The 108653-nt window shown below is 73.2% G+C and carries 92 protein-coding genes, 3 tRNA genes, 2 rRNA genes and 1 other RNA gene (1 of these 98 only partly in view); 42 read left to right on the plus strand and 56 right to left on the minus strand.

Annotated elements, in window-relative coordinates; genetic code table 11:
- Positions 1-333 precede the first annotated feature (333 nt).
- Positions 334-786, minus strand: a complete 453-nt coding sequence (locus tag GA0070609_RS27340; RefSeq protein ID WP_088996452.1) for a hypothetical protein — start codon at positions 784-786, stop codon at positions 334-336.
- 109 nt (positions 787-895) lie between these two features.
- Between GA0070609_RS27340 and GA0070609_RS27345 the strand changes: the two genes are divergently transcribed.
- A complete protein-coding gene (locus GA0070609_RS27345; RefSeq protein ID WP_157748307.1) occupies positions 896-1225 on the plus strand; it encodes a hypothetical protein in 330 nt (109 codons plus the stop codon).
- On the opposite strand, the gene GA0070609_RS27350 is transcribed toward GA0070609_RS27345, so the two are convergent.
- The 7 genes from GA0070609_RS27350 to GA0070609_RS27380 all read right to left on the minus strand — a co-directional run bounded on the left by GA0070609_RS27350 (position 1212) and on the right by GA0070609_RS27380 (position 9135).
- Positions 1212-2726 carry a serine/threonine-protein kinase gene (locus tag GA0070609_RS27350; protein WP_088996454.1) on the minus strand — a complete coding sequence of 505 codons (1515 nt, stop codon included), beginning with the start codon at positions 2724-2726 and terminating at the stop codon, positions 1212-1214. The genes GA0070609_RS27345 and GA0070609_RS27350 overlap by 14 nt on opposite strands.
- A gap of 30 nt (positions 2727-2756) precedes the next feature.
- Positions 2757-3215 (minus strand): hypothetical protein, encoded by a 459-nt coding sequence (locus tag GA0070609_RS27355; protein ID WP_088996455.1) that lies wholly within the window; start codon positions 3213-3215, stop codon positions 2757-2759.
- A 159-nt stretch (positions 3216-3374) separates the two neighbouring features.
- The gene (locus tag GA0070609_RS27360; RefSeq protein ID WP_088996456.1) at positions 3375-6962 is read right to left on the minus strand and encodes an adenylate/guanylate cyclase domain-containing protein; all 3588 of its coding nucleotides are present in this window, start codon (positions 6960-6962) and stop codon (positions 3375-3377) included.
- The gene (locus GA0070609_RS27365; protein ID WP_088996457.1) at positions 6959-7795 is read right to left on the minus strand and encodes an MBL fold metallo-hydrolase; all 837 of its coding nucleotides are present in this window, start codon (positions 7793-7795) and stop codon (positions 6959-6961) included. Before GA0070609_RS27365 ends, GA0070609_RS27360 begins: the two co-directional genes overlap by 4 nt.
- 122 nt (positions 7796-7917) lie before the next feature.
- Entirely contained in the window at positions 7918-8379 is a 462-nt protein-coding gene (locus tag GA0070609_RS27370) for a RidA family protein (RefSeq protein ID WP_088996458.1), read from the minus strand.
- Between the two features lie 76 nt (positions 8380-8455).
- A complete protein-coding gene (locus GA0070609_RS27375; RefSeq protein WP_088996459.1) occupies positions 8456-8611 on the minus strand; it encodes a DUF4177 domain-containing protein in 156 nt (51 codons plus the stop codon).
- Between the two features lie 44 nt (positions 8612-8655).
- Positions 8656-9135 (minus strand): hypothetical protein, encoded by a 480-nt coding sequence (locus tag GA0070609_RS27380; protein WP_088996460.1) that lies wholly within the window; start codon positions 9133-9135, stop codon positions 8656-8658.
- Positions 9136-9446: 311 nt separating this feature from the next.
- Between GA0070609_RS27380 and GA0070609_RS27385 the strand changes: the two genes are divergently transcribed.
- From GA0070609_RS27385 to GA0070609_RS27395, 3 genes are read left to right on the plus strand one after another with little or no spacing between them, the layout of a single operon-like run.
- Positions 9447-10058 (plus strand): Rv0361 family membrane protein, encoded by a 612-nt coding sequence (locus tag GA0070609_RS27385; protein WP_088996461.1) that lies wholly within the window; start codon positions 9447-9449, stop codon positions 10056-10058.
- A 26-nt stretch (positions 10059-10084) separates the two neighbouring features.
- On the plus strand, positions 10085-11059 hold the full coding sequence (locus GA0070609_RS27390; protein ID WP_088996462.1) for an ArsA-related P-loop ATPase: 975 nt from the start codon (positions 10085-10087) through the stop codon (positions 11057-11059).
- Positions 11060-11113: 54 nt separating this feature from the next.
- Complete coding sequence (locus GA0070609_RS27395) at positions 11114-12265, plus strand: ArsA family ATPase (protein WP_172899421.1); 1152 nt, start codon at positions 11114-11116, stop codon at positions 12263-12265.
- An 84-nt stretch (positions 12266-12349) separates the two neighbouring features.
- Here GA0070609_RS27395 and GA0070609_RS27400 read toward each other — a convergent pair whose 3' ends face one another.
- Positions 12350-12670 (minus strand): WhiB family transcriptional regulator, encoded by a 321-nt coding sequence (locus GA0070609_RS27400; protein WP_088996464.1) that lies wholly within the window; start codon positions 12668-12670, stop codon positions 12350-12352.
- 403 nt (positions 12671-13073) lie between these two features.
- Between GA0070609_RS27400 and GA0070609_RS27405 the strand changes: the two genes are divergently transcribed.
- Positions 13074-15503, plus strand: a complete 2430-nt coding sequence (locus tag GA0070609_RS27405; protein WP_088997998.1) for a penicillin-binding protein — start codon at positions 13074-13076, stop codon at positions 15501-15503.
- 80 nt (positions 15504-15583) lie between these two features.
- Here GA0070609_RS27405 and GA0070609_RS27410 read toward each other — a convergent pair whose 3' ends face one another.
- Positions 15584-16039, minus strand: a complete 456-nt coding sequence (locus tag GA0070609_RS27410; protein WP_088996465.1) for a GatB/YqeY domain-containing protein — start codon at positions 16037-16039, stop codon at positions 15584-15586.
- Positions 16040-16064: 25 nt separating this feature from the next.
- Between GA0070609_RS27410 and GA0070609_RS27415 the strand changes: the two genes are divergently transcribed.
- From GA0070609_RS27415 to GA0070609_RS27430, 4 genes are all read left to right on the plus strand, one after another.
- Complete coding sequence (locus tag GA0070609_RS27415; RefSeq protein WP_088996466.1) at positions 16065-16958, plus strand: metallophosphoesterase; 894 nt, start codon at positions 16065-16067, stop codon at positions 16956-16958.
- A 266-nt stretch (positions 16959-17224) separates the two neighbouring features.
- Positions 17225-17301 (plus strand) — tRNA-Pro (locus GA0070609_RS27420).
- Positions 17302-17469: 168 nt separating this feature from the next.
- Positions 17470-18243: a hypothetical protein gene (locus GA0070609_RS27425; protein WP_088996467.1), complete on the plus strand. Its 774-nt coding sequence runs from the start codon at positions 17470-17472 to the stop codon at positions 18241-18243.
- Positions 18244-18347: 104 nt separating this feature from the next.
- Entirely contained in the window at positions 18348-18674 is a 327-nt protein-coding gene (locus GA0070609_RS27430; RefSeq protein WP_088996468.1) for a phosphotransferase-like protein, read from the plus strand.
- 54 nt (positions 18675-18728) lie between these two features.
- Here the strand turns inward: GA0070609_RS27430 and GA0070609_RS35365 are convergent, their stop codons facing one another.
- The 5 genes from GA0070609_RS35365 to GA0070609_RS27450 are packed head-to-tail and all read right to left on the minus strand — an operon-like array spanning position 18729 to position 21975.
- Positions 18729-19061: a zinc finger domain-containing protein gene (locus GA0070609_RS35365; RefSeq protein WP_456299181.1), complete on the minus strand. Its 333-nt coding sequence runs from the start codon at positions 19059-19061 to the stop codon at positions 18729-18731.
- 46 nt (positions 19062-19107) lie between these two features.
- Positions 19108-20034, minus strand: coding sequence for a hypothetical protein (locus GA0070609_RS27435; protein ID WP_088996469.1), 927 nt, complete (start codon positions 20032-20034; stop codon positions 19108-19110).
- A complete protein-coding gene (locus GA0070609_RS27440) occupies positions 20031-20522 on the minus strand; it encodes a hypothetical protein (RefSeq protein ID WP_088996470.1) in 492 nt (163 codons plus the stop codon). Before GA0070609_RS27440 ends, GA0070609_RS27435 begins: the two co-directional genes overlap by 4 nt.
- Positions 20523-20525: 3 nt before the next feature.
- The gene (locus GA0070609_RS27445; RefSeq protein ID WP_088996471.1) at positions 20526-21737 is read right to left on the minus strand and encodes a macrolide family glycosyltransferase; all 1212 of its coding nucleotides are present in this window, start codon (positions 21735-21737) and stop codon (positions 20526-20528) included.
- Between the two features lie 49 nt (positions 21738-21786).
- Complete coding sequence (locus GA0070609_RS27450; protein ID WP_157748308.1) at positions 21787-21975, minus strand: hypothetical protein; 189 nt, start codon at positions 21973-21975, stop codon at positions 21787-21789.
- Positions 21976-22068: 93 nt separating this feature from the next.
- Between GA0070609_RS27450 and GA0070609_RS27455 the strand changes: the two genes are divergently transcribed.
- Together GA0070609_RS27455 and GA0070609_RS27460 are read left to right on the plus strand one after the other, a co-directional pair.
- The gene (locus tag GA0070609_RS27455; RefSeq protein ID WP_157748309.1) at positions 22069-24543 is read left to right on the plus strand and encodes a choice-of-anchor D domain-containing protein; all 2475 of its coding nucleotides are present in this window, start codon (positions 22069-22071) and stop codon (positions 24541-24543) included.
- Between the two features lie 267 nt (positions 24544-24810).
- Positions 24811-25821 carry a hypothetical protein gene (locus GA0070609_RS27460; RefSeq protein ID WP_157748310.1) on the plus strand — a complete coding sequence of 337 codons (1011 nt, stop codon included), beginning with the start codon at positions 24811-24813 and terminating at the stop codon, positions 25819-25821.
- Positions 25822-25830: 9 nt separating this feature from the next.
- On the opposite strand, the gene GA0070609_RS27465 is transcribed toward GA0070609_RS27460, so the two are convergent.
- Positions 25831-26304 carry a hypothetical protein gene (locus tag GA0070609_RS27465; RefSeq protein ID WP_231928431.1) on the minus strand — a complete coding sequence of 158 codons (474 nt, stop codon included), beginning with the start codon at positions 26302-26304 and terminating at the stop codon, positions 25831-25833.
- A 402-nt stretch (positions 26305-26706) separates the two neighbouring features.
- Between GA0070609_RS27465 and GA0070609_RS27470 the strand changes: the two genes are divergently transcribed.
- A complete protein-coding gene (locus GA0070609_RS27470) occupies positions 26707-27990 on the plus strand; it encodes an MFS transporter (protein ID WP_088996475.1) in 1284 nt (427 codons plus the stop codon).
- 196 nt (positions 27991-28186) lie between these two features.
- Here GA0070609_RS27470 and GA0070609_RS27475 read toward each other — a convergent pair whose 3' ends face one another.
- Both GA0070609_RS27475 and GA0070609_RS27480 read right to left on the minus strand, forming a co-directional pair.
- Positions 28187-29914 carry a bifunctional metallophosphatase/5'-nucleotidase gene (locus GA0070609_RS27475; RefSeq protein WP_088996476.1) on the minus strand — a complete coding sequence of 576 codons (1728 nt, stop codon included), beginning with the start codon at positions 29912-29914 and terminating at the stop codon, positions 28187-28189.
- A gap of 365 nt (positions 29915-30279) precedes the next feature.
- Positions 30280-31059 (minus strand): phosphodiesterase, encoded by a 780-nt coding sequence (locus GA0070609_RS27480; protein WP_088996477.1) that lies wholly within the window; start codon positions 31057-31059, stop codon positions 30280-30282.
- Positions 31060-31272: 213 nt separating this feature from the next.
- Here GA0070609_RS27480 and GA0070609_RS27485 point away from each other — a divergent pair, with 213 nt between their 5' ends.
- Complete coding sequence (locus GA0070609_RS27485) at positions 31273-32694, plus strand: GGDEF domain-containing protein (protein ID WP_088996478.1); 1422 nt, start codon at positions 31273-31275, stop codon at positions 32692-32694.
- A 133-nt stretch (positions 32695-32827) separates the two neighbouring features.
- Here GA0070609_RS27485 and GA0070609_RS27490 read toward each other — a convergent pair whose 3' ends face one another.
- Both GA0070609_RS27490 and GA0070609_RS27495 read right to left on the minus strand, forming a co-directional pair.
- Positions 32828-33889, minus strand: coding sequence for an aspartate-semialdehyde dehydrogenase (locus GA0070609_RS27490; RefSeq protein ID WP_088996479.1), 1062 nt, complete (start codon positions 33887-33889; stop codon positions 32828-32830).
- Positions 33890-33894: 5 nt separating this feature from the next.
- Positions 33895-35160 (minus strand): aspartate kinase, encoded by a 1266-nt coding sequence (locus tag GA0070609_RS27495; RefSeq protein ID WP_088996480.1) that lies wholly within the window; start codon positions 35158-35160, stop codon positions 33895-33897.
- Between the two features lie 222 nt (positions 35161-35382).
- Here GA0070609_RS27495 and GA0070609_RS27500 point away from each other — a divergent pair, with 222 nt between their 5' ends.
- The 3 genes from GA0070609_RS27500 to leuA all read left to right on the plus strand — a co-directional run bounded on the left by GA0070609_RS27500 (position 35383) and on the right by leuA (position 38873).
- A complete protein-coding gene (locus GA0070609_RS27500; RefSeq protein ID WP_231928432.1) occupies positions 35383-36177 on the plus strand; it encodes a hypothetical protein in 795 nt (264 codons plus the stop codon).
- Between the two features lie 83 nt (positions 36178-36260).
- Positions 36261-36791 carry a nitroreductase family protein gene (locus tag GA0070609_RS27505; RefSeq protein ID WP_088996481.1) on the plus strand — a complete coding sequence of 177 codons (531 nt, stop codon included), beginning with the start codon at positions 36261-36263 and terminating at the stop codon, positions 36789-36791.
- A gap of 330 nt (positions 36792-37121) precedes the next feature.
- A complete protein-coding gene (gene leuA, locus GA0070609_RS27510) occupies positions 37122-38873 on the plus strand; it encodes a 2-isopropylmalate synthase (protein ID WP_088996482.1) in 1752 nt (583 codons plus the stop codon).
- A gap of 113 nt (positions 38874-38986) precedes the next feature.
- Here leuA and GA0070609_RS27515 read toward each other — a convergent pair whose 3' ends face one another.
- A complete protein-coding gene (locus GA0070609_RS27515) occupies positions 38987-40507 on the minus strand; it encodes an MFS transporter (RefSeq protein ID WP_088996483.1) in 1521 nt (506 codons plus the stop codon).
- 107 nt (positions 40508-40614) lie between these two features.
- Between GA0070609_RS27515 and GA0070609_RS27520 the strand changes: the two genes are divergently transcribed.
- Positions 40615-41277 carry an HNH endonuclease family protein gene (locus tag GA0070609_RS27520; RefSeq protein WP_088996484.1) on the plus strand — a complete coding sequence of 221 codons (663 nt, stop codon included), beginning with the start codon at positions 40615-40617 and terminating at the stop codon, positions 41275-41277.
- The gene (locus GA0070609_RS27525; protein WP_088996485.1) at positions 41259-41681 is read left to right on the plus strand and encodes a hypothetical protein; all 423 of its coding nucleotides are present in this window, start codon (positions 41259-41261) and stop codon (positions 41679-41681) included. Before GA0070609_RS27520 ends, GA0070609_RS27525 begins: the two co-directional genes overlap by 19 nt.
- Positions 41682-41801: 120 nt before the next feature.
- Here the strand turns inward: GA0070609_RS27525 and GA0070609_RS27530 are convergent, their stop codons facing one another.
- From GA0070609_RS27530 to ffs, 9 genes are all read right to left on the minus strand, one after another.
- Positions 41802-42905, minus strand: coding sequence for an ABC transporter ATP-binding protein (locus GA0070609_RS27530; RefSeq protein WP_088996486.1), 1104 nt, complete (start codon positions 42903-42905; stop codon positions 41802-41804).
- The gene (locus GA0070609_RS27535) at positions 42902-44017 is read right to left on the minus strand and encodes an ABC transporter ATP-binding protein (protein WP_088996487.1); all 1116 of its coding nucleotides are present in this window, start codon (positions 44015-44017) and stop codon (positions 42902-42904) included. Before GA0070609_RS27535 ends, GA0070609_RS27530 begins: the two co-directional genes overlap by 4 nt.
- A gap of 6 nt (positions 44018-44023) precedes the next feature.
- Positions 44024-44989, minus strand: coding sequence for an ABC transporter permease (locus GA0070609_RS27540; RefSeq protein ID WP_088996488.1), 966 nt, complete (start codon positions 44987-44989; stop codon positions 44024-44026).
- Positions 44986-45990, minus strand: coding sequence for an ABC transporter permease (locus GA0070609_RS27545; protein WP_088996489.1), 1005 nt, complete (start codon positions 45988-45990; stop codon positions 44986-44988). The genes GA0070609_RS27540 and GA0070609_RS27545 overlap by 4 nt, the downstream gene beginning before the upstream one ends.
- A gap of 80 nt (positions 45991-46070) precedes the next feature.
- Entirely contained in the window at positions 46071-47735 is a 1665-nt protein-coding gene (locus GA0070609_RS27550; protein WP_088996490.1) for an ABC transporter substrate-binding protein, read from the minus strand.
- A gap of 316 nt (positions 47736-48051) precedes the next feature.
- On the minus strand, positions 48052-48645 hold the full coding sequence (gene recR, locus GA0070609_RS27555) for a recombination mediator RecR (RefSeq protein WP_088996491.1): 594 nt from the start codon (positions 48643-48645) through the stop codon (positions 48052-48054).
- A 7-nt stretch (positions 48646-48652) separates the two neighbouring features.
- Positions 48653-48961: a YbaB/EbfC family nucleoid-associated protein gene (locus GA0070609_RS27560; protein ID WP_231928927.1), complete on the minus strand. Its 309-nt coding sequence runs from the start codon at positions 48959-48961 to the stop codon at positions 48653-48655.
- A gap of 245 nt (positions 48962-49206) precedes the next feature.
- Positions 49207-51756, minus strand: coding sequence for a DNA polymerase III subunit gamma and tau (locus GA0070609_RS27565; RefSeq protein WP_088996493.1), 2550 nt, complete (start codon positions 51754-51756; stop codon positions 49207-49209).
- A 182-nt stretch (positions 51757-51938) separates the two neighbouring features.
- Positions 51939-52029, minus strand: an RNA gene (gene ffs, locus GA0070609_RS27570) — signal recognition particle sRNA small type.
- Between the two features lie 81 nt (positions 52030-52110).
- On the opposite strand from ffs, the gene GA0070609_RS27575 reads away from it, so the two are divergent.
- The 3 genes from GA0070609_RS27575 to GA0070609_RS27585 all read left to right on the plus strand — a co-directional run bounded on the left by GA0070609_RS27575 (position 52111) and on the right by GA0070609_RS27585 (position 55155).
- Positions 52111-52195, plus strand: a tRNA-Ser gene (locus GA0070609_RS27575).
- A 346-nt stretch (positions 52196-52541) separates the two neighbouring features.
- Positions 52542-53105, plus strand: a complete 564-nt coding sequence (locus GA0070609_RS27580; RefSeq protein WP_088996494.1) for a dihydrofolate reductase family protein — start codon at positions 52542-52544, stop codon at positions 53103-53105.
- 427 nt (positions 53106-53532) lie between these two features.
- Positions 53533-55155 carry a hypothetical protein gene (locus GA0070609_RS27585; RefSeq protein ID WP_231928433.1) on the plus strand — a complete coding sequence of 541 codons (1623 nt, stop codon included), beginning with the start codon at positions 53533-53535 and terminating at the stop codon, positions 55153-55155.
- A gap of 228 nt (positions 55156-55383) precedes the next feature.
- On the opposite strand, the gene GA0070609_RS27590 is transcribed toward GA0070609_RS27585, so the two are convergent.
- Positions 55384-55635 carry a flavin reductase gene (locus GA0070609_RS27590; protein ID WP_088998001.1) on the minus strand — a complete coding sequence of 84 codons (252 nt, stop codon included), beginning with the start codon at positions 55633-55635 and terminating at the stop codon, positions 55384-55386.
- Positions 55629-55922, minus strand: coding sequence for a hypothetical protein (locus GA0070609_RS27595; RefSeq protein WP_157748311.1), 294 nt, complete (start codon positions 55920-55922; stop codon positions 55629-55631). The genes GA0070609_RS27590 and GA0070609_RS27595 overlap by 7 nt, the downstream gene beginning before the upstream one ends.
- A gap of 113 nt (positions 55923-56035) precedes the next feature.
- On the opposite strand from GA0070609_RS27595, the gene GA0070609_RS27600 reads away from it, so the two are divergent.
- The 6 genes from GA0070609_RS27600 (at position 56036) to GA0070609_RS27625 (ending at position 63294) form a co-directional block, all read left to right on the plus strand.
- On the plus strand, positions 56036-56809 hold the full coding sequence (locus GA0070609_RS27600; RefSeq protein ID WP_088996497.1) for a helix-turn-helix domain-containing protein: 774 nt from the start codon (positions 56036-56038) through the stop codon (positions 56807-56809).
- A complete protein-coding gene (locus tag GA0070609_RS27605) occupies positions 56800-56991 on the plus strand; it encodes a DUF397 domain-containing protein (RefSeq protein WP_088996498.1) in 192 nt (63 codons plus the stop codon). Before GA0070609_RS27600 ends, GA0070609_RS27605 begins: the two co-directional genes overlap by 10 nt.
- A gap of 222 nt (positions 56992-57213) precedes the next feature.
- Positions 57214-57780, plus strand: coding sequence for a hypothetical protein (locus GA0070609_RS27610; RefSeq protein ID WP_088996499.1), 567 nt, complete (start codon positions 57214-57216; stop codon positions 57778-57780).
- Between the two features lie 81 nt (positions 57781-57861).
- Entirely contained in the window at positions 57862-58353 is a 492-nt protein-coding gene (locus GA0070609_RS27615) for a hypothetical protein (RefSeq protein WP_172899556.1), read from the plus strand.
- A 121-nt stretch (positions 58354-58474) separates the two neighbouring features.
- The gene (locus GA0070609_RS27620; RefSeq protein ID WP_157748312.1) at positions 58475-60631 is read left to right on the plus strand and encodes an NACHT domain-containing protein; all 2157 of its coding nucleotides are present in this window, start codon (positions 58475-58477) and stop codon (positions 60629-60631) included.
- 107 nt (positions 60632-60738) lie between these two features.
- Positions 60739-63294: a hypothetical protein gene (locus tag GA0070609_RS27625; RefSeq protein WP_157748313.1), complete on the plus strand. Its 2556-nt coding sequence runs from the start codon at positions 60739-60741 to the stop codon at positions 63292-63294.
- Between the two features lie 36 nt (positions 63295-63330).
- Here the strand turns inward: GA0070609_RS27625 and GA0070609_RS27630 are convergent, their stop codons facing one another.
- Complete coding sequence (locus tag GA0070609_RS27630) at positions 63331-64128, minus strand: DUF3152 domain-containing protein (RefSeq protein ID WP_088996503.1); 798 nt, start codon at positions 64126-64128, stop codon at positions 63331-63333.
- 155 nt (positions 64129-64283) lie between these two features.
- Here GA0070609_RS27630 and GA0070609_RS27635 point away from each other — a divergent pair, with 155 nt between their 5' ends.
- Together GA0070609_RS27635 and GA0070609_RS27640 are read left to right on the plus strand one after the other, a co-directional pair.
- Entirely contained in the window at positions 64284-64787 is a 504-nt protein-coding gene (locus GA0070609_RS27635; protein ID WP_088996504.1) for a SigE family RNA polymerase sigma factor, read from the plus strand.
- Entirely contained in the window at positions 64784-65515 is a 732-nt protein-coding gene (locus GA0070609_RS27640) for a hypothetical protein (RefSeq protein WP_088996505.1), read from the plus strand. Before GA0070609_RS27635 ends, GA0070609_RS27640 begins: the two co-directional genes overlap by 4 nt.
- 65 nt (positions 65516-65580) lie before the next feature.
- Here GA0070609_RS27640 and GA0070609_RS27645 read toward each other — a convergent pair.
- Positions 65581-65667: transfer RNA gene (locus GA0070609_RS27645), tRNA-Ser, on the minus strand.
- A gap of 75 nt (positions 65668-65742) precedes the next feature.
- Between GA0070609_RS27645 and deoD the strand changes: the two genes are divergently transcribed.
- The 3 genes from deoD to GA0070609_RS27660 all read left to right on the plus strand — a co-directional run bounded on the left by deoD (position 65743) and on the right by GA0070609_RS27660 (position 67668).
- On the plus strand, positions 65743-66450 hold the full coding sequence (gene deoD / locus GA0070609_RS27650; protein WP_088996506.1) for a purine-nucleoside phosphorylase: 708 nt from the start codon (positions 65743-65745) through the stop codon (positions 66448-66450).
- A 115-nt stretch (positions 66451-66565) separates the two neighbouring features.
- Entirely contained in the window at positions 66566-67204 is a 639-nt protein-coding gene (locus GA0070609_RS27655; RefSeq protein WP_088996507.1) for a TetR/AcrR family transcriptional regulator, read from the plus strand.
- Positions 67201-67668 (plus strand): acyl-CoA thioesterase, encoded by a 468-nt coding sequence (locus GA0070609_RS27660; RefSeq protein ID WP_088996508.1) that lies wholly within the window; start codon positions 67201-67203, stop codon positions 67666-67668. Before GA0070609_RS27655 ends, GA0070609_RS27660 begins: the two co-directional genes overlap by 4 nt.
- Positions 67669-67799: 131 nt before the next feature.
- On the opposite strand, the gene GA0070609_RS27665 is transcribed toward GA0070609_RS27660, so the two are convergent.
- The 4 genes from GA0070609_RS27665 to GA0070609_RS27680 are packed head-to-tail and all read right to left on the minus strand — an operon-like array spanning position 67800 to position 71345.
- The gene (locus tag GA0070609_RS27665) at positions 67800-69044 is read right to left on the minus strand and encodes an ABC transporter permease (protein ID WP_088996509.1); all 1245 of its coding nucleotides are present in this window, start codon (positions 69042-69044) and stop codon (positions 67800-67802) included.
- Entirely contained in the window at positions 69044-69742 is a 699-nt protein-coding gene (locus GA0070609_RS27670; protein WP_088996510.1) for an ABC transporter ATP-binding protein, read from the minus strand. Before GA0070609_RS27670 ends, GA0070609_RS27665 begins: the two co-directional genes overlap by 1 nt.
- On the minus strand, positions 69739-70821 hold the full coding sequence (locus tag GA0070609_RS27675; protein WP_231928434.1) for an efflux RND transporter periplasmic adaptor subunit: 1083 nt from the start codon (positions 70819-70821) through the stop codon (positions 69739-69741). The genes GA0070609_RS27670 and GA0070609_RS27675 overlap by 4 nt, the downstream gene beginning before the upstream one ends.
- Positions 70818-71345 (minus strand): hypothetical protein, encoded by a 528-nt coding sequence (locus GA0070609_RS27680; RefSeq protein ID WP_088996511.1) that lies wholly within the window; start codon positions 71343-71345, stop codon positions 70818-70820. Before GA0070609_RS27680 ends, GA0070609_RS27675 begins: the two co-directional genes overlap by 4 nt.
- A gap of 158 nt (positions 71346-71503) precedes the next feature.
- On the opposite strand from GA0070609_RS27680, the gene GA0070609_RS27685 reads away from it, so the two are divergent.
- Together GA0070609_RS27685 and GA0070609_RS27690 are read left to right on the plus strand one after the other, a co-directional pair.
- Positions 71504-72160 carry a response regulator transcription factor gene (locus GA0070609_RS27685; protein WP_172899422.1) on the plus strand — a complete coding sequence of 219 codons (657 nt, stop codon included), beginning with the start codon at positions 71504-71506 and terminating at the stop codon, positions 72158-72160.
- On the plus strand, positions 72157-73320 hold the full coding sequence (locus GA0070609_RS27690; RefSeq protein ID WP_088996513.1) for a sensor histidine kinase: 1164 nt from the start codon (positions 72157-72159) through the stop codon (positions 73318-73320). Before GA0070609_RS27685 ends, GA0070609_RS27690 begins: the two co-directional genes overlap by 4 nt.
- Before the next feature lie 39 nt (positions 73321-73359).
- On the opposite strand, the gene GA0070609_RS27695 is transcribed toward GA0070609_RS27690, so the two are convergent.
- The 4 genes from GA0070609_RS27695 to GA0070609_RS27705 form a co-directional block, all read right to left on the minus strand.
- The gene (locus tag GA0070609_RS27695; RefSeq protein ID WP_172899557.1) at positions 73360-73815 is read right to left on the minus strand and encodes a nucleoside deaminase; all 456 of its coding nucleotides are present in this window, start codon (positions 73813-73815) and stop codon (positions 73360-73362) included.
- Positions 73816-74023: 208 nt separating this feature from the next.
- Positions 74024-74548 carry a tRNA adenosine deaminase-associated protein gene (locus GA0070609_RS27700; protein ID WP_088996515.1) on the minus strand — a complete coding sequence of 175 codons (525 nt, stop codon included), beginning with the start codon at positions 74546-74548 and terminating at the stop codon, positions 74024-74026.
- Between the two features lie 129 nt (positions 74549-74677).
- The gene (locus GA0070609_RS33730) at positions 74678-74845 is read right to left on the minus strand and encodes a hypothetical protein (RefSeq protein WP_167180190.1); all 168 of its coding nucleotides are present in this window, start codon (positions 74843-74845) and stop codon (positions 74678-74680) included.
- A gap of 89 nt (positions 74846-74934) precedes the next feature.
- On the minus strand, positions 74935-75324 hold the full coding sequence (locus tag GA0070609_RS27705) for a hypothetical protein (RefSeq protein ID WP_408630611.1): 390 nt from the start codon (positions 75322-75324) through the stop codon (positions 74935-74937).
- A gap of 58 nt (positions 75325-75382) precedes the next feature.
- Between GA0070609_RS27705 and GA0070609_RS27710 the strand changes: the two genes are divergently transcribed.
- The 3 genes from GA0070609_RS27710 (at position 75383) to GA0070609_RS27720 (ending at position 80352) form a co-directional block, all read left to right on the plus strand.
- Positions 75383-76129: a M23 family metallopeptidase gene (locus tag GA0070609_RS27710; protein ID WP_088996516.1), complete on the plus strand. Its 747-nt coding sequence runs from the start codon at positions 75383-75385 to the stop codon at positions 76127-76129.
- A 174-nt stretch (positions 76130-76303) separates the two neighbouring features.
- Complete coding sequence (locus tag GA0070609_RS27715; protein WP_408630612.1) at positions 76304-79216, plus strand: glycosyl hydrolase; 2913 nt, start codon at positions 76304-76306, stop codon at positions 79214-79216.
- Between the two features lie 59 nt (positions 79217-79275).
- The gene (locus GA0070609_RS27720; protein WP_088996518.1) at positions 79276-80352 is read left to right on the plus strand and encodes a PHP domain-containing protein; all 1077 of its coding nucleotides are present in this window, start codon (positions 79276-79278) and stop codon (positions 80350-80352) included.
- A gap of 39 nt (positions 80353-80391) precedes the next feature.
- On the opposite strand, the gene GA0070609_RS27725 is transcribed toward GA0070609_RS27720, so the two are convergent.
- Positions 80392-81375, minus strand: coding sequence for a DMT family transporter (locus tag GA0070609_RS27725; protein WP_172899423.1), 984 nt, complete (start codon positions 81373-81375; stop codon positions 80392-80394).
- 157 nt (positions 81376-81532) lie between these two features.
- Here GA0070609_RS27725 and GA0070609_RS27730 point away from each other — a divergent pair, with 157 nt between their 5' ends.
- Complete coding sequence (locus GA0070609_RS27730) at positions 81533-83203, plus strand: DUF885 domain-containing protein (protein WP_088998005.1); 1671 nt, start codon at positions 81533-81535, stop codon at positions 83201-83203.
- A gap of 61 nt (positions 83204-83264) precedes the next feature.
- Here GA0070609_RS27730 and GA0070609_RS27735 read toward each other — a convergent pair whose 3' ends face one another.
- From GA0070609_RS27735 to GA0070609_RS27760, 6 genes are all read right to left on the minus strand, one after another.
- Positions 83265-84767, minus strand: coding sequence for a DUF6114 domain-containing protein (locus GA0070609_RS27735; RefSeq protein ID WP_088996519.1), 1503 nt, complete (start codon positions 84765-84767; stop codon positions 83265-83267).
- A gap of 80 nt (positions 84768-84847) precedes the next feature.
- A complete protein-coding gene (locus tag GA0070609_RS27740; RefSeq protein WP_088996520.1) occupies positions 84848-85459 on the minus strand; it encodes a DUF6230 family protein in 612 nt (203 codons plus the stop codon).
- A 435-nt stretch (positions 85460-85894) separates the two neighbouring features.
- A complete protein-coding gene (locus GA0070609_RS27745; RefSeq protein ID WP_088996521.1) occupies positions 85895-87031 on the minus strand; it encodes a DUF3068 domain-containing protein in 1137 nt (378 codons plus the stop codon).
- Positions 87032-87099: 68 nt separating this feature from the next.
- Positions 87100-87924, minus strand: coding sequence for a class I SAM-dependent methyltransferase (locus GA0070609_RS27750; RefSeq protein ID WP_088996522.1), 825 nt, complete (start codon positions 87922-87924; stop codon positions 87100-87102).
- A complete protein-coding gene (locus GA0070609_RS27755; protein ID WP_088998006.1) occupies positions 87921-92201 on the minus strand; it encodes an alpha-(1->3)-arabinofuranosyltransferase in 4281 nt (1426 codons plus the stop codon). Before GA0070609_RS27755 ends, GA0070609_RS27750 begins: the two co-directional genes overlap by 4 nt.
- Positions 92198-93871: a substrate-binding and VWA domain-containing protein gene (locus GA0070609_RS27760; RefSeq protein WP_088996523.1), complete on the minus strand. Its 1674-nt coding sequence runs from the start codon at positions 93869-93871 to the stop codon at positions 92198-92200. The genes GA0070609_RS27755 and GA0070609_RS27760 overlap by 4 nt, the downstream gene beginning before the upstream one ends.
- A 258-nt stretch (positions 93872-94129) precedes the next feature.
- Between GA0070609_RS27760 and GA0070609_RS27765 the strand changes: the two genes are divergently transcribed.
- Positions 94130-95290, plus strand: coding sequence for a glycosyltransferase family 4 protein (locus tag GA0070609_RS27765; RefSeq protein ID WP_088996524.1), 1161 nt, complete (start codon positions 94130-94132; stop codon positions 95288-95290).
- A 58-nt stretch (positions 95291-95348) separates the two neighbouring features.
- On the opposite strand, the gene GA0070609_RS33735 is transcribed toward GA0070609_RS27765, so the two are convergent.
- Positions 95349-95510, minus strand: a complete 162-nt coding sequence (locus GA0070609_RS33735) for a hypothetical protein (RefSeq protein WP_158289757.1) — start codon at positions 95508-95510, stop codon at positions 95349-95351.
- Positions 95507-97225 (minus strand): hypothetical protein, encoded by a 1719-nt coding sequence (locus GA0070609_RS27770; protein WP_231928435.1) that lies wholly within the window; start codon positions 97223-97225, stop codon positions 95507-95509. The genes GA0070609_RS33735 and GA0070609_RS27770 overlap by 4 nt, the downstream gene beginning before the upstream one ends.
- Positions 97226-97375: 150 nt before the next feature.
- On the opposite strand from GA0070609_RS27770, the gene GA0070609_RS27775 reads away from it, so the two are divergent.
- Positions 97376-99508 (plus strand): hypothetical protein, encoded by a 2133-nt coding sequence (locus GA0070609_RS27775; RefSeq protein ID WP_088996525.1) that lies wholly within the window; start codon positions 97376-97378, stop codon positions 99506-99508.
- A gap of 9 nt (positions 99509-99517) precedes the next feature.
- Here the strand turns inward: GA0070609_RS27775 and GA0070609_RS27780 are convergent, their stop codons facing one another.
- Positions 99518-100273, minus strand: coding sequence for an FkbM family methyltransferase (locus tag GA0070609_RS27780; protein WP_088996526.1), 756 nt, complete (start codon positions 100271-100273; stop codon positions 99518-99520).
- A gap of 175 nt (positions 100274-100448) precedes the next feature.
- On the opposite strand from GA0070609_RS27780, the gene GA0070609_RS27785 reads away from it, so the two are divergent.
- Positions 100449-101684, plus strand: a complete 1236-nt coding sequence (locus GA0070609_RS27785) for a polysaccharide biosynthesis protein (RefSeq protein WP_197700192.1) — start codon at positions 100449-100451, stop codon at positions 101682-101684.
- 134 nt (positions 101685-101818) lie between these two features.
- On the opposite strand, the gene nudC is transcribed toward GA0070609_RS27785, so the two are convergent.
- Positions 101819-102742, minus strand: coding sequence for an NAD(+) diphosphatase (gene nudC / locus GA0070609_RS27790; RefSeq protein WP_088998007.1), 924 nt, complete (start codon positions 102740-102742; stop codon positions 101819-101821).
- A gap of 179 nt (positions 102743-102921) precedes the next feature.
- Between nudC and GA0070609_RS27795 the strand changes: the two genes are divergently transcribed.
- A complete protein-coding gene (locus GA0070609_RS27795) occupies positions 102922-104733 on the plus strand; it encodes a VanW family protein (protein ID WP_088996527.1) in 1812 nt (603 codons plus the stop codon).
- Positions 104734-104806: 73 nt separating this feature from the next.
- Here GA0070609_RS27795 and GA0070609_RS27800 read toward each other — a convergent pair whose 3' ends face one another.
- From GA0070609_RS27800 to GA0070609_RS27810, 3 genes are all read right to left on the minus strand, one after another.
- Positions 104807-105550, minus strand: coding sequence for an NADPH-dependent F420 reductase (locus GA0070609_RS27800; RefSeq protein WP_172899424.1), 744 nt, complete (start codon positions 105548-105550; stop codon positions 104807-104809).
- A gap of 651 nt (positions 105551-106201) precedes the next feature.
- A 5S ribosomal RNA gene (rrf, locus tag GA0070609_RS27805) occupies positions 106202-106318 on the minus strand.
- Between the two features lie 83 nt (positions 106319-106401).
- A 23S ribosomal RNA gene (locus tag GA0070609_RS27810) occupies positions 106402-108653 on the minus strand; it runs 860 nt beyond the window's last position.

Consider the following 108653-nt stretch of genomic DNA (forward strand, 5'->3'; position numbering starts at 1 on the left):
CCACATCTGACGGACGACACCCGGGGTGGGCCGGGGTACGGCGAGCGCCCGATCGCCCGCCGCACCCCGGGTCTCTCAGCGGACGGTGAGCGTGCCGACCGCCGGCAGCGATGCGCCCACCGGCGGGGTTCGTCGTGGCATGTGGACGCCTCCCGGTGGACGACGGGACGGGTCGAAGAGAGCCCAACCCCCCGTCACTCTAGAGACGTCGGGCTATGAGTGCGTACCACGAAACGGCAACGAAGCCGACTTTCATCGAAGCCGGTGTAACGGTTTCGCCGCGATCGGCGCTGTCGTCGCCCGCCCTTAGGGCCGGTAACCAGCCGCGGCCGGTCAGTCGACCTCGGCGAACCAGGCCGGCACCGGCCCGGATGGTGATGCGCCCAACGGATAGTCCGGGACGTACGAATCGACCACCCGCCAACCACCGGCGTCGTCGTCGAGCAGCAGGAAGGCGTCGATCTCGCTGAACGGCGCCCCGATGCCGTACACCTCGCCACCGTCCACGGTGGCCTTCGGCAGCGCGCAGACGCCGCGCGCACCGGGCTCGACGACGGCGCAGCGACCGACGTACCTGACGTCCGGGCCGTACCGCTCGGCGACGAACCTGGCGATGGCCTGGTCGATGCTGAGCGATGCCGCGCTCGGCGGCGCGGCGCTCGACGGCGTGCCGGTGGCCGGCGCACTGGCGGCCGAAGGCGTCACCGCCGGCGTCGACCCGTCGCCGCAGGCGGCCAGCAGGCCCACCACCAGCGGTACCACGACGATCCGACCGAGGCGGGTCACAGCGCTCCCCATGATCGACGGAAGAGTTCTCAATGGATGGTAGACGCCCTCACCCCCGCCACCCGGCGGCAGTGGTTGACAGGGGGCCCGGCGGAGACATGCTGGACGGATGAGGTTGCCAGGTCCGGACGCGCGGACGGTGGCGGCGGTCGCCGCGATGGTCGCCGTCGCGTTGCTGGTGACGCTGGTCCTCTGGCGCCGGCAGGATCTCGTCGGGGTGGTGCTGGCGCTGCTCTGCGTCCTCTCCGCCACCGTCGCGGGGGTGTCGGTGGCGGCCGTACGGCAGCGCGACGACCCCGAGCCCGACGCCGCCACGACGGCTGGGCAGCCAGTGGACGGGCTGTCCGGCATCGACGCGGACACCCTGGAGACGCTGGACAACCTGGACGCGGTGCGGGCGATGCGGGAGCGGCACCGGGGCCGGTTCAGCGACCGGTGAGGGTGGGCGCGGCGAGCGCGTCCAGTCCCCGCCCGGCCAGGCAGCGGTAGGTGCGGTCGGCACCGGCCCCGGCCGGCGGCAGCACCTCCAGGTTCCACCCCGCCGGCTGGGCGATCCCGCTGGTCAGCCGGAAGGTGGTCTCGTTGCACACCCGGCGGACCGCCGGGTCCCCGCTGATCTCGGCGTACCCGGCGCCGATCAGGGTGGCCGGCAGGTCGCCCTCGGCGTAGCTCTCCCAGGTGTGCTGGCCGTCGCAGGGCACCCGGTCGGCCGCGGCGCGCCGGCCGCGTACCTGCACCGGGCCGAAGCACTCCAGCTCGGCACCGCAGCGCGCGCCGTCGGGCAGTTCGGCCGCGCCGTCCGCGCAGCCGGGCAGCGCGGCGGGGGTGGCCGCCGCCGTCCCCACCGTCGGGGACGGGATCGGTGCGGGTGCGCCGCCGGCGACCCACGCCCCGGCGGTGGCCGAGCCGGCCAGGGCGAGCACCCCGGCGCCGCCGAGGAACCAGCGTCGCCGCCAGCGACGGCCGGTGGTGGGGACGGTCGGGTGGGCGTCGTCCACCGGTCCGCGGGGAGCGGGCCGACTGGACCGGCCGGCCGGGTACGGGCCGGTCGGGGCGGGACCGCCGGCGAGCGGGACGCTGGTGGCGGACGCGCCGCCGGTCGGGGTGCCGGTGGACTCCAGCGGCAGGCCGGCGAGCAGGCCGCGCAGTTCGGCGGCGGAGGGCCGGTCGGCCGGGTCGTTGGCCATCCCGGCGCGGAGCACGTCGACCATCGCCTCGGGCACCCCCGGCAGGCCGGGGATCGGCTGGTGGAACATCTCCAGCACGGTGACCAGGCTGGGGTTCCGCTCGGACTGCCAGCGGGGCGGCCGGCCGTGCATCACCGCGTAGAGGGTGGCGCAGAGGGCGTAGACGTCGACCGCCGGTGACGGCGGGCTGTGGTTGAACATCTCCGGTGGCGCGTACGCCGGGGTGAGCACCTCCAGCGCCACCGACGCGTCCCGCATCTCGCCGAGCACGGCCAGCCCGAAGTCGGCCAGCACCGCCGAGTTGAAGTGCGAGTAGAGAATGTTCGCCGGCTTCACGTCGCGGTGCAGCACACCGGCCGCGTGCGAGTGGGCGATCGCGTCGGCGATCTTGACCCCGAGGTCGCGGGCCTCCACCGGGCCCAGCGGCGAGGTCCGCATCCGTTCGGCGTACGACCCGTCGCAGAGCTCCATGATCAGGTAAGGGTGCTGGTCGACGGTGACCCCGACGTCGAAGAGGTCGACCACGTGCGGGTGCGACGACATCCGGCCGGCGGCCCGCGCCTCGCGCAGGAACCGCGCCTGGTCCCGCTCGCTGTCCAGCGTCCGGTTCTCCACCTTGACCGCCACCTCGCGGCCGACCGAGATCTGGGTGGCCCGGTAGACGGTCGCGTACCCGCCCCTGGCAAATACCCGTAAATCAGTCAGACCGGGCACGAGGGGCGTCGGTAGGGCGCCGGGCGGGGTGTCGGTCACGGCTCGAAAATACCCAACCGGGCGGGGCGCTCAGTGCACCGCGTCCGTGGCCGGCGCGGCCTCGGCGGGCACGGACGGCTCGGCGGCGCCCGACCGGCGAGCGTCCCACCAGAGCCCGACGGCCGTCGCCACCGCTCCCGCGCCCTCCCAGGCGGCCACCCCGAAGAACCGCCCCGGGGCGATGTCGGCCAGCACGGCGATGCTGAAGACGGTGAAGGTGACCAGCCGGAAGAACACCGTGAACCGGTAGAACGCGCGCCACTCGGTGGCGGTGGCGAGCAGGTAGTAGACCCCCATGTTGAACGAGGCCATCGACGAGGCCATCAGGAACGTGCCGGTGTGGTCGCCGGCCGCCCGCTGCGCCGGCACCTCGAAGCCGAGCATCCGCAGCAGCGCCTCCGGCCAGAGCAACCCGACCGCGCCCATGAGCAGCGCCAACGCGCCGAACACCGCGATCGTCCAGCCGGCGCCCGAACGCGGCAGCCTCATGACGGCCCTCCCCAAGCCAGGTACGCCGCCACTGTGGACGCCGCATCGACCTGACAGGTTATGCGGCCGGTTCCCCCGGGCACATCGGCGGAACCGCCACAATCCCCCATCCCACCGGGCCGCCTTCGGAGCGTGTCGATCCCGCCGCGCAGCGCGGCGTCAGCCGGTGCCGAGGCGGGCGAGGAGCGCGTCGGCGGCGGCCCGCTCGCTGCGCTGCTCCGTGGCGTACGCCAGCCGCACCGCCTCCTCGGCGCAGGCCAGCGCCTCCGCCGGCCGGCCGCAGGCGGCCAGCGCCTCGGCCAGCACGCTCGCCGCGACCACCTGGCTGCGCACGTCCTCCGCCGGGGCGGCGACCGCCCGCCGCGCCCAGTCCAGCGCCTGTTCCCGCTGCCCGTGGGCGAGCAGCGCGGAGGCGTACCGGGCCATCGTCTGGCGGCGCGAGAAGAGCAGCGACGGGCTGTTCGCCGCGGCGGTGGCGACCGGGGCGAGCAGCCCGACAGCGGTGGCCGGATCGCCAGCCGCCAGCCGGGCCATGGCCAGCAGCACCCGCGGGCCCACCTGCGCGGGCGCCTGCGGGTTGTGCGGCTCGACGGCGGTCAGCACCGCCCGGGCGTCCCGCTCGGCGGCGGCCCCGTCGCCCAGGTCGAGCGCCACGAACCCGCGCAGCGTGCCGGCCATTCCGGTGAGCAGCGGGTGCGACGTCCGGTGGGCGTACGACAGCGCGTCGGTGAACAGGTCGGCGGCGTGCTCCGGCTCGCCCAGCCCCCGGGCCACCACACCCCGGACAACCAGCGCGAACCCGCGTCCCCAGTCGTCGGAGGCGGCGGCGAAGTCCCGGTACGCCCGGCGTGCCTCCCGGTCCGCGTCGGCCAGCTCGCCGAGTTCCGCGGTGGCGAACGCCTCGACCGCACGGAGGGTGCCGACCGCCCACGCCTCGCCGACCCGCTCGCCGAAGGGCAGGAAGACCCGCGCCAACCGGTCCGCCTCGCGGAGCCGGCCGGCGAGCAGCCGCGCGAACGCGGTGGTGCCGCGCAGCCAGGCCCGCCCGTACGGGTCCTTCAACTCGGCGAAGAGCCGGGCGGCCCGGCCGAGCACCGCGTCCGCGCCGGCGAAGTCACCCCGAGTGGTGGTCACCCAGGCCAGGTTCTGCAACGACCAGGCCTGCCCCCGGCGGTCCCCCACCGCCCGGCTGACCTGGTACGAGGCGGCGAGCCGGCTGCTCGCCTGGCCCAGCCGCCCGGCGATGAAGTCGGCCATCCCCAGCCGGCGCATCGCCGACGCGCGCAACGCGGGCAGGTCGGCGGCGGTGGCCACCTGCAACGCCTCGTGCCAGCAGGCTGCCGCCCGCGCCTGGTCGCCCATGGTCTGGTGCGCCTGACCGGCGAGCAGCAGCGCGCTGGCCCGGACGCCCGCCTCGTCACCGGCGTTCGCGGCGATCTTCTCGGCGTAGGCGAGCGCGTCGGCGGGCCGGCCGACCTGGAGCAGCGCCCGGGCGTGCACCACCCGATCGGCCGCCGGCACGCCGTCGCGGCCGAGTTCGGCGGCGCGGTCGGCGTACTCCACGGCCATCGCCGGCTCGCCGACGTGCAGGGACCGGCGGGCGGACCGGCCGAGCGCGGCGACGCCGAGCGGCACCACCGTCCGGGCCGGCGCGTCCGGTCGCAGCCCGACGGCGTCGGCCAGCACGGCGGCCCGCTCCACGTGTTCGGCCACGAAGTCGTCGCGGGCCGACTCGGTGAACCCGCCCGGCGGCGTCGCCCCGTCGGCCGGTGGACGGCTGGCCCAGCGGGCCAGCGCGGCGTGCCGCTCGGCCAGCTCGGCCTTGCTCACCCCGGCGTACGCGGCCTCCCGCATCAGTGGGGTGGCGAAGGCGTATCCGGTGCGGGTGCGGTGCAGCATCCGCCGTTGCAGCAGCTCCTCGACGGCCCGCTCCAGCTCGACCGCGGCCACCGCCGCCGGCCGGCCGGCCAGCCCGGCGCGCTGTTCGCGCAGCGCCTCCAGCGCGCCCTCCGGCACGGTGTCGCCGACCACCGCGGCGTCCCGCAGCACCGAACGCGCCTCGGCCGGCAGCGCGTCGATCCGGGCGGCCAGCACGGCGGCCAGGTCGCGGGAGAGCAACCGGCTGCCCAGCGAGCCGGGCACCAGCCGCCAGCGCCCCGGGTTCGGCGCGCTCCGGTCGGCCATCGCGGTCAGCGCCCCGCGCTCCATCAGCAGGGTGACCAGTTCGGCCAGGTAGAACGGGTTGCCCTGAGCGGTGGCGAGCAGCCGGTCGGCGTCCGCCTGGGGCAGCTTGCCGCCGCTTAGGTAGCTGGTGAGCAGCCGGGCCGCGTCGGCGCCGCGCAACGGCGGCAGCACGTGCACCTCGGCGTCTGCCACCCGGGTCAGCGCGCCCGCCGTCCGCACCAGCTCCGGCCGGCCCAGCAGCAGCACCAGCACCGGCCCGGTGAGCCGGGACAGGGTCACCCCGAGGGACCGGATGGTCTCGGCGGTGGCGTCGTGCAGGTCGTCCACGACGATCACCAGCGGCGCCTCCTGGGCCAGCGCGCTGAGCAGGTCGGCGACCGCGTTCGGCACCGCGTCCGCGTCGGCGGTCGGCTGGGTGGCGCCCCACTCGCCCTGGTCGGTCGGCCCGCCGGCGGGCAGTTCGGCGTACCCGAGCAGGGCCAGCAACTGGTCGCTGGCGATCGGCACCGGTTCGCCGGAGCGGCCGAGCCGCTGCCCGAGCCGGCGCAGCCGCTCCTCCACCGCCGGCCGGGTGACCGCGGTGGCGGCGTCGCCGGGCAGGCCGACGGCGGCCCGGACCAGGTCGGCCAGCGGGGCGAGCCGGCGCCGCTCACCGAACGCGGCACAGCGCACCGAGAGCACCCGGGCGCCGGTGTGCGCGGCGTACCGACCGGCGCCCACGTCGTAGCCCGCCGCGAGGCGTTCCACCTCGGCGGCGAACCGGGACTTGCCGATCCCCGCCTCGGCGGTCATCAGCAGCACCCGGGGCTCGCTCCGGTCGATCACCTCGGCGAGCCGGCCGGCGACCCGGCCGATCTCGGTCTCCCGGCCCACGAACGGCGCCTCGTCGCCGAGGCCGGACCGGGTGCCCGGGGCGTCCAGGAGACCGAGCAGCTCGTACGCCTCGACCGGCTCCCGCTTGCCCTTGAGCCGCAGCGGCCGCAGCGCCCGCCAGGAGGCGACGTGCCGGGTGGCGGCGGAGGTGCGCGCCCCGGCGTAGATCGCGCCCACGGCGGCGGCGTCGGCGAGCCGGGCGGCGGTGTTCACGGTGTCGCCGATGACCGTGTACTCGATCGCGGCCTGGATCCCGGCGATCACGTCGCCGGTGTTGAGGCCGACCCGCAGGCCGAGCGGGGCGCCGCCGCCGCGCTCGTCGTCCAGCACCCGGCGGACCGCGCGTTGCATGGACAGCGCGGCGCGGACCGCCCGCTCGGCGTCGTCCTCGTGCGCCACCGGCGCGCCGAAGACCGCCATGATGCCGTCGCCGGTCAGCTTGTCGACGTGCCCGCCGAAGGTCTTCACCGCGCCGGCCAGCGCGGCCAGCACCCGGTCGGTGACCGCGCCGACCCGCTCCGGGTCGAGGTCCTCCGACCAGGAGGTGAAGTCGGACAGGTCACCGAAGAGCACGGTGACCACCCGGCGCTCGGCCGCCGGCAGCGTCGCGGCGGCCGGCAGGGCCGCCCCGCAGTTGTGGCAGAACCGCGCGCCGGGTACGGCGACGGTTCCGCACACCGGGCAGGTCACGCTTGCTCCAACCCGCTCACCCCGGGGTCGGATTCCCCGGTGTCGACCCCGAGGTGTTCCAGCTGGGCCCGGACCGACCACTCGGCGGCCCACCACAGCGACCGGTCCACGTCCGCGTAGACCACGGCGACCACCTCGGCCGGGGTGCGGGCGCCCGCGTCGACCGCGGCCCGGACCTGGTCGAGCCGGGCGCGGCGGTGCGCGAGGTAGAACTCCGCGGCGGCGCCGCAGTCGGCCAGCGCCGGGCCGTGCCCGGGCAGCGCCGGGATCCCCCGGTACGTGCTGAGCAGCTCCAGGCTGGTCAGGTAGTCCCCGAGGTGCCCGTCCGGGTGGGCCACCACGGTGGTGCCCCGGCCCAGGATGGTGTCGCCGGTGAGGACCACCCGCTCGTCGGCGTGCTCGGCCAGGAAGCAGACCGAGTCGCCGGTGTGCCCGGGGGTGGGCAGCAGCTGGAGGTCCAGGCCGGCGCCGTCGATGCGGTCGCCCGGCCCGGCCAGCGGCGGCCCGTCGAGGGTGTGCGCCGGGTCGGCGGCCCGGACCGGCACCCCGCCGAGCAGCTCGGCCAGCCGGCGGGCGCCGTCGGTGTGGTCGCCGTGCCCGTGCGTGATCAGCACGAACGCGACCGGGCCGTGCGCCGCGATCCGGGACAGGTGCTCCTCGTCGGCCGGGCCGGGGTCGACCACCACCGCGCGCTCCGCGCCCGGCGCCCGCAACAGCCAGGTGTTGGTGCCGTCGAGCGTCATCGGCCCCGGGTTCGGGGCGCGCAGCAGCGTCACCCAGTCCGGCAGCTCGTCCGCGAGGGCGGCCGCCGGCGCCGTGAAGTGCCCGGTCATGGCTGCGATCGTACGGCCCCGGCCGCAACTCCCCGCGATCTTGCGCGATCGGCCCGGGATACCTGCCGCTTCACGGCTTTTGCCCTGGCCGGGCGGCGCAGGATCGCGGGGAGCGTGGCGGGTCAGGCGACCTCGACGATGACCTCGACCTCGACCGGGGCGTCGAGCGGCAGCTCGGCGACGCCGACCGCGCTGCGGGCGTGCCGGCCGGCCTCGCCGAAGACCGCGCCGAACAGGTCGGAGGCGCCGTTGATGACGCCCGGCTGACCGGTGAACCCGGGGGCGGAGGCGACGAAGCCGGTGAGCTTCACGATCTTGACGACGTTCTCCAGGCCGACCAGCGAGTCGATCGCGGCCAGCGCGTTCAGCGCGCAGCGCTGGGCCAGATCCTTGGCCTGGTCGGCGGAGACCCCGGCGCCGACCTTGCCGGTCGCCAGCAGCTTCCCCTCGGCCATCGGCAACTGGCCGGAGACGTACACGTGCTGCCCGGACTGCACGGCCGGCACGTAGCTGGCCACCGGCGGTACCACCTCGGGCAGCGTCAGCCCGAGCTCGGCGAGCTTCGCGTGCGGACCGTTGCTCATGCCGCCACTCCGCTTCGCTGCGTAGCGGCCTGAGGCACCAGCGCGCTGAGCCCGATGATTCGCTCGCTCCGCTCGCTCATGCCTTGGGCCGCTTCAGGTAGGCGACCAGCTGGTCCGGGTTCGGGCCGGGGATCACGGCGACGAGTTCCCACCCGTCCTCGCCCCAGTTGTCGAGGATCTGCTTGGTCGCGTGGACCAGCAGCGGGACCGTGGCGTATTCCCACTTCTGCATCGGTGGAGGGCTCCCTCGGTGGCAATGACACTTCGAGGGACAGCCTACGGTCCGGCGGCCGGCCGGGGCGCGGGACGCTGCTCCGGCGCGCTCGGCAGTTCGCCGCACGGGCCGCTGTGCTCGTACCGCTGGGGGCAGCGGGTGCGGTCCGGCAGCAGCAGGTCACAGAAGACCCGGTGCCGGTTGTTCTGGTCGTCGGCGGTGGAGACGGTGGTCTCGCCGGCGTCGAGTTCGGTGAGGAAGCCGAGCGAGGTGGCGACCGTGCCGGCCAGGGCGGTCGCGGCGGCCAGGTCGGCGACCCGGATCGGCAGGTGGATGACGTAGCCGGGCTCCTCGTCGTCCCGGGTCCGCTCGGCCGGCCGGGCCAGCGTCCGCACCACCTCGACGGGCTCGACGATCCGCCGGTACGACCGCTCGTTGATCGGCAGGCCCGCGGCGACCCCCTCGCCCTCGCCGGCCGAACCGGGACCGGACAGGCGCCCCGTCGGGAACTGGGCTCGGGGGTTGTTGTCCGCGTCGCGCATCGCTGCCTCCGGGCGTCGTACCTGGTCACGTCATCGCCATCCGGTCCTGGGCCCGACGCCCGGCCCGGTCCCCCCGCGCAGCTCAGAACGTAGGTCGCTGGCCCGAGTCCCGTAAACAGGACGCGCACGGCAGGTGACCGAAAGTCACATATGCGACACAGTGTCCGGTCCGGCATCGACCGAGCCGCCCCTCCCCCACGATCCCGCGCCGACCGCTACCCTTCCGGTCGGACGGGCGCGCAAAGCTCGCCCGCCCACTCGAAACGCTCGTCGCCGCCGGTGGTGACGACGTCGCACCCCCGGGGGAAGAGATGACCCAGCCACCCAGCGGCGAGCCGGTCGGCCAGCCCGAGGCGCCGAGCCCGGCCGTTCCGGCCGCCCAAGCCGGCGCCCCCACCGCGGACCCGACGAACCCCGTGCCGGCGGGTTACCCGCCGTACCAGGGCCCGGCGGCCCCGTACCAGGGCCCGGCGGCCCCGAAGAAGAAGCGCGGCCTGCTGATCGCCGCGATCGCCCTCGCCGTGGTGCTGGTGCTCTGTGTCGGCGGCGGCGTGGCGGCGTTCTTCACCCTGCGCAACGCGGAGACGGGCACCGGCGCCAAGGAGCCCGTGGTCGCGGTCGACGAGTTCCTCACCGCCGTCTACAAGGACCGGGACGCGACCAGGGCGGCGAGCCTGGTCTGCTCGGCGGCCCGGGACGACGACCGGATCGCCGCCAAGGTGGCCGAGGTGGAGAAGTACGTCGGCGCCCACCAGAACCCGCGGTTCCGCTGGACCAAGCCGAAGGTCGACAACCAGACCGGCGACCGGGCCACGGTCAGCACCAAGGTGACCATGACGACGGCCGACGAGAAGGTCGCCGACCAGGAACTGCGCTTCACGGTGGTGCAGAAGACCGGTTGGTGGGTCTGCGAGGTCGCCTGAGCGCCGTCGCTGGATAGGCTCGACGGGTGCGAGCAGCTGAGCGACCGGCCGACCCGGCCGAGGGATGGCCGGGCCGCCTCCACGTGGTGACCGGCAAGGGCGGCACCGGCAAGACCAGCGTGGCGGCGGCGCTCGCCCTCGGGCTGGCCGCCGGCGGCCGGCGCACCCTGCTGGTCGAGGTCGAGGGGCGGCAGGGCATCGCCCAGCTCTTCGACACCGAGCCGCTGCCGTACGAGGAGCGGCACCTCGCCGACGCGCCGGGCGGCGGTGAGGTGCGGGCCCTGGCGGTGGACGCCGAGGAGGCGCTGCTCGAGTACCTGGACATGTTCTACAAGCTCGGCGCGGCCGGCCGGGCGCTGCGCAAGTTCGGCGCCATCGACTTCGCCACCACGATCGCCCCCGGCCTGCGCGACGTGCTGCTCACCGGCAAGGTGAAGGAGGCGACCACGCGCACCGCCGGGCAGCGACGGGTCTACGACGCGGTGGTGCTCGACGCCCCGCCGACCGGCCGGATCGGCCGGTTCCTCAACGTCACCGCCGAAACCGCCCGGCTGGCCAAGGTCGGCCCGATCAAGACACAGAGCGAGGGAGTCTCCGCGCTGCTGCGCTCGCCGATCACCGCGGTGCACGTGGTCACCCTGCTCGAGGAGATGCCGGTCCAGGAGACCGTCGACGCGATCGCCGAGCTGACCTCGTTCGGTTTCCCGGTGGGCCGGGTGATCGTCAACGCGGCCCGGCCCCCGCTGCCGGCCGGTCGGGTGGTGACCCCGGCCGAGCTGCGCCGGGGGCTGGTCGCCGCCGGGCTGCCCGCCGACCGGGACACCGTGGCCGGGCTGCACGCCGAGGCCCGCGACCAGACCGTCCGCCGCGAGCTGGAGGATTCGCTCCGGGCCGACCTGGTGGAGCTGGGTCTGCCGCTGACCGAGCTGCCGCTGCTGCCCGAGGGCGTGGACCGGGCCGGGCTGGACCGGCTCGCCGAGGCGCTCGTCCGGGCGGATTGACTCACACCTGACGTCGGCACCGGCGCGTGGACCCAGCCGGCCCGATACGCTCGATTGGTGCCTTCCGAAGACGCGGCGCCGCAGCTGGACGTCGACCAGATCCTCGCCGATCCCGGCGTACGCATCGTGGTCTGCTGCGGGGCGGGCGGGGTGGGCAAGACCACCACCGCCGCGGCGCTCGCGCTCCGGGCCGCCGAGCAGCACGGCCGGCGTACGGTGGTGCTCACCATCGACCCGGCCCGCCGGCTGGCCCAGTCGCTCGGGCTCACCGAGCTGGACAACACCCCGCGTCAGGTCAAGGGGATCGACGTCGAGTCCAGCGGCGGCGAGCTGCACGCCATGATGCTCGACATGAAGCGCACCTTCGACGACGTGGTGCTCCAGCACACCGATCGGGCGAAGGCGGCGGAGATCTTCGCCAACCCCTTCTACCAGGCGATGAGCTCGACCTTCGCCGGTACGCAGGAGTACATGGCGATGGAGAAGCTCGGCCAGCTGCACGCCCGGGGCGAGTGGGACCTGATCGTGGTCGACACCCCGCCGTCCCGGTCGGCGCTGGACTTCCTCGACGCACCGGCGCGGCTGTCCCGGTTCCTCGACGGCCGGATGCTGCGACTGCTGCTGGCCCCGGCGCGCAGCGGCGGGCGGAGCATGTTCAGCCTGGTCACCGCGTCCTTCGGGATGTTCTCCAAGGTCGTGCAGAAGGTGCTCGGCGCGCAGCTGCTCACCGACCTCTCCGGCTTCGTCGCCGCGCTCGACTCGATGTTCGGCGGGTTCCGGCAGCGCGCCGAGCAGACGTACCGCATCCTGCAGGCGCGGGAGACGGCGTTCCTGCTGGTCGCGGCGCCCGAGCCGGACGCGGTCCGGGAGGCCGCCTACTTCGCCGGCCGGCTGCGGGCGGAGCGGATGCCGCTGGCCGGCCTGGTGCTCAACCGGGTGCACCGGCCGGCGGTGCCCGACCTCGACGCGGCGGAGAGCCTGGCCGCCGCCGAGCGGCTGGCCGACCTCGGTGGGCACGAGGCCACCGAGGACGTGCTGCGGGCGCACGCCGCGCTGGTCCAGCAGGCGCGCCGGGAGCAGCGGGTCGCCGAGCGCTTCACCGCGGAGTTCCCGGCGGTGCCGGCGGTGTCGGTGACGGCGCAGCCCGCCGACGTGCACGACGTCGACGGGCTGCGGACGATCGGCGCGGCGATCAGCCGGACCTGAGGCCGTGGCGGCCGGCGGGGCCGGAGCCGGGGCCGCCGGTCGGGCCCGGACCGTTCGCGGTCGGCCGGGCCCGGAGCGCGGCGGTCAGCCGGCGGCGGTGACCAGGATCTTGTCCTTGCCGGCCTTGTCCTTGCCGTTCTTCTTCATCGCGGCCTCGAACATCTTGCGCCAGCTCGTCACCTGCGGGTGACGGCGCAGCAGCGCGCGGCGTTCGCGTTCGGTCATGCCACCCCACACACCGAACTCGATCCGGTTGTCCAGCGCGTCGGCCAGGCACTCGTACCGAACTGGGCAGCTCCGGCAGATCCGCTTGGCCACGTTCTGTTCGGCGCCCTGTACGAACAACGCGTCCGGGTCCCCGTTCTGACATGCCGCCAGCGACGGCCAGTCAGTGATCATGCCCATGTGTACACGTCCCCCCTTGCAGTACCTACCGACGTCGTGCGGACCAGCCGGCAATTCCCCCCGGTCGACCGGGCCTGCCTTCCCCAAGGCGGCACGGACGACATGTGGCGCTGTCGCCGCCCCCATCATGCTCTGTAGTCACCCGATTACGCAACGTTGTCGGCTAAATCCATCATTCCGGACACTCCCGGCTTCCCGGGCTCTCGACCGCCGCTTACCCCTCCCCAGTACGTGAAAACGCTGCGGCCGTCCCCCGAACGGAGGAGACTCGGCGCCGGGTTCACGCAACCACGCACCAGGGGTCGTGCGTTTAGCACAACGAGGTCGGCGCGCGCAGGAAATGGGGAAAGAACGCCCCAGCGCCCCTCGTTACCTGTTCGCGTACCCTGTCGAGGTGACCTGGATGCGGAAACGTGACCACAATGTGCTGACCAACGCCGCATCGCTGCTGATCTGCGGCCTGTTGGCCGGCGTGGTCGTCGCGGCGGCGGCCTTCCCCGCGGTGGCGATGTCCGGGCTGGCCGCCAAGGCCGGCGCCGAGACGTTCGGCGCGCTGCCCAAGGAGCTGACGGTGGCCCGCGCGCCGCAGATCAGCTACCTGTACGCGGCCGACGGCAAGACGCAGCTGGCGACCATGTACGACGAGAACCGGCGCGACGTGAAGCTCGCCGACATCTCGCCGGTGATGCAGAAGGCCATCATCGCGGCCGAGGACCACGACTTCTACAAGCACAACGGTGTGGACCTCAACGGCGTGGCCCGCGCGTTCGTCAACAACCAGAGCGCCGGCGCCGACCGGCAGGGCGCCTCCACGCTGACGATGCAGTACGTCCGGCTGGCCATCGCGTACTCGGCCACCCACCCGGCCGACGTGGTCGCCGCGACCGAGGACACCAGCGCCCGCAAGCTGCGCGAGATGCGCTACGCACTCCAGATCGACAAGGAGCTCTCCAAGGACGAGATCCTGGAGCGCTACCTGAACATCGCCGCGTTCGGCAACGGCGCGTACGGCGTCTACGCCGCCAGCCAGGTCTACTTCGGCAAGGCGCCCAAGAACCTGAAGATCGAGGAAGCGGCGATGCTGGCCGGCCTGGTGAAGGCGCCCAGCTCGTTCGACCCGACCACCAAGAGCGGCTACCCGCTCGCCGTCGACCGGCGCAACTACGTCATCGAGAACATGTTCGAGATCGGCGCGATCACCCGCCAGGAGGCGGACGCCGCCAAGGCGACCAAGCTGGTGGTCAAGGACAAGCGCACCCCGAACGGCTGCGTCGACACCGCGGAGAAGGGCTGGGGCTTCTTCTGCGACTACCTCTACCGCTGGTGGATGGGGCAGGAGACGTTCGGCTCGACCTCGTACGACCGGGAGCGGCGGCTCAAGAGCGGCGGCTACCACATCGTCACCACGCTCGACCCGGACGCGCAGCGCGCGGCCGACAAGGCGGTCCGCAGGGCCAAGAAGGAGACCGCCAAGGAAGCCGCCATGGTCGCGGTGGTCGAGCCGGGCACGGGCAGGGTCCGGGCGCTGGCGGTGAACCGGAACTTCAAGCTGGACGACCCGAAGAACCCGGCCAACAAGCCGCACAGCGACCCGAAGCAGCGCAAGAAGGGCAAGCGGGGCAACTACCCGAACACGGTCAACCCGCTGCTGACCGGCGGTGACGGCATCACCGGGTACCAGGGAGGCTCGACCTTCAAGATCTTCACCATCGTCGCGGCGCTGGAGAAGGGCATCCCGCTCAGCTACACCATCAACGCACCGCAGACGTTCCGGTCCGAGTACATCGTCGAGCGGAACAGCCCGGCCGCCTGCCCCGGCACCAACCTGTACTGCCCGCAGAACTCGGGCAAGAAGGCCGGCGGCGTGCAGACCATGTGGAGCGCGTTCAGCGCCTCGATCAACACCTACTTCGTGCCGCTGCAGCAGCAGGTCGGCGCGGAGAACGTGGTCGACGTGGCCAAGCGGCTCGGCATCCAGTTCCGGGCCAGCAACGACGCCCGCTTCGCCAGCAACAAGGACTACGCGCACGACTGGGGCGCGTTCACCCTGGGCGTCTCGCAGACCACTCCGCTGGAGTTGGCCAACGCGTACGCCACCCTGGCTGCGGACGGCAAGTACTGCGAGCCGATCCCGGTGCAGGAGATCCGGGACCCGGAGGGCAAGAAGCTGGACATCGCCAACCCGCGCTGCGAGAAGCGGATCAGCACCGACGTGGCCCGGGCCGCGGTGGACGCCGCCCGCTGCCCGGTTGGTGACAGCCCGGCCAACGGCAGTTGCGGCGGCAGCCGGACGGCGGCCAACGTCCGCGGCATCGTCAAGGCGCCGGTGGCCGGCAAGTCCGGCACCACCGACTCGGAGAAGAGCGCCGCGCTGGTCGCGATGACCAAGCAGTACGCGGTGGCCGGCATCATGGCCGATCCGGACTGGCCGCAGACCAACGTCAAGATGGGGCACAACGTGCCCAACGGCATCAACCCGCCGGTCTACGAGACGCTCCGGGACGCGATGAAGGGCAAGCCCCGGATCGACTTCGAGCCGCCCGGCAAGAAGATCTCCGAGGGTGACCAGCGTTCGATCCCGAACGTCAAGTGCCAGCCGGTCGAGACGGCGAAGAACCGGATCGAGGGAGCCGGCTTCGACGCGGTCGTCTCCGACGTCAAGGTGCCCTCCAGCTGCCCGCCGGGCACCGCCGCCGGCACCAGCCCGGACGGCCGGACCATCAAGGGTGGCGTGGTGACCATCCAGATCAGCAGCGGCGGCGGCGCCAAGCCGGGCACCCCCGGTGGCCAGCCGACCAACCCCGGCCGACCACCGGGCCGCCCCCGAGGCTGACGTCGCAGGACACGACGACGGGCGGGCACCCCACGCGGGGTGCCCGCCCGTTTCGCGTACGCCGGCCGGAGCCGGCGGGGTCAGAGGCCGAGCTGCCGGCGTACCTCGGCGGCCACCCGGCCCCCCTCGGCCCGGCCGGCCACCGCGCCCTGGGCCGCCTTCATGGCCGGGCCCATCTGCGCCTTGCCGGTGAACCCGCCCGCGGCGAGCGCCCCCGCGACCAGCTCGGCCAGCTCGGAGTCGGAGAGCTGCTTCGGCAGGTAGCGCTCCAGCACCTCGCCCTCGGCGGTCTCCTTCGCGGCCTGGTCGGTGCGGCCCGCGTCGGCGAAGGCGGTCGCGGCCTCGCGCCGCTTCTTCGCCTCCTTGGTCAGCACCGCCAGCACCTCGTCGTCGGTGAGGTCCCGCTTGGCCTTGCCGGCGACCTCGGCGGTGCCGACGGCCGCCAGGGCCATCCGCAGCGTGGAGGTGGTCAGCTCGTCGCGCGCCTTGAGAGCGGCGCGCATGTCGGCGGTGAGGCGGTCCTTCAGCGTGCTCATGGACGGTCAAACTACCCTGAACGCCATGCGAAAGCGCACACTATTCCGGCTCGCGGCCGGAACCGCCGCGGTGGGCGCGGCCACCCTGGCCTACGCGTCGCTCGTCGAGCGCAACATGTTCACCCTGCGGCGGTACGACGTGCCGGTGCTGCCGGCCGACGCCGAGCCGCTGCGCGTGCTGCACCTGTCGGATCTGCACATGACGCCCGACCAGGCGCGCAAGCAGCGCTGGGTGGCCTCGCTCGCCGCCCTCGACCCCGACCTGGTCGTGGTGACCGGGGACAACATGGCGCACCCGGATGCCGTGCCGGGGGTGCTGCGGGCGCTCCAACCGCTGCTCGACTACCCGGGCGCCTTCGTCTTCGGCTCCAACGACTACACCGGCCCGGTCTGGAAGAACCCGTTCACCTACTTCCTGCCGGACCGCGAGTACACCGAGGGCGTCGAGCTGCCGCACGAGGAGCTGCGCGAGGTGCTCGCCGGCGCCGGCTGGGTGGACCTGAACAACGCCCGTACCACGATCAAGGCCGGTGGCCGGGTGGTCGAGCTGGCCGGCGTCGACGATCCGCACATCGAGCGGGACGACTACTCCGCGGTGGCCGGGCCGGTCTCCCCCTCGGCCGACCTGTCGATCGCGCTCAGCCACTCCCCCGAGCCGCGGGTGCTCGACCAGATGGCCGCCGACGGCTTCGGGCTGCTGCTCGCCGGGCACACCCACGGCGGCCAGGTCTGCGTGCCGGGCTTCGGCGCCCTGGTGACCAACTGCGGTCTGCCCCGGTCGATGGCCCGGGGGCTGCACCGGTGGCCCGACTCGGACTCCTGGCTGCACGTCTCCGCCGGCCTCGGTACGCACCCCACCGCACCGGTCCGGTTCGCCTGCCCGCCCGAGGCCAGCGTCCTCACCCTCATCCCCCGCTGACCGCCCCGCCCGGTCCGACGGCCTGCCCGCACCGGCGACCCCCGGCCCGCCTCAGGCAGGCCGCCCGGTGCGGGCGGCGGCCGGCGGCCGGCGCGAGCGGCCCAAGATCCGCGCAACATCCGGGAAGTAGTGGTGTCCACGGCCTGGTGAGGCCACTACATCCGGGAAGTTGTGCGGAACTGCGCCGTTCCGCGGGCGGTCGGGCGGCGGTGGGGGTACCGAGTTTGACCGTCGAAGCGGGTGGGCTACTATTTGTCGGCACGCCTCGGGGTGTGGCGCAGTTTGGTAGCGCGCTTCGTTCGGGACGAAGAGGTCGTCGGTTCAAATCCGGCCACCCCGACCAGAGGTAAACGCAGGTCAAGGCCCCTCCGCAGAGGGGCCTTGATTCGTTTCCGGCAATCACGGCTCAGCTTGCGGCAGGAGTGCGTGCCCGGTGGCCTCGGTGCTCTTGGTGGGGTACGTGGCCGGCCGCCCGTGGAAGCAGAGGCCGACGTCGCTATAGGTTCTCTTGGTGGCGATTCCCTCAGTGTTGCAGGAGTCATTGCACGATCCGGTGTTCTGGGCGCGGTATACCTTCGCCCACGAGGAGGGACCCGGGGCGGATCGGCTTGGTGACCTCGAAGACCTACTGAACAACGACGATGACGACGATGACGATGACGCGGATGAGGATTCCGCCGACTCGTCGCTCGACGTGGCCTTCGAGGTCGGCGATGGCCACGAGGTCGTACTGAGCATCGACGCCTCGACCGACTCCTACAGCCTGGGTATCACCACCCCCGACCTGGCAGAGCCGGCCGAGCTCGGATGGGACGACCTCGCACACTGGCACCCGCACGCGTTGCGCTGGGCCGAACTCGACCTGATCTGCCGGGCGATCGCCGCGCGGAATCCGCGGCTGCAGCACCCCGGGGCTCCATTGGCCCTGCTGTGCCGATTCGCCGCCGTCTTCGACGATGACGACGTGGACCGGGCCGTCGCCGCCGTCGACGAGGCATACGCCGCGTTACGCCCGCCGCACTGGAAGGGCTACTGGCCGTGCGGCGCCGACTGGCTCGAACGCGCCGACTTCCGTGGTGAGAAGGTCACCTGGCAGCGCGACGAGGCCGGCAACCTCTGGGCCCATCAGGACGACGCCGACCGCGACGACGAACCCTTCTACAGCACCCGGCTAGGGCCGGACACCGGCGACGGCTTCCCACACGTCCCGCTCCGGGCCGTGCTGAACGCCGCCACGGCGACGGTGGGCGACCCGCCGGAGTCGGCCGGCCGCCAAGCGGGATAGGCAGCGAGGAGACATCGGGACCACCAGCAGCGGCCGGCAGGAGACGACACGAGGCGGCAGATAAGGCCCTGCTTCGCAGCGCAAGGTGGCATCGGACGACACCCATGTCCCGCGAGCCTGTCGGCCGGGCTTCGCGACCGCTTCACCGGGCCGGTGCCCGGGTCATCGTCGACGACGTCTTCCTCGGCGGGGCGGCATCCCAGCAGCGGTGGCAGCAGGCCCTTGCCGGGCTGGACGTGCTGTGGGTCGGCGTCCGGTGCCAGAGCTCGGTCGCCGCAGGTCGCGAGATTACCCGGGGCGACCGGGTGCCGGGGATGGCCGCGTTGCAGGCAGCGGCGGTGCACCACGACGTCACCTACGACATCGAGGTGGACACCACGCACACCGAGTCCCTGGTGTGCGCGCGCACCATCGCCGCTCACATCAGCTGACCGAGGCCGGCTGCCAGCGCCGACGCCGTCGAGCCGGTCCAGACGTGGTCGCTCCTACTTCGTACGCTCGGGGTGTATGTCGCCCGGGTGGACGGGACGGCCAGGGACGCTGATGCACAACTGTCCCGGTTCCGCCGCGCACACCGGGCAGGGGCGGTATGACTCGACCGGCCCGGGGTCGAGGCCCCTCGCCAGGGCCGCCCGAACGATGTCGTCGGCCGCGTGGTGCAGCTCGGTGTCCCGATGTCTGACGGCCGCCTGGTGGATTCGCTGGAGTGCGCTGCGTGCCAGCTCCCCTGGATCAGTCACCCGACCGACCTTCCCGCTGCGCTCGCCGTCACACGCACCCGGCACAGCGACCGGATGAGGGCGGTTTCCCCCGGGCACAGCGGCCGCCCAGGGTCAAACCGGTCACGGCAGCGGTCCCGGCGGGTCACCCGGTGGTGGTGCCCAGGCGGTCCCGGATCAGCGCGATCACCGTGTCGGCGGTCCGGTCGAGGTAGCTGCGGCCGTCGGGCAGCCGGGCCTCCGGGCTGATGTAGCTACGGGGACCGACGTGGGTGGCCGGATCGAGCCGGTGCACCGTGATCTTCCCTGCGCGCTCGGCCCGGTTCCACCCGCTCCAGCGGAACAACCGCCACCGCTGCGGGAAGATCCGGGCGCCGACCCGCTCGATCCGGTCGCCGGCGCTGGTGAGCTGGCAGAGCCCCTGGGCGTGGTCGATGTCGTTGGCGCCGTTGTGGAACCCGCCGAGAGTGATCAGCCAGAGCGGGCAGCGCAGCTGGGACCAGAGTTCGTTCACCGCGCCGGTGGCGACCTGGGCGCCACCGCTGTAACAGAGCAGCACCACGGGGACGTCGCTGTCCGGCCGGTAACCGGCGAGCCGGAGCTGGGTGGCGATCTGTGCACCGACGGCGCGGTTGTACAGGGGACGGTACCGGCGGTCGGCGGCGACGAAGATCTGCACCACGTTGTGCAGGAACAGCACCAGCCCGATGTGGCGGCGCAGCCAGACCCACACCGGCCGGTTGGCGAGCGGGTTGGCCAGCGGAGAGTAGGGCTGCACCTGGCCCAGCACCCGGAGCTCGGGTGCTCCCGCGATCAGGGACTTCACCAGCCGGCCGCCGTCCCGGGTGTCGTGGAAGCGGCGTTTCCCGATGCCGTCCAGATAGACCAGGTAGGCGTCCGGCGGGCGGTCCGGGTCCGCGCCCCGGGCGTACGGCATGCCCGCGGGGAGCGCGGTGGTGGGAGTCCGCCAGCCCGCGGCGTAGGCCAGCACCTCGTAGCGGGCGAGCAGCGCTTCGGCGATCAGGACCGGCCCGATCCCGGCGAGCAGCAGCAGGAGCGCGAACTCGATCATGTGACCGGCTCCGGCGCTCTTCTGGTGTTGAGCCGCACGACCAGGCGGCGGACGCCCTCGACGGCGACACCGAGCCCGACCCCCGCGACGGCGACGCAGCCGGCGGCGTCCCACCAACCGACCCCCGCCGTCGCGGCGAGCGCGGTGGCGAGGCCGGCCCCCACTCCGGCCATGAGCAGCAGGTGCAGCAGCGGCCCGAGCAGCGGGAACGCGAGGACGGCGGCGAGCAGCAGCGGGGCGGCCAGGCCCGGCGTCCAGACCAGCGCGGCCTCCTCGGAGGGGGCGGTGGTCAGCACCAGCTCGGCGAGGGTCCACGCGGACAGCGGCCAGAGCGCGAACACGGCGCCGTCGACGATGGCGCCGGCCAGCATCAACCCGACCACCCTCCTACGGGACGCGCCGGACAGGCGTGCCACCACGGGCAGGAGCCGCCCGGCGGCCTCGGACAGCCCGGCGAGCAGCAGCAGGACGGCGACGACGGCAGGCATTCGTCAGTCCTGTGCCGGCTGATCGACAACGACCTGCCCGGCCCGCTGCGCGTAGCGCTCCAGTTCGTCGGCGGCGCGCGAATAGCCGCCGGCCGCGCGCTGGGCGGCCCGCAGGGTATCCGCGGCGGCCCGGAACCGGGGCTCGTCGAGCAGCCGCTGGGCGAGCGCGCGGACGACCTCCGCGTCGATCTCCTCGGTGCGGACCGAGAGGCCGGCGTCGAGTTCGACGATGCGGGTAGCCACCAACGACTGGTCGGCACCCTGGGGGACCACCAGCATCGGTACGCCGGCGTACAAAGCTTCGTTGACGCTGTTCACCCCGCCGTGGGTGAGGAACAGCGCCGCGCGGGCCAGCACCTCCGGCTGCGGCACGGAGCGGTGGGCGAGCACGTTGGCCGGCAGCGTACCGAGCGCGTCCGGGTCGGTCTGCCCGGTGGAGATGACCACGGTGCCACCCAGCGGGGCGAGCGCGGTGGCGAGGTTGCGCAGCAACTGCGGGTCGGCCTTGAACACCGTGCCCAGCGAGGCGTACAGCACCGGGTCACGGAGCCGGTCGAGCGGGAACGACGAGTCGACCGGGCGGGAGCCGACGCTCGGCCCGACGAACCGGTAGGACTGGTCGAAGCTGTCAGCCCCGGGGTGGAACGCCCGCGAGGTGTAGACCAGGTTCAGCGGCTGACGGATGTTCGCCAGGTCGACCAGGGGCAGCGCACCCGTGTCGTAGCGGCGGCGCAGCTCCCAACGCGACCTCAGGTAGCCCCCGGCGGGGCGGGGTCGGGCCGCCGCCGCGGCGAGCAGCTCCCAGGAGGCACGGGTGGGGCTGGGCACCTGCCGGTTGAACGCGAAGGTGGTGAACGACGACGCCGCCGGCACGTCGAGTTCCCGCGCGGCCACCGGCCCCCATGGGCAGAGGGAGTCGTGCACGATCAGGTCGGGCCGGGCGCCGCGCAGATCGGCGAGGACGGCGGGCAGCACGCGTACGGCGGTGCGCGCGAGCTGCTCCATCACCGTGACCGGCGTCGGCGGGCCGGAGAGCGGTACGTCGTCCCCGGAGTAGCTGAGCACCCGCGCGCCCGTGGCGGCGATCTGCTCGGCATAGCCGGGCGGCGCGTGGTAGGTGACGGAGTGACCACGACTGACCAGCTCGGCCACGACCGGCAACGTCGGGTTGACGTGCCCGTGCATGGCGATGTTGAGGAATGCGATGGTGCTCATCGGCCGACCCCGGACAGCCGTGGAGTCAGTGCCCGGCAAGATGTAACGATCACGATCCGCCCTTCTCGGTGACAGCGTAGACGCTGCCGGAGACCGGCACGTCGTGGACCAGGTACTCGCCTCCTGTTTCGCGAGCCGGTGCGAGCGGCCTGGGGTAGCCGCCGCCGTCGGGGGCGGCGATCGGCTCACTGTCGCCGCGGTGCCCACCGACCGTTGATGGGTGGAGCGCCTCGGTCATCCGGCTCATTGCCGCGCTCGCATCGATCTCCTATGGTCATCGCGCCGGGCGATCGCCCGGCATCCCGCGCCATCGACCTTCCATGGGGGAACCGTGCGCACCCTACGTGGCGCCCTGGTCGGCGCCATCGCAGTCCTACTGACATCCACCACAGTGGCCGCCCCGGCACGGGCCGAGGCAGCCGATCCACCCGCCGCCCCGCACACCGCCTTCACCATGCACTTCGACGGCTGGGGCTACATCGACGGCAACTTCTCCTACGAGGCCTCCCGCAACACGCTGGAGATCTACCAGCAGAACGCGAACGGCTACGCACTCGTGATGCGCGGCTTCGACGGCGACCACTGGCACGACCTGAACGTCACCCCGCCGGTGGGCACCCGGTTCACCGCGGGGCAGTCCTACGAGACCAGGACCAACTTCAGCCCGCAGGAGTCGATCACCACGCTCAACGTCTCGGGTGACGGGCAGGGCTGCAGCAGCGGCGCGACCGGCACGCTGGACGTCGCCGAGGCCGAGTACGACGACGAGACGGGCAAGTTCACCGCCTTCGCTGCCAGCTTCTCGATCCCCTGTGGCGGCACCGACACGGCCAAGGGCGAGATCCGCTTCCAGTCGAGCATCGGGTACAAGGCCACCGACAGCTGGGAGTACCGGCTGCAGATGGGGCGGCAGCCGGCCGGCGCCGCCGGCACTCCGCAGGACGTCACCGTCGAGGTGAACGGGACGGAGCCGACCACGTTCGGCGCGGCCTCGCTCTCCGGGGCGAACCCGGCCGCGTTCGAGATCTCGGCGAACACCTGCTCCGGCCAGACCCTCTCGTACGGCCAGACCTGCAAGCTGACCGTCACCCCGAGGGCGTCGGCGATCGGTGAGCAGACCGCGGTGCTGACCCTGGTCGAGAACTCGGTCGCCGGCAAGGTGGCCCGGCTGCTGTCCCTGGAGGGCTTCGACGCCCGGGGCGCCATCGCCTCGCCGTCGTACTTCGACTTCGGCTACGTCGCGGCGTACGAGACCTCGGCGCCGAAGACGGTGACCCTCACCGGGGCGGGCGACGTGCCGATCACCTTCGGCACGGCGTCGATCGTCGGCGCGAACGCGGCCTACTTCAAGATCACCAACGACGCCTGCTCCGGCCGGACCCTGGCCAAGGGGCAGACCTGCGCGATCACCGCCGTCGCCCGGCCCACCGAGAACACCCAGGGTGGGGCGGTCGTCTCGCTGCCGGACGACAGCTTCGCCGGCTCGACGCAGATCTCGCTGGGCGTCAACGGGTACAAGTCCGACAAGGGCACCTACTCCACGATGTCGCCGTACCGGATCCTGGACACCCGCTCCGGCAAGGGCGCGCCGAAGGCGATGGTCGGCTCGGGGAAGGTGGTGTCGCTCCAGGTCACCGGGGCCGGTGGCGTGCCCACCGACGCCTCGACCGTGGTGCTCAACGTGACCGTCACCGGGCCCACCGGCAGCGGCTTCGTCACGGTGTACCCGTCGGACGTGGCACGCCCGAACGCCTCGTCGCTGAACTACGTCAAGGGCTGGACCGGAGCCAACTCGGTCACCGTCAAGGTCGGCGCGAACGGCAAGGTGAACCTCTACAACGCCGGCGCTTCGACGCACCTCGTCGCCGACGTGTTCGGTTACTACTCCAAGGGCCACGAGTGCTGCTCTGGCTACGACGGCGGGCAGTACCACGCGCTCGCCAAGCCGATCCGGCTCACCGACACGCGGACCTGGGGCTCCCGCCTTCCGGCCGACCACTACCTCAACTCGGCCGCGAACTGGAACAGCACCATCAACCCGCGGGTCCGCGCGTTCGCGGTCAACATCACCGCCACCTCGCCGACCGGTTCCGGCTTCCTGACCGCCTGGAGCGGATACGCGTACGGGCTGCCGAGCACGTCGACGTTGAACTACGTGAAGGGCGCCACGGTGCCGAACTTCGCGGTGGTGCCGACGACACCCTGTGACGACTGCGGCAGCGCCACCGGCCTGCCGTCGATCGGGGTGTACACCAGCACCAGCACGCACGTCATCGTGGACCTCGTCGGGTTCTACGACGACGGGACGCTCCCCAACGGGCTGCGCTTCTCGCCCGCCGTACCGACCCGGATCGCGGACACCCGCGCCGGGCAGGGCTGGCCGGCGCGGCTCGGGCCGGGGCAGACGGCGACGATCGCCGCGCCGTCCCCGGTGACGGACGCCGACACGCGGGCGCTGGCGACGAACGTGACCGCCGTCAAGCCGACCCAGACCACCTTCCTGACGGTCTGGCCGGCGGGCATCGACGGCATCGGCCGGCCGAGCACCTCCAACCTGAACCCGACCGCCGGGTCGGTCGTGCCGAACGCGGTGCAGACCATGGTCGGGCCGGATCGCAGATTCAACGTCTACAACGCCAGCGGCTACTGCGACGTGGTGGTGGACGTGGTCGGCACCTTCTACCGGTACCCGCCGTCGGCGCCAGCCGACTGGGAGGCCGGTGCGCGGGCGCGGGGCGCCGCCCCGGCGGATCCCTCAGCGGTGACCCCGACGGCGCCGGCGCCGCAGCGGGCCAAGCAACTGTGACCGGGTGAGACCCGGGGACCGCGCGCCGCCACGACGGGCGGTCCCCGGCACCGAACGGCGGAGGGGCACATCCGATCGGATGTGCCCCTCCGGTGTTTCCGGGTCGGCTACCGCGCCCACACCCGGACGGCTCGGGACGCGCCGGCGATGAAAGTGGCCCCGACGAATGCCGATGGACGAATGGTCGATGTGGCCCGCCCGAACCGACCGCGACCCGCGCCGGTGGCGGGGCAGCGGGCCGGACGGGGGATGCCTATGCTCTGCGGCGTGTCCGCCCCGAGGATCGTCACCGCGTTCGGCCTGCCGAGGCTGAGCGTCACCAGCCACCACCCCGACCTACGACCGCTGCGCCGGGCGGCCGTGCGCCGGGACTGGCCCGCCGTGGTCGACTTCTTCGCCGGGCTGCCCGCCGAGCACGACCCCTCGTTCGCCGCCGAGGTGGTGGCGAACGTCGATGGCAGCGAGACGTTCCTCGAACCGGCAGTGCACGGCCCGCTGGCGCCGGAGCTGGCCGGGACGCTGCTCGGCGCCCGCTGGGTCAAAATGGGCTGGGCGGCGCGCGGTGCCCGCGCCGCGAAGTACACGAAGCCCGAGCAGTTCGAGCGGTTCCACGCCTACCTCGGCCGCGCCGACGAACTGCTCGAGCAGGTCACCGGCGGTGAACCGGGCAACGTCTCGGCGTGGACCACCCGGGTGCACATCGCGCGAGGGCTGAGCGTCGGGCAGGCCGAGGCGCGACGCCGCTACGAGCAGGCGGCCCGCTCCCGGCCGCACCCGTTCAACGCGCAGATCGCCCTCGCCCAGCAGCTCTGTCCGAAGTGGGGCGGCTCGTTCGCGCAGCTGCACGCGTTCGCCGCCGAGTGCGCGGCGCAGGCGCCACCCGGCTCGCTGAGCGCGGCGGTGGTGGCCGAGGCGCACATCGAGCAGGCACGCGCCGAGAAGTCGGCCACCGGCTGGCTGCGCCAGCCCTGGGTCCGGGCCGAGCTGAGCCGGGCCGCCGAGCGTTCGGTGGACCACCCGACCTACCGGCCGGTGCACGGCTGGGTGATGGCGCACAGCCGCTTCGCGTACGCCTGGACGCTGGCCGGTGACCGCCCCCGGGCCGCCCGGCACTTCGCGGCGCTGGGCAACGCGATGACCGACTACCCGTGGAAGTACTGGCTGGGCTCGGGGCGGACCACGTACAAGGCGCGGCAGCTGGGCGCGTTCGGGAAGTCGATCGGCCGCGGTGGCGACCCGGCGACCGACGACCTGCGCTCGACCCCGATCCTGCGCTGACCTTCGCCGTCAGTCGTTCCGCTCGGTGCGCTCGATCTCGGCGAAGGCGGCGGTCAGATAGCCGTCGAGTGGGCGGCCGGTGACCGCCAGCAGGTCCGCGACGAGCAGCGGCGCGTGCCGGGCGACCGCCGCCGGGTCGGGCGGGGCGTCGTCGTCGCCCGGGTCGTACACCCCGAGCGCACCGGCGAGCAGCACCAGCACCACGTGCGGGTCGACGTCCGGCCGCCAGCCGGCGGCCGACCGGACGCAGCGTTCCAGCACCTGCCGTACGTCGTCGCCGGCCAACCCGTCCGGGTGGGTCTCCTCCAGCAGCAGCCGGACCACCGCCCCGAGCACGAGGCCCGACCGTTCCGCCCCGGCCAGCCGCCCGACGGACGTCTCGTAGGCCTCCGGGTCACGGGCCCGGGCGGCCCCGACCGCCTCGGCGGCCGCGACGGCGATCTCACGGGCGGGCGCGGGCAGGTGTCGCCAGGTCACGGTCACCGGGCCAGCATGGCAGAGCACCCCGACACCACGGGCGGCCGAGGCGACCCACCCGAGCCGGGCGAGCCGGGCCGGACCGAGCCGGACCGGACCGAGCCGGACCGGGCCGAGCCGGGCCGAGCCGGGCCGAGCCGGGCCGAGCCGGGCCGAGCCGGGCCGAGCCGGGCCGAGCCGGGCCGAGCCGGGCCGAGCCGGGCCGAGCCGAGCCCGACCGAGCCGGGCCGGGCCGGGCAGAGCGGGCCGGGCCGACGGCGATGCGGTCGAGGGCGACGGGCGTACGGTCAGCCCGCGCCGTCGAGGCGGGCATCGGTCGTGGCCTTGGTCACCTCGACGGCCGGGCACCCGCGCGGGCGCCGGTAAACGGCTCGCCACCTGTCGTACCCGGCGAACAGAATCGCTGACATGCTGCGTCGCGCCCTACCCCGTCGTCCGGAAGCCCGCCGGATCCTCGTCGGCACCCTGCTCTCGGCGATCGGGCGCGGTCTCACCCTGCCGTTCCTGTTCATCTACCTGACCGACGTACGCGGGCTCACCGATGCCCGGGCCGGGCTGGTGATCGGCTGGTACGGCGCGGTGACCCTGGCGCTGTCGCCGGTCGGCGGCACGCTGATCGACCGGTTCGGCGCCCGCCGGGTGGTGCTGCCCTGTCTGCTCATCGAGGCGGTGGGCACCGGCTCGCTGGCGCTGGTCGACTCGACCGGCTCGGCCTTCCTGGTGATGACCGTGATCGCCATCGGTAGCTCCGCCATCTGGTCCGGGCAGAACACCATCCTCGCCTCGCTCACCGACGACGGCGAGCGGCAGCGGGTCTTCGGGCTCAACTTCGCGCTGCTCAACCTCGGTATCGGCATCGGCGGCCTGACCTCCGGCGCGATCGTCGACACCGGGCGTCCGGTCACCTTCCAGCTGATCTACCTGCTGGACGCCCTGACCTACCTGATGCCGGCGCTGATCCTGCTGACCCTGCCCGGCGTCGGGCACCGGCTCGCCACCCGTACGACCGAGGGCAAGGCCCCGAGTGGCGGCTACCTGACCGTGCTCCGCGACCGCCCGTTCCGCCGCCTGGTGATCTTCGGCCTGGTCCTCACCACCTGCGGCTACGCCCAGATCGAGGTCGGCTTCACCGCGTACGCCGTCCGGGTGGCCGAGGTGACCCCGCGCGTGGTGGCGTGGGCGCTGGCGGCCAACACGGTGATGATCGTGCTCGCCCAACTGGTGGTGATCCGCCGGATGGAGGGGCGCAGCCGTACCGGTGGCCTCGCCGTGGTGGGCGCGGTCTTCGCGACCGCCTGGCTGGTCCTCGGCTTCGCCGGGGTGGTCGGTACGGGCAACGCGCTGCTCGCGGCGCTCTGCGTGATGGCCTGCTCGGCGATCTTCGGCTTCGGCGAGACCATGCTCTCGCCGGTGATGCCCGCGTTGACCAACGCGCTGGCCACCGACGAGTTGCGCGGCCGGTACAACGCGATGAGCTCGATGATCTTCGGGATCAGCGGGGTGATCGGCCCGGTGACCGCCGGTCCGCTGATCGGCGCGGCCGACGGCCGGATCTGGGTCGCCTTCGTGGTCGGTGGCTGCCTGGTCGCCTCGCTGCTCGCCCTCTCCCTGCGCCGGCTGCTCACCCCCGGGCAGGACGGTCGCGTGCCGGCCCCCGCCACGACCTTGGAACCCGCCCCGGCTGCCGCCTGACCCACCCCGAGCCACCCGAGGCCCTGGCAGGTCGCCGGGGCGTCGGGTCGCGGGGAAGATCGCGCTCGCACCCGCGGCCGGCCATCCCTCACGCCCGCGGTCGGTCGTCTTTGCGCCCGCGGTCGCTGCGTCGGGCTGAACGGGTCGGGCCCCGGAGCGGCGTCGCTCCGGGGCCCGATCCGCGTGGGTGCTGCCGTCAGGCGGCGGCGACCTCGGCGGTGGTGCGGATGCGGTCCAGCGCCGGGGCCGACACCGGGGACTCCGCAGTCAGGTAGGCCACGAAGGCGTCCAGGTCGATCATGCCGGTGACCAGGTTGGTGCCGCCGGTGAGGACGCTGAAGCCGTCACCACCGCCGGCCAGGAAGTTGTTCACCGTGACCCGGTAGGTGCTGGCGGTGTCGACCGCCACGCCGCCGAAGGTGAGGCTGCCGCGGACGATCCGGCTGCCGGCGCACGGGTCCGTGCTGGGGCCGGTGGTGCCGTTCAGGTCGACGACGTAGCGCACCGTCGACGACGGGTAGAGGATGCGGCCGGTGATGAACTGCTGCTCGAGCAGGCAGTACAGCTGCGCGCCGGTGAGGTCGAGGGTCGCCAGGTTGTTGGCGAACGGCTGCACCGTGAACGCCTCCTCGTAGGTGACCGGGCCGGCGTCCAGGTCGGCGCGGACGCCGCCCGGGTTCATGAACGCGGCGACCGCGCCCTGCTCGTCGTCGGTGGCGGCGAGCTGCGCGTCCGCGATCAGGTTGCCCAAGGGGGACTCACCACAGCTGGCGGGGACCCGCGAGTCGCACGTGGCGAGCAGGTTCTCCTGCGTCTTGGTGATCGCCGTGGTGGTCTCACCGACGACGCGGCCGGCCACCGGGCCGAGGACCTCCTTGTACCGGTCGATCAGGTCGGTCTGCGCCCGGTCCTTGTCGACGTCCCGGGTGACCACCACGTTCTCGGCGGTGGCGGTGAGCACGTCACCGGTACGCCGGTCGATCTTCAGGTCGATGTCGGTGACCAGGCGACCGAACGAGCTGGCGCTGGTGACCAGCTTGTCGTTGATGTTGCAGTTGTACGCCTGGTGGGTGTGCCCGCTGACCACCACGTCGATCGACGGGTCCATCCGGTTGGCGATGTCGACGATCGGGCCGGTCATCCCGACGCAGTCGTTGATGCCACCGGTCGCGGCCTGGGCGCCACCCTCGTGCAGCAGCACCACGATCGCCTCGACGCCCTTGCGGCGCAGCTCGCGGGCGTACCGGTTGGCGGTGTCCGCCTCGTCGGCGAAGCTCAGGCCGGCGACACCCTCCTGGCTGACGATCTGCGGGGTGCCCTCCAGCGTCATGCCGATGAAGCCGACCTTGACGCCCTGCACCTTGTGGATCGCGTACGGGGGCAGCAGCGGGCGGCCGGTCGCCGTCTTGAAGGCGTTGGCCGACAGGTACTGGAAGCCGGCGCCCTCGTACGGGGTGCCGTCGGCGCAGCCGTCGACCGGGTGGCAGCCGCCGTTCTGGATACGCAGCAGCTCGTCGGCGCCCTCGTCGAACTCGTGGTTGCCGACGCTGGCGTAGTCCAGCCCGGCCATCGACAGCGCCTCGATCGTCGGCTCGTCGTGGAACGCCGCGGAGAGCAGCGGGGACGCGCCGATCAGGTCGCCGGCGGCCACCGTGATGGTGTTCTTCTTCTTGGCGGCCGCGCGCAGCTCGGCCAGGTGGGTGGCGAGGTACTCGACGCCGCCCGCCGGCTGCCCGGCGATGGAGCCGCTGGAGCCGCTCGGCGGTTCGAGGTTGCCGTGGAAGTCGTTCAGGGCCAGCAGGGTGACGTCGACCGGCTTGGGCCCGGCGTCCGCCTGGTCGGGGGTTGTGGCGACCGCGCCGAACGCGGTCACGGCGAGCGCGGTCAGGCCGATGGCGGCCCTACGCATCCCGGGGATGGACATGGAACTCCTCATGGGATTCCGGCGCGGCGGGCACCCGATCGGTGGTTCGCGTCGGGCCCCGGCCCCGCCGTCGGCAGGGTTCGATCGCGGGTGGCAGCGGTGGGGGCCGCCGCCCCGCCGGGGACAGCCTCTCATCCGAGCCGCGAACGGTCGACCTGGGCAGCACACCAGAGCTGCGGCAATCGTCGGTGACCCGGCCGGGACGACCGGGCGATTAGGACATGACGGTCAGGTGACGAGCACCGCGCCGGATCCTCGAAGGGCCGGCCTGGAAATCGAACCGGACGGCGGATCAGGCCGAGGACGTCCCGATGGCCGGCACCGGCCGGGCGGTGGAGTCGGTGTGGTCGACCGACGGACCCGGATCAGTAGGTGCAGGTCAGGCCGGCGGCGTGGCTGACCTCGACGGTGTGGGTCACGCAGCCGCCGCCGACCACCCGGTGCAGCAGGAAGCCGGTGGGCTCGGCGACCCAGCCGATCGGCTCGTCGGGGCTCATGGTGAGCGACGCCTGCCGCCAGGTGCTGGGCGCGGTGGTGAGCACGGTACCGGCGAAGGCGGCCGTGACCGGCCGGTGCAGGTGGCCGGCGAGCACCCGGACCACGTGCGGGTGCCGGCCGATCACCTCGGCGAGGGCGTCACCGTCGGCGAGCCGGACCGCGTCGGCGGCGGGCAGCCCGACGTCGATCGGCGGGTGGTGCAGGCAGACCAGGGCGGGCGCGTCGGGCCGGCCGGCGAGCACCCCCTCCAGCCAGCCGAGCTGCTCCTCACCCAACCGCCCGCCGCCCGACCCCGGCACCAGCGAGTCCAGCACCACGATGGTCACGTCCGGGTGGTCGACGTGGTAGTAGGCGGAGAAGCCCCCGCCCAGCAGGGGCGTACCGCCGAAGGTGTCGAGCAGCGACTCCCGGTCGTCGTGGTTGCCGGCGACCAGGTGCACCGGCAGCGGGAAGCGCCCGATCACCTCGCGCAGCGTGACGTACTCGTCGGTGCGGCCGTGGTCGACGAGGTCCCCGGTGATCACCACGCAGTCCGGCCGGGGACGCAACGCCAGCACCCGGCCGAGCGCGCGGTGCAGCCCGGCGGCCGGCTCGGCGCCGAGCACACCGGTGGTCAGGTGCGGATCACTGAGCTGGGCGATGAGCATCGTGCCTCCACTCGACCGGTACCCCCACGCTATCGTCGCGGCCCGCGCAGCGCGGGCCGCCCGGCCCACAGCCAGCGTCCACAGCCTGTGGATAGCACATGTGTACGAAGCCGTCCGCCCAGCTCAGCGAAGGGCGGATCGGCTCCGCGCTGAGTACCCTTGATCGCGCCTCCCGGCCCCGGGCCGAGCACCCCTACCTGGAACGACGTGCGAATGGATCACCAGCGAGTCATCCGTGACGTCACGGTCCGCCTCCCCATGGCGTCGACCGCCGTCGAGGCGTGCCAGTGGACCGTCACCGCGCTGGCCCGCTACGCGCCGGCCACCATCTCGGTGCTGTTGCAGGTGCACGACCGGCTCCGCTGCGTCGCGGCCACCGGCTCCTGGCAGGTCTTCTCGACCGTCCCGCCGCAGACCGGGATCGTCGGCCGGGTGTACGAATCCGGCGTGACCGCCGTCGTCCCGGACGTCGCCGCCGACCCCGATTACCTACCGGTACGCCCCGACGTCACGGCCGAGGTGTGCGTACCGGTGCTGGACCCGGCGGGCCGCCCGATCGGCGTGCTCGACCTGCAGTGGTGCGACCCGGTGGAGCTGGCCCCGTGGCGGGAGACCGCCGAGCGGCTGGCCGCCCGGCTCGGCGCCCGGATCGTGGCGCTCGGCGGGCCGCCGGCGGAGAGCCGCAGCGAGAAGCTGCTCCGGCACGCCGCCGCGCTGACCTCGGCGCCGACCGAGTGGGACGTGCTGAGCGCCGCCGTCACTGCGGCCCGGGACGTGTCGACGCTACCCGCCGCCGTACTGGTGCTGGCCGGTCCCGCCGGACCCCGACTCGACCCGCCGACCGGCGGCCCGGGCGAGCTGGAGGCGCGGATCCGGGCCGAGCTGGCCGAGGCCGGGCCGGCGGCGCTGGGCCGGATGGTCAGCCGCGCCCACCGCTACGGCGCCGGCTACACCCTCGGCGAGCCGGGGCACCCGCCGGTCGCCGACCACGAACCCCTGGTCCGGGCGGGCGTACGCACCCTGATCGTGGTGCCGGTCGGCCCGGCCGGCGAGGGCGGCGCGCTGCTGGTCGCCGACGAGCGCCTGCTCCGCCCCGACCCGACGACGGTGAACCTGGTGGAGCTGCTCGCCGGGCAGGCGTGGAGCTGCCTGGACCGGCTGCGCACCCTGGCCCGGCTGCGCGAGCAGGCCAGCTCCGACCCGCTCACCGGGCTGCGGCACACCGGGCCGTTCGGCCAGCGGATCGCGGCGGCCACCCCGGGGCGTACGGCCCTGCTGGCGATCGACGTGGACGGCTTCAAGACGGTCAACGACACGTACGGCCACCAGGCGGGCGACCGGGTGCTGGTCGGCCTGGCCCGGGCGCTGGAGGGGGCGCTGCGCCAGGGCGACGAGCTCTACCGGATCGGCGGCGACGAGTTCGTCGCGGTGATCGAGGTGAACCGGCCGGAGGAGGCGGTCCGGATCGCCGAACGGCTCACCGAGGCGGCCCGGCGTACCGGGCGGACGATCAGCGTCGGTGTCGCCCTGCCCCGCCCCGGCGAGTCCCCGGAGCTCACCCTCCGCCGCGCGGACCAGGCCCTCTACGCCGTCAAGCGGCACGGCCGCGACGGCGTCCACCTCGCCGCCGCCTGACCCACCCCTCCCCTCCCGCGCCCCGCGCCGCGCGCCCGCGCACGTTCAGAGAACGAGTGGCCATCAGGCGCCGGACAGGCACTCGTTCTCCGAACCTGCGCGCAGGGTCCGGGCGGGCGGGGGTGGGGCTCGGTCAGCGGGGGGTGAACTCGGCGGCGAGGAGTTCGGCGATCTGGGCGGTGTTCAGGGCGGCGCCCTTGCGGAGGTTGTCGCCGGTGACGAAGAAGTCCAGCGCGCGGGGGTCGTCGACGGCGCGGCGGATCCGGCCGACCCAGGACGGGTCGGTGCCCACCGCGTCGATCGGCATCGGGAACTCGCCGGAAGCGGGGTCGTCGACCAGGATCACCCCGGGGGCGTTGCGCAGCACCTCGCGGGCGCCCTCGGCGTCGACCTCGGTGGCGAAGACGGCGTGCACCGCCACCGAGTGGCCGGTCACCACGGGCACCCGGACGCAGGTGGCGGAGACCTTGAGGTCGGGCAGCCCGAGGATCTTGCGCGACTCGTTGCGCAGCTTCAGCTCCTCGGACGACCAGCCGGCGTCGGCCGGCGAGCCGGCCCAGGGCACCACGTTCAGCGCCAGCGGCGCCGGGAACGGGCCGAGTTCGTCGCCGACCGCCTGGCGTACGTCGCCCGGGCGGGATCCGAGCCCCCGGTCGCCGGCGATCTTGCCGAGCTGGGCGTGCAGCGTGTCCACGCCGGCCTGACCCGCGCCGGAGGCCGCCTGGTACGAGGCGAGCACCAGTTCGCGCAGGCCGTACTCGCGGTGCAGCGGGGCGACCGCGACGATCATCGTGAGGGTGGTGCAGTTGGCGTTGGCGATGATCCCCTTGGGCCGGTTGCGTACCTGCTCCGGGTTGATCTCGGGGACCACCAGCGGGACGTCGCGGTCCATCCGGAAGGCACCGGAGTTGTCCACGGCGACCGCGCCGCGGCTGACCGCGATCGGAGCCCAGTGCGCCGAGACGTCGTCCGGCACGTCGAACATAGCCACGTCGACCCCGTCGAACGCCTCCGGGGTGACCGCCTGGACGGTGAGGTCCTCGCCGCGGCAGCGGACCACCTTGCCGACGGAGCGTTCGGAGGCGAGCAGCCGGATCTCGCCCCAGACGTTCCTGCGCCCGGTGAGCAGTTCGCACATCACCGTGCCGACGGCCCCGGTCGCGCCGACCACGGCGAGGGTGGGCAGCGGCGCCACGGGCCCTACCGTCCCGTCCCCGCGTAGACCACGGCTTCGGTGTCGCCGCCTAGGTCGAAGGCGTCGTGGATGGCGCGCACGGCGGCGTCGAGGTCGGTGTCCCGGCAGACCACGGAGACCCGGATCTCGGAGGTGGAGATCATCTCGATGTTGACGCCGGCCTGGCCGAGCGCGGCGAAGAAGCCGGCCGCCACGCCCGGGTGCGACCGCATGCCGGCGCCGATCAGCGACACCTTGCCCACGTGGTCGTCGTAGAGCAGGCCCTTGAACTTGACCGACTCCTGGATCTTGCTGAGCGCGGCCATCGCGGTGGGGCCGTCGGTCTTGGGCAGGGTGAAGGAGATGTCGGTGCGCCCGGTGCCCTCGGTGGAGACGTTCTGCACGATCATGTCGATGTTGATCTCGGCACCGGCCACCGTGTCGAAGATCCGCGCGGCGGCGCCCGGCTCGTCCGGCACCCCGACGATGGTGATCTTGGCTTCGCTGCGGTCGTGGGCGACCCCGGTGATCAGTGCTTGCTCCACAGGAAGGTCCTCCATCGATCCGGTGACCATCGTGCCGGTGTTGGTCGAGTATGACGAACGGACGTGGATCGGCAACCCCGCCCGGCGGGCGTACTCCACGCTACGCAGGTGCAGCACCTTCGCGCCGCAGGCGGCGAGTTCGAGCATCTCCTCGTAGGTGATCTGCTTGATGTGCCGGGCGTTCGGGACGATCCGCGGGTCGGCGCTGAACACCCCGTCGACGTCGGTGTAGATCTCGCAGACGTCCGCGTTCAGCGCGGCGGCGAGCGCCACGGCAGTGGTGTCGGAACCGCCCCGGCCGAGCGTGGTGACGTCCTTGGTGTCCTGCGAGACGCCCTGAAAGCCGGCCACGATGACCACCGCGCCCTCGTCGATCGCGCCCTTGAGCCGACCGGGGGTGACGTCGATGATCCGGGCCCGGCCGTGCACCGAGGTGGTGATCACGCCGGCCTGCGAGCCGGTGAACGAGCGGGCCTCGTAGCCCAGGTTGTGGATCGCCATGGCGAGCAGCGCCATCGAGATGCGCTCGCCGGCGGTGAGCAGCATGTCCAGCTCGCGACCCGGGGGCAGCGGGCTGACCTGGTTGGCCAGGTCGAGCAGCTCGTCGGTGGTGTCGCCCATGGCGGAGACCACCACCACCACGTCGTCGCCGGCCTTGCGGGCCGCGACGATGCGCTCGGCCACCCGCTTGATCCGCTCGGCGTTGGCGACGGAGGACCCGCCGTACTTCTGCACCACGAGTGCCACGACGGTGCGCTCCCTCCAGTGACCCTGAGCGTGCCGACGCCGCCGGCACCGGGGCCGGCGGCGCGTGTCAGACGCCCCCAGCGTATCGGGCGGCCCGCGCCGCCGGGTCGGGTGATCCCACGATCCGGCCGGCGGACGCCCCGTGGCGTGGCCCGCGACACGCCGGACGGTCCGCCGCCACACGGGCACCCACGGCCCGGTCGGGCGGCCCAGAATGACCGGGTGCACGCCCACCTCCGCCCGGCCCGACGCCTGGCCGGCCCGCTCGCGCTGGCCCTGCCGACCCTCCTCGCCGCCTGCACCGCCGACCAGCCGGCGGCGCCGCCGCCCGCTCCGTCCAGCGCCCCCGCCCCCGCCGAGCGGGACGCGGCCCGGGACGAGCTGGCCGCGCTGGCCGCGGCGGCCCAGGACCGGCACCTGATCGCCAGCTACACCCTGCGCGCGCCGGACGCCGCGGACCGGACGATCGTGGTGACCAGCGCGAACGACGGCACCTGGCGGGTGGACGTGCCGGGCGGGGCGCTCGGCGGCACCGCCGACGTGTCGATCGCGGCCACCGCCGACGGGCTCTTCCAGTGCGCCCTGCCGTCGGCCAGCCGGCCCGAGCCGCCGAGCTGCGTACGCCTCGGCGACCCGGACGACAACCTCCCCCGCCGGCTGGACCCGCGGGTGCAGCACCCGTTCACCGACTGGCTGGCCGTGCTCACCGATCGGCGCGCCCCGCTGGCCGTCTCCCCGGCCACTCCGCCGCCCGGCGCCACCGGCGCCTGTTACGCGGTGGAGAGCACCTCGGCCTCGATCAACCCGCCGCTGGACGTCGGCATCTACTGCTACGACCAGGACGGCACCCCCACCGCGGTACGGACGGAGTCCGGGACGCTCGTCCTGGCCGGAGCGCCCGCCCCCGCGCCGGCCACCGTGCAGCTGGCCGGGCCGGTGGTGGACGGCGAGCCGCTCGGCACCGCCTCCCCGCCGCCACCCGAGCCGTCGAGCAGCCCGAGCGCCGGAACGCTCTGACCTCCATCCCGTTACGGGTGCGATTGCCCACATTTGGCCATCCTGACGGTAGGGGTGAAACGCCCATAGGGGACGCTCTACCCATGGCCGACCTCACCCCGCTGCTCGCGATCCGCTGGAGTCCCCGCTCGTTCGACCCGACCGCGGAGCTGACCCCGGCCGAGGCGTCGTCGCTGCTGGAGGCGGCCCGCTGGGCGCCGTCGGCCGACAACGCCCAGCCGTGGCGGTTCGCGCTCGGCCACCGGGAGGACGACACCTGGAAGCGGATCCTGGTGAGCCTCCCGGACGGCGACCAGCGCTGGGCGCGGCACGCCGCCGCACTGGTGCTGGGCGCGCACACCGGCGGCGACCCCGAGCAGGCCGGGTACGACCTCGGTCAGGCGGTTGCCCACCTGACCGTCCAGGCCACCGCGCTCGGCCTGTACGTGCACCAGCTGATCCGCTTCGACCAGGCTCACCTCGCCGCCGAGCTGGATCTGGCCGCCGGGATCCGGCCCCTGGTGGTGGTCGCGGTCGGCCGGCTCGGCGACCCGCGCGCGCTCCCCGCGGACCTGCTCGCCCGGGAAACCGGTCTGCGCCACCGGCGGCCACTCGATGCCCTGCTGCTCGGCTGAACGGCCGGGCGACCGACCGCCGACGCGGGCGGGGCGGACGCCACGGCTGGGCGCGGAGGCCACCGAGGCGGCAGTGAGCCGGGTCCCATAATCCGGACCTGCCTTCCCACTGCACCTACCACCACATAGGGTGACCTTGTCATGTGGCGGGCGTTCCTTCTCCTTGGCTGCCGCGACGAGGCCTGACCGGCCGGCACCTCGTCGCGGAGTTGAACCGCGCCGTCCAGCACATCCGAACTTCTTCTCGGCCCACCGGGCACCGTCGCCCGGCCTCGCGCGCCGACACCTTCCGATTGCTGACGCCACATGTTCCCAGGGAGCAGCACGCCAATGGCTCAACCCGTCACCGACGCTGAGACCGATCCGATCGCCCGGCAGCGCCCCAGCCGGATGCCGTTCCACCGCTACCTGCCCTACCAGCAGCAGTTCCGGCTCGACCTGCCGGACCGCACCTGGCCCACCCGGCACGTCGAGGCCGCGCCGCGCTGGTGCGCGGTCGACCTGCGGGACGGCAACCAGGCCCTGATCGACCCGATGTCGCCCGAGCGCAAGCGCCGGATGTTCCAGCTGCTGGTGCAGATGGGCTACAAGGAGATCGAGGTCGGCTTCCCCTCGGCCAGCCAGACCGACTACGACTTCGTCCGGCAGCTGATCGAGCAGGACCTGATCCCGGACGACGTGACCATCCAGGTGCTGACCCAGTGCCGGGAGCACCTGATCGAGCGGACCTTCGAGTCGCTGCGCGGCGCGAAGCGGGCGATCGTGCACTTCTACAACTCGACCTCCACCCTCCAGCGCCGGGTGGTCTTCGGCCTGGACCGCGACGGCATCACCGACATCGCCACCACCGGCGCCCGGCTGTGCCAGAAGTACGCCGAGATCCACACGCCGGACACCGACATCCACTACGAGTACTCGCCGGAGTCGTACACCGGCACCGAGCTGGAGTACGCGCTGGAGGTGTGCAGCAAGGTCATCGAGGTGATCGACCCGACCCCGGACCGGAAGCTGATCATCAATCTGCCGGCGACGGTCGAGATGGCGATGCCGAACGTCTACGCCGACTCGATCGAGTGGATGCACCGGCACCTGCCGCGCCGGGACAGCCTGGTGCTGAGCCTGCACCCGCACAACGACCGGGGCACCGGAGTGGCCGCGGCCGAGCTGGGGCTGCTGGCCGGCGCCGACCGGATCGAGGGCTGCCTGTTCGGCAACGGCGAGCGCACCGGCAACGTCGACCTGGTCACCCTGGGGCTGAACCTGTTCTCCCAGGGCATCGACCCGATGATCGACTTCTCCAACATCGACGAGATCAAGCGGGCCGTCGAGTACTGCAACCAGCTGCCGGTGCACGAGCGCCACCCGTACGCGGGCGACCTGGTCTACACCGCCTTCTCCGGCTCGCACCAGGACGCGATCAAGAAGGGCTTCGACGCGCTCGCGGCGGACGCCGCCGCGGCCGGGGTGCCGGTCGACGAGCACCCGTGGGCGGTGCCCTACCTGCCGATCGACCCGAAGGACCTGGGCCGCACCTACGAGGCGGTCATCCGGGTCAACTCGCAGTCCGGCAAGGGCGGCGTCGCGTACATCATGAAGACCGAGCACCAGCTCGACCTGCCGCGCCGGCTCCAGATCGAGTTCTCCGGCGTGGTCCAGCAGGTCACCGACCACTCCGGCGGCGAGGTCGAGCCGGGCGCGATGTGGCAGATCTTCGCCGAGAACTACCTGCTCGACCACCAGCGGGACCCGGCGGTCACGCTCGCCGGCTACGCCATCGGCACCGCCGAGGGCAAGGTCGAGATCGAGGCCCAGGTGGGTCTCGGCGGGCAGCGGCGGTCACTGACCGCGGTCGGCAACGGCCCCATCGACGCGTACGTCAACGCGCTCCAGTCGGTGGGTGTGGCGGTACGGGTGCTCGACTACCACGAGCACGCGCTCTCCTCGGGTGGGGACGCGCAGGCCGCCGCGTACGTCGAGTGCGAGGTGGACGGGCGGACGGTGTGGGGCGTCGGCACCGACGCCAACATCGTCACCGCCTCGATCAAGGCCGTCACCAGCGCCGTCAACCGCGCCCGCGACTGATCCGGCGGCGGTCCCGGTCCGCCGGGGCCCGCCGCCCGAGTCGCGCCCTCCCGCTCAGTCCGCCCGGCTCAAGTCCGTGCGGCTCAAGTCCGCCCGTGTGCAGCCGGCCCGGCTCAGCTGGGCCGGCTGCGCGAGCTGCCGTCGCGCCGCTCGGGCGGAGTGGACACCGGCAGGGTGTGGCAGGGCTGCGCCGGCGGGGCCGCCCGGGGCGGCCGGTGGATCAGCAGGCCGGCCAGCACCGCGCCGGCCGCCAGCAGCCCGGCGCACCAGAGCAGCGCGCCCCGGTACGCGTCGGTCAGCTCGCCGCGCTGCTCGTAGCCGCTGCCGGAGAGCCCGACCAGCAGCGGCAGCGCGGCCACCGCGAGCAACCCGCCGGCCCGGGCGGCCGCGTTGTTGAAGCCGCTGGCCACACCGGCGAACCGGTCCGCCACGGCGGCCAGCACCGACGCGGTCAGCGGCGCCACCACCAGGGTCAGCCCCGCCCCGAACAGCACCACCCCGGGCAGCACGTCCCGCCAGTACGACGCGCCCGGGCCGACCCCGCGCAGCAGCAGCAGGCCGGCCGCGGCGACCAGCGGTCCGACGAGCAGCGGCAGCCGCGGGCCGATCCGGGCGGCCAGCGCTCCGGCCCGGGCGCTACCCACCATCAGCAGCAGGGTCATCGGCAGCAGCGCGATCCCGGTTCGGAACGCCGACCAGTCGACCACGTTCTGCAGGTAGACGGAGAAGAAGAAGGTGAAACCGCCGAGCGCGGCGTAGACCACCACGGTGAAGACGTTCAGCACCGAGAAGAGCCGGCTGCCGAACAGCCCGGTTGGCAGCATGGCGGTGTCCCCGCGGCGCCGCTCGACCAGCACGAACACCACCGTGCCGGCCACCCCGAGCAGCGCCGCGACCAGCACCGGCGGCGAATCCAGGCCGCGCGCCGGGGCGTCGATCAGGGCGTACGTGACGCCGGCCAGGGCGAGCGCGCCGAGCAGCGCGCCCAGCACGTCGAAGCGCCGGCGCCGCCGGCCCGGCCCCTCGGTGCGGGAGGCGTTCTCGTCCCGGCTCTCCGGCACCCAACGCAGCGCGGCCAGCACCACCAGGACGGCCAGCGGCGCGTTCAGGAAGAAGATCCACCGCCAGGAGAGCGCGTCGATCAGCCAGCCGCCGACGAACGGGCCGAGCGCGGTCGACACGCCGGAGAGCCCGGACCAGGCGCCGATCGCCCGGCCCCGGTCGTCCGGGTGGAAGCTGGCCTGGAGCACCGACAGCGAGCCCGGGGTGAGCAGGGCGCCCCCGACGCCCTGGAGGAACCGGGCCGCCACCAGCCACGACGTCTCCTGGGCCAGCCCGCAGAGCAGCGAGGCCAGGGTGAACCAGGCCACCCCGAGCAGGAAGACCCGCCGCCGCCCGAACCGGTCCCCGAGCGCCCCGCCGAGCAGCACGAACGCGGCGAGCGTCAGCAGGTAACCGTTGATCGTCCATTGCAGACCCGACACGGTGGCGTCGAGGTCGGCCCCGAGCCGGGGCAGCGCCACGTTGACCACGGTGCTGTCGAGGAAGACCATGCCGGAGGCGAGCACCGCCGCGAGCAGCGTGCCCCGGCCGGCGGCGGTGCCGAGGCGGAGCGCGGGAGCGGTTTCGGTCATCCGACCAATCTGCCTCGCGCCATTCTCCAGACGCCACGAAACGCCGAAACCCGGCCCAGGTACTGTGCGGGATCGCCGGAAGCCCGCAAGCTGGAGAGGTGTCGTCTGTGCGTACCAGATCAGGACCGCGCGCCGGGGTGACGGCCGTGCTCGCCGCGGCGCTGGCGCTCGGCGTCGCCGGCTGCGTGTCACTCGACGAGCCGGAGCAGACCCCGTCGCCGACCGCCGGCGGCAACCCGGCGCAGCTGCTCGGGCAGTTGACGGTGGCCGGCGCCGGCTCGATGAAGGGCTACAGCCGCAACCGCTTCCCGCACTGGCGGGACACCGGCAAGAACTGCGACGTGCGGGACAACGTGCTGAAGCGGGACGGCGAGAACATCAAGCTCTCCGGCTGCAACGTGGTCGGCGGCCGGTGGGAGAGCGCGTACGACGGCCGGGCGCTCAGCGACCCGTCCGACGTGGACATCGACCACATGGTGCCGCTGGCCAACGCCTGGCGCTCCGGTGCCGACGAGTGGGACGACGCGAAACGCGGCGACTTCGCAAACGACCTCGACCGGCCGCAGCTGATCGCGGTTTCCGCGACCTCCAACCGGGCAAAGGGTGACCAGGACCCGTCGCAGTGGAAGCCGGCGAACCGGTCGTACTGGTGCCAGTACGCCGCGGACTGGGTACGGGTCAAGCACCACTGGGGGCTCACGGTGACCAGCGCCGAGAAGGCCGCCCTGACCGACATGTTGGAGGACTGCACATGGGCGAGCAACCCGTGACCGGGGACCGGGCGACCACGGCCGGCATGACCGCCGACGGCGCGACCGCCCCGGCGGTGCCGGGGGCCGGGATGAGCGCGGACAGCCCGGACGCGCCGTCCGCCGCCGCGCCGGGTGCCGGCATGGCCGCCGACGCGAACGCGGCGAGCACCGCCGCCCAGGAGCGGACGGCCGACGTCGTGCCCGGCCCGGGTGGCGTGATGACCGACGAGGTCGGCGTGGTCACCGGCGAGCTGACCCTGCGCACCGAGTACGCCGACGGCCAGGTGACCCTGCGGGTGCAGTACAAGGACGCCGACGAGTGGTACGTGGTGACCGGCGGCCGTGCCCCGCTGGCCGACCCGGCCGGCCTGGATGCCGTGCACGCGATAGCGGTCGCCCTGCTCAACCGCCCGGAGGGCTGACCCGCCCGACCCGCCGCCGGCCGGGCACGTTCGGGCCGGCACACGAAGAAGCCCGGGTCGCGGCCGACCCGGGCTTCCGCATGCTCGCCGCGAGCGTGCCGCCGCGGCACGCCGGCGACGTCAGACGTACGAACCGGGCTCGCTGGGGGCGGAGACCACACCCGGCGCCTCGCCCTCGTCCTCCGGGCGGACGATCTGCACCTCGACCTTGTGCGGGCGCAGTTCCCCGCTGGCGATCTGCTCGGCGAAGTGGCAGGCCACCCGGCTGCCGCCGATCTCCCGCAGCGCCGGGCGCTCGTCGGCGCAGCGGGTCGGCTGCGCCCACGGGCACCGGGTGTGGAACCGGCAGCCCGACGGCGGGTTGGCCGGCGAGGGCAGGTCGCCGGCGAGCAGGATCCGCTCCCGCCGGTCCTCCACGTCCGGGTCCGGCACCGGCACCGCCGACATCAGCGCCCGGGTGTACGGGTGCAGCGGCTCGGTGTAGAGCCGGTCGCTCGGCGCCTCCTCGACCAGCGCGCCCAGGTACATCACGCCGACCGTGTCGGAGATGTGCCGCACCACCGCCAGGTCGTGCGCGATCACCAGGTAGGTCAGGCCGAGGCTGTCCTGGAGTTCGTCGAGCAGGTTCACCACCTGGGCCTGGATCGAGACGTCCAGGGCGGAGACCGGCTCGTCGGCGACGATCAGCTCGGGCCCGAGCACCAGGGCCCGGGCGATGCCGATGCGCTGCCGCTGGCCGCCGGAGAACTCGTGCGGGTAGCGGGAGAGCGCCCAGCGGGGCAGCCCGACCTTGTCCAGCGTCTCGCTGATGATCTTGCGCCGCTCGTCGCGGTCGGCGCCGATCCCGTGGGCCTGCAGGCCCTCGGTGAGGATCGACTCGACGTTCTGCCGTGGGTCCAGGCTGGACATCGGGTCCTGGAAGATCATCTGCATCCGCCGGCGCATCGATCGCAGCTTGCCCGCCGGCAGCCTGGTCAGCTCCACGCCGTCGAAGTCGACCTCGCCGTGGGTGGGCGGGGTGAGCTGGAGCAGCGCCCGGCCGAGCGTCGACTTGCCGCAGCCGGACTCGCCGACCAGGCCGTACGTCTTCCCGCGCGGGATCCGCAGGTCGACCCCGTCGACCGCCTTCACGTGGCCGATCGTCCGGTCGAAGAGCACCCCCCGCTTGATCGGGAAGTGCACCTTCAGGTCGCGTACGTCGACGAGGATGTCGGTGTCGGTCACGGCTTCTCCTCCTCCCGCGGCGCGGGGCCGAAGCCCTGCACCGCCGGCGGGTCGTTCGGGACGGCCTGCGCCGGCACGGAGCCGGGCCGGGCCTCCGTGGGCACCGCGCCGCGGACCTCCTGGCCCGGTTCGACGCCGGGCAGCGGCGCCGGGTTGACGCACCGGTAGCTACGGCCGTCGTGGGCGAGCACCAGCTCGGGCGGCTCGCCGACGCAGGCGTCGATCCGCCGGGCGCAGCGCGGCGCGAAGGCGCAGCCGTCCGGCCAGGGCAGCACGTCGCGGACCGAGCCGGGGATCGGGTTCAGCCGCTCGCCGCGCCCGGCGTCCAGCCGCGGCACCGAGCCGAGCAGCCCCACCGTGTACGGGTGCCGCGGCTCGCGGAACAGCGGACGGCGGCGGGCCGTCTCCACCACCCGGCCGGCGTAGAGCACGTTGATGGTGTCGCACATGCCGGCGACCACGCCCAGGTCGTGCGTGATCATCACCAGCGCGGTGCCGGAGTCCCGGACCAGCTCCTTGAGCAGCTCCAGGATCTGCGCCTGGATGGTGACGTCCAGCGCGGTGGTCGGCTCGTCGGCGATCAGCAGCCGGGGCTTGCAGGCCACCGCCATGGCGATCAGGGCGCGCTGGCGCATGCCGCCGGAGAGCTGGTGCGGGTACTCCTTCAGCCGCCGCTTCGGGTCCGGGATGCCGACCCGGTCCAGCAGCGCCGCCGCCTCCTTGGCCGCCGCCTCGCCCTTCATCCCGCGGTGCCGGGCGAGCACCTCGGTCACCTGCAGGCCGATCGGAACGACCGGGTTCAGCGAGCTGAGCGGGTCCTGGAAGATCATCGCGATGTCCCGGCCGCGGATGTCCCGCCGGGACCGGTCGTCGAGCTGGAGCAGGTCGGTGCCGTCGAAGACCGCCTTGCCGCCGACCCGCAGGCCGGGCTGCTTGGGCAGCAGACCCATGATGGCCAGCGAGGTGACGCTCTTGCCGCAGCCGGACTCGCCGACCAGGCCGACCACCTCACCGGCGTCGACCGAGAAGGAGACCCCGTCGACGGCGTGCACGGTGCGCTGACCGCGCCGGGCGAAGGTGACGGAGAGGTCGTCCACTTCGAGCAGAGACATGCTGACCTACTTCCGCAGCTTCGGGTCGAGGGCCTCGCGCATCGCCTCACCGAGCAGGGTGAAGCCGAGCGCCGTGATGATGATCGCGACCGCCGGGTAGATCGCCAGCGCCGGCCGGATGCCAAGGTACGGCTGCGCGTCGGCGAGCATCACGCCCCACTCCGGTACGGCCGTGTCGGGGTTGCCCAGGCCCAGGAAGGAGAGCGCGGCAGCCTCGATGATCGCGGTGGCCAGGGTCAGCGTGGCCTGCACGATCACCGGGGCGAGCGAGTTCGGCACCACGTGGGTGATGGCGATCTTCGACTTCTTCACGCCCAGCGAGGTGGCCGCCAGCACGTAGTCGCTGTGCGACTGGGAGATCATCGAGCCGCGCAGCAGCCGGGCGAAGACCGGCACCGAGACCACACCGACCGCGATCATCACGGTGACCAGGCTCGCCCCGAGCAGGGCGGCGATGCTCACCGCGAGCAGCAGGCTGGGCAGCGCCAGCATCATGTCGATGACCCGCATCAGGGCGGTGTCGATGGCCCGGCCCCACCGGCCGCCCAGCCCGGCCGCGGCGCCGGCGACGCCGCCGACCAGCGCGCCGATGGCCAGACCGATCAGCGTCGAGACCACGCCGACCAGCAGGGTCTGCCGGGCACCGACGATCATCCGGCTGAACACGTCGCGGCCCTGGTGGTCGTAGCCGAGCCAGTGGTCGCCGGAGGCGCCCGGGATGATGCCCTGCCCCGACTTGACCACGCCGTCGCGGATGCCGATCGCGTCGGTCGGCCCGTACGGGACGAAGAACGGCCCGATCACCGCGATCAGCACGAAGAGCACCAGGATGACCGCGCCGATGATCGCGGCGGGGTTGCGCCGCAGCCGGCGGAACGCCTCCTGCCAGAGGCTGACGCCCCGCTCGTCGTCCCGGGACGCCAGTTCGGCGAGCCGGTCGATCTTGTCCTTCTTGTTGCTGGTGATCGTCATCGGACCCTCACCCTCGGGTCGATCAGGCTGTAGGAGAGGTCCACGATGAGGTTCACCAGCACGTACACCACCGCGATGATCAGGATGAAGCCCATCAGCACCGGATAGTCGCGCTGGCCGATGGCGTCGTAGATGAAGGCGCCGATGCCGCTGAAGGCGAAGACGGTCTCGGTCAGCACCGCGCCGGAGAGCAGGCCGCCGGTGAGCAGACCGATCGAGGTGACCACCGGCAGCATGGCGTTGCGCAGCACGTGCCGGCGGCGGACGGTGCGCTCGGTCAGGCCCTTGGCCTCGGCGGTGCGGACGAAGTCCTCGTTGAGCACCTCCAGCACGCTGGCCCGGGTGATCCGGACGATGATCGCCAGCGGGATGCTGGCCAGCGCGACGCCGGGGAGCACGAGGTGCCAGAGCGCGTCGGCGGCCGCGTCCCACTCGCGGGTCATCAGGCCATCGAGGACGAAGAAGTTGGTGATCCGGGTGGCACCGAGGGTCGGGTCCTGCCGGCCGCTGGACGGGAACCAGCCGAGGTTCTCCGAGAAGATCGCCTTGAGCACGTAGGCCAGGAAGAAGACCGGGATGCAGATGCCGATCAGCGAGCCGCCGACCGAGGCGTGGTCGAGCAGCCGGCCGCGGCGGCGGGCGGCCAGGTAGCCCAGCGGGATGCCGAGCCCGATCGCGATCGCCAGCGCCATCACGGTCAGCTCGACGGTACCCGGGAAGCGCTCCAGGAACTCGGTGGTGACCGCGCGCTTGGTGGAGGTCGAGGTGCCCAGGTCGAGGCGGATCAGCCGCCGTACGAACCGGCCGTACTGCACCAGGATCGGCTCGTCCAGGCCCATGTTGCGGCGGATGGCGGCACGCATCTCGGGCGTTCCGCGCTCACCGAGGATGGCGGTCTCGGGACCGCCGGGCAGTCGGCGGAGCCAGATGAAGAGCAGGAGGGAGAGCCCGAACAGCGTCGGTATCAGCTGGAGCAGGCGTCTGACGATGAACCGGAACACGGTGGCCTCGAAAGGGGTGTGCGGAGGGTCGCGGGCGGGCGCTGAAGGATCCAGCGCCCGCCCGCGTTCCTTGCGTCAGGTCAGGACTTGAACTCGGCGTTGGCGTACCGCTCGTCGGTGAGCGGGCTCGCCTTGACCCCGGTCACGTCCTTGCCGAACACGATCGCCGGCGGCGAGTGCGACACCGGGACACCCGGCAGGAAGTCCATGATGGCCTTGTTGATGGCCTTGTACTTCTCGGTCCGGGCCGCGATGTCGGCCGTGGTGTCGGCGTCCTTGAACTGGTCGAACAGGGCCTTGTTGTTGAAGCCCCACTCGTCCTTCGGCCGGTCGAAGAAGGTGCCGATGAAGTTGTAGCCGTCGCCGTAGTCACCGGTCCAGCCGAGGAAGTGCAGGTCGTGCTTGTTGCCGGAGGTGGTGGCGTTCAGGTAGTCCGGGCTCCACTTCAGCGGGATGGCCTGGACGTTGATGCCGACCGCCTTGAGGTCCGCCGAGAGCAGCTCGAAGATGTCCTTCGGGTTCGGCATGTACGGCCGGGTGACCTCGGTCGGGTAGTGGAACCGCAGGGTCAGGTTCGTCGCGCCGGCCTCGGCCAGCAGCTGCTTGGCCTTCTCCGGGTTGTAGTCGTACTTGGTGACGTCGCCGTTCCAGCCCTCGACGGTGTCCGGCATGAAGTTGTCGGCGACCTTGGCGCCCGGGGGCAGCTTCGAGTCGACCAGCGCCTGGCGGTTCAGCGCGTGCGCGATGGCCTGCCGGACCTTGATGTCGGCGAGCTTCGGGTTCCCCTTCTGGTTGATCGCCAGGTAGAGGATGTTGAACGCCGGGCGGGTCAGGACGTTGAAGCCCTCGCTCTTCAGCGGCTCGACGTCGGCCGGGCCGACCAGGTCGTACCCCTGGATGTCGCCGGAGCGCAGCGCCTGCTTGCGCGCGTTCTCGTCGGAGATGGTCTTGAAGATCAGGGTCTTCAGCTTGGCCTTCTGACCGGCGTAGTCGTCGTTCCGCTCCAGGGTCAGCGTCTTGTTGGCGACGTCCCAGGACTTGAACTTGAACGGACCGGTGCCGGTCGGGTGCTCCATCGCGTACGACGGGTACTTGATGTCCTCGGCGGTGCCGGTGACGTTGCTGGCGTCGTACTTCTCCAGCGCAGCCGGGCTGTGGATGGAGAACGACGGCAGCATCAGCGCGGCCGGGATCTTGCTGGAGACCCGGGTGAAGGCCAGGTCGACGGTGGTGGCGTCCTTGGCGGTGCAGGACTTGAAGAGGCTCGGCGGCAGCTCCGGGTCCTCGTTCTTGGCGAAGCCGCCCATGACGTCCTGCCAGTACGCGGTCACGTCGGGGCTCTGCATGAGGCCCTTGGCGTTGTACCAGCGGTCGAAGTTCTTGCAGACGGCCTCGGCGTTGAAGTCGGTGCCGTCGTGGAACTTCACGCCGGAGCGGAGCTTGAAGGTCCACGTCGTGCCGGCGGCGTCCGGAGTCCAGGACTCGGCGAGCCCGGGAGAGACCTTGGTGCCACCCTCCTCGGGACGGACCAGCGTCTCGAAGACCTGACGCGCGACGCGCAGCGACTCACCGTCGCTGGCCATGCTCGGGTCGAGCACCTTCGGGTCTCCGGCTACGCCGAAGACGAGGGTGTCCTTCTTGCTACCGCCGGAACTGTCATCGCGGTTGCTCTCGGCGCAGCCTGCTACCGCGAGGGCCGCGACCGCGACGGCCGCGATCGCGGCCTTCGGCCTGGATGCACGCATGGTGCTTCACCTCGTCCTTGGGGGTACGGACAACGTGGTGACAGGGGTCACCGATGTGCGGTGACCTTAGCTTCCGTCCGGGACTGCGGGAAACTCTTGACGAAGCGGTTGGTACCGGATCGTGTCTTAACCGATGCGCCCCGCGCCTAAGGCCGTTCCGGACCGCCATCAAAGGGCCGCTTTGTCCGGGTTCAGCGATGCAAATTTGTTACATCGATCGTCGCCTGGTTCGCCCACATGTCAGAACACACAGTGGACCCGCGCCGGGTACGCCGATGGCCGGCGCCGGTCACCCGGCGCCGGCCATCGCGGAGTTTCAGACGGCCCGACGGCCCTCGAAGGCCCGGCCCAGGGTGATCTCGTCGGCGTACTCCAGGTCGCCGCCGACCGGCAGGCCGCTGGCCAGCCGGGTCACCGCGATGCCCATCGGCTTCACCATCAGCGCGAGGTACGTCGCGGTCGCCTCGCCCTCGGTGTTCGGGTCGGTGGCCAGGATCAGCTCCCGCACCGCGCCGCCGCCGAGCCGGGTCATCAGCTCCCGGATGCGCAGATTGTCGGGCCCGATCCCCTCCAGCGGGTTGATCGCCCCGCCGAGCACGTGGTAGCGGCCGCGGAACTCACCGGTCCGCTCGATCGCCACCACGTCCTTGGGCTCCTCGACCACGCAGAGCACCTCGTCGCTGCGGCGCGGGTCGCGGCAGATCCGGCACTGCTCGCTCTCGGCGACGTTGTAGCAGGTGGTGCAGAACCGCACCAGCTCCTTGACCTTGCGCAGCGCGCCGGCCAGCCGGTTCACGTCGGCCGGATCGGCGGACAGGACGTGGAAGGCGATCCGCTGGGCGCTCTTCGGGCCCACCCCCGGCAGCCGGCCCAGCTCGTCGATCAGGTCCTGGATGGCACCTTCGTACATCGGCCGCTCAGAACCCGGGCAGGCCGAGGCCGCCCATGCCACCGGCGACCGGGCCCATCTTCCGCTCGGTCAGCTCGCGGGCCGCCTCGGCGGCGTTGTGCAGGGCCGCGACGACCAGGTCTTCCAGGGTCTCCACGTCCTCCGGGTCGACCGCCTTCGGGTCGATCTTGATGCTCTTGACCTCACCGGTGCCGGCCACGGTCGCGGTCACCAGCCCACCACCGGCGGTGCCGGTCAGCTCGGCCTCGGCGAGCTCGGCCTGCGCCTTGGCGATCTGCTGCTGCATCTTCTGCGCCTGCTTCAGCATCTGCTGCATGTTCGGCTGTCCACCTGGGCGCACGGGATGGCTCCTTCTCGCACTCGTCTGCTCGGCCGCCGCCCAGCCTAGTCGCCGGGTGTGACCGGCCCCGCCCCGCTCGCCGCTTCCCCGGCAGCAGGTCCCGGCGCACGATCACGGCACCGATCCCCCGGACGGTCCCGGTCCAGCCGGAACGGGCCGCCGCCACCGGTGCCGCCGCCCGCCGCGATCCGCCGGCCCGGGCGCTGGGCCCGTGTACCGACCTACCGGGCGTCGAACTCGTCGATCTTCTCGGCGCCGAACGCCTCGCGGAGCAGCCGGACCGCCTGCTCCTCGCTCGACTCCCGGGCGGTCTTCTCGTCGATGACCTCGTCCAGCGGCTCGTCACCCGGGTCGAAACCCTCGTAGACCGGGGTCGCCGGGGCCGCCGGCCGGGCCGCGCCGGGCCGCACCGGCCCGTCGTAGTCCGGGTCGTACGGCGGCTCACCGGCCCAGTCGGCGTCCGCGGTCTGCCGGGCCCCCTTGTCGGTACGCGCACCACGCCCGGCCGCAGCCGCCCGGGCCGCCGCGATGGCGCTGCTCACCGGGGCGCCGCCGGTGTTGGCCGGTGGCTGCCCGGCGGTGGGCTGCCGGGGGGCGCTCGCCGGGGCCGCGGGTGCGGCGGTCGACGGGGCCGCGGGGGCCGGGCCGCCGGACGGGGTGCCACCCGGGCCGGCCGGAGATCCGCCGCCGGACGGGGCACCGCCGGGACGGGCCGCCTCGGGCCAGTCGCCCGCCGGCTCGGCGTTCCCGCCGGCCGGTGCCGCGCCGGAGCCGCCCGGCCGGGCCGGCTCGGGCCACTCCTCGTCGTCGCCCGGGGCGGCACCCGCACCGCCGGACCGTCCGCCGCCGGCCCGGGGAACGGTCGGCGGCGGCGCGCTCGGCTTGGCTGCCGGCCGGGCCGGGGCGGGCGCGGAAGCGGTCGGCGCCGCCGCGCGGGGGCCGGAGAGCGACACGCCGCCCCGCTCGCCGGCCACCTCGCAGCGGATCTGCCAGCGCCCGCCCAACTCCTCGTAGAGCGCGTCGGTGAGCACCGCCGCGTGGTCGGACATCATCTTGGCCAGCACCGCCGACTTCACGGTCAGCACCAGCGTGTCGTCGTCGAGGTCGCGGACCACCGCGTCGCGCATCAGCGCCGCGATCCGCTTGTTGGTCCGGTTGACCTTGCCGACCACCTCGGGCCAGACCCGGCGTACCGCGACCGCGTCGAGCGCGCCGGGAGCCGACGCGCCGGGGCGGGGCGGCTCGGGGGTGGCCGGGTCGGGCATCACCGCCTCCGGGCGCACCGCCCGCCGGGCGGCGGGTGGGGTGGCGTCGTCGACCGGCGCGTCGGCGGGATGCGCCGCCGGGCGGGCAACTCCGGCCGCCATCGGCGCGGGCGAACCGGCCGCGCCGGCGCCGGGAGCCGGGTGCGGGGCGGTCGCCGAGGTTCCGGGGGCGGCAGCCGCCGGCGTGCCGGCGGTCTCCGGGTGCGGCGCGGCGGCAGCCGCGGACGGGGCGGGCGGCGCCGGGCGTACGGCCGGGACGTCGGCGACCGGCGCGGCGCTGGCGACCGGCGCGGCGCTGGCGACCGGCGCGGCGCTGGCGGCGGCCGGGGCCAGGTCGGCACCGCCCAGGGTGAGCCGGCGCTCCATCCGTTCCAGGCGCTGGAGCAGGCCGCCGGTCGAGTCGTCGGCGCCGGGCAGCAGCATCCGGGCGCAGATCAGCTCCAGCAGCAGCCGGGGCGCGGTGGTGCCGCGCATGTCCACCAGCCCGTTGTGCACGATGTCGGCGCAGCGGGACAGCGTGCCCGGGCCGAGCCGCTGGGCCTGCGCGGTCATCCGCTCGATCTGGTCGGCCGGGCCGTCGATCAGGCCCTTGGCGGCGGCGTCCGGCACCTGCTGGAGCACGATCAGGTCGCGCAGCCGCTCCAGCAGGTCGGAGGCGAAGCGGCGCAGGTCGTGGCCGGCCTCGGCCACCCGGTCGACGGTGGCGTACGCGGCCGCGCCGTCACCGGCGGCCAGCGCGTCGCACATCTCGTCGATCAGCGCCGAGTCGGTGACGCCGAGCAGCGCGGCGGCCCGGGAGTAGCTGATCCCCTCCGGGCCGGCGCCCGCGATGAGCTGGTCGAGCACGGAGAGGCTGTCCCGCATGCTGCCGCCACCGGCGCGCACCACCAGCGGAAAGACCGCCGGCTCGACCTTGACCCCCTCTGCCTCGCAGAGCTGCTCCAGGTACGGCCGGACCACCTTCGGTGGGAACAGCCGGAACGGGTAGTGGTGGGTCCGCGACTTGATCGTGCCGAGGACCTTCTCCGGCTCAGTGGTGGCGAAGATGAACTTGACGTACTCCGGTGGCTCCTCGACCAGCTTGAGCAGGGCGTTGAAGCCGGCCGACGAGACCATGTGCGCCTCGTCGATGATATAGATCTTGAAGCGGCTGCGGGCCGGCGCGAAGAACGCCTTCTCGCGCAGCTCGCGGGCGTCGTCGACGCCACCGTGGCTGGCCGCGTCGATCTCGATGACGTCGATCGACCCGCCGCCGTCAGGGGCCAGCGAGCGGCAGGACTCGCACTGCCCGCACGGCTCGGGGGTGGGGCCCTGCTCACAGTTGAGCGAGCGGGCCAGGATCCGGGCGCTGGAGGTCTTGCCGCAGCCGCGCGGGCCGGAGAAGAGGTAGGCGTGGTTGAGCCGGCCGCTGCGCAGCGCCTGCGACAGCGGCTCGGTGACCTGCTCCTGGCCGATCATCTCGGCGAAGGTGCGCGGCCGGTACTTGCGGTAGAGCGCCAGCGCCACTCGTCCCGCCTCCTCTCGACCGAGCCATTCTGCGCCGGTCCGCCCCGGCTGACCACCCACCCCGCCGGGCCCGGGGCCGTCGTCGCGGCTGATCGACACGATCTCGGGGACAGGGCGGTTTCGCGGTGCCCGGGACACCGTCGGATCGCCGATACGGCGAGGGTAGCGGGGCCGGCAGACAGAAAGGCCCCCCGTGCACCCGTCAGAGCCCGCTTATCCTTGCTGCCTTCCGGCCCTGGGGAGGTTCACGAGATGCACGCCGCACGGGGGGTGCGTCAAGCGTACCCGACCGCGGGGCGGTCCACCGGGGGTGGTGGGGTGGGCGATCCGGCGGGGACCTGTATCCTGTTCGGCGGAGGATTCGCCTAGAGGCCTAGGGCGCACGCTTGGAAAGCGTGTTGGGTTAACACCCTCACGAGTTCGAATCTCGTATCCTCCGCTCGCCAGAGCAGCACGAAGGGCCGGTCCCGTGCGGGACCGGCCCTTCGTCGTCTCCATCGGCGCTCTCGTAGTCCGGTGCGTAACTGGCGGGCCGCCTGTCGCTGGGCATGCCATGCTCGATACCGGTCAAGACGCCCGGACAGCGGCAAAAGCGGACACCGCTGGCTCGCGTCGACCAGCCGAGGATCCGGTGGAACTTTTTCTCAGGATGGCGTCGGATCCGGGCCGAGTCGTTCGTAGAACGGGCGAGAGGCGGAGACGTCCGCCCGACCCGTGTTGCCCAACCAGCTAGCAGGCGAGGGTGACATCCCCATCGGGTCCTCCGTGCACCGGGAGGTAGAGGCATGGCAAAGCTGATCTACGTGACTAACGTGTCGCTTGACGGCTATATCGAGGACGAAAGTGGAGCCTTCGCCTGGTTCCCGCCCGACGACGAGGTATTCACGTTCACCACCAACCTCCTGCGGTCCGTGGGTACCTTCCTCTACGGGCGGCGCCTGTACGAATCGATGGCTGTCTGGGAGACCGACACTGCTCTAGCCGCCCAGTCCGGCCTCACGGCTGACTTCGCCAGCGCCTGGCAAGCGGCGAACAAGGTCGTCTACTCCACGACTCTCACCGCGGTGTCAACGGCCAGCACCAGCTTGGAGCGCCGTTTCGACCCCGCCGTCGTACACCAGCTGAAGGCCACCGCCGGCAGGGATATCACCGTTGGAGGCGCCAACCTGGCGGCGCAAGCCATGCGGGCTGGACTGGTTGACGAGTGCCAGTTATTCGTCTGGCCCACGGCCGTCGGAGGCGGCAAGCCGGGGCTGCCTACTGGCGCGCGCGCCGACTTCGCGCTCCTCGACGAGCGCCGGTTCCAGAACGGCGTCGTTCACCTCCGTTACCGCACTCTCGGCCGCTAACCAGCGTTACCACCCTGCACGGACCATCTGCGGCCTGCTGCGACTCGCGGTCCATCAGCCGCCCCTCCTGAGCGGATGTCTGCTGTGTGGGCTCGGGCCTTCGCGGGGACTTCCAGGCACCCTGCACAGGAGACGGGTGCGGAACCACCTGACCCTGATCCCCGCCGGTGTTGGGCGTCGCGGACCGGGCGGCCGCGGTGGCTCTGGCCCGGGCGGCGAGGCTGGGCCGGGCTCGCTGAGGTGGCATTGCCTGCGGAGCCCGCCGTCCTATTGGTGGTCGGGCGTGCCCGATAGTCGCCCGCCCTGCCCGTTCGCCTGGTTATGGACGTGATCCCGCCCCTCTACGGTGTCGGTGCATCCATGGAGAGCGGGGGTTCTGATGCGTGGACGCATCGCAGGCGTATCCGTGCTGGCTGTCCTGGCCGGCTTGACGTTCGGTGTCCCGGCGCAGGCCGCGGAGGGCGTCCAGACCATCACCCGGGACGGCGTCTCCCTCGTGCACCACCGGGTGGCGAAGCCGAGCACCCCGATGCGAGGGTTCGGCGGCACCCGATCCGACTTCGACGGCGACGGCGTCGACGACGTCGCGGCCACCAGTGATCCCCTCAACTACAACCTGCCCGAGAACCCGACGAGTATCGTCTCCGTGCGCTACTCGTCCGCGCCGCAGGTCGACTACTTCATCGGCACCCTTGCCTCCGACGGTGGCTGCGGCTGCTTCGGCCTGGCCCTGGTGGCGGGGGACTTCAACGGCGACCGCTACGACGACCTGGCGATCGGCGACCTGGACGAGGTGGACCCGAGGAACAAGACCCACGCTGGCGGGGTCTGGATCATTCCGGGCAGCAAGGCCGGCCTGGTGGCGGAGTCGGCGATCCACTTCAACCAGAGTTCGCCGGGGCTTCCCGACACCGCGGAGAACTACGACCGGTTCGGCGCCGCGCTGGCGGCCGGTGACATCAACGGAGACGCCCGCGACGACCTCGCGATCGGCGCGTACGGGGAGTCGGTCGGGAGCAAGGCGGACGCTGGCGCGGTCACCGTCCTGTTCGGTGGGGCGACCGGCCTCACGACCACCGGCGCCCAGCACCTTCACCAGGACCTGGCAGCGGTGCCCGGGGCGGCCGAGAGCAACGACCAGTTCGGCTTCTCGCTGGCGATCGGGAAGGTCGACAGCGACCGGTACCAGGACCTGGTCATCGGCGCTCCCCGGGAGAACGACGGCGCGTCCTGGGACGGGACCGGCATGGTCACCCTGATGTGGGGCGGGCCGGGTGGGGTGTCGACCACCGGCGCCACCTCGGTCACCGGCGCGGCCGTGGGCCCCGCGACCGGCGACGTCAACACCATCCCCTGGTATCTCGGTGAGGTGCTCGCGATCGGCGACGTGAACGGCGACGGGCTCGGCGAGGTGGTCGCCGGCGCGCCGGGCGCGCAGACCCCGCACATCAACGGCGGGCTCGTCGCGGTCTTCACCGGCCGCACCGGCGGCCTGTCGGCCAGCGCGGTACGGATCTTCACGCAGCGTACGGCCGGGGTGCCGGGCGACCCCGGGGACGACGACCGTTTCGGCGGGGCGCTCGCGATCGGCGACGTGACCCGCGACGGCAAGGCGGACCTGCTCATCGGCGTCCCCGGCGAGGACATCGGCTCCCAGTCGGAGGCCGGCATGGTCGTCCTGCTCAAGGGCTCCGCCGCCGGGCTGACCGGGACCGGGGCGCAGGGGTTCGACCAGAACCACGCGGTCGTGCCGGACACCGCCGAGCGCGGGGACAAGTTCGGCGCCTCCGTCGCGGTGCTGAACCTCGACGGCACCGGCGGGCTCGACGCCCTCGTCGGGTCCGTCGGCGAAGAGGTGAGCGGCGACATCCCCGGATACCCGGGCGGGTCTCTGGTCCCGATCCACGGGGTCCCGCTCCCCGGTTCCCCCGGCGCGCTCACCCCGAAGAACACCTCGTGGAGCGGCCAGACCATGCGCACCGAGGTCACCTGGCACATGCGGTACGGGCTCCGGATCGCCGGGCCGCAGAGCGGCGGCCCGCTGTTCTGACGGCCTACACGGCCGGACATGCTGGTTGGACAGCGGCGCGCTCGCCAGAGCGGCGCCGAGGGGCCGGTCCCACCGCGGGGCCGGCCCCTCGGCGCACCGGGCTCGCCTCGGCCGGTGCTGGCCACGTCGTTTCAGAGTGGTGGCGGTATCGACGTGCCCGGGAGCGCCCTATCGGCGGCACGGTGTCGATCATCCCGCCGCCGGCTGTGGCCGCCTGCCGCGCAGGGGCTACCCGCGGGGGCGGGCCCAGCTGACGAAGCGGTCGGTCAGGTCGACCGGGAGCGGGCCCTGGTCGAGCGCGGCGAGGTGTTCGGCGGCCTCGGCCTGGAGCGTCGCCAGGTAGACGGTCAGCGCCGCCCGGTCGTGCCGGTACTCGCCGAGCAGCCGCAGCTTCGCCGGCGAGCAGGGCCAGGCGATGCCGCAGGCGGCGCAGCGCCAGGTCGGGCGGGTCGGTGCGTGGTCGCGCCGGCGGTTCACCACGACCACACCTCGACGGGCCGGGCCTGGTCGACCCGGACGAGGGCACAGGACTGCCGGATGCGCAGGGTGCCGTCCGGGTGCACCTCGTGGCCGCGTACCTCGGCCCACTCGGCGCCCTGGAACGGCCCGCGCCCCAGCACCTCGGTGATCAGCAGGGTCAGCGGTCCTTCGCCGGTGCGGTACGCCTCGGCGGGCACCCGGATGGCCACACCGAACGTGAGCCGGTCCACTGTCGACTTGTTCCGCCGCGCCACCTCGGGCGTCGGTCCGCACACCGCTTCTGCCACGACCACTCTCCTGTCCTACGCGTCGCGTCACCCACCTTCCCGTCGGTGGTCAGACAGATACAGGGCGTAGCGGTATGGTGACCGGATATTCGAGACATCCGATGGGAGGGTCCGTGAACGACGCGCTCCGGGTGGCGCTCGGCGACACCGGGCACACGATCGAATCCCTCGCCGAACGAGTCGGTGTCGACCCGAAGACCGTGAGCCGATGGCTGACCGAGGACCGCATCCCGCATCCACGGCACCGGGTGGCGGCGGCGGAGGCCCTGCACAAGGACATCTCAGACATCTGGCCGGACACTTCGAGACGTCGTGACCCCATCTGGTTCCGCCCCTGGCAGGAGATCGAGCGGGAGGCGGTGTCACTGCGCTGGTTCGAGTCGATCGTCCTGCCAGGACTGCTCCAGACCGAGGCGTACGCCCGGGCCGTGCTCGGCGGCGCCGGGCTGATCCCCCGCGCCGATGTCGAGCGGCACCTGATGGCGCGGCTCGCCCGGCAGGGCGTGCTGAAGCGGGACGACCCGCCGCAGTTGACAGCCGTGGTGGACGAGGCGGTGCTGCGTCGGCCGGTCGGCGGCCGGGCCACCATGCACGAGCAACTGCGGGCGCTGGTGGCGGCGTGCGCCGAGCCGCACGTGCGGATCCACGTCGTGCCGTCGACGGTCGGTGCCTACGCCGGCCTGAACGGCCCGTTCGTCATCGCCAACGGTCCCGACCACCGGGTCGCCGGCTATCTCGACAACCAACTCCAGGGGCAAGTGGTTAGCGACCCGGACGACCTCGCGGCCATGATGGCAGCGTGGGAGAACGTGCGCGGCGAGGCGCTCTCGCTCTCCCACTGGCAGTCAGTCGACCTGATCAGGGAAGTGGCGGAGACATGGAGCTGAACGGCGCCCGGTGGCGCAAGAGCAGCCGCAGCAGCGGCAACGGCGGCGCCTGCGTGGAGGTCGCCGACAACCTGCCCGGCGTGGTCGGCGTCCGCGACTCCAAGGACCCGACCGGCCCGGCGCTCGTCTTCGCGCCCGCGGCCTGGCGGGCGTTCGTCGCGCGCGTCGCCGGGCGGGACTGACCGGCCGGCCGCCCGCTCCGGCGACGGGCCTCCGCCGTGCCCCGGCTGCGCCGGGGTCGATGATGTCCCGAGGCAGCGACGCTCCGCCGGCCCCGGGCCGCACGCCCGGCGGCGGATCCGTCAACGAAGCCGGGGGCACCGCGACTGGAAGGCCGCGATCCCCGTGCCGCGGGCCGTCGTACACATGTTCCATCCACAGCCTGTGGATGCCGGAGGGTTCGGATGAGTTACCAGCTCAGCGCCGTGGTGGCGGACGCCGCGCTGCTCGCGGAGCAGACCGCCGAGCTGGACCACGCGGTGCTCGGCGAGTTGCGCCAGGACTTCGCGCTGCTGCCGGTCACCCCGCAGCTGGTGGCGGAGCTGACCGGCGCGCTGCCGGACTTCTCGGTCGCCGACCGCGATGCCGAGCACCCCTTCCACCTGGTCCTCTCGCCGGCGCTGAGCGAGGTGCTGGCGCGCTGGTCGCGGCAGGGGCCGGTGGCCTACCTGGAAGCGGAGTTCTTCGGGGGCGCCGGCTACCAGTCGGCGGCGGTCTGGCTCGGCGGCACGCTCAGCTGGGGCCCGCGGCTCGACACGGTCTTCGACGGACCGCGAGCGGAGTGGCCGCTCAACGCGGCGCTGCTTCGGCTGGGCGCGGAGCCCGGCGCGTGGATCGACCCGTTCGCGGAACTGGGGCTGCACGTGGAGCGGAGCGCCGAGGGTTGGCTGGCGCACGGGCGGCGGCGATTGAGCGCCGACTACTGGGACGAGCTGGCCGAGGAGTGGGAAGACCGGCAATCTTCCGGCTAGCAGCAACCTGAACGCCCCGGTCCCGTTGGAGACCCGGGGGATTCCATGAAATTGCGACAATTCGCCTTCCTTGCGGTGCTGCTGACGGCTGCCTCCGTGGCCGGCAGCGGCGTCCATCCAGATAGGTCGGTCAGCGGTCGACCGGCCGGCGCGGTGCAGGTCGTCGGCCTCGACGGGCTGCCCGACATCGAGTTCGGCGACACCGAGAGCGAGCTGACCCGGCGGGGCATCCTGCGTACCGACGTCATGGCCTGCGGCCCGACGCTGGCCGGGCACGAGACGGTCAGCCCGGTCTTCGCCGAGGACCGGCTGGTGCTGCTCTGGCTCGGTGAGCCGGCACGCACCCCGGAGGGCGTCACCGCCGGCACCCCGGTCGAGCAGGTCCGGGCCCACTACCCGGCGGCCGTCCGACTGCGCGCTCCACAGGGGACGTACCGGTTCGACGGCCTGCTCGCCCGCCGCGGCGACCGCGCGTACCTCTTCCTGCACGACGGCCGTACGGTCCGCAAGATAATCACCGGCTACGCCGACTGGGCCCAACGCCTCTTCACCGAAGGCCACGACCCCTGCTGACGTCCCGGCACCCCCGTTGATCATGAGGTTGGCGGCGGTCACGGAGATCGACATCGCCGCCAACCTCATGATCAACGTTGTGCGAGTGGACGGCGGACGGTAGAGACGACGCATGCGTGGGGTGAGCAGGGTCGTCCTGTCGGTGGTCGGCGTGGCGTTGCTGGGGGTTGCCACCAACGTCGCCACCGGCGCGCTGCCGGCGGGCTGGTCGCCGTACCTCTGGCTGGCCTGGCCCCTGCTCATCCTCCTGGTGCTGGTCCTGGTCGCGGTGGAGGTCCGCGCGGCGCGCGAGCCACGCGAGGCGACGCCGGCCGGGGCCGCGCGGGCCCGCCGGGTGCTGCTGGAACGGGTACGCCGCTACTGGGTGACCAGCGTCCTGGACCGCTCGCTGCACGAGGAGATCCGGATCGAGCTGGGCATCACGGCGACCGCCCACGACCGCCGGCACCCGTGGACGGTACGGGCCAGCCACCGGGACGGGTTCAGCGGCGTCCTCGACGCCCGGACGTCCATGGCGGCGCTCTTCGACCAGCTCGACCGCGCGGTGGTGATCCTCGGCGCGCCGGGCGCCGGCAAGACGACGACCCTGCTGGAACTCGCCCGTGACCTGCTCGACCGGGCCGAGGCCGATCCGGAGGCGCCGATCCCGGTGGTGCTCAACCTCGCCTCCTGGGCCACCCACCGCCGGCCGCTCGCCCGCTGGCTGGTCGACCAGCTCACCGAGCGGTACGGCATCCCGCCCGAGCAGGGGTCGGCCTGGGTGACGGCCGGCGAGATCCTGCCCCTGCTCGACGGCCTGGACGAGGTGACCGAGGAGCACCGGGACGCCTGCGCCCGGGCGATCGCCGACTACCACGCCGGCCAGCCGCTCACCCCGCTCGCCGTCTGCTGCCGCAGCGCCGAGTACGAGCGGCTCGGCACCGGTCTGCCGGTCTACGGCACGGTCACCATCCAGCCCCTCGGCCGAGCGCAGATCGAGCGGTACGCGGAGGCGGCCGGGCTGGCCGGGCTGCGGGCCGCGCTCGCCGCCGACCCGCAGCTGTGGGACCTGGCCGACTCGCCGCTGCTGCTCAGCATCATGGCCCTCGCGTACGCCGACGGCGCGGCGTCCACACCGGACGCGGCCGGCTCCGGACGACAACGGCTCTTCGCCCGGTACGTCGAGACGATGCTGCACCGCCGGCCACACCCGCACTACCCGCCCGCGCGGATCACCGCCTGGCTGACCACCCTCGCCCGTGAACTCCGGGACCGCGGGCAGACGGTCTTCGTGCTCGACCTGATCGACGAGGCCTGGTCACCGCGACCCGGCCGGATCGCGACGACGTCGCGGCTCGCGCGGATCGCCAGCCTCGTCGCGGTGGGCGCGGTGCTCGGCGTCGCCGGTTGGTGGCTGGCCGACCCGCCCAGCCGGGCCGCCATCGGCGGCATGGTGGTCCTGGCCGGGTTCCTGTACGCCGTGCACTACCGCAATCTGCGGCTGCTGGCCTACCTGCTGCGCCGGCAACCTGAGGACCTGGGCGGTTACGGCTGGTTGACGGGTTCGCTGATGAGCGCGGCGACCGCGGTGCGGGTTGAACGGCCAACCGTGGCCGCCATCGGAGCGCTCTCCGTCGCCGTCGGGGCGCTCTCCGCCCTGCCGGACGCCGCCGACCTGACCTGGACCGCGGGCATCGGCTACGGCACCGGCTTCTTCCTCGCCGCCCTCGCCGCCTTCGCCGCGCAGGACAGCGCCCACGTGCTGCTGTTCCTCCGCCCACCCCCACTCGCGGCGGACCGACGCGAGGTACCCAGCCCGCTTCTGCGCCGCCGGCTGGCCTTCGTCTCGCGCCGGCTGGCGCCCCTCGGGCTGACCGCCGGCGCCCTGGCGGCAGCCGCCGCCGCCCCGCTGACCGGCGTGGGCGACGCGGCCCGGTTCGGGGCGCTGCTCGGCGCTGGCGCGATGCTGGTGGTGCTGGCCCTGGTGGCGCTCACGCCGGTCGCGGAGCAGTGGCTGGTCCGGCGGAGCCTCGCCCGTCGCCAGGTGCTGCCGTACCCGCTGCTGCCGTTCCTCAACTTCGCGGTGCAGTGCCTCTTCCTGCGCCAGGTCGGCGACGGCTACATCTTCGTGCACCGGGAACTGCTGGACCACTTCGCGGCCGGGCCGGAGCCGATCCCCCACCAGCCGGCGAACCCAGCGACCCAGCCTGAGGCCGCGGCTTCTCAGCCTGAGGCCGCGGCCACCAAGCCGGCGGGGCCGGCGGCCGAGGCGGTCGCGGAGGGGCGGGCGACCGGCTGAAACGCCCGCCTCCGCCCGGCTGGTCGATGGATTGCCGAAGATCATCCTCCGTGGAATCATCTCCACGCCCGCGCAGTCGCCGCGTGGCGTCTCATGGGGGAGTTGAGTTGAGAGCAACCCTGCCCGCCCGCCCGGACAATCGAACCGGCAGCAAGATTCCACGGCTCGCGCTGGTCGCCACGGCTGTGCTGACCGTCCCGGCGTTCCTGGTCGGGCCGTCGGCCGCCGGCACCACCGGGACCACGCCGGCCGCGGCCACCGCCACCTCGTCCGCCGGGACGGCGTCCACCGGCACCGTCTCCCGGGAGCCATCGCCGGCCGCCACCCCGGCCACGCCTACCGCGCCCGCCCCGACCGCCCCTGGCCCGACCGCGTCGCGCACGACCACGCGGGCGGACGGGACGACCGCCGGCCTGACGGCAGAACCAGCCCGGCCCCGTACCGCCACCGTCACCCGGTCCCCGTGGAACCCCCGCTTCGCCTGCGGCGGTGCGCTGACCTTCGGCAAGGTCGAGACCTGCGCGTCCATCTCCTACGAGCAGAAGAGTGTCTGGACGTTCACCACGACCGCCGACTCGGACCTCCTCTACGTTCGCCTCAGGGAGGTGGCGGGCGTCAGCCTCTCCGCCCAGGTCACCGGCCGGGACGGCGAGGTCCTCTGCCACATCGGCTCCTACCTCAACGAGTGCCAACTCGGTGCCGCCGGGGCCTACACGCTCACCGTGACGACCTACAGCGGCCGAGGGCAGGGGTCCTACACCCTGGCCGTCGAATCGAGGCGGACGCCGTCGGAATGCGAACTGCTGCCGGAGGAGTTCTTCTCCTTCGCCTCGCCCGGTGTCACGAAGACGCTGCCGGCCGGCGCGGCGACCCACTGCTACGCCTTCGACCAGCCGCTCGACTCGGTGGTGATGGTCAGGACCGACCTCCGGATCCAGCTTCTGGACGGCCAGCACGAGCAGCTCTGCGGTGGCAGCATGTGCACGCTCAGCCGCCCCGGACCGTACCGGCTCTTCCTGCACGAGTTGTACGGCGGGCAGAAGACGTACACCCTGACGATGCCGCGACTCTCGCAGGCGGTCGGCTGCCCGGCGCTGCCACTCGCGCCGTTCGGCGACCCCGGCGCGGCGGTCGGCCAGGCGAGCGTCCTGCCGGATCAGGAGACCTGCCACACGCTGTCCATCCCCACCGCAGGCCCGGTCACTGTCCGCTTCAGTTGGATCGACGAGCAGAAGCTGTTGTGGACCCTGTACGACGACGCCGGCCAGCAGGTCTGCAGCAAGTCCTCCGCGTGGTACTGCGCGCTGCCCACGGCCGAGCGGTACACGCTACTGGTGCGCAACGAGTACCACTACAATCCGGTGGACTACCAGGTGGCGGTGACCGCGTTGCACCGCGACGAGGGATGCGCTCCGGCCACCGGCACCTCCTGGGACCAGTCGACCCTGCACGTGCCGCTGACCTCGCCCGTGCAGACCAACTGCCAGCCCTTCCAGGGCAACGCCGGCGACCAGGTGATCACGTACGACTTCTGGAAAGTCACCCGGCTGGTCGACGAGAGCGGCGCCGAAGTCTGCGCCGAGCCGTCCGGCAAGGACGGGTGTCTGCTCCCGGCGGACGGCACCTACCGGGTGATCTCGCTCCTCACCCCGGCCACCGGCCAGAACGGGACGTACCAGCTGCAGGTCCGGCGGCTCTCCGACGCCGTCGGCTGCCCCACCGTCGCGCCGATCAGCTACGGCGCCGCGCCGGCAGTGGGCGGCATCCGCTGCCGCAGCCTGGACATCCCGGCGGCCGGCGAATACCGGATCCACACCGTCGACGCGAACAACCATCGCCACACGCACCGCGTGTTCGACCAGGACGGCCAGATGGTCTGCGACATCGCCACCGGCTGGGTCGACGGCAAGTGCATGCTTCCCGCCGCCGGCCGCTACACCCTCGTGCTCAACCCTTCCAACCTGGTCGACAACGCGTACACGCACGCCGTCGCGCTCCTGCCCGCGATCCCCTCGGGCTGCGCGACGGTGTCGGACACCGGATGGCGGGACGCGCCGCACCGGGGTGGCTTCCAGGGTGTCGGGCAGGTCAACTGCCTCCGCGTGCCGAGCCCGGCCGGCTCTCGCATAACGAAGTCGGCGCCGGGCGAGTTGGGCGTAAAACGGCCGACCATGACTGTCGTAGACGCCACTGGCACCAAGATCTGCGGCTCCTCCTCGGACCGCGGGTACACCTGTCGACTCAACGGGCAGGCGCCGTTCTTCGCGCTGCTCGACGGACCGACCGACGGCCCCACCAGCACGTACGCGATGGCCTTCTCCCGGATCGACGGGCCGCCCGCCTGCCCGGTGCTTCCGCGGGACGTGCAGACCACGCTGGCCACCGGACCGGACCGGTTCACGGCCTGCTTCTCGATTCCGGCCGACCAGCACGCCGCCAGGGAGAGCTTCACCTGGGCCCGCACCAGCGGCACCGGGACGGCCGAGGTGACGGTCTTCGACAGCCAGGGCGTCGAGTACTGCAGCCCGATGCTGCCCGCCGCCAGCCAGACGATCACCTGCACCACCCTGCCGGACGGGCCGTTGACGGTGCTGGTCGAGACCGATGGCGCCACGGCCACGTACGGGCTGACCCACCGGGAGGCCAGCGCCCCCACCGCGTGACCGGTCGGCGGCCCGGCTCCGGAGCCGGGCCGCCGGTCAGCCCGCCCGGCCGCGCTCGCGGGGCGGGATCGGGTCGTCGTACGCCCCGGACGGACCCGCATAGCGCTCCCCGTCGAGGTACGGCAGGGCGTTCGCGGTGCAGCCGTGCAGACCCAATGTCTGCTGCTGCATCACCGGCGCCGGTCGACCCCGCCCCGGGCACCGCTCGTGCCCCATGCCCAACCGGTGCCCGACCTCGTGGTTGACCATGTACTTCCGATAGGTGGCGAGGCTGGCGCCGTAGCGCGGCACCCCCTTGACCCAGCGAGCCACGTTGAGCACCACCCGGCCGCCGTTGCGGCAGGAGGTGTAGCCGTCCGGCACGTCCCCGCACAGCTCGTCGCGGGTGCCGGGGGTCACCAGGTAGATGGTGAAGTCGGCCGGCTGGCCCCAGCCGACCCGGCGTAGCCGCAGCGTCCCGCCCGCGGTCCAGCCCTGCGGGTCGTTCAGCGTCCGGGTCACCTCCGCCGCGAACTCCGCCACCGGGATGCCCCGGATGTCCCGCTCCACCGCCACCCGGTAGCGCCACAGCCGGCCGGTCCCACCCGGTGCCGGGGCTTCGGCGGCGGCGCCGTACCACCGGTTGCCCCCGTCGGCCGGGTAGCTGACGGCGGCGGCCGTCGGCCGGGCGGTCACCGGCGGCGGCGCGGCGGTGGTGGCGGTGGCGGCGGTGCCTGTCGCGGCGGGCGGGGCGGGTGGCTGACCGGCCGCCGGCAGTCCGCAACCGGCGAGCAACGCGCTGAGCAGCAGCGCCGCGCCGATGGCGTGGGCCCGGCCCGTACTCTTCGTAGTCATGCGTCTCCCCTCGCCGCGCAGCGCCGGTCGCCGGTGGTGCGCAGCGGGAAGGACGGGTGGCCCGGCCGGAAAGTTGATCTCGCACGGACTCAACCTTTCGCCGGCCCCACTCGTCCTGTCCGTCGTGGGATGCGCAAACGGCGGGCGGGGCGGGCATGGCTCGGGGTGACGCGGAGTTCGTCGAGTTCGCCCGGGCGGCGTCCGGTCGGCTGGTGCACGCCGCCTTCCTGATCACCGGCGACCACCACCAGGCCGAGGACGCGGCGCAGACCGCGCTGGTGCGCACCTACGCGTCGTGGTCCCGGATCCGCGACAGCGACGCCTACGGCTACGCCCGGACCGTGATGGTCAACCACCTGGTCGACAGCTGGCGCCGGCCGATCCGCGAGTACCCGAGCGTGGACCTTCCGGAGCAGCGCCGGGGCGACGTCGCCGACGAGGTGGCCACCCGGCGCTGGCTGCTCGACATCCTCGGCACGCTCAGCCCGCGCGAGCGCGCCATCGTCGTCCTGCGCTACTACTTCGATCTGCCGGAGCTGCAGGTGGCCCACGAACTCGACGTATCGGTCGGGACGGTGAAGAGCACGAGTTCCCGTGCCCTGGAGAAGCTGCGCAAGGCCGGCGTCGGAACGCCCGCGACCCACGGGGTGGGCCGATGAACGAGGCGGACCAGCTCCGGCAGGCCATGCGGGCAACCGAACGGACCGGGCCCGACGCCCTCGACCTGACCACGATCATGCGCGAGGGTCGCCGCCTGCGTCGCCGCCGGCGGCTCGCCGGCACCGGCGCGGCGGCGATGCTGCTGGCGGTGGTCGTGGGCGCCACCGTCGCCGTACGGCAGGCTGCCTTGCCGGAGCCCGAGCGGCCGGCCGCGCCGGCGGTCACCGTGCCGGCCGCCCGCCCTCCGGCGGAGCCCACACCAACCCCGGTGGAGCCGCGACCGGTGCCGATCGGGGGCGTGGTGAAGAGCGGGATCCGGTACGGCAGCGACGAGCGGGTCTTCTACTTCGTCGCCGTCCACCTGCCGCACGAACCCCGGGTGAAGATCGGGCTGGTCGCCGGCCGGCGGGCCGCCGACGGCACGCTGACCTCGGACTACCTGGCCAACGACGTCGAGGGCAGCGACCGGCGACCGGGGTTCCACGAGATCGGGTACGACCCGTACGTCTCCGGCGCCGACCGCCCGCCGATGCCCACCTTCGGCTACTTCGTGGGGCCGGCGAACCGCATCATCGGCACCGTCGACGGCCGGCAGGTCGACGCCCGGTTGGCGAGGTGGAGCGAGGATCCGCGGGTGGTGATCTTCTGGTTCGACCCGCAGCGGCTGGCCCCCGGCGTACGCCTGGACGGCATCATCGCCCGCGACGCACAGGGCCGGAAGCTCTGACGGCCCAAAGCGGAACGCCCGGTGCGATCCTCGCGGATCGACCGGGCGTTCTCGCTGTTCACGAGCGGTGGCGGCGGGATTTGAACCCGCGGAGGGCGTGAACCCTCACACGCTTTCGAGGCGTGCTCCTTAGGCCACTCGGACACACCACCGCCGAGTAGGGTACAGGACCCCAGGTTCGGACGCCGAACCGGTATGCCGGCCGGCGGCCTGGCAGGATCTTCGCCATGAGTACGCACATCGGCGCGAAGCCGGGAGAGATCGCCGAGCGGGTCCTGATGCCGGGCGACCCGCTGCGGGCCAAGTGGATCGCGGAGACCTACCTCGAGGACGCCACGTGCTACTCGACGGTCCGGGGCATGCTGGGCTTCACCGGCCGCTGGAACGGTGTGGAGGTCTCCGTCCAGGGCTCCGGCATGGGCATGCCCTCCGCCTCGATCTACGCCCACGAGCTGGTCAACGAGTACGGCGTGAAGACGCTGATCCGGGTCGGCTCGTGCGGTGCCCTGAGCGAGGACCTCCGGCTGCGCGACGTGATCGCGGCGATCGGCTCGTCCACCGACTCGAACATGAACCGGATGCGGTTCGACGGGCTGATCGACTACGCCCCGGTGGCCGACTTCGGGCTGCTGCGCACCTCGGTCGAGGTGGCCGAGCGGCACGGCATCACCATGCGGGTCGGACCGATCCTGGCGGCGGACGCCTTCTACACCGACCGGCCGGACCTCTACGACACCCTCGCCGACTACGGCGTACTCGCGGTGGAGATGGAGTCCGCGGCGCTCTACACCATCGCGGCCCGGTTCAAGGCCCGCGCGCTGACCGTGCTCACGGTCAGCGACCACATCAAGACCGGCGAGAAGACCACCTCGGCCGAGCGCGAGCAGACCTTCAGCGAGATGGTGGAGATCGCCCTCGACACGATCATCGCCTGACGTTTCCGTTCTTTCGCCGCCCCGCCGTCCGTCGACGGCGGGGCGGCGTCTTGGTGACCACCATCACCCTGCGAAACTATACGACCGGTCGTGCTTTTTTCGTACGCTGACCGGCATGACAGTCGACGGACGGCTCGCCCGGGGCGACCGGACCCGCGCCGCGGCGCTGGACGCGGCAGTGGTGCTGGCCACCGAGGCCGGCCTGCACGGGCTCAGCCTCGCCCAGCTCGCCGACACCCTCGGGGTGAGCAAGTCGGGCCTCTTCGCGCACTGGCGGTCCAAGGAGGCGCTCCAGCTCGCCGCGATCGACCGGGCGGTGGAGCAGTGGCAGGAGCGGATCGTGGCGCCCGCGCTGCACGCGCCCCGGGGCGTACGCCGCCTGCTGGCGCTGCACGAGGCCCGGATCGACTTCTACGCCGCCCGGGTGCTCCCCGGCGGCTGCTTCTTCGCCAACACCCAGTTCGAGTACAACGCCCGACCGGGCCCGGTCCGGGACCGGCTCGCCGAGGCGTTCGGCCGCTGGACCGCGTTCCTCGAACAGCTCGTCCAGCAGGCGGTCGACGCCGGCGAACTGGCCGCCGGCACCGATGTCGCGCAGCTGGCGTACGAGATCGACGCGCTCGGGATGAGCGCCGCGATGCACTCCCGGCTGCTCGACCCCGACGCCGCCTACCGGCACGCCCGCCAGGGCCTGCTGACCCGCCTGCGGGCCCTGTGCCCCGATCCCAACCTGCTAACGGAAGGCCCGTCATGAGTCACGCCATCGCCGACCAGCCCACCGTCGAGTTCGGTCACGTCGAGCACGTCACTGTGCACTTCGACGATCTCGACGCGATGGGGATCCTGCACAACGCCCGGTACGCCGTGCTGCTGGAACGGGCGCTCACCCCGTACTGGGCCGAACGGGGGGTGGCCTACCGGGGTGGACGGGACACCCCGCCCGACGTGTTCCACGCGGTCCGCGAGTTCACCATCACCTACCGCGCCCCGATCGTCGGCACCGGCCCGGTGGCCGTGCACTTCTGGCTGGAGCACTTCGGCACCAGCAGCGCCGAGTACGCGTACCAGTTCCGCTCGGTCGACGGGCACACCCTGCACGCCGAGGGTCGGCGGGCGATCGTTCGGCTCGACCCGGCCACCATGCGCCCGGCCCCGTGGACCGAGACCGCCCGGGCGGTGGGCGCCACCCTGCTCCGCCCCGCCACCACCCCGGCCTGATCCACCCGCACGGGCCGCTCGGTGGCCCGTGCGGCCGTCAGCACGGCTCCGCCAGCGTTCGGGTGCATCTGTTGTCGCTGGAGCGACAACAGATGCACCCGAAGCGCAGGCCCCAGCAGCCGGGGGGACGGTCAGGCCAGGGCCTCGGTGGGGGCGAGCCGCGCGGCGCGAACGGCCGGATAGAGCCCGGCGCAGCCACCGATCACCAGGGTCGCCGCCACGCCGCCGACCATCGCCCAGGCCGGCACCACTGTCGGCCACCCCTGGGAGAGCGCGTACCCGGCGGTGACCAGGATGCCGAGCAGCACCCCGCCCGCCCCACCCATCGCGGAGAGCAGCAGCGACTCGGCCAGGAACTGGGTGCGGACCTGCCCCCGGGTGGCGCCCAGCGAGCGGCGCAGCCCGATCTCGGCCCGCCGCTCCAGCACCGAGATGACCATCGTGTTCGCCACCCCGACGCCGCCGACCAGCAGCGCCACCGCGCCGAGACCGAGCAGCAGCCCGGTGAACGCCTCGTCGGTGGCCGCCGCGGCGGCCAGCGCGTCCGACGGCCGGGACACCTCCACCTCGTTCGGCGCCTCCGGGTTCGCGGTCGCGCCGAGCACCGACCGGACCGCCTCCACCGCCGCCTCCCGGGACCGGGTGTAGACGGTGGTCGGATGCCCGTCGAAACCCAGGTACGCCTCGGCGGCCGGCCAGCCGACCAGCGCCGAGCCGTCCAGTTCGGGGGCGAGCGGGGCCGGCGCCAGGATGCCGACCACGGTGAACCAGCGCCCGCCCAGGTACACCTGCACGTCCGGGCCGGCCGCGCCGAGGCCCAGCCGCCGGGCGGCGGCGTCGCCGAGCACCACGGCCGGGTACCGCTCGGTCGCCTGGTTCAGCCAGGTGCCGCTGCGTACCGTCGCGCCGACGGTGTCGAGCAGCCCGAGCTGGGCGGCCCGGGTGGCGATGCCGCCCGTCTCGCCCGCCGGGATGCGGTCCGAGCGGTAGACCGGCGCGTCCGGCACCTGCCCGGTGGCGGCCACCCCGGTCACCGGCCCGATCCGGCCGATCATGGCGACCGACTCCACCGGTAGCCGGGCCTGGTCGCCGAAGAGCGTGCTGCCCGGGGCGACGGTGAGCAGGTTGGTGCCGAGCCGGTCCAGCGTGCGGTCCAGGTCGGCGCGGGACGACGACGAGATGCCGACCACCGCCACCATCGCCGCGATGCCGATCGCGATGCCCAGGGCGGAGAGGAACGCGCGCAGCGGCCGGGTACGCAGCCCGACCCCGCCGACCCGCAGCACGTCGGCCGGCCGCAGCCGGGCCGGCGCCAGTCGCGGCCGGTTCTCCACCACGGTCAGCCCACGCCGGTCGCGCCGGGTGTCCACCGCCATCAGCGCACCCCCTCGGGCAGCGACGCCGCCGAGTCGGCCACCACCCGGCCGTCCCGCATCCGCACCTGCCGGGGCAGCCCGTCGGCGATCTCCCGGTCGTGGGTGATCACCACGACGGTGGTGCCCGCCGCGTGCAGGTCGCGCAGCAGCGCCAGCACCCCGGCGCCGGCCACCGAGTCGAGATTGCCGGTCGGCTCGTCGGCGAGCAGCACCGCCGGTTCCCCGACCACCGCGCGGGCCACCGCGACCCGCTGCCGCTCGCCGCCGGAGAGCTGGTGCGGGCGGTGCGTCAGCCGGTGGCCGAGCCCGACCCGGTCCAGCGCCAGCTCGGCGCGCCGCCGCCGCTCCGACCGGGGTACGCCGGCGTAGAGCAGCCCGTCCGCCACGTTGTCCAGCACGGGTGTGCCGGCGGCCAGGTGGAACTGCTGGAAGACGAAGCCGATCCGGCGGGCCCGCAGGGCGGCCAGCTGGCGGTCCGGCAGGGCCGCCACGTCGTACCCGTCGATCCGGACCCGGCCGGCGGAAGGGCGGTCCAGCGTGCCGATCAGGTGCAGCATGGTGGACTTGCCCGACCCGGACGGCCCGACGATCGCCAGCAGCTCGCCGTGGCGGATCCGCAGCGACACCTCGCGGAGCGCGGTGACCCCGCCCGGATACGTCCGGCTCACCCCGTCCAGCACCACGGCCTCGGCGGTCATGCCGGCATCCCCACGGTCATCCCCTCGGCCACGTCCGGGCCGCTGATCTCGACTCGGCCGGCGGCGAAGAGTCCGGTGGTGACCGCGACGATCCGGCTCCGGCCGGCGTCGACCACCTCGATCCCGTAGCCGCCCTCGGCGAGCGCCAGCAGCGCTGCCACCGGCACGGTGAGCACGTCGGGGCGCTCGGCGGCGGTGAAGGTGACCTCCACCGAGGCCTGGTCGTACCCGGCCAGCTTCGCCGGGTCGGTCATCGACACGGTGACCTCGATCTTCGTCTCCGCCTCCGCGGACTGTCCGGAGGTGCCGCCGGTGCCGGCGTCGATCACCGTCTGCACCGTCTCGACCTTGCCGCCGACCGGCCCGCCGTCGGGCAGGCGGACCTCGACCGCGCCGCCCTTCTTCGCCAACCGCTGGTCGTCGACGTCCAGCTCGACGGTGACCAGCCGGCTGGTGCCGGTGTACGTGAGCACCGCCTGGCCCGGCTGGGCCGCGTCTCCGGTCGCCGCCTGGTGGCTCTCCACCCGCACCGCGCCCGGGGCGTAGACGATCCGGCCCGGCTCGACCCGCCCGGTCTCGGCCAGCCCCAGGTCGTCCTGCCACTGACGGACCGCGTCGGCGGTGCTGCCGGTGTACTCGTCGTCGACGGTGAAGCCGTCGTAGCCGAGCGCCCGCAGGTTCCGCTCGAACTGCTCGACGTCGGCCCCCTCCACCCCGGGCTGGAGCACCCGGTAGGCCGGCAGCGACCCGTGCAGCAGCACCACCGGGTCGTTGTCCACGGCGTAGAGCCGCCCGCCCCGCTTCACCGTCGTACCGGTGTCCGGCAGGGCGGTGATCGTCCCGGCCAGCCGGGCGGTGGCGGTGCGGGTGGTGCCGTAGCCCAGCTCGCCGTCGACGGTCTCGGCGTCGGTCAGCGTCTGCCGGGTGACGGTGGCGGTGGCCGGCGGGGCGGTGTCGGCGGCGGCGGTGCTCCGGTCGGTCCCGCCGAAGCCGACCGCCGCGGCGACCCCGGCGCCCGCCGTGACCACGACGGCGGCGGCCAGCGCGACCGTCCGGGCCCGGAGCCGGCGACCGCTCACCGCGCGGCTCCCGCCATCTTCGGCGCGTACTCCCGGCACTTCTCCATCGCGGCCTTCACCTTCGGGTCCTTGACGTTCACCACGTCGAGCCGCAGCTGGATGCCGCCCTCCGCGGACGGGTCAGGGAACTCGGGCACGCCGTTCTCCCGCATGCAGGCGGCGAACTTCCGTAGCCGCTCCACCTGCTCGGGGTCGAGCTTGCGCTTCTCGCCGCCGTTGGGCAGGTGCTGGCGGCACTTCTCCATGGCCGCCTGCACCTTGGCCGGGTCGGTCTTCCCGTCGAACCGGAACAGCCGGCCGCCGCCGGGCTCCGGGTCCGGCACGTCGATCCCGTTCTCCCGCATGCACTCGGTGAACTTCAGCTGCCGTTCCTCGTCGCTGAGCTGGGCGGCGGCGGAGGCGGGCAGCGGTGACGCCCCGCCGCCACCGCCCGCCGTGGCCACCGCCGGCTCGTCGCCCGACCCGCCGCAACCGGCGACGGCCAGGGCGAGCAGCAGTGGCACCGCGAGTAGTCCTCGTCGCATGACACGCTTCCTCTCCGGGCCCGACGGCGACCGCCGGGCATCCCCCGATCCGCCCGGCGGTCGCCGGACGTCCCGGTCAGTCGACGCCAAGGGGCGTATCCCGGGCGTAACCGCCGGCGTTAACGCCGGCGTTATCCGGGGCGGGGCACCATTGGCGGGTGAGGGTGCTGGTGGTGGAGGACGAGAGCCTGCTCGCGGAGAGCATCGCCGAGTGGCTGCGTCGGGAGGCGTTCGCGGTGGACGTCGCGTACGACGGCGACGCGGCGCTGGAACGCCTCGGCGTCAACGACTACGACGTGGTCGTCCTCGACCGGGACCTGCCGGTGGTGCACGGCGACGAGGTGTGCCGCGCGATCGTGGACAGCGGCGGCGAGACCCGGGTGCTGATGCTCACCGCGGCGGCGGCCGTACGGGAGCGGGTGGCCGGCCTGGCGCTCGGCGCCGACGACTACCTGACCAAGCCGTTCGCCCTGGTCGAACTCTCCGCCCGGGTGCACGCGCTGAGCCGGCGGGCCCGCCGCGCCGCGCCGCCCACGCTGACCCGGGCCGGCATCGTGCTCGACCCGGGCCGCCGGGAGGTGCACCGGGACGGCCGGTACGTGCCGCTGTCCCGCAAGGAGTTCGCCGTGCTGGTCGAGCTGCTGCGGGCCGAGGGCGCGGTGGTCTCCGCCGAGGAACTGCTGGAACGGGCCTGGGACGAGCACATCGACCCGTTCACCAACGTGGTCCGGGTCACCGTCATGAAGCTGCGCCGCAAGCTCGGCGAACCGCCGGTGGTCGAGACGGTGCCCGGTGTGGGATACCGGATACCGTGAAGCGCCTCTCCCTCCGCGCCCGGCTGACCCTGATCTACGGCGGCCTCTTCCTGGTGGCCGGGCTGGTCCTGCTCGCGGTCACCTACGTGCTGGTGGAGCAGCGCACGGCCCAGCCGTTCGGGGTGGCGCTGCGCGACGTCAAGCCGGTGGTCCAGGCAACGGAGACCAAGCTCAACGGCGTGCAGGCCGAACAGCTGCGGCTGCTGGTCAACAAGGCCCAGGACGACGCCCGCGACCAGACGCTGTACTCGCTGCTCACCCAGGGTGGGATCGCCCTGGTGCTGGTCTCCGTGGTAGCCATCGCGTTCGGCTGGCTGGTGGCCGGGCGGGCGCTGCAACCGCTGCACCAGATCACCGGGACGGCCCGGCGGATCGCCGGCGCCGACGTGGCCGGGCGGGGGCTGCACGAACGCCTCTCGCTCTCCGGGCCCCGGGACGAGGTGCGGGAGCTGGCGGACACCTTCGACGAGATGGTGGAACGGCTGGACCGCTCGTTCGACGGGCAGCGCCGGTTCGTCGCGAACGCCTCCCACGAGCTGCGCACCCCGCTGGCGCTGAACCGCTCGCTGATCGAGCTGGCCGTCACCCGGCCGGGCGCGTCCGAGGACGTCCGCCGGCTGGGCGAGTCGCTGCTCGCGGTGAACGAGCGGCACGAGCGGCTCATCGACGGGCTGCTCACCCTGGCCGACTCGGAGAACGAACTGACCGCCCGATCCCGGGTGGACCTGGCCGACGTGGTCGACCACGTGGTCGACCTGACCGTCAAGGAGGGCGACGGGCCGGCGGTGGCCCGGGAGCTGGCGCCGGCGCCGGTGGTCGGCGACCCGGTGCTGCTGGAACGCCTCACCACCAACCTGGTGGAGAACGCGGTGCGGCACAACGTCCCGGCCGGCGGCTGGATCGGGGTCAGCACCGGCGTACGGGACGGCCGGGCGACGCTGACCGTCAGCAACACCGGTCCGCTGGTGCCGGGCTACGACGTGGAGACCATCTTCGAGCCGTTCCGCCGGCTCTCCGGCGAGCGGGTGGGCAGCGGGCGGGGGTTCGGCCTGGGGCTGTCGATCGTCCGGGCGGTGGCCCGGGCGCACGGCGGCACGGTGACCGCCCGGCCCCGCGACGGCGGCGGCCTGGACGTCACGGTCGAGTTGCCGGCCGCCTGACACTCGCCGGCCGCCCGATGCTCGCCGGCCGCCCGATGCTCAGCGGAAGAAGGCGCGCAGCAGGGCGGCGCTCTCGGCCTCCAGGACCCCGCCGTAGACCTCCGGCCGGTGGTTGAGCCGGCGGTCGCGCAGCACGTCCCAGAGCGAACCGGCCGCCCCGGTCTTCGGCTCCCAGGCCCCGAAGACCACCGTGCCGACCCGGGCCAGCACCAGCGCGCCCGCGCACATGGTGCACGGTTCCAGGGTGACCACCAGGGTGCAGCCGTCCAGCCGCCAGCGGCCCAGCCGCTGCGCGGCCCGGCGCAGCGCCAGCACCTCGGCGTGCCCGGTCGGGTCGCCGGTCAGCTCCCGCTCGTTGCGGCCGATCGCCAGTTCGGTGCCGTCCGGCCCGTAGAGCACCGCACCGACCGGGATGTCGTCGGCGCCGCCGTCGCCGGCAGCGTCGGGGCCGGTGGAGTCGGGGCCGGTGACCGCCACCTCCAGGGCCCGGCGCATCCACACCTCGTGCCGCTGCCGCCGGCCGGCCCCGTCCGGATCGGCCAGCCCTTCGTCCGCGCCCGGCCCGACCCGCCCGGCGCGGCCGGGCGTCGGCTGTCCCGGCCGTACGGTCTCCAGGGCGGGATCGGTGGCGTCGGCCGGCTCGCCGCCGTGCGGCAGGATCGGCTCTCCGCCGCCCGCCGGCACCGGCCACGGCCCGGACGGGTCAGACCTCACGCAGTTCCTCGACCTCGTCGGCGCAGCCGAGCACCTCGCACACCTCGGCGGTGACGTCGGCCGGCATCATGCCCTCGTGCGCGCAGAGCGCGAGCAGCTTCTGCGCGGAGATGCCCAGGTCGGCGAGGAGGTCCGCGTCGCCCACCGGGTCGGCCTCCGGGTCGACGGCGGGCTGTTCGGTGTCGTCGTCGCCGGCGGCGGGCCGCGCCTCCTCGGGCTCGTCCAGCCCGGTGACCGAGGCCTTCAGGTCGCCCACCAGCAGGGCGCCCAGCCGCGACTCCTCCGCGTACGCCGAGTCGGAGCCGAAGACCCGCAGGTCCTCCCCCTCGTCCAGACGCAGGATCACCAGGTAGGTGTCGTCCGCCTCGACGAAGAGCAGCGACAGGTCCGCGTCGGGTTCCACGTCGCGCAGCCGGTCGGCGACCTCCTCGATGTCGGTGACCCCGCGCAGGCTGACCTCTTCGGCCGTCCAGCCGCTTTCGTCTCGCACCACGGCCGCAGCGAAGTACGACAACGGTCCCCCCAAGGTTGCCTCGGCACAGCACGCCGACTCGTTACGCGTGCACGTTAGCCGGTCGGGTCGGCAGGCGACCGGTCAACGCCCCGACGGGCCGGTCAATCCTGGGAAACTCGGCGTCGACAGTCAGCCGGCGACGCGACGGCGGGTGGCGATCAGCTGGCGGAGCTGCTCGGTGCGGGCCCGCTGCGGCCGCTCGCGCTGGCGTACCGCCCGGGCACCCGCCAGTTCGGCGAGGAGCTGCAGGCGACGGCGGCTCCGGTCAGGATCTAGCCGCGGGGTGGTCCAGGCCATACCGCCGAGGGTCCTCCAGTGACGGCGGCCACGTCAAGCCGGGATTCGCTGCGCAGCCGACCCACGACGCAGCGCAGCCGGGCGGACGGTCACCACAGCGGCCAGTCGCCGGTCGTCGCCCAGCGCACCGCCACGATCGCGGCGGCGATGCTCCACCCGCCGGCGGTGACGATCGCGATGCCGGTGGCCACCCCCCGGTCGCCGTACCGCACCAGCGCCAGCGCGGCCAGCCAGGCCAGCCCGCCGGCGACCAGGGTCCACCAGGCGTAGCTGCCGACGCCCGTGCCGAGCAGCCCGAAGAGCAGCAGCCAGGTGGCCGCGGCGGCGGCGCCGGAGGCGACGCCCGCGCCGGTGACCGGGTGCGGTTCGCGGTAGGTGGGCCGGGACGGCGGCCCGGCCGGGAAGAGCCCCGAGGGGGTACGCGGCAGCGCGCGGGACCCGGCGTCCGGGCCGGTCGGGAAGGTGGGTGGCGTGGTCACGACGTACCTCCCCGGCGACGGTTCGTCCTCACCGTACCCACTCTGCCAGGATGACCGGATGTCCTCGTCGACGATCGGGCGCCGCCGGGCGTACGCGGTCCTGCTGCTGCTCGTGCCGGCGCTGGCCACCGGCTGCGCGACCAGCCGTCCGGTGCCCGGTGGCACCCCGGCCAGCGGCGGGCCCAGCTGGGGCACCGCCGGGCAGCCGGCGGCGCCGTCGGCCACGCCGGCCGCCCCGGCCCCGACCAGCGCCGGGCCGTCGGCCGCGCCGACCCGGGCCGGGCTGCGGCACGTCTTTCCGGTACGCGCGAAGAACGTCGCCTACCACCCGACCCACTCCGGGTACCCGGGGACGGACATCTTCGCCGACTGCGGGGAGCCGGTCGTGGCGGTCACCGACGGCACGATCCTGGAGGTCAGCCGGGTGGACCGGTTCGACAAGCGGGGGCCGCTCGGGCCGTACAACGGTGGCCTGTCGGTGTCGCTGCTCGGCGACGACGGGGTGCGCTACTACGGCTCGCACCTGAGCGTGGTGGCCGGCGGCATCGATCCCGGGGTGCGGGTACGCGCCGGGCAGCGGCTCGGCGAGGTGGGCCGCACCGGCAACGCGAACAACGTCTGCCACCTGCACTTCGGCATCTCGCCGCCGTGCGCCGGGCGGGACGGCTGGTGGATCCGCCGAGGCGTGGTCTGGCCGGCCCGCTACCTCGACTCGTGGCGGCGCGGCGGCAACCGGGAACCGGCCGCCGAGGTGGCCGCCTGGCACCGCAAGCACGGCTGCCCGAAGGCGCCGGCCGGCCGCTGAGCCGGGCGCCCCGGATTGGCAGAATCCGCGCGCCGACACTCGGAAACATTGACGCAAGTCTTGCCGTTCAGTTAACGTCCCGCGTCAAGAGAGCGCTCTCCGAGTTACCTTTCTTCACAATTCCGACTCAGCGCCACGGCCCGACCACCGGCGCCCGGCGCGATGGGAGGCACCGTGACACCTCCTGCGCCACCCCGTCCCTGGGTCCTGGCGGGCGCCACCGCCCTGGCCCTCGTCGTCGGCGGCCTGGCCGTCGTCGCCACCACCCCCGCCGAGGCCGCCACCGTCGGCGCCGGCAGCTACACCACCACCCCGGTCGGCCCGCTCCCCTCCGGCTGCGGCCAGCTCGCCACCAACCCCCGGCAGTTCGTCACCGCCGACGCGCCCGCCGGGGCCGTCCCCACCAACGACTGGTGGTCGTCGCTGCTGTTCAAGCGCACCGACTGCGCGTTCAGCGAGCCGCTGCACGCCCACCCGCTGTCGTACGACACGTTCACCGACGGGCTCGGCTTCTCGGCCAACTCCACCCCCGCCATCAGCGGCACCGCCACCGGCGTGGGCGAGTTCCACTACCCCTACGTCCAGGACATCCGGGTCGGGGTGGCCGGGCTCGCCGCGCCCGTGGTCCGGGTCGCCGGCTGGTCCGACTGGACGGTCACCCCGTACTGGAGCGACGGCGCCCGGACCCTGCGGGCCACCGTCGGGCACGGCCTGCCGTTCGCGTACTTCCAGGCAACCGGCGGCGACGCGGTGATCAGCACGACCGGCACCCCGACGGTCTGGTCCAACAGCGGCGCCACCATCGGCTTCACCGTCAACGGGCACGACTACGTCGGCTACGCCCCGACCGGGGCGAGCTGGACGGTCAGCGGCGGCCGCATCACGTCCAACCTCGCTGGGCGCGGCTACTTCTCGATCGCGCTGCTGCCCACCACGCCGCAGACCGGCGCGGCGGAGCGGGCCGGGCTGGCCACCACCTTCGGCACGTACGCGCACGCCCACGTCACCGGCACCCGCCTGTCGTACGCCTACACCCCGGCCAGCGGCACGGTCACCACCACGTACGCCTTCACCACCACGCCGCGGGAGGGCACCGCAACCCGGACCGTGGTCAGCCTCTACCCGCACCAGTGGAAGTCGCTGACCGGCTCCACCCCGATCGCCCAGAGCTACCCGTCCGCCCGGGGCCGGATGAAGGTGCTCACCGGCGTCGGCGAGTTCCGCACCGCGATGACCTTCCACGGGGTGCTGCCCGAACTGCCGGCCGTCGGCGACGGCAGCGGCGCCGACCTGGAGACGCTGCGCGGCCAGCTGGCCGCCGTCCGGGGCAACCCGATGGACCAGCGCGGCGGCGACACCTACTGGACCGGCAAGGGGCTGGGCCGGGCCGCCCGGATCGCCGAGGTGGCCGACCTGGTCGGCGACACCGCCACCCGGGACGCCGCGCTGAATGCCATCCGCAGCACGCTCACCGACTGGTTCACCGCGCCGGCCGGCAAGACCGCGCGGGTCTTCTACTACGACCAGAACTGGGGCACGCTGATCGGCTACCCCGCCTCGTACGGCTCCGACCAGGAGCTCAACGACCACCACTTCCACTACGGCTACTTCGTCGCGGCGGCCGCCACGCTGGCCAAGTTCGACCCCCGCTGGGCCGCCGACGACCAGTACGGCGGCATGGTCGACCTGCTCATCCGGGACGCCGACAACTACGACCGGGCCGACAGCCGCTTCCCCTACCTGCGGGACTTCGACATCTACGCCGGTCACGACTGGGCCTCCGGGCACGGCTCGTTCGGCGCTGGCAACAACCAGGAGTCCTCGTCCGAGGGGATGAACTTCGCCAACGCGCTGATCCAGTGGGGTCAGGTCACCGGTGACACCGCGGTGCGGGACGCCGGCGTCTTCCTCTGGACCACGCAGGCCGCGGCGATCCAGGAGTACTGGTTCGACGTCAGCGACCGGAACTTCCCGGCCGCGTTCGGGCACTCGACCGTCGGCATGGTCTGGGGCGACGGCGGCGCGTACGCCACCTGGTTCAGCGCCGAACCGGAGATGATCCAGGGCATCAACCTGCTGCCGGTCACCGGTGGGCACCTCTACCTCGGCCACCACCCGGCCTACGTCCGGGCCAACTACGCCGAGCTGGTACGCAACAACAACGGTCCGCCGACCGTCTGGCAGGACATCCTCTGGCAGTTCCAGGCGCTCGGCGACGGCGACGCGGCGCTGGCCAACCTGCGGGCCAACCCCGGTTACACCCCGGAGGAGGGGGAGAGTCGGGCGCACACCTTCCACTGGATCCGCAACCTGGCCGCGCTGGGCACCGTGGACACCTCGGTCCGGGCGGACCACCCGCTGGCCGCGGTCTTCACCCGCAACGGCGCGCGGACGTACGTGGCGGCCAACCCGAGCCCGTCGCCGCTGACCGTGACGTTCTCCACCGGCACCACGCTGGTGGTGCCGGCCGGCCGGACGGCTACCACCGGTGCGTACACCTGGAGCGGCGGCAGCGCCGGCGGGGGCGTACCGCCGACGACGCCGCCACCGACGACGCCGCCACCGACCACCCCGCCGCCGACCACCCCGCCGCCGACGACTCCCCCGCCCGGCACGCCGGACTCGCCGGTGCGGTACCTGCTCCCCGGCGGCGGCCTGGCGGCGGCCGGCGGCGCGGCGACCGCCACGGTGGCCGGCGCCAACGGCGCCAACCACGACGGCACGCCGAACAATCCGCAGGTGTTCACCGCCACCGGGCTCGACCTGACCTACGCCGGTGGGCAGACCGCCTTCGACCTGTTCCTCGACGCCGGCACGGCGGTCGGCAACGGGGTGCAGCTGCGCATCTCCTACGACCTGACCGGCGACGGCGGCTGGGAACGGGTGGAGACGTACCGCTACTTCGCCACCGACCCGGTCCCCGGCTACGAGCGCTACACCCAGCAGGCCGGCCTGCACTCGGCCACCGGCGCCCTCGGCAACCTGGTCGACGGCCGGGTACGGGTCGAGGTCTGGTCGGCGATCGGCACCAACCCGAGCACCCTCGGCATCGGCGACCGGTCCGTCGTCCGGCTGCCGTACTCCTGATCCGCCCGCCGCGCCGCCGGTCGTCCCGCGACCGGCGGCGCGCGGGTAGGTTGCACAGAATGAGCGCCCGGGACCCCATCGCCGACCTGCGCCGGATCGCGTTCCTGCTGGAACGGGCGAACGAGGCCACCTACCGGGTACGCGCCTTCCGCTCGGCGGCCAAGGCGCTCGCCGCGTTGCCCCCCGCGGAGGTGGCCGGGCGGGCCCGGACGGGCAAGCTCACCGAACTGGCCGGCGTCGGCGACGTGACCGCCCGCTGCGTGGCCGAGTCGATCGCCGGTGAGGAGCCGGTCTACCTGCGCCGGCTGGTCGCCACCGAGGGCAGCGACCTGGACGCGGCGGCGACCGACCTGCGCACCTCGCTGCGCGGCGACTGCCACACCCACTCCGACTGGTCCGACGGCGGCTCCCCGATCGAGGAGATGGCGCTGGCGGCCGTCGAGCTGGGCCACGAGTACCTGGTGCTGACCGACCACTCGCCCCGGCTGAAGGTCGCCCGGGGGCTGACCGCCGACCGGCTGCGCCGCCAACTCGACTACGTCGAGCAGGTCAACGCGGCGCTGCCGGAAGGATTCCGGATCCTCACCGGCATCGAGGTGGACATCCTCGCCGACGGTTCGCTCGACCAGGACGAGGAGCTGCTGGCCCGGCTCGACGTGGTGGTCGGCTCGGTGCACAGCGGCCTGAACGACGAACGGTCGAAGATGACCCGGCGGATGCTGGCCGCCGTCGCCAACCCGCACCTGGACATCCTCGGCCACTGCACCGGCCGGATGGTCTCCTCCCGACCGGCCGGAGTGACCGGGCCGGGCGACCGCGGCCACCGGGCACGGACCCGGAAGGAGAGCGACTTCGACGCCGACGCGGTCTTCGCGGCCTGCGCCGAGCACGGCGTCGCGGTTGAGATCAACTCCCGTCCGGAGCGGCAGGACCCGCCGAAGCGGCTGATCCGCCGGGCCCTGGAGGCCGGGTGCGTGTTCGCCATCAACACCGACGCGCACGCCCCGGGTCAGCTCGACTGGCAGCGGTTCGGCTGCGAGCGGGCGGCCCGGTGCGGGGTGCCCGCCGACCGGGTGGTCAACACCTGGTCGGCGGAGGAACTGGTGGCCTGGGCCGTGGACCGCCCCGCCCGCTGACCGGCCAGCCCCGGCCGGTGCCGGGACCGGCCGATCGGCTCAGCGGGGGGCGGCCGCCTCGGCGACCGGCGCTGCCGGGGCGCCGACCCCGACCGGCACCGCCGGGCGCCGCCGGCCGACCAGGCCCTGCGACACGGCGACGCCGAGGAGCACCACCAGCGCACCCACCGGCTGGTGCCAGGTGAGTCGCTCGCCCAGCACCAGGGCGCCGATCAGCACCGCGAAGACCGGAATCAGGTAGGTGACCGTCGAGGCGGTGCTCGCCCCGATGACCCGGATGTTCCGCATGTTGATCACGAAGGCGATGCCGGTGCCGAGCGCACCGAGCGCCAGCACGCTCGCCACCACCTCGACCGAGAGGTCGGTCGGCACCGGCGGCGCGCCGGCCGCCAGCGGCGCGACCACCGCGAGCTGGGCCACCGCGAGCAGCAGCTGGGCCGCCGAGAGCGACACGCCGGAGTGCGAGCTGCCGGCCACGAACTTCTTCTGGTACGGGATGGCCACGCCGTAGCAGGCCGCCGCGCCGAAGCACATCAGCTGCCCGACGAAGTGCGCCCCGCCGACGCCCTGCCACACGCCGAGCACCACGAGCACCCCGAAGAAGCCGAGCGCGAGCCCGACCGCCCGGCGTACGGTCAGCCGCTCGGTGCGGAAGACCAGCACCGCCAGCGGCAGCACGATCAGCGGCGTGGTGGCGTTCCAGATGCCCGCCAGCATCGACTCGACCCGCTGCTCGCCGTAGCCGAACAGGGTGAACGGGATGGCCACACCGAACGCGGCGACCACGGTCAGGTGCGCCCACACCCGCGGCTCGCGGGGCAGCCGGTCGCGCAGCACGGCCAGCACCACCAGCAGGGTCACCGCGCCGGTGGCGACCCGGTAGAGGGTGAGGTGCAGCGGGTGCAGCTCCTCGACACCGACCTTGATGAACAGGAAGCTGGACCCCCAGATCGCGGCGAGGGCGACGAAACCGGGCAACCAGCTGCGGAGCGCCGCCCTGTCAGGAGTGAAGTCCGTGGTCACTCCTGACACTTTGCCGCAGGGGTACGACAAAGTCCCGCGACTTTCGGACCGGGTGGCCAGCACCACACGTCGCCCGCCGACCGGCCGGGTGGCGGCTGCCGGGGACACGGGCAACACGCTCGACAGCGAGGCCGTCCGGTCACGTAGGGTCGGGGCCGTGGGACGAATCGATGACCTCGCCAACCGGTACGTGGCGGACTGGGCGCCGCTGAGCCCGACCGGTGCCACCTACGTCGGCATCGCCGGCTACGACGACAAGCTCGACGACCTGTCGCCCGAGGGTTACGCCGCCCGGGCCGAACTGACCCGCCGGACCCTGGCCGAGCTGGACGTCACCGAGCCGGACACCGAGGCGGAGCGGACCGCCAAGGAGGCCATGCAGGAGCGGCTCGGCCTCGACCTCGCCCGGTACGAGGCGGGCGAGTCGACCAGTGAGGTCAACGTCATCGCCAGCGGGCTGCACGACGTGCGGATGGTCTTCGACCTGATGCCGACCGAGGGCGAGGACGCCAAGGCCAACATCGCGGCGCGGCTGAACGGCTTCGCCGCCGCGCTGGAGGGCTACAAGACCACACTGCGCGAGGCGGCCGCGGTCGGTCGGATCAGCTCCCAGGTGCAGCTGGTCGAGGTGGCCAAGCAGTGCGACACCTGGGTCGACCCGAACGGCGACAACTTCTTCCACGGCCTGGTCGAGCGGCTGGGCGCCGACGGCAGCGTGGCGGCCGAGCTGCGCCGGGGCGCGGCGGCGGCCACCGCGGCGACCGCCGAGTTCGGCCAGTTCCTGCGCACCGAACTGGCCCCGCACGGGCGGGAGAAGCAGGCCGCCGGGCGGGAGCGCTACGAGCTGGCCTCGCAGTACTTCCTCGGCGCCAAGGTCGACCTGGACGAGACGTACGCCTGGGGCTTCGCCGAGCTGGCCCGACTGGAGGCCGAGATGCGCGACGTCGCGGCCCGCATCGTCGGCCCGGGCGCGAGCATCGACGACGCCGTACGGGCGCTGGACGCCGACCCGGCCCGCACCATCCAGGGCAAGGAGGCGTTCCGGGACTGGATGCAGGCGCTCGCCGACAAGGCGATCAGCGAGCTGCACGGCACCCACTTCGACATCCCGGAGCAGGTCCGCCGGATCGAGTGCTGCCTCGCCCCGACCAGCGACGGCGCCATCTACTACACCGGGCCGAGCGAGGACTTCTCCCGGCCCGGCCGGATGTGGTGGGCGGTGCCGCAGGGCATCACCGACTTCTCCACCTGGCGTGAGGTGACCACCGTCTACCACGAGGGCGTGCCGGGCCACCACCTCCAGGTCGCCCAGACCGCCGTCCGGGCCGACCTGCTCAACCGCTGGCAGCGGCTGCTCTGCTGGGTCTCCGGGCACGGCGAGGGCTGGGCGCTCTACTCGGAGCGGCTGATGGACGACCTGGGCTACCTGGAGGACCCGGGCGACAAGCTCGGCATGCTCGACGGGCAGGCGATGCGGGCCGCCCGGGTGATCGTCGACATCGGCATGCACCTGGAGCTGGAGATCCCCCGGGACAACCCGTTCGGCTTCCACCCGGGCGAGCGCTGGACGCCCGAGCTGGGCTGGGAGTTCATGCGGGCGCACTGCCGGGTGCCGGACGAGAACCTGCGCTTCGAGCTGAACCGGTACCTGGGTTGGCCGGGGCAGGCCCCCTCGTACAAGGTGGGCGAGCGGATCTGGTTGCAGGCCCGGGAGGACGCGAAGGCCCGCAAGGGCGCCGACTTCGACCTCAAGGAGTTCCACCGGCAGGCGCTCGACCTCGGCTCGCTCGGGCTCGACCCGCTGCGCAAGGCACTCGCCCGGCTGTGAGGTCGGGAGCCGGCGGCACACGAGCGGGTGCCGCCGGCTCCCGGGCCGGTGGTGGGGGAATTCAGTCCAGGGTGAGCTTCAACGTCGGCCGCGCGGTCAACGTGTCGCAGGTGACGAAGGCCAGGTCCATCACCGGTTCGGTGAACGTGAGCGGGATCGGCGAGGTGATCGGGAGGCCGTCGGGCAGCGGCAGGTCCGGGGTGAGGGTCACCTTGATGCCCAGGATCTTCCCGGCGAAGCGGGTGGCGTAGAAGGCGACGTCGCCGCGGACGGTCAGCTGGTTGGTGGCGAATCGCATGGTCCGGCCGGCCGGGCCGGGTGAGCGGAGCAGGAAGTCGTCGGTCACGGCCTGCTGCATGCTGAACTTCAGCGCCCGCAGGCTGCCGTCGTCGGTGGGCAGGTCGACGATGCCGTCGAACCGCAGGCCGGTCATGGTCACCTTGGAGCCGGTCAGCTTCGACGGCGTGGCCGCCACCACCGGCTGGCCCGGTTCTGCGGCGATCCTCGGCAGCGGCTTGCCCGGCTCGACCTTGCCGGGGGCGCCGGGCTTCGGCGACGCGCAGCGCGGGCCGGGCGCGCTGGGCCGAGGGCTGGCGCTCGGCCGGGCGGTGGGCGTCACGGTCGGCGTCGGGCTCGGCGCGGGCTCGTCCTCGTCGTCGTCCCCGCCGCCGAACAGGTCGCCGAGCCCGTCCAGGATGTCGGTGATGATGTTGCCGCCGGAGCTCTTCTCCGGGCTGGGCGACGGCGACGCGCCGGTTGCGCTCGGCGTCGGCTTCGCCCCGCCCGGCGATCCGCTCGGCGCCGGCCGGGTCGGGCAGGCGGGCGCCTGCACCGGCGCCGCGCCCGCGAGCGGGGCGGCCTGGGCCGGCCCGGGGGCGGGCACGGCGAGCGCCGCCGCTGCGGAGAACCCGAGCAGCACCGGCAGCACGGCGTAGAGGCGGGGGTCCCGCTGACCCGGCAGCGTCGGCGGGTCGTCGGCCAGCCGGACCGTCCGGGCGGTCTCGTCGTACGCCGCCGGCCGCGGGCCGGCGTCACCCGGCACCAGTTCGTCGACCCGGGTCGAGCCGGACGCACCGCTCTCCGTCGCGACGGGCGGCTCGGCGGCGAGCGCGGCCGGCTGGTCCGCGGCCGGCTCCTCCGTCGCGGGTACGGGCGGCGGGTCGCCGGCCGGGCCGGTGCCCGGGACCCAGGCGAAGCCGAGGCCGGCGCCGATCATGCCGAGCAGCAGGCCGACGAAGAAGCCGCCGAGGTTGACCCCGATCAGCGAGAAGACCGCGGTCACCGCGGCGACCACGGCGTAGAAGATCCGCTGCTGCGGGGTGAACCACATCAGCACGCCGCAGGCGACCAGGATGGTGGGGATCAACCAGGAGAGGAATCCGGTCGGTCCCATCTGGAAGGAGAGACCGCCCAGCGACATCTGGGTGGTGCCGAAGATCTCCAGGCCGGCCAGCGCGGTCAGCAGGCCACCCCAGAACGGTCGGGTCCGCCGCCAACGGCGGAACCGGCGCCACGCCGCGCTGATCCGGCCGGGCCGGGCGTGCTGCGGGTCGGCGGTTGTCACGTACGCCTCCTGCCGGGGCTAAGGGGGACGGGGCAGGGAACGGGCCCGCGGAGGACGCCCTCCGCGGGCCCGGGGTCAGCTCAGAAACATTCCTTGGCGTCCGCGCCCACGTTCACCCGCAGGTCGAGACCGGTCAGGGTGAAGGTGCCGGCGTGGGTGGAGCGGGCCACCTGCTTGAGGTCCTTGATGACGACGGTGTCGGACTGCTGCCCGAAGGCCTTCTTGTCGCCCTTGGCGCCCTCCGGCCCTCCGGTGAGGGTGGCGGCGTCCTGCCCGATGTTGATGTTCTTGAACTCGGCGTCGCCCTGCAGCGAGTCCATGTCGATGAGCAGCCCGCTGGCCACCGCGGGCTTGCCGCCGCCACCGGCGTTGATGGTGAGCACCACCGGCGCGCCCGGCACCTTCACCGACTGGCAGAGGTCGTAGAGCTTGGCGTTGCGGATGCCGGAGACGGCCACCGGGTGCTTCGTGCCGTCCGACTCCTCGGCGATGCCGCCGTACTGGACGAAGCCCTCGCCGCGCAGTTCCGAGGCGGAGACCTTGAAGGTCTGGCCGGAGACGGCGAACGAGGCGGCGATCGCGCCGTTGGCCATGCCGAAGACGATCGCGCCGGCGACGGCCGTCGCGGGCACCATCAGGGCGGCGAAGCGCCGCCACCGGGTACGACCCCGGTTCTCGATCCGATCCTGCACGTGCTCCTCCTCAGGGGGGTGTGGCGGCGGTGGCCGGTCGGCGAAGGTGCGGGCCCCGCACCGGGCCCCGGGCTCTGCTACCGGCGGGTAACGAGCGTGCCGATGATGGTGCACCTACGGAGGCGTAGGTCACAAGGCCCTAGCTACCTGCCAGTAACACGGAGGCGACGATCCGCGGCGTCACGGTTACGCTGCGCAAGCGATGGCCGCCCGAGGATCTTCGATTACGGCAGCAAAGCCGGCATAAGTCCTCGACGTAACTACCCGTCGTGGCGGCTGATCGACCGATTACAATAAGGTAACGGATGTAAAGTAGCCGCTGCGGATTCGCCTCGCAGCGGACCTGTCGCCGGTCGGGAACCCCGCGCGACACGCACGAAAAGACTGCGGGGTGGACCGGGATCCCGGTCCACCCCGCAGTCGTGCCCGCAGGCGTCAGCGCTGCTCGACCTCGCCCTGCGCCGGACGCTGGGTCGGCACGGTGGGGTCGGTCTTCCAGTTGGTCGAGGCCGGCGGGATCTCGTCGGTGAGCGGCCCGCCCTCCCGGTCGTCCCGCACCGCCGGCTGGTCCACCCGGGTCGGCGCGGCGTCCACCCGGTGCCGCGCATCGGCCGCCGGCGCGGCCCCGCCCCGGCTGGCCACCAGCACGCCACCGACCATCAGCAGCAGGCCGAGCACGGTCAGCCCGATGGGGGCGTACAGCCCGAGGAGGGTGAGCTGGCTGCGGTTCTTCTCGGCCCGGTCGACCGACGCCGTGACGGTGTCCTCGTTGTAGTTGAACTCGGCGTCCAGCAGGGTCACCGGGGTGCCGACGTCCGGCACCAGGGTCTTGCGCTGCACCTCGCGCACGTTCACGTACGAGCCGGTGACCGGGTCGACCCAGACCGTCCGGGTGTTGCTGTAGGTGATCTTGCCCTGGGTCGCGCCCGGGGCGAGCGCCCCCAGCAGCAGCCCCACCCGCTCGGCGCCGAGGTTCAGCTCCTGGTCGGTGATCACCTGCTCGAACTTGTACGCCTCGAGCCCCTTGACGTCCTCGGTCCCCTTGAACTCGGCCGGCAGGGCCTTCCGCAGGTCGCGGTCGAAGACGTCGTAGTTCCGCTTCTCGGTGCCGAACGGGAACTTGTAGACCTGGCCGGCGAAGGTCACCCGCTCCCGGGTGCCGGTGTCGTCGAGGAACTGACCCTCCCAGTCGACCGCCGCTCCGGAGACCCGGTCCAGCGCCAGCTCGGCGCCGTACGCGCTGACCAGCTCCTTGGTCTGGTCCCGGTCGACGGTCTGACCGACCGTCCAGACGACCGTGTCTTCCTCGAGGTCGCCGGTGAGGCTCGCGGTCTGCACCCGGTTCGGCGTGACCAGGACCGTGGACCGGAGATCGTCCTGGTTGATCTTGATATCGCCGTTGGTGATCTGGAGGAAGGTCGCACCCTTGGCCTCGGCGACCGACGTCGAGGCTTCCAGATCGTAGGGCAGCTTGGTCATCGCAGGTTTGACGACGAACACCAATCCGGCGGCGAGCGCCAGGAGGAGTACGCCGCCACCGAACAGCACGGCACCTATGGCGCGGTGCTTCATGATTCCTCCCTGGAGGAGCTAGTTTCGCCGCTGTCGATCAGTGATGTGGCCGCGAGGTTACTACTTGGTCACATAGCAACGCGACCCCCGGTCAGTTCTGTTTTTTCCGCCGCGCCGGCCGGTTCCGTACCGGTCCGCCGCAGAACGAGCAGGAAGTTCCACGCCACCACCTCCCGGATGCCGGGCAGCCGGATGACCCAGCGGCCCCACCACGGGTGGTAGCGGGGCAGGGCGTCCAGCACCTCGACCCCGGCGCAGCCGCGGGCCCAGCGCAGGGTGGCGCCGATCGACGTGGGGAAGAGCGTCTCGCGGTACCGGTTCTTCGGCGGCCGGCCCGTCCGGCGCTGGTAGCGGCGCCGGGCCCGGTCGCCGCCGAGGTAGTGCCAGGGCGCCGTCTCGTGCCCGCCCCACGGCGAGAGCCAGGGCGTGAACGACACGAAGAGCAGACCACCGGGGCGGGTGACCCGGACCATCTCGTCCAGCATCCGCTCGGGCGTCGGCACGTGTTCCAGCACGTTCGACGAGAAGGCCACGTCCACACCGGCGGTGCGGACGGGCAGCGCGGTGCCGCTGCCCCGTAGCATGCCGGCGACCGACTCACCGGCGGCCGAGAAGTCACCGACGTCCGGGTCCAGCCCGACGTAGTGGGCCCCGGCCGCGCGGAAGGCGGCCGCGAAGTAGCCCGGGCCGCCACCGACGTCGAGCACGGTACGACCGGCTAGCGCGGTGTAGCCGGCGACCTGGCGGACCGAGTCCTCGGCCAGCAGCCCGTAGAACCGGTCCGGGTCGGTCTGCTCGACCAGGAACGCCCGGAACAGGGCCACCGAGCGCCCCAGCGTGGCGTACCGGCGCCGGGCCGCCCGGCCGGCCGCGCCCTCGTGTGCTGCGCTCATCGCGCCACCGTCCCGTCCTCGTCCTGGTCACCCGGCGGGCCGCCCGCCGCAACGTCGTCCGGCCGCTCACCCGGCTCCGGTGCCGGCGCCGCCGGTGGCGTGCCCGGCACCGGCACCACCGCCGCGACCACCGCGCCGATCGCGACGAGCATCGCCGCCTGCACCCAGGTGCCGTACGTCCACTCCTGACCGTGCCCCTGCAACCGCCCGGTCACCGCGACCGTCGTGGCGACGGTCAGCCCGCCCAGCACCACCACCGGCAGCGCCCGCGCCGCGAACTGTCGCAGCAGCATCGCGGCCAGCACGATCGCCACCGGCAGCACCCCGCCCAACGCGGCGAGCAGCACCACCAGCGTCACGCCGATCAGCCAGGCCGGCCCCTCCGCCGGCACCCCCGCGCCGGGCGTGGCGCGTCGCCGGACCGGCACGGCCACGAGCAGCAGCACCGCCAGCGCGGTGAGCGCACCGACGCCCAGCCCGGTCCGGTACGTGCGGTCCGGCGTGAAGGTCAGGCTCACCTCGACGCCCTCCCCGGCCGGCAGCAGCCATGCCTGTTGCCAGCCGTCCACCCGGGTGACGGTCAGCGGGCGGCCGTCCACAGTGGCCCGCCAGCCGGCGTTCGCGTTCTCCGGCACCACCAGCAACGCCTCGCCGCCCGCGGCGACCCGGACCCGGCGGTCGGTGGGATTCCAGTCGAGCACGGTCACCTCGCGGTGCCGGGGCGCGGCAGCGGCGGTGGCGGTGGCGGCCGGACGCAGCGTGGCGTCCTGCACGAGGAAGCCGGCCGACGGCGTGGTCGCCAGCCGGTGGCCGCCGGCCGGCAGGTCGACGGCCGCACCGGTGGCGCCGCAGACGGTGACCGGCACCGGCCGGCCGGCGAGTACGTCCGCGAGGGTGGTGCGGACCTCGGTGTCGTAGCGGAATCCGGCCAGCTCGGCGCTCGGACCCTTGCCGCACGGCTCGACGACGGGGGTGTCACCGGCGAGCGGGCGGAGCAGCTCCGCCAGGGCCGGGATCTCCACCTCGGCGATGCCCGCGGTGGCCGTCCAGCCGTTGCCCCGCCGGTCGGCGATCCGCCCGGCCGTCTCCCGCACCACGATTTCGATTCGGTCCGTCCGGACGGCGGGGAAGCGGACCGTGCCGTCCGCGCCCACCGGCAGTTCCAGGCTCCGGCCCGGGGTGCGCACCTCCACCCGGGTGGGTGGCGAGCCGACCGGCACCTCGGCGGTGGTCAGCCGCAGCTCGCCGATCCTCCGCTGCCCCGACCAGCGCAGCCGCAGGGTGGGGCTCAGGTCGCCGATGTCGGCCAGCCACGCGGTGCCCGGGTCGCCGTCCACCGCGGCGTACCCGGCCACCGCCGGATCGCCGGTCAGGTACGACGATGTGTCCGCGGTCACCGGCACGTCGGCCAGGGTCAACTGCCCGCCGGGACGCGGCACGGCGGTGAGCGCGAGCCGGTAGCTGCCGGCCGCCGGGCTGCGGAAGAGCCGGTCGATGCCGAGCGGCTCCTCCCCGGCGCGGGCCAGGAACCGGTCGCACCGGACCACCGAGCCGGCCGGCCGGGTGCCGGTTCCGCCGCCGGTGCCCGCGTCCGAGCCGGCGGCGGCGTCTGAGCCGGCGGCGGCGGAGACCGGGTAGCAGGCGGGCCGGTCACCCGAGCCGCGGCTGAACGACCAGGACACCGGTCCGACGAACCCGTCCGGCAGGTCGGTCGGCGCGCGCAGCGCCCGGCGCGCGGTGGTGCCGGGGATGGTCAGTTCCCGGATGCCGACCCCGCCGTCGAGCCGCTGCCCCGCCACGGCCAGCACCGTCACCCGGATCCGGCTGGTCGACCCGGGCAGCGTGTAGTACGGGTGGGCGCCGAGCGTCTGGGCCACCTCGTGCTCCACCGAGCCCCGGTCGGTGGTGATCCGGAACCGGGTCACCGGCCAGCCCACCCCGAGGTCGTCGACGAACGCCAGCGACACCCGGTCGACCTCGCGCGGGGTGTCCAGGTCCACCTGGAGCCACTGCCCGACCGGCCCGGCCAGCGGCGCCGAGTGCCAGGCGGTGGCGTACTCCCCGTCCACCGCGGCGAACGGCAGGTGCGACGGGTCCGCGGGCCCGAGGTTGTCCACGAAGCTGGTCGCGCTGGACGCGGTGACCTCGCGTACGCCCTGGTAGGTGGCGACGGTCTGGTGCCGCCGGCCGGAGAACGGCAGCAGGTCGAGGGCGACCCGGCCCTGCCGGCCGGCCTCGGACGCGGTCAGCGTCTGGCTGAGGTTGTCCCGCACCCGGCCGATGTCGCGTTCCCGGCGGCGCAGCCCGTCGGTGACGATCCACTCCCCGCCCACCACCGAGTCGCCGTCGTCCCCGCCGTCCGGCCGGTCCCCGGCCAGCACCACCGGCCGGTCCCGCTCGACCAACCCCTGCTCCAACAGGGGCAGCAGCGATTCCGGCCCGCCGCTGACCGTCGGCACGTCGTCGGTGAGCACCGCCGAGGCGGCCGGCACCGGGCGTTGCACCTCGTACACCTCGACCGCCGGCAGCGCTGCGGCGCCGTCGTCGACCGGGCTGCCCGGCGTCGCCCCGAACCGGGTGGTGCTGCCGAAGGTGGCCACCCGCGCGATGCCCGGCGAGTCGGCCAGCGCCCGGCGGAGCAGCGCCACCGGCGGGGCGTCCACCTGGGTGCGGTCCACGTCGTTGCGGAGCAGCACGTGCCGGAACCCGGAGCGGGCCAGGAAGTCGGCCAGCCCGGCGGATCCCCGGCCGCCGGCCAGCACGCTCTCGACGGTGTCCATCATCCGGGTGTTGCCGGCCGAGCCGAGCGGGATCTGGTGCCGGACCGCCCACGGCGCCCCGGCGAGGGCCTGGAGCGGCTCGTCGACCGTGCGTCCCCACTCGTACTGGCCGAAGCCGGAACCGGGCACCATCAGCGTGCGGGCCAGCGCGTCCCGGTCGGCGAGCCAGGTCGCCGCCGACCGCCAGTGCGGTGGCAGGTCCGACCAGCCCGGCCCCGGCCGCAGCTGGCCCAGCCAGGCGGGCGCGGCCGCGCCCAGGACCAGCAGCAGCACCGGTACGAACACCAGCGGGCACAGCCGGAGGCCGGGGCGGCGGCGGGCGGCGGCGCCGTGCAGCCGGGTGACCACCGCGTCGACGCCGTGCGCGAAGCCGAGCATCAGCGGCAATCGGAGCACCGGGTCCAGCTTGTGCACGTTGCGGAACGGCGCCAGCGGGCCGTCCAGCAGTTCCCGGACCGGCCCGGAGAGCGGGCTGTCCAGGCTGCCGACGTAACCCATGGTGAGCAGGGTCAGCCCGGCCAGGAAGCCGAGCACCAGGAAGCGCCGCTCGGGCAGCAGGTTGCCGGCGAGTCCGGCCAGGCCGACGAGCGCCACCACCGCGGTGAGCGTCATCAGCACCGGGTTGTCGATCAGCAGCCAGCCGGCCGGCCACCACGGATCGCCCTGGACGATGTACGCCACCCACTGGTTGGTGCCCCGGACGGCCTGGAAGAGCGAGGCCACCGCCGTGGTCGTGGTGGACGACTCGATGTAGTCCAGGAACGGCAGGCTGTACTCGCCGAGCAGCAGCAGCGGCACGATCCACCAGAGGCAGACCCCGACGACGCAGAGGCACCACCAACCGACCAGCCGCAGGTGCTCGCGGTTCCACCGGCGGGTCAGCAGCCAGACGCCGGGCAGCAGCAGGGCCAGCAGCACCACCGCCGCGTTGATCCCGCCCATGCCGAGCACGGCCAGCGCCGAGAGCGCGGCGGCCCGGCGCGGGGAGCCGATCCGGCGCACCAGCACCAGCGGCAGCAGCACCCAGGGCAGCATCGCCGCGGCGAGGGTCTCCGAGGAGAGCGCGCCGATCTCGGTGAGCATCCGCGGCGCCAGCGCGTAGCCGAGCGCGGCCGCGTACCGGGTCGGTTCGGTGCCGATCCGCAGCGCCCGGGCCACCTGGAGCAGCCCGTAGAACGCCGCGACCAGCACCAGCGCGGTCCACAGCCGCTGGGTGATCCACGGCGGTACGTGCAGCAGCTGGCCCGCGGCGAAGAACGGGCCCATCGGGAAGAGGTACCCGTACGCCTGGTTCTGCAGCTCGCCGGAGGTCGCCTCCGGGTTCCACAGGTGCAGCGCCCGGGCCATGAAGTGCAGCGGGTTGGCGGCCAGGTCCAGCTTCGTGTCGAAGGTGACCTGGCCGGGCCGCTGGACGAAGGCGATCGCGGTGAGCAGCACCAGGGACAGCACGGTGCCGGGCGCCGAACGCACCGGCCGGGGAAGCCGCGGCCGGATCATCGACGGCACTCCGGGGGCAGGCAGCTGAGGTCGGCGAGCGCGGAGAAGAAGATCTGCCGGATGCCGCTGGGCTGCTCGGCGCGGAACACCCGCCCGCCGGTGGCGTCCGCGATGGCGGTCAGCTCGTCCGGGTCGACATCCTTGCCGAGGCCGATGAAGACGATCGGCAGCGGGCGGCGCGGATCCTGCAGCCGGGCCAGCTCGGCGAGGAACTTCGCCCGGCCGATGCTCTCCTCGTCCTCGTTCTGTCCGTCGGTCATGACCAGCACCAGGTTGATCCGGCCGGGCGTCCAGTGCCGCCGCGCCTCCCGGTACGCGGCCAGGGTGGTGTCGTACAGCCCGGTCCCGCCCTGCGGCTTCACCCGGACCGCGGCCAGCTGCTCGGCCAGCCGCTCCCGCTGCGCCCGGCGCAGTGGCGCCACCGGCAGGATCTCCCGGTAGTCCCGGTCGCCGTCCACCTTCGTGGAGAAGACCCAGATCCCGAGTTCGCTGCTGTCCAGCAGCAGGCCGGAGCCCTCGCGGGCGGTCTTGACGGTGGCGTCGAGCCGGGTCTCGCCGGTGCCCGGCACCGGCGCGGCCATCGAGCCGGAGATGTCCAGCACGGTGAGGATCCGGGCGCTGCGCTGCACCCCGCTCCATCCGGTGAGCAGCTCGGTGACCGTCTCCTCGGCGGGCAACGGGACCGGCCGCCGCTCCTGCACCCGCAACCGGCCGTCGTCCGGCATGGCCGGCGGGAATCCGGCCGCGGTCCGGAAACCGAACCCGGTGAGCGTGTCGCGGGACTCGACCGTGAGCAGGTTGGCGAGGAAGTCCACGGCGGCCTCCCGCACGTGGCCGCGGGCGGCGGGCAGCACCGCGTACGGCAGGTCGAGCGACGGCACGCCCACCTCGGGGTACGCGGCGACCAGCTTGTCCGCGCCGGCCAGCGCGTTGTGTTCCAGCACCGCCTGCTCGGTGGCCGCTACCGCGTCCGTCCGGCCCGGCAGGCCCGACCCGGGCACCAGCCCGCCCCCGCCGTCGCCGGCCTCGAAGGTGCGACCGGCCAACCGCCGCAGCGTCGCCGCCACCGCCGCCGCCGGCTCCGGCTCGTCGGCGGCCAGCGCGCGGACCCCCAGCAGCGCCGCCACGCCGGCCGGGTCGGCCGCCGGGTCGGGCACCGCCACCGAGTTCTTCCGGACCTTCGGGCCGACCAGGGACGCCCAGGTGAGCGGCTTCGCCGGCCAGCCCAACCGGCGGGCGGTCGGCTCGGTGACCGCCAGCACCACCGGCGTGCTGGCCACCGAGGTGCCGGTCGCCGGCACCTCGAAGCCGCCGCCGGCCCGCGCCCGACGCAGCCAGAACGTGGACTCCGGCAGCCACGCGTCGGCGACGTCCACGGCGTTGGCGAGTTCCCCGGCCACCGCGGCGGACTCCCGCGCCTCGACGACGATGGAGACGCAGGGCTGCCGGCCGACGCTGGCCCGGACGATCCGGTCCAGGGCGGGCGCGATCACCGGCGCGGCGGCCACCCGCAGCCGGACCCGCTCGGCGCACTCCGGCACGCCCCGGTCCGCCCGCACGTACGCCACGGCGGCCCAGCCCGCCAGCAGCAGCACCAGCGCCGCGCTCAGCAGCACCACCGGCGGTCGGCTGGAGAGGTAGCGCACCGGCGCGGAACCGTCGCGCAGCACCGCCGGTCACCTCCTCGTCACCCACCGGAGTATCCGGTAGCGGTCGAATTGTCGTCGCGCTGGCGGGGGGCGCGATCGGGGCGCCCACCCGCCACACGCAGTGGCGCTGCACACCCTGCCAAGGTTTTCGGCCGCCGGCAAACCCCCGAACGACGGGCGGTCATTGGATCTTCGCCGCCGTGGCCACCCATTGCGCGACCGGGCCGGGCCGCCCTAGGGTGGCGCGATCGTGCTCACTTACTCACCGGTAGGAGCAGCGTGGACCACTCCGGCACCCCCTCACGCCACGTCCTGTTCCTCAACTGGCGCGACACGACGAACCCGGAAGGCGGCGGCTCCGAGGTCTACATCGAGCGGATCGCTGCCGAACTGGTCGCCGCCGGCCACCGGGTGACGCTGCTCTGCGCCGCGCACGCCAACGCCGGCCCGAGCGGCACCACCGCCGGCGGCGTACGGGTGCTGCGGCGGGGCGGCCGGCACACGGTCTACGCCCGGGCCGCGCTGACGTACCTCGCCGGCCGGTTCGGCTTCGGCCCGCTCGGCCGGCGTGGGCTCGGCCGGCCGGACCTGGTCGTCGACGTCTGCAACGGGGTGCCGTTCTTCGCCCCGCTCTACGCCGGCCGGCCGGTCGTCGCGCTGGTGCACCACGTGCACCGCGAGCAGTGGCCGGTGGTGTTCGGCCCGGTGATGGCCCGGTTGGGCTGGTGGATCGAGTCGTGGCTGGCGGTCCGGCTCTACCGGCGCTGCCGCTACGTCACCGTCTCCGAGGCGAGCCGGGCGGAGCTGGCCGAGCTGGGGGTGGCCGCCGAGCGGATCGACGTGGTGCCCAACGGCACGCCGCCGGTGACCGGCCCGCCGCTGCCCCGCACCCCTCACCCGTCCCTGCTGGTGCTCGGCCGGCTGGTGCCGCACAAGCGGGTGGAGATCGCCCTGCGGACCGTCGCCGAGCTGGTCGGCGAGCTGCCCGAGCTGGAACTGGTGGTGGCCGGCCAGGGGTGGTGGGAGAAGCCGCTGCGGGAGCTGTGCGACTCGCTCGGCATCACCCGGCACGTCCGGTTCACCGGCTTCATCAGCGAGGAGGAGAAGCACGCCGTGCTCTCCTCCGCCTGGCTGGCGCTCACCCCCTCGCTGAAGGAGGGCTGGGGGCTGACCATCGTCGAGGCCGCCGCCTGCAGCACCCCGACGGTGGCCTTCCGCTACGCCGGCGGGGTCGCCGAGGCGATGGTCGACAACGAGACCGGCCTGCTCGTCGACGACGAGGCGGAGTTCACCGCCCAGGTGCGCGAGCTGCTCGGCGACGACGTACGGCGCAAGGCGATGGGTGAGGCCGCGCTCGCGCACGCCGCCCGGTTCACCTGGGAGGCGACCGGGGCACGCTTCGCGCAGCTGGTGGCCCGGGCGACGGAGCGGCCCGCCTGATCGACCCGACGAAACGAAGGGCGCCCGCCTGACGCGGGCGCCCTTCGTCGTCGTTCGTTCAGCGCGTGCCGTACAGCGAAGGCTCGGCGCTCTGCTCGCTGACGCTGGTGACGGCCTCGTCGGCGGACGTGCTGAGCACGCTCGCCAGACCGACACTCCCGAGCAGGCCGAGCACGACCCCGAGTACCCCGACGGCGACGAACGCGGGCAGGTTCCTCATCCACCTTCTCCTTCCGCGGGACTCGCGTGCCGGGACGCTACCACGCGGTAGCCCACCCGCGCAGCGCCCGAACAACCGATGCCGATCACCACCATTCCGGCCAGCAGGTGGGCGATCCCGACCGGCCCGGGGCGCGCCGGTGGCGCCGGCGCCGACCAGGCCGGGTTCTCGTAGAGGGTCAGCTCCGGCCCGTCGTGGGCGACCCGGAGCCCGGCCAGCGCCGCCGCGGGCGGGGCCGGGCCGGCCGCCCGCTGCACCAGCACCCAGCGCGGGTTGGCCGCCGCCAGTGGCGTACCGGTGGCCAGCAGCTCCCGCACCCGGGCCGCCCGCGGGTCCTCGCCGGCGACCGCCAGCCCGCCCACCCGCAGCGTGTCGTCGATCAGCACCGGCGCGTCCAGGTGGCGCGGGGCCGGGTCGATCATTACCTGGCCGCCGTTCCAGCCGTAGCGCTGGTACTCCTGGAACGGCAGCGAGATCACCTCACCCGGCCGCTGGTCGACCAGCCGTGCCACCGCCGCCCAGTCCGCCGGCCAGCTCACCGGGCGCAGCCGGCCCGCCGCGCCGACCGCCAGGTCGGGCAGGAGCGCCACCGGCAGCAGCGCCGCGCCGACCAGCAGCACCCGCCCGGTGACCGGCCCGTACCGGGCGGCCAGCCGGTCGGCGAGCCGCTCCGCGCCGAGCGCCACGGCCACCGCCAGGGCGAGCGCGTAGGGCATCAGCAGCTTCTGGCCGTCCCGGACCAGGCCCGCCCCGGGCACCGCGGCGACCAGCCAGCCGAGCACGGCCGGGCCGCCGGGCAGCGCGCCGGCCGCCGCCGCCAGCCAGGAACCGGCCGCGAGCAGACCGAACCGACCGACGATCGCCGGCGGCCAGCGCCGGCGCAGCAGCGGTACGCCGTACCCGGCGACCGCCAGCAGCAGCACGGTGGCCAGCGGCACCACCACCCCGGCCCGGGAGGCGGGGGTGGTCTGCGCGTTCCAGATGCCACCGGTGCCGGCGAGCGCGACCAGCGGCCCGGCCCAGTTCTCCGCCCGGGCGGCGAACGCCGTCACCCCGGCCGGGTCGGACCGGCCCGTCCCCGCGCTGACCAGCCCGGCCACCAGCCACGGCGCGTTCAGCAGCAGCGTCGCGCCCAGGGCGAGCGCCGCCGACCGGGCCGCCCGCGGGTACCGGCCCGGCACCAGCACCGCGATCACCACCAGGGCGAGCAGCCCGCCGGTGGGGGTGATCGCGGAAGCCGCGGCGGCGAGCAGCAGCCGGGGCAGCGACCCCGGCCGGCCCGCGCGCACCCCGAGCGCCGCCCGCACCAGCCAGGGCAGCGCGGCGTACGCGACCAGCAGCCCCCACTGCCCGATGAGCAGCCGCTCGGCCAGGTACGGCGTCCAGGCGTACCCGAGCGCGGCCACCACCCGTACCCCGACCCGCTCGGTCGGCACCAGGCGGGCGGCGCCCAGCGCGGCCAGGTACAGGATCGCCACCAGCACCAGCCGTTGCAGCAGCCAGCCCGGCACCAGTTGGCTGGCCAGCGCCACCACCGCGTCCTGCGGCACCGCCCGGGGCAGCGCCGAGGCCGGGGCGATCACCTCCCAGCCCAGCGGCTGCCGGGGCACGAAGACCATGTCGTAGCGGAGCAGGTAGCCGGGGAGCGCCAGCGGCGCGAGCACCACCGCCGTGACGGCGGCGGCGACCGTGTGCGGCACCAGCCGTTCGCGCATCCGTCGACCTCACCACTGCCGGGGCGCGACCGGCCCGCCGCGCTGGTGGCGACACTGTACGCGGACCAGCGGGGAACCATCCGTTGACCTGATGGGACCACCGGTCACCGGTGTGGCAGTCTTCCCGCCATGGCATCGACCGGACCCGAGGTGGATCAGACGCGAGACGAGACCGGCTGGCTCGGCGGCTGGGTGCGCGCCGACCCGGTACGCGCCGTCGGCGTCGTGATGGTCCTGGTCAGCCTGGTGTGGCGGGCGCAGTTGGCGTCGCGCGGCCACCTGGCGGTCGACGACTGGGTGCTGATCTCCCGGGCGTCGGAGGCAGACCTGACGCCGGACTTCCTGCTCACCCTCTACAACAACCACTTCATGCCGGCGGCCCTGCTCAGCACCTGGTTGGTCACCCGGGCGGCGGGCGTCGCCTACTGGCCGTACGTGCTGCTGCTGACCGCCGCCCAGACGGTCCTCGCGGTGTCCTTCTTCCGGCTGCTCCGCACCCTGGTGCGGCCCGGCTGGGCGATGCTCATCCCGCTCGCGGTCTTCCTGTTCAGTCCGCTGACCCTGGAGGCCACCTCGTGGTGGGCCGTCGGCGTCAACATGCTGCCGATGCAGATCGCCATGGTGCTCGCCGTCGGCGCCCAGGTCCGGTACGTCCGCACCGGCCGTCGGCGGCACCTCCTCAGCCTGGCCGCCGCCGTGCTGTTCGGGCTGCTCTTCTTCGAGAAGGCGTTGCTGGTGGTGCCACTGGTCTTCCTCGCCACCGCATGCCTGCTCGTCGGCGGCCCGCCGGTGCACGCGGTACTCACCACGGTGCGCCGGTACTGGCCGTCCTGGGCCATGCTCACCGCCCTCTCGCTGGGTTTCCTGGCGCTGTACCTGTCGCGGGCGGAGTCCTCGCTCCGGCGGCCCGACTCGCTGAGCGAGGTGCTGTCGTTCCTGGGCCAACTGCTCGGCTCCACGGTCGTTCCCGGCCTGCTCGGCGGGCCGTGGCGGTGGTTGCCGGCGGGTGACGGCGCTCCGGTGACCGCTCCACCCGAGCTGGCTCGCTGGCTCGCGTGGGCGGTGTTCCTGACCCTGGTCGTGGTGACCGTGCGCCTGCGCCGGGCGGCCGGACGGGCCTGGGTACTGCTCGCGGCCTACCTGACCCTGGTCACCACGATGCTGGGAGCGACCCGGCTCGGCTCGATCTACAGCGACGTGGCCGGAGCGGTGCCGCGGTACGTCAGCGACGTGGTCGTGGTGGCGGCGCTCTGCCTCGGCGTCGCCCTCCTGGGGCTGGCCACCCCCACGCCCTCGACTGCGGCGGGCCCGACCACACCGGAGGACGCCGCCCGCGATCCCGAGGCGGATCCGGCCGCCGCCCGGGCGGCCACGGCTCCACCCACCGGCACCGCCGGGCTCGACCAGCCGGCCACGCATCGCCACGCCGGCGTCATCCACGCGGAAGCGGCCGACGACGAGGTGGCCCGGCCGGGTCGCCCGTTCGGCACTCCACCCGCCAGGTCGACGTCGACTTCACCCGGGCCGGTCGACCCGGTCAGCCCGGCGGCGGCCACGAGGAGCACCGAACCGGCCAACCAGCGGTACCCGGCGGCCGGGGACGGGGATTCGCTACGGGCGCAGCTCGCCCGGCACCGGGAGACCGTGAGTACGGTGCTCACCATCGTGGTGCTGGCCGGCGGACTCGGAGCGGCCTGGACCACCGCCCGGTTCGGCGACGAGTGGGCGGTCAAGAGCGGCAAGGTCTACCTGGAGACCGCGCGGGTTGAGCTCGCCGCCGCGCCACCCGACACGGTCTTCTTCGACCGGCCCGTTCCGCCGGAGGTGGTGCCCGCGCTCTCCGCGCCCTACAACCGGCAGTCCAAGTTCTTCCAGGCCATGGGGGACGCCCCGGTCTTCGTCACCGAGGCCGAGGCCCCGTCCCTCTTCGACGCCAGGGGACGGATCGTGCCGGTCAGCGTCGACGGTCCCGCCGTGGTGCCCGGCCCGGAAGACGGCTGCGGATACAAGATCACCGGCGGGCGGACCGTTCGCATGCCACTCACGGCACCCCGGGACGACTGGTTCTGGGTGGTCCGGATCGGTTACCTCAGCTCCGCCGACACGACGGCCACCTTCCGTCTCGGCTCCGCCACCCGGGAGTTCCCCGTGCGGCAGGGACTGCACCAGTACTTCTTCGAGGTCACCGGAGGTGGGGACGCCGTCGAGCTGACCGTCAACGGCTACGGGGTCACCCTGTGCACCAACGAGGTGGCGGTCGGCACCCCGACCCCGCAGCAGTGAGCGTGCCGGTCATTCCGGACGGAACAGCACCGAGTTGACGTAGCGCGGCCGCGGCCACAGCACCCGCCGGGCGAAGCTCTGGCCGACCCGGGCGATGTTCTGCCGCTGGTGCCCGCCCAGGTCGAAGTCGGCCAGCGGCACCCAGTCGCGCCCCGGGAGCACATAGCCCCGATAGCCCCACCCGGTGAGCAACTCCAGCAGCGGTTGGACCGGCTGGATCCGCTCCTCCACCTCGATCAGCAAGACCGGACGGTCCCGGCGGACGGTCTCCACCGCGCCCCGCAGCGCCGGCAGCTCGTGCCCCTCGATGTCCAGCTTGACGAAGCGCACATCGGTGAGGCCGAGCGAGTCCAGGGTGATCCGCCGGACCGCCAGGGGCTCGCCCTGTTCCGAGTCCTCCAGCGAGGAGGTGCCGACGATCGCCCCACCGGCGGGTAGGTAGAGCGCGGCGCTCCCGTTGTGGTCCGACACCGCGGCCTCGACCACCTCGACCGTGGGGAACGCGGCGCGTAGCTGCCGGGCCAACGGCGGGGTGGGCTCCACCGAGACCACCCGGTCGGCGCGGCGCAGCAGGCGTGCGGTCCAGGGCCCGTACCAGGCGCCGACGTCGACGGCGGTGCCGCCGCGCGGAACGAACTCGGCGAGCCGGGCCAGCTCCGGCTCGACCCTGGGGTAGACCCAGCGGATCGCGGCCCCGACGGCCCGCTCCGGTAGCCGTGCGGCCAGTCCGGAGGTCGCTGCCGGGGCCAGGTTCGTCGACGCCATGGGCCAGCACACTAGACGCTCGGCAGTCGTTCGGGCAGGGGTCGAGGGTGCGGGGCTGTCGAGCCGGTCGGTTGAGCGGTACCGTCTCCCCCGGTCGGGACCGCATCCCGACGGATCCCCCGGCCGCGACGCGTACGGTCCCGCGCCGGACAGCAGCGCGGTGACGTGGGGTGGCATGACTCAGACCACGGGCAGGGACGCCGGCGCGGCCCGGCTCGGCGCGGCGGGCGTCGCCGTCACCGCCGCCACCATGCTGACCAACGCACTGGCGTACCTGGTGCCGGTGTTCGGCGCCCGCCGGTTGACCGCCGGTGACCTGGGCGCGCTGGCCACCGTGCTGGCGCTCGGCGCCATCGCGGCCGTGCCCGGGTTCGGCGTGCAGATCGCGGTGGCGGCGCACCGGGCGCGGTGGGGCACCAGCGGCACGGCGCGGCTGGGGTTGCGGACCGCCGCGGTCAGCGCCGTAGTGACCCTCGCGGCGGCGCCGGTGCTCGGCGTGGCGCTGCGGCTCCCGGTGACGCTGACCCTGCTGCTCGCCGCGAGCACCTTCGCCACCGTGCTGGCCGGCCGCTGGCTCGGCGAGCTTCAAGGCGACCAACGCTTCCTGCGGCTCGCCGGGGCGATGTCCGCGCTCGCCGCCGGGCGGTACGGCGGGCTGGTCGTCGGGCTCGTCCTCGACCGGGGCCCGGTCGGCGCGCTGCTCTTCGGCACCATCACCGGCTTCCTCGTGCTGCCGCTGCTGGCCCACCTCGCCCGGCCGGCCACCGGTCCCGCGCCCGGCACCGGTTCCGCGCTTGGAGCCCCGGCCACTGGTCCGGCGGGGGACGCAAGCCTGACCGGCCGGCACGTGCTGACCGCGTGCGGGGCCAGCCTGGCCATGCTCGTCGTCTCGTACGCCGACCTGATCCTCGCCCGCCAACTGCTGCCCCCAGACGGCTCCGGCGGGTACGCGGTCGGCGCGGTGCTCACCAAGGGAGCGCTCTGGGCGCCGCAGGTGGTCACCCTGCTGGTGCTGCCCCGGCTGGCCCGTGGCGACCGGCGCGCCCGGGCGCTGGCGCTCGCGGTCATCCTGGCCTGCGGAGCGGCGCTGGTGACCGCCGCCGCGGTCGCCGGCGAGCTGGCGTTCCGCCTGGCCGGCGGCGCGGACTACCTGCACCTGGCCGGCGAGGCGCCGCTCTTCGCCGCCACCGGCGCCCTCTACGCGGTGGTGTTCATGCTGGTGAACGACCGGGTGGCGGCGGGGGGGCGATGGCCGGCCGCGCCGCTCTGGGTGGCCACCGCCGGCCTGGCCGCAGCGGCCCTGCTGGTCGCCCCCCGCACGGTGGCCGGGGTGCTCACCACCGCACTCGTCACCGCCGGGCTGACCGCGGCCGTGATGGCCTGGCTGGCCTTCCGTCCCGCCCGCCGCTGACAGGCACCCAGCCACCGGCCCGGAAGCCAGCCACCGCCGGGCGTCCGGCCGCCGGGCTGCCCGGTCGCGCGGGGGCCCGATCACCGTGCGGCGAGCCAGACGCCGGGCGGGCGGCTCAGTCGCCGGCGGAGGGCTCAGTCGCCGGCGGCCAGCCAGGAGCCGAGCAGGTGCCGGTCGATCGAATCGGGGCGGCCGAGCGGCCGGCCGGCGGCCTCCCGCGCCCGCAGCTCGTTCCGGGTGAACCAGCGCGCCTCCACCAGTTCCTCCCCGTCCACCCGCACCGTCTCGGAGGCGGCGGTGGCCCGGAAGCCGACCATCAGCCCGGCCGGGAAGGGCCACGCCTGCGACCCCTGGTACGCCAGGTCGGTCACCGTCACCCCGGCCTCCTCGGCCATCTCCCGCCGGACCGCGTCCTCCAGGCTCTCGCCCACCTCGACGAACCCGGCGAGCATCGAGTACGACCCCTCGGGCGCGCCCCGGTGCCGGGCCAGCAGGCAACGGTCGGGGGTGCCGGGCGCCTCGACCAGCACGATGATCGCCGGCTCGATCCGGGGGAAGAGCAGCCGCCCGCAGTCGGCACCGGAGCAGGAGCGAACGTGTCCACCGTCGCGGGGCGTGGTCCGGGCACCGCAGCTGCCGCAGTAGCACTGCTGCCGGTGCCAGTGCAGCAGGCCGCGAGCGTACGCCTGCACGGACGCCTCGGCCGGGCCGAGCCGGCCCACCAGCGCCCGCACGTCCACCGTCGAGGCCGCCCCGGTCAGCCGGACCGCCTCCGTCTCCGGATGCCCGGACAGGTCCACGGCGAAGATCGCGGTGTCGCCGTCCAGGCCGAGGAAGACCGTCTCGTCGGCGGCGGCGAGCGCGGCCGCGGCCCGGTCGGCGGCCAGCCGCACCAGTCTCTCCCCGGACGTGACCAGGCAGCGATCCCGCCACAGCGGCAGCACGGCGGTGCGCGGGTCGGTCAGCAGGGCGGTGATCCGGTCCGGGTCGGCGCGCAGCGGCCCCGCCCGGTCCAGCCAGCCGCCGCCGTACGCCAGGACCACGCCGTCCGCCCGCATGCCCATACGGTGCCACGAGCCCGCCCGGGTCGGCGCACCGGCCCGGCCCCGCGACACGCCGGGCGACACGCGGTGCCGGCGGGCGCGGGGCGCAGACTCCCCGACCGCCCGAGCGTTGGCTACCGTAGGTGTCTCCCGGGGCGACGGCCCCCGTGTGGTATGTCCCGATCGAGGTTGCTGTGACGCTGTACGGCGAGAAAGTTCCACCTGCCGACGACCGGCCCACCGTCCAGGTCACCGCGGTCAGCTGGCCCGGTGACGATCCGGAGGCCGGCGTGCCGGGCCGTCCGGCGGGCGGGGGAGCGCGGCGGCGGATCCGGATGCTGCTCGCCGGCGGGATCACCGCGGCGGTGCTGGCCTCCGTGGGCGGGGTGGGCGCCTACGCGTACGCCGGGGACGTGCCGCGCGGCACCACCGTGCTCGGCGCCGAGCTGGGCGGCCGGAGCCGGGCGGACGCGGCCCGGGAGCTCCGGGCCGAGCTGGACCGCCGCGCGGCCGAGCTGGCCGCCCCGGTGCCGGTACGGGTGGGCGAGCGGACCGCCGAGCTGAACCCGGCCGAGGTCGGCCTCGCTGTCGACGTGGACGCCACCGTGGCGGCGGCGGCCGAGGCGCGGGCGCACGCGGTCGACCGGCTGGTCGGCGAGCGCAGCGTCCCGCCGGTGGTCACGGTGGACATCGCCCGGCTCGACGCCGCGCTCGCCAAGGTCGTCGGCGACCAGGGCCGGAAGATGACCATGCCGGCGATCACCTTCTCCGGCACCACCCCGAAGGCGGTCCACCCGAAGCCGAGCCTGGCGCTCGACCCGGAGCGCTCCGCCGAGGCGGTGCGCCAGGGGTGGCTGAGCGGGCAGCCGGTCACCGTGCCGCTGGTCGAGACGCACCCGGCGACCACCGCCGAGGAGGTCGACCGGATGGTCGCCGAGCTGGCGAAGCCGGCCGTGGCCGCGCCGGTGAAGCTGAGCACCGACAAGGGCTCGGTCACCATCGGCCCCAGGGCGATCGCGAAGAGCCTGCGCTTCACCGCTGACAAGGCCGGCACGCTGACCCCGCAGGTGGACGTGAAGCGGCTGCGCGCGGCGCTGGGCGACGACCTGACGAAGATCGAGGTGCCGCCGAAGGACGCCCGGATGGCCATCTCCGGCGGCAGGCCGAAGGTGGTCGACAACGGTCGGCCCGGCCAGCAGCTGGACGGCGCGGCGCTGGCCCGCGATCTGCTGGCGGTCCTGCCAAAGGCGGACGGTCGGGAGGTCACCGGCGAGCTGAAGCCGGCCGAGCCGGAGCTGACCGCGACGAAGGTGGCCGAGCTGGGGATCAAGGAGAAGGTCTCCTCCTTCACCACCCGGTTCACCGGTGGCCTCTCCTCGCCGCGCAGCCAGAACATCGTCACCATCGCCAAGGACGTGGACGGCACAGTGGTGCTGCCGGGCGAGACGTTCTCGCTCAACGGCCACACCGGCGAACGCGGCTACGCCCAGGGCTACCGGGACGCCCCGGTCATCCTCGACGGCAAGCTGGTGCCCGGCGTCGGCGGCGGCACCTCGCAGTTCACCACCACGCTCTTCAATGCCACCTACTACGCCGGCCTGGAGGACGTCGAGCACAAGCCGCACTCCTACTGGTTCAGCCGGTACCCGGCGGTCATCGAGTCGACGATCTTCTGGCCCAACCTGGACTTCAAGTTCCGCAACAACACCCCGTACGGGCTGCTCATCGACACCTCGTACACGTCCAGCTCGATCACCGTGTCGATCTGGAGCACGAAGATCTACGACAGCGTGAAGACCGAGTACAGCCCGCGCCGCAACATCACCAAGCCCAAGACCATCTACCTGAAGCCGGGCCCGTCCTGCATCCCGGCAAACGGCATCGACGGCTTCACCCAGGACGCGTACCGGGTGATCCGCAAGGACGGCAAGGTGGTCAAGCGGGAGAAGTTCACCTGGCGCTACGACGCGGAGCCCCGCTACATCTGCGGCGCCGAACCCTCCTGACGCCCGCCGGGCGCACGCTGACAACTGCCCCGCCGGCTCCGTCGCCGGCGGGGCAGTCTGTTTTCGTACGCGCTCAGGGCCGAGCCTGCGCCAGACCCTGCCGTACGCCGTCCGCGTCCAGGTCGGCGCCGTAGACGGGGGTGCCGGGCTGCTGCCGCCAGCTCTCGTCCAGCGATCCGCCGTCGACGGGGTCGAAGCCCAGGGCGTCCACCAGCTCCATCACCATCCGCTTCGCCTCGGCGTCGTCGCCGGCCACCGGCAGCGCGATCCGGCCCGCCTGGCCGGCCGGGCGCCCGTTCTCCATCAGGTGCTGCGCCATGATCGTGTTGAACGTCTTCACCACCCGGGCGCCCTGGAGGTGGTCGGCGGTCCAGCGGCTGGACGAGACGCTGCGGTCCTGAAGCTCGGCGATGTTCCCGTCCCGCTCGGGGTAGTAGTTGTCCGCGTCGACCACCACCGTGCCGGCGAACGCCTCGGCCGGCAGTTCCGGTACGGCCTTCAGCGGCACGGCCACGACCACCACGTCGGAGCCCTGGGCCGCCTGCTCGACGGTGCCGGCCGTCGCCCCGGTCTCCTGAGCCAGCTCGGCGAGGGTCTGCGGGCCGCGCGAGTTGGCGACGGTGACGTCGTGCCCCAGAGCGCTCAGCCGCCGGGTGAGCGTGCCGCCGATGTGCCCGGACCCGATGATGCCGATCTTCATACCCGCTCCCCACGTCCCTCCACGAGCCTGACCTGCCCCGACGGTACGAGAGCCGGCCGCCGGCCCGCCGCGGATTCGACGGATCTCGCCGGCGGCACCAGGTCGCGGGTCGATCATTCTTACTTGGCAGCTCGGCGGCCGTGGTCGCTCGCGGTTGGGGGTGGTTCACCCGCCAGCTTCGAGCCGGGCCCGGCGGGACGCGTGTCAGGGTGCGACCGATCGCTGGGCATGCCCTCTACCGCCTGGGCGGGGACCCGAAACCGCGGCTAGGAGCCGTTCCCTCCGCGGCCGTGGTCGCTTGCGGTTCCGGGGTGGGGCCCGCCGTGCCCGGCGCAGGGATCAAGCCTGACCGCCCGGAGCCGGGCACGGCGGGCCCCACCCTCGTCGTGGTCCCGATCCGCGGGAACTTGCGGGTGGCAGATGAGTGCCAGCGCCCGAGCCCCCGCTGGGGTGAGGGGGTTCCCACCGACCGGTGTTGGTGGTCGCCAGTGGGTCAACTCGACCGGTTACAGCTGCCACCGGCTGCCAGCCCTTCTTCATGTGATCGGCCCCTTGTTGGTTTCGGGGGGCTGTTGCTGGCGGGCGGGTGGTGACCAGGATCGGGTGTGGCCCCGCCGTGCACGGCGCAGGGATCAAGCCTGACCGCCCGGAGCCGGGCACGGCGGGGCCACACCCCCAACCGCAACCAGACCAAAAGCTGGCGGAGCCAGAAATAGGGTGGAATGCATTCAGGGCCACCCCTCGTGGGGTGGCCCTGAATGGAAGATTGTCCGGCGGTGTCCTACTCTCCCACACCCTCACGAGTGCAGTACCATCGGCGCTGGAGGGCTTAGCTTCCGGGTTCGGAATGTGACCGGGCGTTTCCCCTCCGCCATGACCGCCGTAACTCTATCAACATATCAAACAACACCACACAGTGGTCTGTTGTTCGTTTGCTGTGAGTTGCACAGTGGACGCGTAGCAGCTTAGTAGTCAAGTCCTCGGCCTATTAGTACCGGTCAACTGAACCCGTTACCGGGCTTACATTTCCGGCCTATCAACCCAGTCGTCTAGCTGGGGGCCTTACCCACCCAATGGGTGGTGGGATACCTCATCTTGAAGCGAGCTTCCCGCTTAGATGCTTTCAGCGGTTATCCCTTCCGAACGTAGCTAACCAGCCGTGCCCCTGGCGGGACAACTGGCACACCAGAGGTTCGTCCGTCCCGGTCCTCTCGTACTAGGGACAGCCCTTCTCAAGTATCCTACGCGCACGGCGGATAGGGACCGAACTGTCTCACGACGTTCTAAACCCAGCTCGCGTACCGCTTTAATGGGCGAACAGCCCAACCCTTGGGACCTGCTACAGCCCCAGGATGCGACGAGCCGACATCGAGGTGCCAAACCATCCCGTCGATATGGACTCTTGGGGAAGATCAGCCTGTTATCCCCGGGGTACCTTTTATCCGTTGAGCGACACCGCTTCCACACGCAAGTGCCGGATCACTAGTCCCGACTTTCGTCCCTGCTCGACCTGTCAGTCTCACAGTCAAGCTCCCTTGTGTACTTGCACTCAACACCTGATTGCCAACCAGGCTGAGGGAACCTTTGGGCGCCTCCGTTACCCTTTAGGAGGCAACCGCCCCAGTTAAACTACCCACCAGACACTGTCCCTGAACCGGATCACGGTCCGAAGTTAGATACCCAAATCAACCAGAGTGGTATTTCAAGATTGCCTCCACCCATACTGGCGTATGGACTTCACCGGCTCCCACCTATCCTACACAAGCTAATTCGGATACCAATGTCAAGCTATAGTAAAGGTCCCGGGGTCTTTCCGTCCTGCCGCGCGTAACGAGCATCTTTACTCGTAATGCAATTTCGCCGGGCCTGTGGTTGAGACAGTGGGGAAGTCGTTACGCCATTCGTGCAGGTCGGAACTTACCCGACAAGGAATTTCGCTACCTTAGGATGGTTATAGTTACCACCGCCGTTTACTGGCGCTTAAGTTCTCCGCTTCGCCCCGAAGAGCTAACAGGTCCCCTTAACGTTCCAGCACCGGGCAGGCGTCAGTCCATATACATCGAATTACTTCTTCGCATGGACCTGTGTTTTTAGTAAACAGTCGCTTCCCCCTGCTCTCTGCGGCCATACAACGCTCCACCCGCGCGGGGCTTCACGTCTCCGGCCCCCCTTCTCCCTAAGTTACGGGGGCAATTTGCCGAGTTCCTTAACCACAGTTCGCCCGATCGCCTCGGTATTCTCTACCTGACCACCTGTGTCGGTTTGGGGTACGGGCCGCTCAGAACTCGCTAGAGGCTTTTCTCGGCAGCATAGGATCACTGACTTCACCTGAATCGGCTCGGCATCACGTCTCAGCCTACATGTGCTGCGGATTTGCCTACAGCACGGCCTACACGCTTACCCCGGCACAACCACCGGCCGGGATCAGCTACCTTCCTGCGTCACCCCATCGCTTGACTACTACCCGCCAGGTTCCCACGCTCCCCAACATTGACCCGAAGGTCGCCGCCGGTTTGGGTGGTTAGCACAACGAGGTTCATCAGGGTCGCTCTTTCGCGGGTACGGGAATATCAACCCGTTGTCCATCGACTACGCCTCTCGGCCTCGCCTTAGGTCCCGACTCACCCAGGGCGGATTAGCCTGGCCCTGGAACCCTTGGTCATCCGGCGGAAGGGTTTCTCACCCTTCTTTCGCTACTCATGCCTGCATTCTCACTCGTGCCGCGTCCACAACTCGATCACTCGGCTGCTTCACCCCCGGCACGACGCTCCCCTACCCACCCACACACCTGCACCAACACCCGAAGGCGCCGGCGAAGTCATTGTGTGAGTGCCACAGCTTCGGCGGTGTACTTGAGCCCCGCTACATTGTCGGCGCGGAACCACTTGACCAGTGAGCTATTACGCACTCTTTAAAGGGTGGCTGCTTCTAAGCCAACCTCCTGGTTGTCTATGCGACCCCACATCCTTTTCCACTTAGCACACGCTTAGGGGCCTTAGCTGGTGATCTGGGCTGTTTCCCTCTCGACTACGAAGCTTATCCCCCGCAGTCTCACTGCCGCGCTCTCACTTACCGGCATTCGGAGTTTGGCTGATTTCGGTAAGCTTGTGGGCCCCCTAGACCATCCAGTGCTCTACCTCCGGCAAGAAACACGCGACGCTGCACCTAAATGCATTTCGGGGAGAACCAGCTATCACGGAGTTTGATTGGCCTTTCACCC

Source organism: Micromonospora echinaurantiaca (assembly GCF_900090235.1).
Classification (GTDB): domain Bacteria; phylum Actinomycetota; class Actinomycetes; order Mycobacteriales; family Micromonosporaceae; genus Micromonospora; species Micromonospora echinaurantiaca.

Excerpts from the sequence above, each read along its gene's own strand:
- GA0070609_RS27345 (WP_157748307.1), top strand. The coding sequence starts at position 896 with ATGAGGTTGCCAGGTCCGGACGCGCGGACGGTGGCGGCGGTCGCCGCG.
- GA0070609_RS27355 (WP_088996455.1), bottom strand. The coding sequence starts at position 3,215 with ATGAGGCTGCCGCGTTCGGGCGCCGGCTGGACGATCGCGGTGTTCGGC.
- GA0070609_RS27365 (WP_088996457.1), bottom strand. The coding sequence starts at position 7,795 with ATGACCGGGCACTTCACGGCGCCGGCGGCCGCCCTCGCGGACGAGCTG.
- GA0070609_RS27370 (WP_088996458.1), bottom strand. The coding sequence starts at position 8,379 with ATGAGCAACGGTCCGCACGCGAAGCTCGCCGAGCTCGGGCTGACGCTG.
- GA0070609_RS27375 (WP_088996459.1), bottom strand. The coding sequence starts at position 8,611 with ATGCAGAAGTGGGAATACGCCACGGTCCCGCTGCTGGTCCACGCGACC.
- GA0070609_RS27380 (WP_088996460.1), bottom strand. The coding sequence starts at position 9,135 with ATGCGCGACGCGGACAACAACCCCCGAGCCCAGTTCCCGACGGGGCGC.
- GA0070609_RS27385 (WP_088996461.1), top strand. The coding sequence starts at position 9,447 with ATGACCCAGCCACCCAGCGGCGAGCCGGTCGGCCAGCCCGAGGCGCCG.
- GA0070609_RS27400 (WP_088996464.1), bottom strand. The coding sequence starts at position 12,670 with ATGGGCATGATCACTGACTGGCCGTCGCTGGCGGCATGTCAGAACGGG.
- GA0070609_RS27405 (WP_088997998.1), top strand. The coding sequence starts at position 13,074 with ATGCGGAAACGTGACCACAATGTGCTGACCAACGCCGCATCGCTGCTG.
- GA0070609_RS27410 (WP_088996465.1), bottom strand. The coding sequence starts at position 16,039 with ATGAGCACGCTGAAGGACCGCCTCACCGCCGACATGCGCGCCGCTCTC.
- GA0070609_RS27415 (WP_088996466.1), top strand. The coding sequence starts at position 16,065 with ATGCGAAAGCGCACACTATTCCGGCTCGCGGCCGGAACCGCCGCGGTG.
- GA0070609_RS27430 (WP_088996468.1), top strand. The coding sequence starts at position 18,348 with ATGTCCCGCGAGCCTGTCGGCCGGGCTTCGCGACCGCTTCACCGGGCC.
- GA0070609_RS27435 (WP_088996469.1), bottom strand. The coding sequence starts at position 20,034 with ATGATCGAGTTCGCGCTCCTGCTGCTGCTCGCCGGGATCGGGCCGGTC.
- GA0070609_RS27440 (WP_088996470.1), bottom strand. The coding sequence starts at position 20,522 with ATGCCTGCCGTCGTCGCCGTCCTGCTGCTGCTCGCCGGGCTGTCCGAG.
- GA0070609_RS27445 (WP_088996471.1), bottom strand. The coding sequence starts at position 21,737 with ATGAGCACCATCGCATTCCTCAACATCGCCATGCACGGGCACGTCAAC.
- GA0070609_RS27450 (WP_157748308.1), bottom strand. The coding sequence starts at position 21,975 with ATGACCGAGGCGCTCCACCCATCAACGGTCGGTGGGCACCGCGGCGAC.
- GA0070609_RS27470 (WP_088996475.1), top strand. The coding sequence starts at position 26,707 with ATGCTGCGTCGCGCCCTACCCCGTCGTCCGGAAGCCCGCCGGATCCTC.
- GA0070609_RS27475 (WP_088996476.1), bottom strand. The coding sequence starts at position 29,914 with ATGTCCATCCCCGGGATGCGTAGGGCCGCCATCGGCCTGACCGCGCTC.
- GA0070609_RS27480 (WP_088996477.1), bottom strand. The coding sequence starts at position 31,059 with ATGCTCATCGCCCAGCTCAGTGATCCGCACCTGACCACCGGTGTGCTC.
- GA0070609_RS27485 (WP_088996478.1), top strand. The coding sequence starts at position 31,273 with ATGGATCACCAGCGAGTCATCCGTGACGTCACGGTCCGCCTCCCCATG.
- GA0070609_RS27505 (WP_088996481.1), top strand. The coding sequence starts at position 36,261 with ATGGCCGACCTCACCCCGCTGCTCGCGATCCGCTGGAGTCCCCGCTCG.
- leuA (WP_088996482.1), top strand. The coding sequence starts at position 37,122 with ATGGCTCAACCCGTCACCGACGCTGAGACCGATCCGATCGCCCGGCAG.
- GA0070609_RS27515 (WP_088996483.1), bottom strand. The coding sequence starts at position 40,507 with ATGACCGAAACCGCTCCCGCGCTCCGCCTCGGCACCGCCGCCGGCCGG.
- GA0070609_RS27525 (WP_088996485.1), top strand. The coding sequence starts at position 41,259 with ATGGGCGAGCAACCCGTGACCGGGGACCGGGCGACCACGGCCGGCATG.
- GA0070609_RS27535 (WP_088996487.1), bottom strand. The coding sequence starts at position 44,017 with ATGTCTCTGCTCGAAGTGGACGACCTCTCCGTCACCTTCGCCCGGCGC.
- GA0070609_RS27540 (WP_088996488.1), bottom strand. The coding sequence starts at position 44,989 with ATGACGATCACCAGCAACAAGAAGGACAAGATCGACCGGCTCGCCGAA.
- GA0070609_RS27550 (WP_088996490.1), bottom strand. The coding sequence starts at position 47,735 with ATGCGTGCATCCAGGCCGAAGGCCGCGATCGCGGCCGTCGCGGTCGCG.
- recR (WP_088996491.1), bottom strand. The coding sequence starts at position 48,645 with ATGTACGAAGGTGCCATCCAGGACCTGATCGACGAGCTGGGCCGGCTG.
- GA0070609_RS27560 (WP_231928927.1), bottom strand. The coding sequence starts at position 48,961 with ATGCAGCAGATGCTGAAGCAGGCGCAGAAGATGCAGCAGCAGATCGCC.
- GA0070609_RS27580 (WP_088996494.1), top strand. The coding sequence starts at position 52,542 with ATGGCAAAGCTGATCTACGTGACTAACGTGTCGCTTGACGGCTATATC.
- GA0070609_RS27605 (WP_088996498.1), top strand. The coding sequence starts at position 56,800 with ATGGAGCTGAACGGCGCCCGGTGGCGCAAGAGCAGCCGCAGCAGCGGC.
- GA0070609_RS27610 (WP_088996499.1), top strand. The coding sequence starts at position 57,214 with ATGAGTTACCAGCTCAGCGCCGTGGTGGCGGACGCCGCGCTGCTCGCG.
- GA0070609_RS27630 (WP_088996503.1), bottom strand. The coding sequence starts at position 64,128 with ATGACTACGAAGAGTACGGGCCGGGCCCACGCCATCGGCGCGGCGCTG.
- GA0070609_RS27635 (WP_088996504.1), top strand. The coding sequence starts at position 64,284 with ATGGCTCGGGGTGACGCGGAGTTCGTCGAGTTCGCCCGGGCGGCGTCC.
- GA0070609_RS27640 (WP_088996505.1), top strand. The coding sequence starts at position 64,784 with ATGAACGAGGCGGACCAGCTCCGGCAGGCCATGCGGGCAACCGAACGG.
- deoD (WP_088996506.1), top strand. The coding sequence starts at position 65,743 with ATGAGTACGCACATCGGCGCGAAGCCGGGAGAGATCGCCGAGCGGGTC.
- GA0070609_RS27655 (WP_088996507.1), top strand. The coding sequence starts at position 66,566 with ATGACAGTCGACGGACGGCTCGCCCGGGGCGACCGGACCCGCGCCGCG.
- GA0070609_RS27660 (WP_088996508.1), top strand. The coding sequence starts at position 67,201 with ATGAGTCACGCCATCGCCGACCAGCCCACCGTCGAGTTCGGTCACGTC.
- GA0070609_RS27665 (WP_088996509.1), bottom strand. The coding sequence starts at position 69,044 with ATGGCGGTGGACACCCGGCGCGACCGGCGTGGGCTGACCGTGGTGGAG.
- GA0070609_RS27670 (WP_088996510.1), bottom strand. The coding sequence starts at position 69,742 with ATGACCGCCGAGGCCGTGGTGCTGGACGGGGTGAGCCGGACGTATCCG.
- GA0070609_RS27680 (WP_088996511.1), bottom strand. The coding sequence starts at position 71,345 with ATGCGACGAGGACTACTCGCGGTGCCACTGCTGCTCGCCCTGGCCGTC.
- GA0070609_RS27695 (WP_172899557.1), bottom strand. The coding sequence starts at position 73,815 with ATGCGCCGGGCCCTGGAGGTGGCGGTCACCGGCCCCGACTCCACCGGC.
- GA0070609_RS33730 (WP_167180190.1), bottom strand. The coding sequence starts at position 74,845 with ATGGCCTGGACCACCCCGCGGCTAGATCCTGACCGGAGCCGCCGTCGC.
- GA0070609_RS27710 (WP_088996516.1), top strand. The coding sequence starts at position 75,383 with ATGTCCTCGTCGACGATCGGGCGCCGCCGGGCGTACGCGGTCCTGCTG.
- GA0070609_RS27720 (WP_088996518.1), top strand. The coding sequence starts at position 79,276 with ATGAGCGCCCGGGACCCCATCGCCGACCTGCGCCGGATCGCGTTCCTG.
- GA0070609_RS27745 (WP_088996521.1), bottom strand. The coding sequence starts at position 87,031 with ATGAAGCACCGCGCCATAGGTGCCGTGCTGTTCGGTGGCGGCGTACTC.
- GA0070609_RS27750 (WP_088996522.1), bottom strand. The coding sequence starts at position 87,924 with ATGAGCGCAGCACACGAGGGCGCGGCCGGCCGGGCGGCCCGGCGCCGG.
- GA0070609_RS27755 (WP_088998006.1), bottom strand. The coding sequence starts at position 92,201 with ATGATCCGGCCGCGGCTTCCCCGGCCGGTGCGTTCGGCGCCCGGCACC.
- GA0070609_RS33735 (WP_158289757.1), bottom strand. The coding sequence starts at position 95,510 with ATGAGGAACCTGCCCGCGTTCGTCGCCGTCGGGGTACTCGGGGTCGTG.
- GA0070609_RS27770 (WP_231928435.1), bottom strand. The coding sequence starts at position 97,225 with ATGCGCGAACGGCTGGTGCCGCACACGGTCGCCGCCGCCGTCACGGCG.
- GA0070609_RS27780 (WP_088996526.1), bottom strand. The coding sequence starts at position 100,273 with ATGGCGTCGACGAACCTGGCCCCGGCAGCGACCTCCGGACTGGCCGCA.
- GA0070609_RS27785 (WP_197700192.1), top strand. The coding sequence starts at position 100,449 with ATGACTCAGACCACGGGCAGGGACGCCGGCGCGGCCCGGCTCGGCGCG.
- nudC (WP_088998007.1), bottom strand. The coding sequence starts at position 102,742 with ATGCGGGCGGACGGCGTGGTCCTGGCGTACGGCGGCGGCTGGCTGGAC.
- GA0070609_RS27800 (WP_172899424.1), bottom strand. The coding sequence starts at position 105,550 with ATGATCGACCCGCGACCTGGTGCCGCCGGCGAGATCCGTCGAATCCGC.